This window comes from Enterobacter cloacae complex sp. IR5412 (assembly GCF_049237385.1).
GTDB classification, from domain to species: Bacteria; Pseudomonadota; Gammaproteobacteria; order Enterobacterales; family Enterobacteriaceae; genus Enterobacter; species Enterobacter intestinihominis.
Window position 1 is genome coordinate 72,045 of record NZ_JBMKHQ010000003.1, and the last position, 115,343, is coordinate 187,387.

The 115,343-nt window shown below is 53.9% G+C and carries 106 protein-coding genes, 1 pseudogene and 1 other annotated feature (1 of these 108 only partly in view); of the genes and pseudogenes, 69 read left to right on the forward strand and 38 right to left on the reverse strand.

Features of this window, described 5'->3' with window-relative positions:
- A partial coding sequence (locus tag ACOTX2_RS06650; protein ID WP_421625893.1) for a TonB family protein occupies window positions 1-181 on the forward strand: 181 nt, incomplete at its 5' end.
- Between the two features lie 38 nt (window positions 182-219).
- On the opposite strand, the gene yciA is transcribed toward ACOTX2_RS06650, so the two are convergent.
- From yciA to ACOTX2_RS06675, 5 genes are all read right to left on the reverse strand, one after another.
- Window positions 220-615: an acyl-CoA thioester hydrolase YciA gene (gene yciA, locus ACOTX2_RS06655; RefSeq protein WP_022648341.1), complete on the reverse strand. Its 396-nt coding sequence runs from the start codon at window positions 613-615 to the stop codon at window positions 220-222.
- Window positions 616-713: 98 nt separating this feature from the next.
- Window positions 714-2,900 (reverse strand): TonB-dependent siderophore receptor, encoded by a 2,187-nt coding sequence (locus ACOTX2_RS06660; protein WP_023300271.1) that lies wholly within the window; start codon window positions 2,898-2,900, stop codon window positions 714-716.
- A 180-nt stretch (window positions 2,901-3,080) separates the two neighbouring features.
- Window positions 3,081-3,620, reverse strand: a complete 540-nt coding sequence (locus ACOTX2_RS06665; protein WP_003856762.1) for a septation protein A — start codon at window positions 3,618-3,620, stop codon at window positions 3,081-3,083.
- A 13-nt stretch (window positions 3,621-3,633) separates the two neighbouring features.
- Window positions 3,634-4,377, reverse strand: coding sequence for a YciC family protein (locus tag ACOTX2_RS06670; protein ID WP_023300270.1), 744 nt, complete (start codon window positions 4,375-4,377; stop codon window positions 3,634-3,636).
- Between the two features lie 25 nt (window positions 4,378-4,402).
- Window positions 4,403-4,807, reverse strand: coding sequence for a YkgJ family cysteine cluster protein (locus ACOTX2_RS06675; protein WP_045621607.1), 405 nt, complete (start codon window positions 4,805-4,807; stop codon window positions 4,403-4,405).
- 282 nt (window positions 4,808-5,089) lie between these two features.
- Between ACOTX2_RS06675 and ompW the strand changes: the two genes are divergently transcribed.
- Entirely contained in the window at window positions 5,090-5,722 is a 633-nt protein-coding gene (gene ompW, locus ACOTX2_RS06680) for an outer membrane protein OmpW (RefSeq protein WP_063147220.1), read from the forward strand.
- 286 nt (window positions 5,723-6,008) lie between these two features.
- Here the strand turns inward: ompW and yedF are convergent, their stop codons facing one another.
- From yedF to trpL, 8 genes are all read right to left on the reverse strand, one after another.
- Entirely contained in the window at window positions 6,009-6,242 is a 234-nt protein-coding gene (gene yedF, locus ACOTX2_RS06685; protein ID WP_003856774.1) for a sulfurtransferase-like selenium metabolism protein YedF, read from the reverse strand.
- On the reverse strand, window positions 6,239-7,450 hold the full coding sequence (gene yedE / locus ACOTX2_RS06690) for a selenium metabolism membrane protein YedE/FdhT (RefSeq protein ID WP_063147221.1): 1,212 nt from the start codon (window positions 7,448-7,450) through the stop codon (window positions 6,239-6,241). The genes yedF and yedE overlap by 4 nt, the downstream gene beginning before the upstream one ends.
- Before the next feature lie 174 nt (window positions 7,451-7,624).
- Entirely contained in the window at window positions 7,625-8,434 is an 810-nt protein-coding gene (trpA, locus tag ACOTX2_RS06695; RefSeq protein ID WP_022648335.1) for a tryptophan synthase subunit alpha, read from the reverse strand.
- Window positions 8,434-9,627: a tryptophan synthase subunit beta gene (gene trpB / locus ACOTX2_RS06700; RefSeq protein ID WP_022648334.1), complete on the reverse strand. Its 1,194-nt coding sequence runs from the start codon at window positions 9,625-9,627 to the stop codon at window positions 8,434-8,436. The genes trpA and trpB overlap by 1 nt, the downstream gene beginning before the upstream one ends.
- Before the next feature lie 10 nt (window positions 9,628-9,637).
- Window positions 9,638-10,996 carry a bifunctional indole-3-glycerol-phosphate synthase TrpC/phosphoribosylanthranilate isomerase TrpF gene (gene trpCF / locus ACOTX2_RS06705; protein WP_032624116.1) on the reverse strand — a complete coding sequence of 453 codons (1,359 nt, stop codon included), beginning with the start codon at window positions 10,994-10,996 and terminating at the stop codon, window positions 9,638-9,640.
- Between the two features lie 3 nt (window positions 10,997-10,999).
- On the reverse strand, window positions 11,000-12,595 hold the full coding sequence (gene trpD, locus ACOTX2_RS06710; RefSeq protein ID WP_022648332.1) for a bifunctional anthranilate synthase glutamate amidotransferase component TrpG/anthranilate phosphoribosyltransferase TrpD: 1,596 nt from the start codon (window positions 12,593-12,595) through the stop codon (window positions 11,000-11,002).
- Window positions 12,595-14,157 carry an anthranilate synthase component 1 gene (locus tag ACOTX2_RS06715; RefSeq protein ID WP_063147222.1) on the reverse strand — a complete coding sequence of 521 codons (1,563 nt, stop codon included), beginning with the start codon at window positions 14,155-14,157 and terminating at the stop codon, window positions 12,595-12,597. Before ACOTX2_RS06715 ends, trpD begins: the two co-directional genes overlap by 1 nt.
- Window positions 14,158-14,180: 23 nt before the next feature.
- Window positions 14,181-14,275, reverse strand: a sequence feature (Trp leader region).
- On the reverse strand, window positions 14,252-14,296 hold the full coding sequence (trpL, locus tag ACOTX2_RS06720) for a trp operon leader peptide (protein ID WP_071524153.1): 45 nt from the start codon (window positions 14,294-14,296) through the stop codon (window positions 14,252-14,254). Its footprint overlaps the feature before it by 24 nt.
- Window positions 14,297-14,435: 139 nt before the next feature.
- Here trpL and rnm point away from each other — a divergent pair, with 139 nt between their 5' ends.
- From rnm to rluB, 3 genes are all read left to right on the forward strand, one after another.
- The gene (rnm, locus tag ACOTX2_RS06725; RefSeq protein ID WP_032622438.1) at window positions 14,436-15,317 is read left to right on the forward strand and encodes an RNase RNM; all 882 of its coding nucleotides are present in this window, start codon (window positions 14,436-14,438) and stop codon (window positions 15,315-15,317) included.
- Window positions 15,314-15,934, forward strand: a complete 621-nt coding sequence (locus ACOTX2_RS06730; protein WP_003856793.1) for an L-threonylcarbamoyladenylate synthase — start codon at window positions 15,314-15,316, stop codon at window positions 15,932-15,934. Before rnm ends, ACOTX2_RS06730 begins: the two co-directional genes overlap by 4 nt.
- A 97-nt stretch (window positions 15,935-16,031) precedes the next feature.
- Complete coding sequence (gene rluB, locus ACOTX2_RS06735) at window positions 16,032-16,907, forward strand: 23S rRNA pseudouridine(2605) synthase RluB (protein ID WP_003856794.1); 876 nt, start codon at window positions 16,032-16,034, stop codon at window positions 16,905-16,907.
- 35 nt (window positions 16,908-16,942) lie between these two features.
- Here rluB and cobO read toward each other — a convergent pair whose 3' ends face one another.
- Window positions 16,943-17,533, reverse strand: a complete 591-nt coding sequence (gene cobO / locus ACOTX2_RS06740) for a cob(I)yrinic acid a,c-diamide adenosyltransferase (protein ID WP_023300262.1) — start codon at window positions 17,531-17,533, stop codon at window positions 16,943-16,945.
- Window positions 17,530-18,291 (reverse strand): YciK family oxidoreductase, encoded by a 762-nt coding sequence (locus ACOTX2_RS06745; protein WP_022648324.1) that lies wholly within the window; start codon window positions 18,289-18,291, stop codon window positions 17,530-17,532. The genes cobO and ACOTX2_RS06745 overlap by 4 nt, the downstream gene beginning before the upstream one ends.
- A 252-nt stretch (window positions 18,292-18,543) precedes the next feature.
- Here ACOTX2_RS06745 and sohB point away from each other — a divergent pair, with 252 nt between their 5' ends.
- Entirely contained in the window at window positions 18,544-19,590 is a 1,047-nt protein-coding gene (gene sohB, locus ACOTX2_RS06750; protein WP_058646438.1) for a protease SohB, read from the forward strand.
- 35 nt (window positions 19,591-19,625) lie between these two features.
- Here the strand turns inward: sohB and ACOTX2_RS06755 are convergent, their stop codons facing one another.
- Window positions 19,626-19,877, reverse strand: coding sequence for a YciN family protein (locus tag ACOTX2_RS06755; RefSeq protein ID WP_003856804.1), 252 nt, complete (start codon window positions 19,875-19,877; stop codon window positions 19,626-19,628).
- Between the two features lie 398 nt (window positions 19,878-20,275).
- On the opposite strand from ACOTX2_RS06755, the gene topA reads away from it, so the two are divergent.
- The 6 genes from topA to acnA all read left to right on the forward strand — a co-directional run bounded on the left by topA (window position 20,276) and on the right by acnA (window position 27,761).
- A complete protein-coding gene (gene topA, locus ACOTX2_RS06760; RefSeq protein ID WP_022648322.1) occupies window positions 20,276-22,873 on the forward strand; it encodes a type I DNA topoisomerase in 2,598 nt (865 codons plus the stop codon).
- A 186-nt stretch (window positions 22,874-23,059) separates the two neighbouring features.
- Window positions 23,060-24,034: an HTH-type transcriptional regulator CysB gene (gene cysB, locus ACOTX2_RS06765; protein ID WP_006810844.1), complete on the forward strand. Its 975-nt coding sequence runs from the start codon at window positions 23,060-23,062 to the stop codon at window positions 24,032-24,034.
- Between the two features lie 336 nt (window positions 24,035-24,370).
- On the forward strand, window positions 24,371-24,511 hold the full coding sequence (locus tag ACOTX2_RS06770; protein WP_096168876.1) for a YmiA family putative membrane protein: 141 nt from the start codon (window positions 24,371-24,373) through the stop codon (window positions 24,509-24,511).
- 8 nt (window positions 24,512-24,519) lie between these two features.
- Window positions 24,520-24,684, forward strand: coding sequence for a hypothetical protein (locus ACOTX2_RS06775; RefSeq protein WP_162181317.1), 165 nt, complete (start codon window positions 24,520-24,522; stop codon window positions 24,682-24,684).
- 137 nt (window positions 24,685-24,821) lie between these two features.
- A complete protein-coding gene (gene ymiC, locus ACOTX2_RS06780) occupies window positions 24,822-24,920 on the forward strand; it encodes a small membrane protein YmiC (protein WP_032103392.1) in 99 nt (32 codons plus the stop codon).
- Window positions 24,921-25,085: 165 nt separating this feature from the next.
- On the forward strand, window positions 25,086-27,761 hold the full coding sequence (gene acnA / locus ACOTX2_RS06785; protein ID WP_023306390.1) for an aconitate hydratase AcnA: 2,676 nt from the start codon (window positions 25,086-25,088) through the stop codon (window positions 27,759-27,761).
- A 37-nt stretch (window positions 27,762-27,798) separates the two neighbouring features.
- Here the strand turns inward: acnA and ribA are convergent, their stop codons facing one another.
- On the reverse strand, window positions 27,799-28,389 hold the full coding sequence (gene ribA, locus ACOTX2_RS06790) for a GTP cyclohydrolase II (RefSeq protein ID WP_013096372.1): 591 nt from the start codon (window positions 28,387-28,389) through the stop codon (window positions 27,799-27,801).
- Window positions 28,390-28,586: 197 nt separating this feature from the next.
- On the opposite strand from ribA, the gene pgpB reads away from it, so the two are divergent.
- The 5 genes from pgpB (at window position 28,587) to yciH (ending at window position 32,235) form a co-directional block, all read left to right on the forward strand.
- Window positions 28,587-29,354 (forward strand): phosphatidylglycerophosphatase B, encoded by a 768-nt coding sequence (pgpB, locus tag ACOTX2_RS06795; RefSeq protein ID WP_032622464.1) that lies wholly within the window; start codon window positions 28,587-28,589, stop codon window positions 29,352-29,354.
- A gap of 148 nt (window positions 29,355-29,502) precedes the next feature.
- Window positions 29,503-29,811 carry a LapA family protein gene (locus tag ACOTX2_RS06800; protein ID WP_006810839.1) on the forward strand — a complete coding sequence of 103 codons (309 nt, stop codon included), beginning with the start codon at window positions 29,503-29,505 and terminating at the stop codon, window positions 29,809-29,811.
- Between the two features lie 6 nt (window positions 29,812-29,817).
- Window positions 29,818-30,987: a lipopolysaccharide assembly protein LapB gene (lapB, locus tag ACOTX2_RS06805; RefSeq protein WP_003856819.1), complete on the forward strand. Its 1,170-nt coding sequence runs from the start codon at window positions 29,818-29,820 to the stop codon at window positions 30,985-30,987.
- Window positions 30,988-31,171: 184 nt separating this feature from the next.
- Window positions 31,172-31,909: an orotidine-5'-phosphate decarboxylase gene (gene pyrF / locus ACOTX2_RS06810; RefSeq protein ID WP_032624129.1), complete on the forward strand. Its 738-nt coding sequence runs from the start codon at window positions 31,172-31,174 to the stop codon at window positions 31,907-31,909.
- Window positions 31,909-32,235, forward strand: a complete 327-nt coding sequence (yciH, locus tag ACOTX2_RS06815) for a stress response translation initiation inhibitor YciH (RefSeq protein WP_063147223.1) — start codon at window positions 31,909-31,911, stop codon at window positions 32,233-32,235. The genes pyrF and yciH overlap by 1 nt, the downstream gene beginning before the upstream one ends.
- Window positions 32,236-32,339: 104 nt before the next feature.
- On the opposite strand, the gene osmB is transcribed toward yciH, so the two are convergent.
- The 3 genes from osmB to ACOTX2_RS06830 form a co-directional block, all read right to left on the reverse strand.
- A complete protein-coding gene (gene osmB, locus ACOTX2_RS06820) occupies window positions 32,340-32,558 on the reverse strand; it encodes an osmotically-inducible lipoprotein OsmB (RefSeq protein WP_003856823.1) in 219 nt (72 codons plus the stop codon).
- A gap of 262 nt (window positions 32,559-32,820) precedes the next feature.
- Window positions 32,821-33,573, reverse strand: coding sequence for a DNA-binding transcriptional regulator YciT (locus ACOTX2_RS06825; protein ID WP_022648316.1), 753 nt, complete (start codon window positions 33,571-33,573; stop codon window positions 32,821-32,823).
- A gap of 37 nt (window positions 33,574-33,610) precedes the next feature.
- Complete coding sequence (locus tag ACOTX2_RS06830) at window positions 33,611-33,793, reverse strand: hypothetical protein (protein ID WP_022648315.1); 183 nt, start codon at window positions 33,791-33,793, stop codon at window positions 33,611-33,613.
- 191 nt (window positions 33,794-33,984) lie between these two features.
- Between ACOTX2_RS06830 and ACOTX2_RS06835 the strand changes: the two genes are divergently transcribed.
- On the forward strand, window positions 33,985-34,854 hold the full coding sequence (locus tag ACOTX2_RS06835) for a crotonase/enoyl-CoA hydratase family protein (protein ID WP_047051533.1): 870 nt from the start codon (window positions 33,985-33,987) through the stop codon (window positions 34,852-34,854).
- Here the strand turns inward: ACOTX2_RS06835 and pdeR are convergent.
- The 5 genes from pdeR to ACOTX2_RS06860 form a co-directional block, all read right to left on the reverse strand.
- Entirely contained in the window at window positions 34,851-36,839 is a 1,989-nt protein-coding gene (gene pdeR / locus ACOTX2_RS06840; protein WP_063147225.1) for a cyclic di-GMP phosphodiesterase, read from the reverse strand. The genes ACOTX2_RS06835 and pdeR overlap by 4 nt on opposite strands.
- A 206-nt stretch (window positions 36,840-37,045) precedes the next feature.
- The gene (locus tag ACOTX2_RS06845; RefSeq protein ID WP_023300251.1) at window positions 37,046-38,980 is read right to left on the reverse strand and encodes an exoribonuclease II; all 1,935 of its coding nucleotides are present in this window, start codon (window positions 38,978-38,980) and stop codon (window positions 37,046-37,048) included.
- Between the two features lie 88 nt (window positions 38,981-39,068).
- Entirely contained in the window at window positions 39,069-40,055 is a 987-nt protein-coding gene (locus ACOTX2_RS06850) for an oxidoreductase (RefSeq protein WP_100148808.1), read from the reverse strand.
- A 153-nt stretch (window positions 40,056-40,208) separates the two neighbouring features.
- Window positions 40,209-40,997: an enoyl-ACP reductase FabI gene (gene fabI / locus ACOTX2_RS06855; RefSeq protein ID WP_003856831.1), complete on the reverse strand. Its 789-nt coding sequence runs from the start codon at window positions 40,995-40,997 to the stop codon at window positions 40,209-40,211.
- A 281-nt stretch (window positions 40,998-41,278) separates the two neighbouring features.
- Complete coding sequence (locus ACOTX2_RS06860; protein WP_063147229.1) at window positions 41,279-41,680, reverse strand: RidA family protein; 402 nt, start codon at window positions 41,678-41,680, stop codon at window positions 41,279-41,281.
- A gap of 131 nt (window positions 41,681-41,811) precedes the next feature.
- On the opposite strand from ACOTX2_RS06860, the gene ACOTX2_RS06865 reads away from it, so the two are divergent.
- Window positions 41,812-42,402, forward strand: a complete 591-nt coding sequence (locus ACOTX2_RS06865) for a TetR/AcrR family transcriptional regulator (protein ID WP_022648309.1) — start codon at window positions 41,812-41,814, stop codon at window positions 42,400-42,402.
- Here ACOTX2_RS06865 and sapF read toward each other — a convergent pair.
- The 6 genes from sapF to pspF form a co-directional block, all read right to left on the reverse strand.
- Window positions 42,399-43,205 (reverse strand): putrescine export ABC transporter ATP-binding protein SapF, encoded by an 807-nt coding sequence (gene sapF / locus ACOTX2_RS06870; RefSeq protein WP_003856838.1) that lies wholly within the window; start codon window positions 43,203-43,205, stop codon window positions 42,399-42,401. The two genes, ACOTX2_RS06865 and sapF, sit on opposite strands and share 4 nt — an antisense overlap.
- Window position 43,206: 1 nt before the next feature.
- Window positions 43,207-44,199: a putrescine export ABC transporter ATP-binding protein SapD gene (gene sapD, locus ACOTX2_RS06875; protein ID WP_003856840.1), complete on the reverse strand. Its 993-nt coding sequence runs from the start codon at window positions 44,197-44,199 to the stop codon at window positions 43,207-43,209.
- Window positions 44,199-45,089, reverse strand: a complete 891-nt coding sequence (gene sapC, locus ACOTX2_RS06880; protein ID WP_003856843.1) for a putrescine export ABC transporter permease SapC — start codon at window positions 45,087-45,089, stop codon at window positions 44,199-44,201. The genes sapD and sapC overlap by 1 nt, the downstream gene beginning before the upstream one ends.
- Window positions 45,076-46,041 carry a putrescine export ABC transporter permease SapB gene (gene sapB / locus ACOTX2_RS06885; protein WP_022648308.1) on the reverse strand — a complete coding sequence of 322 codons (966 nt, stop codon included), beginning with the start codon at window positions 46,039-46,041 and terminating at the stop codon, window positions 45,076-45,078. Before sapB ends, sapC begins: the two co-directional genes overlap by 14 nt.
- Window positions 46,038-47,678, reverse strand: a complete 1,641-nt coding sequence (sapA, locus tag ACOTX2_RS06890) for an ABC transporter substrate-binding protein SapA (RefSeq protein ID WP_022648307.1) — start codon at window positions 47,676-47,678, stop codon at window positions 46,038-46,040. Before sapA ends, sapB begins: the two co-directional genes overlap by 4 nt.
- Before the next feature lie 88 nt (window positions 47,679-47,766).
- Window positions 47,767-48,759: a phage shock protein operon transcriptional activator gene (pspF, locus tag ACOTX2_RS06895; RefSeq protein ID WP_192870445.1), complete on the reverse strand. Its 993-nt coding sequence runs from the start codon at window positions 48,757-48,759 to the stop codon at window positions 47,767-47,769.
- Between the two features lie 151 nt (window positions 48,760-48,910).
- Between pspF and pspA the strand changes: the two genes are divergently transcribed.
- The 15 genes from pspA (at window position 48,911) to ACOTX2_RS06970 (ending at window position 63,331) form a co-directional block, all read left to right on the forward strand.
- On the forward strand, window positions 48,911-49,579 hold the full coding sequence (pspA, locus tag ACOTX2_RS06900) for a phage shock protein PspA (protein ID WP_022651342.1): 669 nt from the start codon (window positions 48,911-48,913) through the stop codon (window positions 49,577-49,579).
- 49 nt (window positions 49,580-49,628) lie between these two features.
- Window positions 49,629-49,853 carry an envelope stress response membrane protein PspB gene (pspB, locus tag ACOTX2_RS06905; protein WP_022648304.1) on the forward strand — a complete coding sequence of 75 codons (225 nt, stop codon included), beginning with the start codon at window positions 49,629-49,631 and terminating at the stop codon, window positions 49,851-49,853.
- Window positions 49,853-50,212 carry an envelope stress response membrane protein PspC gene (gene pspC, locus ACOTX2_RS06910; RefSeq protein WP_032653788.1) on the forward strand — a complete coding sequence of 120 codons (360 nt, stop codon included), beginning with the start codon at window positions 49,853-49,855 and terminating at the stop codon, window positions 50,210-50,212. Before pspB ends, pspC begins: the two co-directional genes overlap by 1 nt.
- Before the next feature lie 12 nt (window positions 50,213-50,224).
- A complete protein-coding gene (pspD, locus tag ACOTX2_RS06915) occupies window positions 50,225-50,449 on the forward strand; it encodes a phage shock protein PspD (RefSeq protein WP_006810818.1) in 225 nt (74 codons plus the stop codon).
- Between the two features lie 184 nt (window positions 50,450-50,633).
- On the forward strand, window positions 50,634-52,331 hold the full coding sequence (locus ACOTX2_RS06920) for a sugar phosphorylase (RefSeq protein WP_063147233.1): 1,698 nt from the start codon (window positions 50,634-50,636) through the stop codon (window positions 52,329-52,331).
- A 13-nt stretch (window positions 52,332-52,344) separates the two neighbouring features.
- The gene (locus tag ACOTX2_RS06925; protein ID WP_063843818.1) at window positions 52,345-53,637 is read left to right on the forward strand and encodes an ABC transporter substrate-binding protein; all 1,293 of its coding nucleotides are present in this window, start codon (window positions 52,345-52,347) and stop codon (window positions 53,635-53,637) included.
- A 21-nt stretch (window positions 53,638-53,658) separates the two neighbouring features.
- Window positions 53,659-54,540: a carbohydrate ABC transporter permease gene (locus ACOTX2_RS06930; protein WP_022648300.1), complete on the forward strand. Its 882-nt coding sequence runs from the start codon at window positions 53,659-53,661 to the stop codon at window positions 54,538-54,540.
- Complete coding sequence (locus ACOTX2_RS06935) at window positions 54,527-55,369, forward strand: carbohydrate ABC transporter permease (RefSeq protein ID WP_003856865.1); 843 nt, start codon at window positions 54,527-54,529, stop codon at window positions 55,367-55,369. The genes ACOTX2_RS06930 and ACOTX2_RS06935 overlap by 14 nt, the downstream gene beginning before the upstream one ends.
- Window positions 55,370-55,397: 28 nt before the next feature.
- Window positions 55,398-56,450, forward strand: coding sequence for a zinc-dependent alcohol dehydrogenase (locus tag ACOTX2_RS06940; RefSeq protein ID WP_015570403.1), 1,053 nt, complete (start codon window positions 55,398-55,400; stop codon window positions 56,448-56,450).
- Between the two features lie 17 nt (window positions 56,451-56,467).
- On the forward strand, window positions 56,468-57,256 hold the full coding sequence (locus ACOTX2_RS06945) for a sugar phosphate isomerase/epimerase family protein (RefSeq protein ID WP_421625894.1): 789 nt from the start codon (window positions 56,468-56,470) through the stop codon (window positions 57,254-57,256).
- A gap of 11 nt (window positions 57,257-57,267) precedes the next feature.
- Window positions 57,268-58,326, forward strand: a complete 1,059-nt coding sequence (locus tag ACOTX2_RS06950; protein WP_100148811.1) for a Gfo/Idh/MocA family protein — start codon at window positions 57,268-57,270, stop codon at window positions 58,324-58,326.
- The gene (locus ACOTX2_RS06955; protein WP_063147239.1) at window positions 58,320-60,599 is read left to right on the forward strand and encodes a glycoside hydrolase family 65 protein; all 2,280 of its coding nucleotides are present in this window, start codon (window positions 58,320-58,322) and stop codon (window positions 60,597-60,599) included. The genes ACOTX2_RS06950 and ACOTX2_RS06955 overlap by 7 nt, the downstream gene beginning before the upstream one ends.
- Entirely contained in the window at window positions 60,589-61,254 is a 666-nt protein-coding gene (pgmB, locus tag ACOTX2_RS06960) for a beta-phosphoglucomutase (RefSeq protein ID WP_022648295.1), read from the forward strand. Before ACOTX2_RS06955 ends, pgmB begins: the two co-directional genes overlap by 11 nt.
- Before the next feature lie 13 nt (window positions 61,255-61,267).
- On the forward strand, window positions 61,268-62,350 hold the full coding sequence (locus ACOTX2_RS06965) for an ABC transporter ATP-binding protein (RefSeq protein ID WP_022648294.1): 1,083 nt from the start codon (window positions 61,268-61,270) through the stop codon (window positions 62,348-62,350).
- A 66-nt stretch (window positions 62,351-62,416) separates the two neighbouring features.
- The gene (locus tag ACOTX2_RS06970; RefSeq protein ID WP_023300241.1) at window positions 62,417-63,331 is read left to right on the forward strand and encodes an OmpG family monomeric porin; all 915 of its coding nucleotides are present in this window, start codon (window positions 62,417-62,419) and stop codon (window positions 63,329-63,331) included.
- A 33-nt stretch (window positions 63,332-63,364) separates the two neighbouring features.
- On the opposite strand, the gene ACOTX2_RS06975 is transcribed toward ACOTX2_RS06970, so the two are convergent.
- Window positions 63,365-64,375, reverse strand: coding sequence for a LacI family DNA-binding transcriptional regulator (locus ACOTX2_RS06975; RefSeq protein WP_022648292.1), 1,011 nt, complete (start codon window positions 64,373-64,375; stop codon window positions 63,365-63,367).
- Window positions 64,376-64,530: 155 nt separating this feature from the next.
- Here ACOTX2_RS06975 and ACOTX2_RS06980 point away from each other — a divergent pair, with 155 nt between their 5' ends.
- The 3 genes from ACOTX2_RS06980 (at window position 64,531) to tyrR (ending at window position 68,630) form a co-directional block, all read left to right on the forward strand.
- Window positions 64,531-65,928 carry a YcjX family protein gene (locus ACOTX2_RS06980; protein WP_100148806.1) on the forward strand — a complete coding sequence of 466 codons (1,398 nt, stop codon included), beginning with the start codon at window positions 64,531-64,533 and terminating at the stop codon, window positions 65,926-65,928.
- Window positions 65,925-66,977, forward strand: a complete 1,053-nt coding sequence (locus ACOTX2_RS06985; RefSeq protein ID WP_063147243.1) for a YcjF family protein — start codon at window positions 65,925-65,927, stop codon at window positions 66,975-66,977. The genes ACOTX2_RS06980 and ACOTX2_RS06985 overlap by 4 nt, the downstream gene beginning before the upstream one ends.
- 111 nt (window positions 66,978-67,088) lie before the next feature.
- Window positions 67,089-68,630, forward strand: coding sequence for a transcriptional regulator TyrR (gene tyrR / locus ACOTX2_RS06990; RefSeq protein ID WP_063147245.1), 1,542 nt, complete (start codon window positions 67,089-67,091; stop codon window positions 68,628-68,630).
- Window positions 68,631-68,664: 34 nt separating this feature from the next.
- Here the strand turns inward: tyrR and tpx are convergent, their stop codons facing one another.
- Window positions 68,665-69,171, reverse strand: coding sequence for a thiol peroxidase (tpx, locus tag ACOTX2_RS06995; protein ID WP_003856889.1), 507 nt, complete (start codon window positions 69,169-69,171; stop codon window positions 68,665-68,667).
- 106 nt (window positions 69,172-69,277) lie between these two features.
- On the opposite strand from tpx, the gene ycjG reads away from it, so the two are divergent.
- Window positions 69,278-70,243 (forward strand): L-Ala-D/L-Glu epimerase, encoded by a 966-nt coding sequence (gene ycjG, locus ACOTX2_RS07000; protein WP_063147249.1) that lies wholly within the window; start codon window positions 69,278-69,280, stop codon window positions 70,241-70,243.
- On the opposite strand, the gene mpaA is transcribed toward ycjG, so the two are convergent.
- Window positions 70,234-70,947: a murein tripeptide amidase MpaA gene (mpaA, locus tag ACOTX2_RS07005; RefSeq protein WP_022648287.1), complete on the reverse strand. Its 714-nt coding sequence runs from the start codon at window positions 70,945-70,947 to the stop codon at window positions 70,234-70,236. The genes ycjG and mpaA overlap by 10 nt on opposite strands.
- Window positions 70,948-71,130: 183 nt before the next feature.
- Between mpaA and ACOTX2_RS07010 the strand changes: the two genes are divergently transcribed.
- The 27 genes from ACOTX2_RS07010 to dbpA all read left to right on the forward strand — a co-directional run bounded on the left by ACOTX2_RS07010 (window position 71,131) and on the right by dbpA (window position 107,600).
- On the forward strand, window positions 71,131-72,747 hold the full coding sequence (locus ACOTX2_RS07010) for a peptide ABC transporter substrate-binding protein (protein ID WP_063147251.1): 1,617 nt from the start codon (window positions 71,131-71,133) through the stop codon (window positions 72,745-72,747).
- Window positions 72,748-73,359: 612 nt separating this feature from the next.
- A complete protein-coding gene (gene tssB, locus ACOTX2_RS07015; protein ID WP_023300236.1) occupies window positions 73,360-73,851 on the forward strand; it encodes a type VI secretion system contractile sheath small subunit in 492 nt (163 codons plus the stop codon).
- A 34-nt stretch (window positions 73,852-73,885) separates the two neighbouring features.
- On the forward strand, window positions 73,886-75,427 hold the full coding sequence (tssC, locus tag ACOTX2_RS07020) for a type VI secretion system contractile sheath large subunit (protein WP_072202206.1): 1,542 nt from the start codon (window positions 73,886-73,888) through the stop codon (window positions 75,425-75,427).
- Window positions 75,428-75,442: 15 nt separating this feature from the next.
- Complete coding sequence (gene tssK / locus ACOTX2_RS07025) at window positions 75,443-76,783, forward strand: type VI secretion system baseplate subunit TssK (protein WP_022648283.1); 1,341 nt, start codon at window positions 75,443-75,445, stop codon at window positions 76,781-76,783.
- Window positions 76,780-77,469: a type VI secretion system protein TssL, short form gene (gene tssL / locus ACOTX2_RS07030; RefSeq protein ID WP_063147252.1), complete on the forward strand. Its 690-nt coding sequence runs from the start codon at window positions 76,780-76,782 to the stop codon at window positions 77,467-77,469. The genes tssK and tssL overlap by 4 nt, the downstream gene beginning before the upstream one ends.
- Window positions 77,466-79,172, forward strand: coding sequence for an OmpA family protein (locus ACOTX2_RS07035; RefSeq protein ID WP_038416146.1), 1,707 nt, complete (start codon window positions 77,466-77,468; stop codon window positions 79,170-79,172). The genes tssL and ACOTX2_RS07035 overlap by 4 nt, the downstream gene beginning before the upstream one ends.
- Before the next feature lie 5 nt (window positions 79,173-79,177).
- A complete protein-coding gene (hcp, locus tag ACOTX2_RS07040) occupies window positions 79,178-79,669 on the forward strand; it encodes a type VI secretion system effector Hcp (RefSeq protein ID WP_009653685.1) in 492 nt (163 codons plus the stop codon).
- Between the two features lie 172 nt (window positions 79,670-79,841).
- Window positions 79,842-82,487: a type VI secretion system ATPase TssH gene (gene tssH / locus ACOTX2_RS07045; protein WP_063147254.1), complete on the forward strand. Its 2,646-nt coding sequence runs from the start codon at window positions 79,842-79,844 to the stop codon at window positions 82,485-82,487.
- Window positions 82,484-84,856: a type VI secretion system Vgr family protein gene (locus ACOTX2_RS07050; protein ID WP_063147255.1), complete on the forward strand. Its 2,373-nt coding sequence runs from the start codon at window positions 82,484-82,486 to the stop codon at window positions 84,854-84,856. The genes tssH and ACOTX2_RS07050 overlap by 4 nt, the downstream gene beginning before the upstream one ends.
- A 15-nt stretch (window positions 84,857-84,871) precedes the next feature.
- Entirely contained in the window at window positions 84,872-85,138 is a 267-nt protein-coding gene (locus tag ACOTX2_RS07055) for a PAAR domain-containing protein (RefSeq protein ID WP_022648278.1), read from the forward strand.
- A 46-nt stretch (window positions 85,139-85,184) separates the two neighbouring features.
- Window positions 85,185-87,953: a T6SS effector BTH_I2691 family protein gene (locus ACOTX2_RS07060; protein WP_063147256.1), complete on the forward strand. Its 2,769-nt coding sequence runs from the start codon at window positions 85,185-85,187 to the stop codon at window positions 87,951-87,953.
- A complete protein-coding gene (locus ACOTX2_RS07065) occupies window positions 87,950-88,909 on the forward strand; it encodes a putative type VI secretion system effector (RefSeq protein WP_063147257.1) in 960 nt (319 codons plus the stop codon). The genes ACOTX2_RS07060 and ACOTX2_RS07065 overlap by 4 nt, the downstream gene beginning before the upstream one ends.
- Window positions 88,910-89,202: 293 nt before the next feature.
- Window positions 89,203-90,165: a putative type VI secretion system effector gene (locus tag ACOTX2_RS07070; RefSeq protein ID WP_063147258.1), complete on the forward strand. Its 963-nt coding sequence runs from the start codon at window positions 89,203-89,205 to the stop codon at window positions 90,163-90,165.
- A 211-nt stretch (window positions 90,166-90,376) separates the two neighbouring features.
- Window positions 90,377-91,282, forward strand: coding sequence for a DUF4123 domain-containing protein (locus ACOTX2_RS07075; protein ID WP_063147259.1), 906 nt, complete (start codon window positions 90,377-90,379; stop codon window positions 91,280-91,282).
- A gap of 51 nt (window positions 91,283-91,333) precedes the next feature.
- The gene (locus ACOTX2_RS07080) at window positions 91,334-92,509 is read left to right on the forward strand and encodes a hypothetical protein (RefSeq protein WP_063147260.1); all 1,176 of its coding nucleotides are present in this window, start codon (window positions 91,334-91,336) and stop codon (window positions 92,507-92,509) included.
- Complete coding sequence (locus tag ACOTX2_RS07085) at window positions 92,472-95,927, forward strand: ImcF-related family protein (protein WP_311017562.1); 3,456 nt, start codon at window positions 92,472-92,474, stop codon at window positions 95,925-95,927. Before ACOTX2_RS07080 ends, ACOTX2_RS07085 begins: the two co-directional genes overlap by 38 nt.
- A complete protein-coding gene (gene tssA / locus ACOTX2_RS07090) occupies window positions 95,927-97,528 on the forward strand; it encodes a type VI secretion system protein TssA (RefSeq protein WP_063147262.1) in 1,602 nt (533 codons plus the stop codon). Before ACOTX2_RS07085 ends, tssA begins: the two co-directional genes overlap by 1 nt.
- A 41-nt stretch (window positions 97,529-97,569) precedes the next feature.
- Window positions 97,570-99,324 (forward strand): type VI secretion system baseplate subunit TssF, encoded by a 1,755-nt coding sequence (gene tssF, locus ACOTX2_RS07095; RefSeq protein WP_045622577.1) that lies wholly within the window; start codon window positions 97,570-97,572, stop codon window positions 99,322-99,324.
- On the forward strand, window positions 99,288-100,373 hold the full coding sequence (tssG, locus tag ACOTX2_RS07100) for a type VI secretion system baseplate subunit TssG (protein ID WP_063145837.1): 1,086 nt from the start codon (window positions 99,288-99,290) through the stop codon (window positions 100,371-100,373). Before tssF ends, tssG begins: the two co-directional genes overlap by 37 nt.
- Window positions 100,351-100,896 (forward strand): type VI secretion system lipoprotein TssJ, encoded by a 546-nt coding sequence (tssJ, locus tag ACOTX2_RS07105; protein WP_032624166.1) that lies wholly within the window; start codon window positions 100,351-100,353, stop codon window positions 100,894-100,896. The genes tssG and tssJ overlap by 23 nt, the downstream gene beginning before the upstream one ends.
- Window positions 100,896-101,351 (forward strand): type VI secretion system baseplate subunit TssE, encoded by a 456-nt coding sequence (tssE, locus tag ACOTX2_RS07110; RefSeq protein ID WP_063147263.1) that lies wholly within the window; start codon window positions 100,896-100,898, stop codon window positions 101,349-101,351. The genes tssJ and tssE overlap by 1 nt, the downstream gene beginning before the upstream one ends.
- A gap of 23 nt (window positions 101,352-101,374) precedes the next feature.
- Window positions 101,375-102,703 (forward strand): VasL domain-containing protein, encoded by a 1,329-nt coding sequence (locus ACOTX2_RS07115; RefSeq protein WP_063147264.1) that lies wholly within the window; start codon window positions 101,375-101,377, stop codon window positions 102,701-102,703.
- A gap of 28 nt (window positions 102,704-102,731) precedes the next feature.
- Entirely contained in the window at window positions 102,732-103,220 is a 489-nt protein-coding gene (locus ACOTX2_RS07120; protein WP_063147265.1) for a hypothetical protein, read from the forward strand.
- Window positions 103,221-103,536: 316 nt separating this feature from the next.
- On the forward strand, window positions 103,537-104,667 hold the full coding sequence (locus tag ACOTX2_RS07125; protein WP_080460780.1) for a methyl-accepting chemotaxis protein: 1,131 nt from the start codon (window positions 103,537-103,539) through the stop codon (window positions 104,665-104,667).
- A gap of 90 nt (window positions 104,668-104,757) precedes the next feature.
- Window positions 104,758-105,741, forward strand: coding sequence for a zinc transporter ZntB (gene zntB / locus ACOTX2_RS07130; protein WP_032624170.1), 984 nt, complete (start codon window positions 104,758-104,760; stop codon window positions 105,739-105,741).
- 281 nt (window positions 105,742-106,022) lie between these two features.
- Window positions 106,023-106,169 (forward strand): hypothetical protein, encoded by a 147-nt coding sequence (locus ACOTX2_RS07135; protein ID WP_369875049.1) that lies wholly within the window; start codon window positions 106,023-106,025, stop codon window positions 106,167-106,169.
- Window positions 106,170-106,226: 57 nt separating this feature from the next.
- Window positions 106,227-107,600, forward strand: a complete 1,374-nt coding sequence (gene dbpA, locus ACOTX2_RS07140) for an ATP-dependent RNA helicase DbpA (RefSeq protein WP_038416131.1) — start codon at window positions 106,227-106,229, stop codon at window positions 107,598-107,600.
- 42 nt (window positions 107,601-107,642) lie between these two features.
- On the opposite strand, the gene ttcA is transcribed toward dbpA, so the two are convergent.
- Window positions 107,643-108,578 (reverse strand): tRNA 2-thiocytidine(32) synthetase TtcA, encoded by a 936-nt coding sequence (gene ttcA / locus ACOTX2_RS07145; protein ID WP_001186974.1) that lies wholly within the window; start codon window positions 108,576-108,578, stop codon window positions 107,643-107,645.
- Between the two features lie 48 nt (window positions 108,579-108,626).
- A pseudogene (locus ACOTX2_RS07150) lies at window positions 108,627-108,812 on the reverse strand (site-specific integrase); the annotation flags it as partial.
- 81 nt (window positions 108,813-108,893) lie between these two features.
- On the opposite strand from ACOTX2_RS07150, the gene ACOTX2_RS07155 reads away from it, so the two are divergent.
- The 3 genes from ACOTX2_RS07155 to ACOTX2_RS07165 all read left to right on the forward strand — a co-directional run bounded on the left by ACOTX2_RS07155 (window position 108,894) and on the right by ACOTX2_RS07165 (window position 109,853).
- On the forward strand, window positions 108,894-109,025 hold the full coding sequence (locus ACOTX2_RS07155; protein ID WP_255409922.1) for a hypothetical protein: 132 nt from the start codon (window positions 108,894-108,896) through the stop codon (window positions 109,023-109,025).
- A 204-nt stretch (window positions 109,026-109,229) separates the two neighbouring features.
- Window positions 109,230-109,427 (forward strand): hypothetical protein, encoded by a 198-nt coding sequence (locus ACOTX2_RS07160; protein ID WP_022648260.1) that lies wholly within the window; start codon window positions 109,230-109,232, stop codon window positions 109,425-109,427.
- A gap of 3 nt (window positions 109,428-109,430) precedes the next feature.
- Entirely contained in the window at window positions 109,431-109,853 is a 423-nt protein-coding gene (locus ACOTX2_RS07165; RefSeq protein WP_023300213.1) for a GFA family protein, read from the forward strand.
- 33 nt (window positions 109,854-109,886) lie between these two features.
- Here ACOTX2_RS07165 and ompC read toward each other — a convergent pair whose 3' ends face one another.
- On the reverse strand, window positions 109,887-111,014 hold the full coding sequence (gene ompC / locus ACOTX2_RS07170) for a porin OmpC (RefSeq protein ID WP_022648258.1): 1,128 nt from the start codon (window positions 111,012-111,014) through the stop codon (window positions 109,887-109,889).
- A gap of 387 nt (window positions 111,015-111,401) precedes the next feature.
- Window positions 111,402-114,926 carry a pyruvate:ferredoxin (flavodoxin) oxidoreductase gene (gene nifJ, locus ACOTX2_RS07175; RefSeq protein ID WP_038416130.1) on the reverse strand — a complete coding sequence of 1,175 codons (3,525 nt, stop codon included), beginning with the start codon at window positions 114,924-114,926 and terminating at the stop codon, window positions 111,402-111,404.
- A gap of 271 nt (window positions 114,927-115,197) precedes the next feature.
- Here nifJ and ACOTX2_RS07180 point away from each other — a divergent pair, with 271 nt between their 5' ends.
- Window positions 115,198-115,343 carry the 5' portion of a DUF333 domain-containing protein gene (locus ACOTX2_RS07180; protein WP_003856935.1) on the forward strand. It continues 121 nt past the right edge of the window, so only the first 146 of its 267 coding nucleotides appear in the window; its start codon is at window positions 115,198-115,200; its stop codon lies beyond the right edge, outside the window.

A 115,343-nucleotide genomic window follows, 5' to 3' on the forward strand; every position in this document is an offset into this window, starting at 1 on the left:
CGACGTTACGGCCGATGGACGTGTCGATAACGTGGAAATCCTGTCCGCACAGCCGGCGAATATGTTTGAACGTGAAGTTAAATCGGCCATGCGCAGGTGGCGCTATGAAGCCGGTAAACCCGGCAATGGGTTGATTGTGAACATTGTCTTCCGCCTGAACGGCGGGGCACAGATGGAATAAAAGAAGCCTCCGCAAGGAGGCTTTTTTTTACCTGAGGATCAGCTCCGTGGGAGCTGGCGGGGCTTACCGTCGCTATCCACTGCCACGTAGATGAACAGGGCCTCCGTCGCCTTATAGCGCTGACCAATCGGTTCAGAAGAGACTTTTTTCACCCATACTTCAATGTTAATGGAGATAGACGTATTGCCGCGTTTTACGCAGCGTGCGTAACAGCACACCACGTCCCCCACCGCGACGGGGCGCAGGAAGGTCATGCCATCGACCCGGACGGTTACCACGCGCCCGTGTGCAATCTCTTTTGCCAGGATTGCACCGCCCATATCCATCTGCGACATTAACCAGCCGCCAAAAATATCGCCATTGGCATTCGTATCCGCAGGCATTGCCAGTGTGCGTAAAACCAGTTCGCCCTGTGGGGCGTCATTTGTTGTCATTGTTTTTAAACTCGTAACTGAAGACTTCAGGCGGGATGCTACTATGATTTCTGGCTGGAGAGAATAGGGTTAGCGCCCGCAGCGCGGGCGCCTGAAGGTCAGAAGGACATGGTTACGCCAGCGTAATAGGCGCGGCCCGGTTCGTTATAGGTAGATGCACCGTCATTTTCACGGTAAATCTGCTTGTCAAAGAGGTTGCTGATGCCGGCATTCAGGCGCAGGTTTTTGGTCAGCTGATAGTTACTGCCGATACCCACGATGGAATACGCGCCGATCTCTCTGTTGGACATCGCATTTTCCTCTTTGCGGATTTCAGCGTTTTCTCTGGGCTTCTGGCGGCCGTACATCGTCCAGCTTACGTTGGCTGAAAGCTTGCTGTTAACCTCCCAGTCCAGCATGGTGTTGACGGTATATTTGGGGATAATCGACAGCGGATTACCGGTGTCTTTACTTTCAGACTGAATCATATACGTCGCATTAGTACGCCAGGTTAGCGTGTCGCGAATAACAGGGACGGTGAGGTTGCCTTCCAGACCTTCAACAACGGCCTTACCGCCGTTCTCCCATTGCAGGATATTTGCGTCGCTGCTTGTCTGCCCCAGCACGTCCGTTCCTGAAACGATCTTGTTTTTGTAATCATTGCGGAACCAGGTAATTCCAGCCTCGTAGCCTTCCAGGGCAAAGGCCAGGCCGATCTCTTTGTTCACGCTGATTTCCGGATCCAGATCCGGGTTACCTAACAGATAACAGCTTCCTTCGGAAACGTTATTCGGGCAGCCATTGCCGCGGGTGGAAAGCAGATAGCCTTCGCTGGATTGATACAAGTTTGGCGCTTTAAATACCCGAGCGATACCCGCTTTAACCTTGAACATGTCACCCAAATCCTGAGAGAGGTTCAGGCTCGGACTCCAGTTGCTGCCAAATTGATTGTGATAATCAAAGCGGAGCCCTGGGATCAGGTTGGTGCCCTGACGCGCTTCAATATTGTCCTCAAGATAGATGCCGGTGAGGTCAGCGCTGTTTTTGCTGTTGCGCTCAGAAGCCGTGCCGGGAACGCCGTTAATCACTTCTCCCGACACATTTGTCGACTGCATTGAGGCCGGATCGTTCAGTTCATCACGGTTCCATTCTGCACCCACGGTTAGCGTCTGTTCGACCAGCCAGAAGAAAGGAATGTTCAGTTCACCCGTTGAACGGTATGACTCCAGCCGGCTGGTATCGTATTTATCGCTATTGATCATCCCTTCAACTTTGCCCGTAGAGCCTTCTTCCAGTCGGGTGTTGTTGGTCTTTTCATAATAAACCCCGAACTTTGACTGACCCCAGTCCCAGATGCCGTTGTGCGTAATGCCATAAGACTGGCGGTACATTCGGTTGGTTTCGTGTCCATACAGAGACGACACCAGACCGTCAGGGCTGACGTTGCTGTTGCTGTATTGAGTATCACCCGCGTAGATATTGCCCTGGCGGCTGTAGCTGTAGTCGAAATCGATAATCTGCTGTGGCGTGAGTTTCCAGGAGAGCAGGGCATTAATGTCCTTGTTACGTACGCCCTCTCGCCCGGCGGCGTAAGAGCCGTTTTGCGCGGTGTTGATGTCCTGAGCATCTGCGTCGGTTTTGTTGATGTTCCCGTACAGGCGCATCGTTAACGCATCGCCCGCGAGGGGGCCGCTCAGATCAAAATTAGCGCGTTTCGTCGCCCCCTCTTTATCATTTTCAGGCTGGTTAGTGTACAGGGAGAGGGAGCCGTGCCAGTCGTTGGACGGGCGTTTGGTAATGATGTTGACGACGCCGCCGGCAGCCCCCGAACCATAGCGGGCGGCAGCTGGTCCCCGGAGCACTTCAATACGCTCAACCATCTCTGGCGGAACCCAGTTGGTGTCCCCGCGGGTGTCGCGCTCCCCGCGCCAGCTGTAGCGCACCGAGTTACGTGACGTCACCGGCACACCGTCAATCAGAATCAGCGTGTTCTCTGGCCCCATACCGCGGATGTCGATCTGACGGTTGTTACCACGACTGCCTGTCGCGCTGTTTCCGGTGAGGTTAACCCCGGGCATTTTGCGAATAATTTCCGAAAGATCGTTAACCGGTGGATCCTTTTCTATGTCCTTTGCCGTGATGATGGAAACCCCCGGCTGTTGCTTTAGGGCCTCTTCAGCGGTTGCCTGAACGACCATTGTTTCACCATCGGCGAGAGGATCTTCCGCTGCGTGCGCGCTCTGGTATAGCGTTGAAAGAATGGCGAGCGTAAGTGTAGCCGGGGCAAATCTTATTATGTTATTCATCAACTCATTTCCATTTGTTAAAAATGCGATGAAGAATATTAATGATAGTGATTCTCATTACAATAAAGCGACAGCAATCTCCATAAAATCTTCATGATTCAGACATTTTCGCAGGAAGGTTGTGGAGAAAAGGGAAGGCGGGAAAAGAGGCCAGACCGCGTGACGATCTGGCCAGAAGGATCAGTGCTTGTCATCCTGCGGCATGTGGCGATAAATATAAACGCCGCTGAGTAGGGTGAAGATAAGGGTCAGCGCCGTCAGGCCAAACACCTTGAAGTTGACCCAGATATTCTGCGGCAGCCAGAATGCGATATAGATATTCGCCAGACCACACAGAATAAAAAATAGCGCCCAGGCGATATTCAGACGCCCCCACACAGCCTGCGGCAGCGTCAGTTCTTTCCCCAGCATGCGCTGAATCAGCGGCTTCTTCATCACCCACTGGCTGATGAGCAGCGCGCCCGCAAACAGGCCGTAAATCACTGTGACCTTCCATTTGATAAATTCATCATTGTGGAAGAACAACGTCAGACCACCAAACACCGCCACCATCAGGAAAGTGATGAGCGCCATCTTTTCAACTTTGCGATAGCGAACCCAGCTGTAAATCAGCACCACAGCCGTTGCCACAATCAGCGCCAGCGTGCCGGCATAGATGTCGTACAGCTTATAAAAAGCGAAAAATACGATCAGCGGTAAAAAATCAAGAAACTGCTTCATTCTGCGATCCCGGTTACTGACGAATTAACATGTACAGGCGGAACAAATAGACCAGCAGTACAGCTGAAATCAGATTGCTCAGCGTATTGGCGACAACCGCGCCGACGTTTGGCGTTAATACCGCAAAATTCGGCGCAAACAGCAACAGTAGAGTCTTGGCCAGCAACCAGCTGATAACGGCCGGGGCGACCAGACGCATATTCGCCCACGCGAGCCTTATGCTGCTGCGCATGGCGGTGAAAATACCCATTTTGTCCTGCACAACCATTACTGGCGCAAATGAAAGCACGATAGCCAGCAGCACGCCCGGAACGACAACCAACATTATCCCCATCTGGACCAGCAGCGTGGTCAGGAAGATGAGGATAAACAGTTTCGGCAGCACCGGAGCACTGGCCCCGATGGCACGTAACGCGCTGACGCGTTGGCCGGCAGACACCAGCTGGATCATCAGCAACACGCCACCCGCCAGAATGGCGTTGCCGATCAGCCCCGAGAAGGTAGATGCCGCAGATGCACGCAGCAAGATTTGCTGTTGCTCTGGCGTCATATTCTGCACAAGGTCAAATAACCCTGCGCTGCCTGCAAGATGATCCCCCTGGCTCAGCGAGGCAATCTGTTCATCACTGGGTGAGAACGCATGACCCAGCACCACCGTAATAAAGGCGCACAACAACGCGATCAGTAAAAAAGTAACGAACTGATTGCGGAAAAAATTTCCCGTGTCACGGTAGACAGACTTCGCCGTGATAGACATGCACTCTCCTTGAGTATTGCAGGTGTTAATTAGCCGGCAATTGTACACCGGATAACACGCTGGTGGCAGCATCAAGGCTTGTATGGAAAAGCATATCTTTGTAAAGCGGCGGTAATCCATAGCGGGCGCGGGCGCGATTGCATGCCTCATTGACCTGCCCATCCACTCCCGACATCGCGAAAGTGCGACACGGGCTGGGGCGATCCGCGTAAATGGAACAGCGGGTGGATACCCCAGGTTCACCTTGCAGTGCCACACAGCGGCTCTGTTTTTGGTTGGTGCCGCGCATGCAACGCAGGAAAGGGGTCAAGGGTTCAGTGAGATCAACCGGAACGGTGCCGCCGCCATCGCTGGCTTCAGCCCAGTAGAAAGAGACTCGAAAATACGCACAACAGGCTCCGCACGTCATGCACGGGTTATGATCACTCATGGCACACCTGCAAAAGTAGAACGCATCAAATCAGATTGTGAGAGCGATAAATTATCCAGCCGCTACAGGAAGCGCAAGAGAGGAAAAACAGAAAATTTTTTAACTATGAAATGCCAAAAATTGACGCGGTAACAACTTATTGCTTTATGAGGCGTCACCAAAAATTAACCTAGATCAATGAATGTTAACTTACTGGTTTTAATGTGATCTGTGTTAGATCACTTATTACTCATTTGTGAGTATATTCTCCTCCGCAATTAAAACCACAACGATGGAGCGGATATGAAAAAATTAGCGGTGGCAGCCCTTATCTTAAGCAGTCTCTCTGGCGGCGCGTACGCACATGAAGCAGGTGAATTCTTTATTCGTGCCGGTTCGGCAACGGTGCGTCCAACGGAAGGTTCCGACAATGTACTGGGTATGGGCGGGTTTAGCGTCAGCAATAACACCCAGTTAGGCCTGACATTCACGTATATGGCTACGGATAACATTGGCGTTGAGCTTCTGGCCGCCACGCCATTCCGTCACCGCGTCGGTTTAGGGCCGACCGGGGACATTGCTACGGTGCACCATTTACCACCAACCCTGATGGCGCAGTGGTACTTCGGCGATTCCAGCAGCAAGTTACGCCCTTATATTGGTGCAGGCGTTAACTACACCACCTTCTTTGAAGAGAAATTTAACGATACCGGTAAAGAGGCTGGGCTATCCGATCTCAGCCTGAAAGACTCGTGGGGCATGGCGGGGCAGGTTGGTCTGGATTATCTGATTAACCGTGACTGGCTGATCAACGCCTCGGTCTGGTATATGGACATTGATACAGACGTGCGCTTTAAAGCTGGCGGTGAGCAGCAGAGTATCAGTACCCGTCTGGATCCATGGGTATTTATGTTCTCAGCAGGTTATCGTTTCTGACAGAAGATATATCCCCGGTCAGCCGGGGATTGCTGTATGGTGGTTGTTCCACATACCTGGCTGGAGGGGATATCCCCAACATTAAATTTGAGTGTCCGGTTTGTGCAGGTAAACAGTTTCAGTTCACGACGTTCAGCCCAGCACATAGCCTACCTCACGGTGCTATCTGTTCCGTTTGCGGAACACGTCTCACCACTCATTCATGCCTGCCGAAACTCAGACGACGACGGTGGCCAAAGCCAGTAAACTAGATAAGGCCTCTGAGAGGCCTTTTTCGATCGTGAAATCACTTCTGAATTAAATAACGAATCGTTGGTCCGTCCTGCTGGATATCCAGCACGGTATAGCCGTGATTTTTGGCATCAAGCGGAATGTTATTGATCGACTGGGGGCAATCGCTCACCACTTCCAGAATTTCACCTTTCTTAAGCTGCGGTAACGCCTCAAGCGTGGCAACGGCCGGGTAAGGGCAGGGTTCACCCACCATATCGAGACGATAATCAGGCACGATCTCTTTCATGCGGCATTCTCCTGAGTTTCAGTTTTGACGGTGGCACGCCGGAAGAAGCGCTTTTCTTGCGCAATAACCAGTAAGAAGGAGATAAGCAGCAGGGCGTAGGTCACCATGAGCCCCCCGAGTGGACCAAAGGTATTCAGCAAATTGACCTTGTCCCAGTTGGTTGCCAGTACTGGAGAGACGTCATCCCAGTAGTACGCCAGGAGGGTTGAGCCAATCACGTTACCCAGACCAACCCACCAGTAATGCACCTGGCCTTCCACGGCGCGATACATCCAGCCAGTTTCACACCCGCCCGCCAGCACGATGCCAAAACCAAACAGCAGCCCGCCAATGACCGCATTAGGACCGGCCCACATGATTTTCGGCTCAACGCCGAGCTGAACATAGCTAAAGATCCCGATCGCGCTCACGGCCATCCCGGCAATAATGGCTTTCGCCATCATGGTACGTCCGGTGATCCACATATCGCGAAACGCGGAGGTAAAGCAGATCTGCGCGCGTTCAATCAGCAGACCAAAGCCGACGCCGAACAGCATGGCCAGACCGAGTTTGGGCTGATTCATCGCCGTGCAAATCGCCCAGGCAACCATAGCAAAAAAGACCAGCATACCGAGGCGGAAGCGACGACGCGCCTGATCGGTTTTTTGCGTTAACGGAGATGCAGCGCTAACTTTCGTCATTTTCACCGGAATGCGGAACAGTGGCAGCAGGGTGAACTTTGCACCGAAATATGAGCCTATGGCGGTGGCGACGGCAAAGAACCAGGCATGCAGCGAGAACTGCGGAATACCGGTAAAGAACGCGGCCAGATTACAGCCCATCGCCAGGCGGGCGCCAAACCCGGCAATGATACCGCCGACCACGGCCTGCATAATGCGGATGCGGCTTTTCGGCATGCGCAACTTAACGTTGTTGGCCCACAGCGCGGCCGCAAAACATCCGCCAAACATGCCAATGATCATCATTCCGTCGATGCGGGTCAGCGGTGAGCCCTCAAGATGGATCAGTTTGAAGTAACCCCACTCTTCGGCATGAACGCCTGCCAGCTGTAATAGCTGCCCACCCCAGCGGGTAAACTCGCCCGTAACAGCCCAGAAGGTGCCGGTAATACCGAAATAATAGGTAGAGAGAATGCCTGCCGCGATAACGGCCGGAACAGGTGACCAGAACTTAACCAGGTAAGTCTGTTTGAAGGAATGCCAGGACATGAATAACCTCTGAACTCAGAAGGGTAACGCTAAAAAGAGCCCAGATCATACGCTTACGCGAAAGTTTGAAAAGTCATTCACACCGAAAATATCGACAGGATCAATTTTGACCTGCTTCTTTCAGGAAGAGATAAGGGAAAACCGCCTGACGCCGGGGCCAGACGGTGTTAACGGTTACGCCTTGTGTGTGGCCGCTTTCATGGATGTGACGAATGCGTGTAACTCAGCCAGCATCTGCTCTGGCTTATCCACATTCTTCTCGATGATTTTCACGATAGCCGAACCGGAAATGGCCCCGGCGGCTTTCGCGTCAATCGCCGCAGTAACCTGATCCGGAGAGGAAATCCCAAAGCCCTGAAGCGGCGGTGCAGCATGGTATTCTGCCAGCTTCTCCACCAGATGATGCAGCGGAAGCGCGGCTTTGTTTTCCGCACCGGTGACGCCCGCACGGGAGAGCAGGTAGGTGTAACCCCGTCCGTAAGAGGCAATCTGGCGCAACAGATCGTCATCGGCATTCGGTGGACAGATGAAAATCGGCGCGACGTTGTGGCGCATCGCCGCCTGACGGAACGGCGCAGACTCTTCAACGGGCACGTCAGCCACCAGCACGGAGTCAACGCCCACGCGGGCGCACTCTGCGTAAAACGCATCAATACCGCGGCTGAACACCAGGTTGGCGTACATCAGCAGGCCGATCGGAATGGTCGGGTGCTTCTGGCGAATCGCCGCCAGCATTTCGAAGCACTGGCCCGGCGTCACGCCCGCAGCAAACGCGCGAAGCGTCGCGTTCTGGATGGTCGGGCCATCCGCCAGCGGATCGGAGAACGGAATCCCCAACTCCAGCGCGTCGGCACCAGCGTCAATCAGGGTATCGATAATCTTCAGCGACAGCTCCGGACCGGGGTCGCCCAGCGTCACGAAGGGAACGAAAGCGCCTTCCTGGCGGGCTTTCAGTTGTGCAAATGCGTTGTCGTAGCGTTCCATCAGATTTCCCCTCGTGCTTTCAGAATATCGTGAACGGTGAAAATATCTTTGTCACCGCGACCGGAAAGGTTTACCACCAGCAGTTGCTCTTTTTCCGGGTTTTCCTTCATCATTTTCAGCGCGTGTGCCAGCGCGTGGGAAGACTCAAGCGCCGGGATGATCCCTTCATTGCGACACAGCGTTTTGAAGGCCTCCAGCGCCTCGTCATCAGTGATGGAGACATAATCCGCGCGGCCGGTGCTGTTGAGGAACGCGTGCTGCGGCCCTACGGACGGGAAATCCAGCCCGGCTGAAATTGAGTAAGACTCCTCAATCTGACCTTCATCGGTCTGCATCATCGGGGCCTTCATGCCGAAATAGATCCCCACGCGACCATGCTTCAGCGGCGCACCGTGCTCGCCCGTTTCAATGCCGTGGCCGGCAGGCTCAACGCCAATCAGCCCAACGCTGGTTTCGTCGATAAAATCGGCAAACATGCCGATGGCGTTAGATCCGCCGCCAACGCAGGCGATCACCGCATCCGGCAGGCGACCCTCTTTTTCGAGGATCTGCGCTTTAGTCTCTTCACCGATCATGCGCTGGAATTCACGCACGATGGTCGGGAACGGGTGCGGGCCTGCCGCGGTACCGAGCATGTAGTGGGCGGTTTCGTAGCTGCCAGACCAGTCGCGCAGCGCTTCATTACAGGCATCTTTCAGCGTGGCAGAACCGCTGTGCACAGGGATCACTTCCGCCCCCATCAGACGCATACGGAACACGTTAGGCGACTGGCGTTCAACGTCTTTCGCCCCCATATAGATGCGGCACTTCAGGCCGAGCAGGGCGCTGGCGAGGGCAGAGGCCACGCCGTGCTGGCCCGCGCCGGTTTCGGCGATAATTTCGGTTTTACCCATACGTTTGGCGAGCAGAGCCTGGCCAAGCACCTGATTAGTTTTATGCGCGCCGCCGTGCAGCAGATCTTCACGTTTAAGGTAGAGCGTGGTTCTGGTGCCTTCGGTCAGGTTGCGGCATTTGGTCAGTGCCGTCGGACGACCGGCGTAGTTTTTCAGCAGGTCAGTAAACTCCGCCTGAAACGCCGGATCTTTCTGCGCGCTCACGAACGCTTCTTCCAGCTGGCGCAGCGCGGGCATCAGGATTTGTGGGACGTACATCCCACCAAACTCACCAAAATACGGGTTAAGTAATGTCGTCATCTTCTCTTCCTTAATATGCACGCAGAGTTTTAAATACCGATGCCAGCTTGCTGGCGTCTTTTATGCCCGGTTGGGACTCTACGCCTGAATTGAAATCGAGGCCGGCGCAGCCGGTTTTGGCTGCTTCCACACAGTTATCGGGGCTTAATCCCCCCGCCAGCAGGACATTGTCCAGCACTTCGCCACGCAGCAGTGACCAGTCGAAACGCTGCCCCGTGCCGCCCTGGCCGTTGTCGAGCACGTATTTATCAACATGCGTAAGGTTACGCGCGGGCAGGATGGCGCCAACGCTTTGCGCTTTCCAGATCTGAACCTGAGGTGCCAGAACATGTCGCAGAGCATCGATGTATGTCTGATCTTCATCGCCATGTAGCTGAACCGCGCTCAGGGATAACGCGTCCGCTTTCGCCGCAACGTCGTTAATATCCGCATTGCGGAACACGCCCACGTAGCTCAGTGGCGCAGCCGCAATCACCTTGCGCGCCTGTTCTTCATTAACGGCGCGAGGAGAGGACTCAACAAAGATCAGACCACCATAGATTGCGCCCGCCTCATACGCCGCCTGCGCATCCTGTTCACGGGTCAGGCCGCAAACTTTGTTCTCACCCAGCAGCACGCGGCGCACGGCCGCATTAAGATCGTCGTGTTCCATCATCGCGGAACCGATCAGGAAACCGTTGGCAAAGTGGCTGAGTTCGCGCACCTGAGCGTAGCTGTTGATTCCGGATTCGCTGATCACCGTGACGCCCGCACCCAGACGCGGCGCAAGCTGGCGCGTACGGTTGAGGTCAATCGACAGGTCGCGCAGGTCGCGGTTGTTAATGCCGACCACTTTGGCTTCCAGCGCGATGGCGCGCTCCAGCTCCTCTTCGTTGCTCACTTCGGTAAGCACGCCCATATTCAGGCTGTGCGCGACGGCGGAGAGCTGGCGATACTGTTCGTCATCCAGCACGGAGAGCATCAGCAGGCAGGCATCGGCCTGGTAAAAGCGCGCCAGCCAGATCTGATACGGGTCGATAATAAAGTCTTTGCACAGAATCGGCTGCGGCGCGATGCCGCTGACTACGGGCAGAAAATCGAAGCTGCCCTGGAAATATTTCTCATCCGTCAGCACAGAAATGGCAGACGCATGATGCTTGTAGATACCGGCAATACGCGCCGGGTCGAAATCGTCACGGATCACGCCTTTGGACGGAGACGCTTTTTTACACTCCAGAATAAACGCGGTACGCGCGCCCTGGAGGGCATCATAGAAACGACGGCTGCTCGGAACGACGTCATTCTGAAAACTGGCGAGCGGCTGCTGTTGCTTACGGGCTTCCACCCAGATGGCCTTATCGGCGACGATTTTCGCTAAAACGGTCTGCATTATTTACCCTCTTGCCGCAAGTGCGGTAACGCGATCGTAAGCTGCACCGGAGCGCAGTACGTCCAGAACTTTTTGGGCGTTGGCTTTCAGATCTTCCTCGCCATGTAAACGCATCAGCATGGCTACGTTGGCCGCCACGGCGGCCTCATGGGCGGCCTCACCTTTACCTTGTAATAAGCGCGTGAGAATGTCACGGTTTTCTTCCGGCGTGCCGCCCGCCAGGGCGTCCTGATGGTACGGGGTCAACCCGAAATCAGCGGCCTCAAGCTGATAGTTCAGCACTTCGCCGTTATTCAGTTCGGCCACCAGCGTGGGCGCATGCAGGGAAACTTCATCCATCCCGCCGCTGTGTACCACGGCGGCGCGTTGGTAACCGAGGACGCGCAGCGTCTCCGCAATCGGCAGGACCAGCTCCGGACTGTAAACGCCAATCAGCGCCAGCGGCGGGTGCGCCGGGTTAATGAGTGGACCGAGCACATTAAACAGCGTCCGGGTTTTAAGCTGCTGGCGAACGGGCATAGCGTGGCGGAAACCGGTGTGATACTTCGGCGCAAACAGGAAACAGACGCCCAGGTCATCCAGCGCTTCACGGGAACGCTCGGCGTTCATGTCCAGATTGATACCGAAAGCCGCCAGCAGGTCGGACGATCCGGAACGGCTGGACACGCTGCGGTTGCCGTGCTTCGCCACTTTCAGTCCGCATGCCGCCGCCACAAAGGCGCTGGCGGTCGAAATATTGATGCTGTTGCTGCCGTCGCCACCGGTCCCAACGATATCGGCAAACGGATAGTCCGGGCGCGGGAACGGGGCAGCATTTTCCAGCAGCGCGGTTGCCGCACCGGCGATCTCCTGCGGGCTTTCGCCGCGCACTTTCATGCTCACCAGCGCAGCGGCCAGCTGCTCAGGCTTCAGCTCGCCGCGCACTACGGCGGAGAAAAGCTGGTGGCTCTCCTGCTGGCTCAGGGTCTGGGCCTGATACAGTTTTTCCAGAATCGGTTGCAGGGTGTTGGTCTGCTCCAGCTTTTGCAACGCCCAGTTGAGCGTTTGCTCCAGCAGGCGCGCGCCGTTAGACGTCAGGATAGATTCCGGGTGGAACTGCATCCCGCAGACGCGATCCGCATCGTGACGCACCGCCATCACCATCCCTTCAAACGAGGCGTTAATCGTCAGCCCGGCCGGAATATTGCTGCCGACCAGTGAGTGGTAACGCGCCACCGGAAGCGGGTTCGGCAGACCGGCAAACATCGCCTGACCGTCATGTTCAATGCTTGACGCTTTACCATGCAGGATCTCCCCCGCCTGACCCACGTAACCACCGTAGGCTTCGACAATCGCCTGGTGGCCGAGGCAGATGCCGATAATCGGCAGCTTGCCGCGCATACGGGTCAACAGCTCAGGCATACAGCCCGCTTCGCTCGGTGCGCCTGGCCCCGGGGAGAGCATCAGCACCGGGTTTTGCATGGTCGCCAGACGGTCAATCAGCGTCTGGGCCGGAACGTGGTTGCGATAGATAACGACGTTGTGCCCATTCGCACGCAGCTGATCTGCCAGGTTGTAGGTAAAGGAGTCGATATTATCGAGCAGCAGAATGTCAGCCATCAGAAAATCTCCTGTGCATGGTGTGCGGTAGCAATGGCGCGCAGTACCGCGCGCGCTTTACTGCGGGTTTCGTCGGCTTCCGACTGCGGAACAGAATCCAGCACAATCCCGGCCCCGGCCTGGACGGTAGCAATGCCGTCCTCAACGTAGGCGGAGCGAATCACGATGCAGGTATCGAGGTCACCGTGAGCGGTGAAATAGCCCACCGCGCCACCGTAGCTGCCGCGACGGCGGCCTTCAGCTTCGGCAATCAGCTGCATGGCGCGGACTTTCGGCGCGCCGCTCAACGTGCCCATGTTCATGCAGGCGCGGTAGGCGTGCAGGACGTCGAGGTCGTGGCGCAGCTCACCCACCACGCGGGATACCAGATGCATGACGAAGGAGTAGCGGTCGACTTTGGTCAGGTCTGCCACATAGCGGCTGCCCGGCGTACAAATACGCGCCAGGTCGTTACGTGCCAGGTCAACCAGCATCAGGTGTTCGGAGAGCTCTTTGTGGTCGGTACGCATTTCCAGTTCGATGCGGCTGTCGAGATCGCGGTCCAGGGAGCCATCGGCACGACGGCCGCGTGGACGGGTTCCCGCTATCGGGTAGATCTCAATCTGGCGGCTGGTGGCGTCGTACTTTAGGGAGCTTTCCGGTGACGCGCCGAACAGAGTGAAATCATTGTCCTGCATAAAGAACATGTACGGGCTTGGGTTGCTCTTTTTCAGCACATCGTAAGCCGCCAGCGGCGACGGGCAGGGCAGTGAAAAGCGACGGGACGGCACCACCTGGAAAATCTCCCCGGCACGAATCGCTTTTTGCATCTGACGCACCACCGCGCCGTACTGATCGTCGGTCTGACTCACCTCGCAGGTCATCTTTTCAACACGCTGCACCGGGAGCGCGGGCGGTGCTTCTGACATCTGCTGTTGCAGTTGGCCGATGCGCTGCGCGAGGCGATTTTTCTCAAACACAGATGGCGTGAACAGGCTAGCCTGAATGCGGGTGTATTTTTTCTGATGGTCGATCACCAGCAGGGTTTCGGCCAAGTAGAAGCAGTAGTCCGGGCAGCGGTTACCCTGCTCGGTTTCCGGTAAATCTTCAAAGCCAGCAACCAGGTCGTAAGCAAACAGCCCGCCAAAGAACATTGCTTCGCGCTCATCTTCCGGCACAATGACCAGATTTTGCAGCAGGCGGAAGGCGTCGAAAACGGAGAGTGAGCAGAGGCGGGCATCTTCATCCAGCAACTGGCTTACCGGCGGGAAATGCAGAATTCGCAGGTCCGGATGACGCTCATTTTCAATGCCTGAAGGCAGAGCCGCATCCAGCAGCGGCAGCAGCGACGCGCCATTCTCGGATAACGCCTTAATAGTGACAGTGTCACCCGATGCGGTAATGCGCAGCGCGCTGTCAACCAGCAACAGGCTTTTGAGATCGTCCTTGCTGTCGATATCAGCAGATTCCAGCAGCAGCGTCGCAGGACGTGCACCGCACACCTGATGAAAGAGCGCGGTAGGGTTATGGCGATAGGCCGCCTCGCAGGTCAGCAGTTCGAGGTGGGGTTTGGCTGTTTGCATGTTGTTATTCTCATATTCTGTTCAAAAAAAAGCCCGCTTGGGAGCGGGCCGGGTATCTGTTTGCTTTTCGCAGACGCGTGACACTGCCCGAAGATCAGGAAGTACGCCACCAACCGTGCAGAGCGAAATGTGCTGTCATTTTCAGATACCTTTCTCGTGTGAACTTGCGTACTAGTTAACTAGTTCGATGGCGTGTTGTCAACCCCTGATTTCAGTATTTCGCGGTAAGTCGGTATCATAGGTGCTTCGGATGTCTCCAGACTGTTATGGGAAGTGCTTTGAGCGATACCACCTACGCCGTAATTTATGATTTACACAGCCATACGCAGGCTTCAGATGGCCTGCTGACGCCCGAAGCCCTGGTCCATCGCGCCGTTGAAATGCGTGTCGGCACGCTGGCAATAACCGATCACGACACAACAGACGCCATCCCCGCCGCGCGCGCCGAGATTGCCCGAAGCGGGCTGGCGCTAAATCTGGTGCCCGGGGTCGAGATCTCCACGCTCTGGGAAAACCACGAAATTCATATCGTTGGCCTGAATATTGATACAGAACATCCGGCAATGTGCGCATTTTTGCAAGAACAAAAAGCACGACGCAATCAACGCGCGGAGTTGATAGGCGAACGTCTTGAGAAGGCGCATATCCCCGGTGCGCTGGAAGGCGCGCGCAAGCTGGCGAACGGTGGGGCGGTCACGCGCGGCCATTTCGCCCGTTTTCTGGTTGACGCCGGTAAAGCGACGACCATGGCGAATGTGTTTAAAAAGTATCTGGCTCGCGGGAAAACCGGATACGTTCCTCCCCAGTGGTGTACAATAAAACAAGCTATTGATGTGATTCATCATTCTGGTGGTAAGGCCGTATTGGCCCATCCGGGGCGGTATAATCTTTCTGCTAAATGGCTGAAAAGGTTGCTGGCCCACTTTGCCGAATCCGGCGGTGAGGCGATGGAAGTTGCCCAGTGTCAGCAGGCACCCAATGAGCGTTCGCAGCTCGCGACCTACGCCCGTCAGTTTGGCCTGCTTGGGTCACAGGGTTCAGATTTCCATCAGCCCTGCGCGTGGATTGAACTGGGGCGCAAGCTCTGGTTACCCGCTGGCGTTGAGCCCGTCTGGCAGCTTTGGGAACAGCCACAGCAAATTGAAGAGAGGGAAGTATGAGTCAGTTTTTCTATATCCATCCGGATAACCCACAGCCACGTCTGATTAATCAGGCTGTGGAAATCGTCCGTAAAGGTGGCGTTATTGTCTACCCAACCGATTCTGGCTACGCGCTGGGCTGTAAAATCGAGGATAAAGGGGCGATGGAGCGCATCTGTCGCATCCGCCAGCTGCCGGACGGCCACAACTTCACCCTAATGTGTCGCGATCTCTCTGAGCTGTCGACCTATGCGTATGTCGACAACGTGGCCTTTCGCCTGATCAAAAACAACACGCCGGGAAACTACACCTTCATTCTGAAAGGGACAAAAGAGGTGCCGCGTCGTCTGTTGCAGGAAAAACGTAAAACCATCGGCATGCGCGTGCCGTCGAACCCGATTGCCCAGGCGCTGCTGGAAACCCTCGGCGAGCCGATGCTGTCTACCTCGCTGATGCTGCCGGGCAGTGAGTTTACCGAGTCCGACCCGGAAGAGATCAAAGATCGTCTGGAGAAAGTGGTGGAGCTGATTATTCATGGCGGCTATCTAGGCCAGCAACCGACCACCGTGGTGGATCTCACCGAAGACGCGCCAGAAGTGATTCGTGAAGGCGTGGGCGATGTTAAGCCTTTCTTGTAAGGGTGTAAGCAGATATACTACGCGGCCATCAAAGCAGGGCGTTGCCCTGTTTTTGACCTGATTCGACGCCTGTGAAGGCGACACCTGAGGAAGCTCAATGAGCGAGAAGTTACAGAAAGTGCTGGCGCGTGCCGGCCACGGTTCGCGCCGTGAAATCGAAGCCATTATTGAAGCAGGTCGCGTGAGTGTGGACGGTAAAATCGCCACACTCGGTGACCGCGTTGAAATCGTACCGGGGCTGAAGATCCGCATTGACGGCCATCTTATCTCCGTGAAAGAGTCCGCTGAACAGATCTGCCGAGTGCTGGCTTACTACAAGCCGGAAGGCGAACTGTGTACCCGCAACGATCCGGAAGGCCGCCCGACGGTGTTCGACCGTCTGCCAAAACTGCGTGGCGCCCGCTGGATTGCCGTAGGGCGTCTGGACGTGAATACCTGTGGCCTGCTGCTGTTCACCACCGATGGTGAACTGGCAAACCGCCTGATGCACCCGAGTCGTGAAGTGGAGCGTGAATACGCCGTTCGTGTTTTCGGCCAGGTTGATGAGAACAAACTGCGCGATCTGTCGCGTGGCGTTCAGCTGGAAGACGGCCCAGCGGCGTTCAAAACCATCAAGTTTACCGGTGGTGAAGGCATTAACCAGTGGTACAACGTTACCCTGACAGAGGGACGTAACCGCGAGGTGCGTCGTCTGTGGGAAGCGGTCGGTGTCCAGGTAAGCCGTTTGATTCGTGTCCGCTATGGCGACATCCTGCTGCCGAAAGGCCTGCCACGTGGCGGCTATACCGAGCTGGATCTGACTCAAACCAACTACCTGCGCGATCTGGTTGGCCTTACGCCAGAAACCACATCGAAAGTGGCGGTAGAGAAAGATCGTCGTCGTATGAAGGCGAACCAGATCCGCCGTGCGGTTAAACGTCACAGCCAGGTTAGCAGCAATCGCCGCTCTGGCAGCCGTAATAACAACGGTTAATCTAAAAGCCCGGTGAATATACCGGGCTTTTTTCTTCAGTAATCAATCCCTATTTGCGCTTTGATACCCGCATCGAACGCATGCTTAACCGGACGCAGCTCGCTGATGGTGTCGGCCAGCTCCAGAATGTCCCGATGACACCCGCGCCCCGTGACGATCGCCGTCTGGTGTGCAGGGCGGTTCCTGAGGGCCTCCAGCACGGCTTCCAGCGGCAGGTAGTCATAGGCCACCATATACGTGATCTCATCCAGCAACACCATGTTCAGCGACGGGTCAGAGAGCATTCTTTTGGCATGCTCCCAGACGGCGAGGCAGGCTGCGGTATCTGTTTCCCGGTTCTGGGTATCCCAGGTAAAACCGGTCGCCATCACCTGAAACTCAACGCCATGCGGTTCGAGCAGATTACGCTCGCCGTTGGGCCATTCACCCTTGATAAACTGGATCACGCCCACTTTCTGACCGTGCCCGACTGCGCGGGTGGCGGTACCGAATGCGGCGGTGGTTTTGCCTTTGCCGTTGCCGGTGAACACGATGAGGATCCCGCGTTCGTCCTGGGCGGCTGCCACACGTGCATCAACCTGTTCTTTCAGACGCTGCTGGCGCTGCTGATGACGGTCTTCACTCATTGCGATATCCCCGGTTTGCGGCCTGGCTGAGCATCGAATGTCATTCCGGTTTTACGACGGCTGTCGTCACCCATTAGCCACAGGTAAAGAGGCATAATATCGGCCGGGGTTTTAAGCTTTTGCGGATCTTCTGTCGGGAACGCGCTGGCACGCATTTTAGTGCGCGTACCGCCAGGGTTAATACAGTTAACCCGCAGATGGCGGTTTTGATACTCTTCGGCCAGCACCTGCATCATTCCTTCGGTGGCAAATTTTGAGGCGGCGTAAGCCCCCCAGTTCGCACGACCCTGACGCCCCACGCTGGAGGAGGTAAACACCAGCGAACCGGAATCTGAGTTAAGTAATAAAGGAAGCAAGGCCTGGGTCAGGAAAAACGTCCCGTTGACGTTAACCTGCATCACCTGCTGCCAAATCTCCGGATCCTGTTCATCCATCGGGCGCACTTCGCCCAGTAACCCCGCGTTGTGCAGTACGCCGTCCAGACGCGAATAATGCGTACTAATGCGCTGGGCAAGGGCCTGACATGACGCTGACGTACAGGTCAGCAGATCGAGCGTATACCAGGGCGTGGGGGTACCGCCGGCGTTTTCGATTTCACGGGCAACGGCTTTGAGCTTTTCTTCATTACGTCCCAGCAGAATAAGGCTCGCACCGTATTCAGAATAAGTCAGCGCCGCTTCGCGACCAATCCCGTCGCTGGCACCGGTAACCAGAATGATGCGGTTCTGTAGAAGGTTTTTTTGTGGCTGATAATGCACGGTGGCTCCTCAGGCGCATTGGGCGTGACTTGCACCTTTATTTATGACTTTTCGGCTTTATGCCCGAAACCGCGTCAGAATTCAATCAGTCTACAGGACAGAACGCTGGGAAATTAACAATTTGCAAAGATTTAAACCAGAAACGGGGGATTCCTGAAGCCGCCTCGCAGAGCTAATGTCCAGAGCGAGACGCCTGCGCAGGGCTGTTGTACACTGGCGTGAAAGATTCGTGGTTAAATCAAGGTGGAACGCGTGGAATTACTTTCTCAGTATGGGTTGTTTTTGGCCAAAATCGCTACGGTGGTTATTGCTGTCGCGGTGATTGCCGTCCTGATTGTCAACCTGACGCAGCGTAAGCGTCAGCGTGGTGAGTTACGCATTACCCGCCTGAGCGAGCAGTATAAAGAGATGCGGGAAGAGATGTCTCTGGCGCTGCTTGACGATCATCAACAGAAGCTGTGGCTAAAAGCCCAGAAGAAAAAACATAAGCAGGACGCCAAAGCCGCGAAGGCGAAAGCTAAGCTCGCCACGCCACAGGCTGACGCAAAACCGCGCGTCTATGTGCTCGATTTTAAAGGTAGCATGGATGCGCATGAAGTCTCCTCTCTGCGTGAGGAAGTGACCGCGGTGCTGGCCGTGGCGACAGCCCAGGATCAGGTGGTGGTACGCCTTGAAAGCCCGGGCGGCGTAGTGCATGGATATGGACTGGCGGCTTCGCAGTTACAACGTCTGCGGGATAAACAGATCCCGCTCACCGTGGCGGTAGATAAGGTCGCGGCGAGTGGCGGCTATATGATGGCGTGCGTGGCGGATAAAATCGTCGCAGCACCGTTCTCCATTATCGGCTCGATTGGGGTGGTTGCGCAGATCCCTAACTTCAATCGTTTCCTGAAAAATAAAGAGATCGACATCGAATTGCATACGGCGGGTCAGTACAAACGTACGCTAACGCTGCTCGGCGAAAATACCGAAGAGGGACGGCAGAAGTTCCGGGAAGATCTGAACGAAACCCACCATCTGTTCAAGGATTTCGTGCACCGCATGCGCCCAACGCTGGACATTGAGCAGGTGGCTACGGGCGAACACTGGTACGGCACGCAGGCGCAGGATAAAGGGCTGGTGGATGAAGTGGGTACCAGCGACGACCTCCTGCTCAACCTGATGGAAGGCCGTGAGCTGGTGGGGGTGCGCTTCACCCGACGTAAGCGCTTGATCGACCGTTTTACCAATAGTGCGGCAGAAAGCGCGGATCGCCTGCTGCTACGCTGGTTGCAGCGCGGACAAAAGCCGCTGCTGTAAAGAAAAACGCGAGGCAGATGCCTCGCGTTTTCGTTTTAATCGACCAGGTGGTACTTCTCTGAGAGGGTATGCGCCAGGTATTTAAACATGTTAAACACGGCGGTGCTTTTCGGGGTTGGTAACCCTTGTTCATCAAGGAAGTATTCACCGCTGAACACCAGCACGCCATTACGTTGTTCCACGCCAGTCGCTTCGATACCCGCCAGGGTGTCTTCATGGTCGCGAATGAGTTTGTTTGCTTCGATAAGCAGTGAAGCTCGGTCAATGGGTTGGGTCGTATTCTGCATATTCCACTCCTTAAACAGTGACAATAGTCTACGCCTGGGTCGCTTCGGGGGCAAATTTTCCCTGCTAATCGCGGGTATAAGGAACAGGGGCTGGCTGGCGGGATTTGCTTTTGCATGCTAATAAAGTTGCGTAACGAATTTTATCAGGTACAGTGTGCGCTTTCGTCATTCTGGCAACAGAATTGCTTGACATTCGACCGGGAATTCGTCACGAATGAACTTTGATGTGAGAAAAATACCCGAAAACTCAATGACCTGGATGTCGCCATACTGACGTTCGGTAAGACAAAGGGGTTGATATCCCCTGACGACGTCGCAATATCAATGGCTCGTCGTCAGCGGAAGGGAAATCAACGTGCGGCGTATTCCTGGAAGAATTAAATTAGGTAAAGGTGAATATGGGTAAAGCTCTCGTCATCGTTGAGTCCCCGGCAAAAGCCAAAACGATCAATAAATATCTGGGCAATGACTACGTGGTTAAGTCCAGCGTTGGTCACATTCGCGATTTGCCGACAAGTGGCTCAGCCAGCAAAAAGAGCGCAGACTCTACCTCCACCAAAGGGGCTAAAAAGCCTAAAAAGGATGAACGTAGCGCGCTTGTCAACCGCATGGGTGTTAACCCATGGCACAACTGGGATGCACAATACGAAGTGCTGCCAGGCAAAGAAAAAGTCGTTAACGAGCTGAAACAGCTTGCTGAAAAAGCAGACCACATTTATCTCGCAACCGACCTTGACCGCGAAGGGGAGGCCATCGCATGGCACCTGCGGGAAGTGATTGGGGGGGATGACAAACGCTACAGCCGTGTAGTGTTTAACGAAATTACAAAGAATGCGATTCGTCAGGCGTTTGAAAAGCCGGGTGAACTGAATATCGACCGTGTTAACGCTCAGCAGGCGCGTCGCTTTATGGACCGCGTTGTAGGCTACATGGTTTCGCCGTTGCTGTGGAAAAAGGTCGCTCGCGGCCTGTCTGCGGGACGTGTACAGTCTGTGGCTGTTCGTCTTGTTGTCGAACGTGAACGCGAGATCAAAGCGTTTGTCCCGGAAGAGTTCTGGGAAGTGGATGCGAATGTCACCACGCCGGGCGGCGATGCGCTGCCGTTGCAGGTGAGCCACCACAACGACAAACCGTTCCGTCCTGAAAATCGCGATCAGACCATGGCCGCCGTAGCGCTGCTGGAAAAAGCGCGTTATCAGGTGCTGGATCGTGAAGACAAACCGACCAGCAGCAAGCCTGGCGCACCGTTTATCACGTCAACGCTTCAGCAGGCGGCAAGTACGCGTCTGGGTTACGGCGTGAAGAAAACCATGATGATGGCCCAGCGTTTGTATGAAGCGGGTTACATCACCTACATGCGTACTGACTCCACCAACCTGAGCCAGGACGCTGTCAGCATGGTGCGTGGCTATATCGAGGACAACTTCGGTAAGAAATACCTGCCGGACAGCCCTAATCAGTACGCCAGCAAAGAGAATTCTCAGGAAGCGCACGAAGCGATCCGTCCTTCTGACGTTTCCGTTCTGGCGGAATCTCTTAAAGATATGGAAGCGGACGCCCAGAAGCTGTATCAGCTGATCTGGCGCCAGTTCGTGGCCTGCCAGATGACGCCAGCGAAATACGACTCCACTACGCTGACCGTTGGCGCGGGTGATTTCCGCCTGAAAGCGCGCGGCCGCATCCTGCGTTTCGACGGCTGGACAAAAGTGATGCCTGCGCTGCGTAAAGGTGATGAAGACAGAACGCTGCCTTCCGTCAACAAAGGCGACGAGCTGTCGCTGGTTGATCTGGTACCGGCCCAGCACTTCACCAAGCCGCCTGCGCGTTTCAGCGAAGCGTCGCTGGTAAAAGAGCTGGAAAAACGCGGCATCGGTCGCCCGTCTACCTATGCGTCAATCATTTCGACCATTCAGGATCGTGGATACGTTCGCGTTGAGAACCGTCGTTTCTATGCTGAAAAAATGGGTGAGATTGTTACCGACCGTCTGGAAGCTAACTTCCGTGAGTTGATGAACTATGACTTCACCGCGCAGATGGAGGACAGTCTCGATGAGGTTGCCAGCCATAAGGCCGAGTGGAAGAAAGTTCTCGACAGCTTCTTCAGCGATTTTACCAACCAGCTTGAGAAAGCTGAGAAAGATCCTGAAGAAGGCGGCATGCTGCCTAACCAGATGGTACTGACCAGCATCGACTGCCCAACCTGTGGCCGTAAAATGGGGATCCGTACCGCAACCACGGGCGTGTTCCTCGGCTGTTCTGGTTATGCGCTGTCGCCGAAAGAGCGTTGCAAAACCACCATCAACCTCGTGCCGGAGAACGAAGTTCTCAACGTGCTGGAAGGTGACGATGCGGAGACCAACGCACTGCGCGCCAAGCGCCGCTGTAAGAAATGCGGCACGGCGATGGACAGCTACCTGATCGATCCAAAACGTAAACTGCACGTTTGCGGTAATAACCCAACCTGCGACGGTTATGAGATCGAAGAAGGTGAGTTCCGCATTAAGGGCTATGACGGTCCGATCGTTGAGTGTGAGAAATGTGGTTCCGAAATGCACCTGAAAATGGGACGCTTCGGTAAGTACATGGCATGTACCAACGACGACTGTAAAAACACGCGTAAGATCCTGCGTAACGGTGAAGTTGCACCGCCGAAGGAAGATCCGGTTCCGCTTCCTGAGCTGCCGTGCGAGAAGTCAGATGCGTATTTCGTGCTGCGTGACGGCGCTGCCGGGGTATTCCTGGCGGCCAACACCTTCCCGAAATCGCGCGAAACCCGTGCGCCGCTGGTAGAAGAGCTGTACCGCTTCCGTGACCGTCTGCCGGAGAAACTGCGTTACCTGGCCGATGCGCCACAGCAGGATCCGGAAGGCAACAAAACCGTGGTGCGCTTTAGCCGTAAAACGAAGCAGCAGTACGTGGCGGCAGAGAAAGAGGGTAAAGCGACCGGTTGGTCAGCCTTCTTTGTCGACGGGAAATGGGTTGAAGGTAAAAAATAATCTTCACTTACCGTAACTTACCTTTGAAAGGGCCGGACTTCCGGCCCTTTTTTATTACGTTGTTATTATTTTTTGTTCCGTACTATACAGCCTGGCTATAAATGATATAGTGGTTATAGTTAACCCGTTTCTTATTATCAAATCGTATTAAGCGATTGACGCATGCGCTAAATCGGATGGTCTGGCATGAAATTACAGCAGCTTCGCTATATCGTTGAGGTCGTCAATCATAACCTCAATGTCTCTTCCACCGCAGAAGGTCTTTATACCTCGCAGCCTGGCATCAGTAAGCAGGTGCGTATGCTGGAGGATGAATTAGGTATTCAGATATTTGCCCGCAGCGGTAAGCACCTGACTCAGGTCACGCCGGCAGGGCAGGAAATCATTCGCATCGCACGAGAAGTGCTTTCCAAAGTCGATGCCATTAAATCCGTCGCCGGGGAACATACCTGGCCGGATAAAGGCTCCCTTTATATTGCCACCACGCACACGCAGGCGCGTTATGCGCTTCCCGGGGTGATCAAAGGTTTCATCGAACGCTATCCCCGCGTTTCCCTGCATATGCATCAGGGCTCACCGACGCAAATCGCAGAGGCCGTGTCTAAAGGCAATGCCGATTTTGCCATCGCGACGGAAGCTCTTCATCTGTACGATGATCTGGTCATGCTCCCGTGCTACCACTGGAACCGCTCTATTGTCGTGACCCCCGATCATCCGCTGGCGGGGAAGGGCGAAGTGACAATCGAAGAGCTGGCGCAATACCCGCTGGTTACCTATACGTTCGGATTTACGGGCCGTTCTGAGCTAGACACCGCCTTTAACCGCGCCGGATTAACGCCACGGATCGTCTTCACTGCAACGGATGCGGACGTCATTAAAACGTACGTGCGTCTGGGTCTGGGCGTAGGCGTTATTGCCAGCATGGCGGTGGATCCTGTATCAGACCCGGATCTGGTGCGTCTGGACGCGCATGATATCTTCAGCCACAGCACCACCAAGATAGGTTTTCGTCGCAGCACGTTCCTTCGCAGCTATATGTATGATTTTATTCAGCGCTTCGCACCGCATTTAACGCGTGACGTGGTCGACACGGCCGTGGCGTTACGCTCCAATGAAGACATCGAAGAGATGTTTAAAGACATCAAACTTCCTGCCAAATAATTACACCCGGTATCTTTCTCTTCTGGAAAGATACCGGTTTCCCCCTTTAAATCTAAATTAGAATTAACCTCATCTGCGCCTACTGTCATATATCGTCATAACCCATTTGATGAATAGGGTTTTACTGTCGCAAATTTGCGACAAAAGTAGAAACTAATTTACAGGTGTGCAAATTATTCTTTTCAATTATTTATTTCTGGTCAAAAGATTGAATTTTCCCAGGCTCAGATTCGTAAATTCACTGGCTTTTCGGCTAAAGTTTCTTTAGGATTTATCTCATCAGATGATTACTTGTGCCAATTGTTTGGTCTCTAAATGATAAGCGATATCGATTGTATGAGGTTAGCAATGCCGTCAGGAAGTGAAGAACCGCAAAGGGATCCCGCGCTTAAGCGTAAAGCCTGGCTGGCGGTCTTTCTCGGCTCTGCCCTGTTCTGGGTGGTTGTTGCTCTTCTCGTCTGGAAATATTGGGGTTGAATATGGTCATGACGGTGCGTACTGACGCGAGAAAAGAGATGTGTCAGCTTCGTGACAATGCTCACAAAGCGCGTAAGGCGCCAGCAACCAGCGTGCCAGCCTCCTGGCAACTGACGCCACAGCAGCAGGCCTTTATTGATGTGTTCGCAGAAGACGAACCCAAAAAACAATAATTTTGATTTTTGCGTAATGATGCAAATAGTCTGAATAAAGACTGTGCACTTTTGTACTCCTTAATAAATACACATCAGCAATATAGAACGAGGGCAGACCTCGCATCCTTAAATAATTAAAGTCTGGTGTCCCTATGATGAATAACATGACAACCGTAAAATACTGGTCATGGCTCGGCGTATTCTCAGCGTCGATCCTCTTCTGGTGTCAGCTCCTCTGGCTGGCCTTACACTAAATCGTAAAACCTCGCCACGGCGGGGTTTTTTGTTTAATCCCTCGCGTTGGACCATTCCTAAATTTATCAATTTGGGTTGTTATCAAAACGTTACGACATCTTTGTGTTATCTTTAATTACAGCCCTGATGATTGTCAGGACATCCCTGTTTTTAAGGAGGAGCTTATGTCGTTAACCCTACGCGAAGCCAGTAAGGACACATTACAGGCGGAAAATAAAACCTGGCGCTACTACAGCTTACCGCTGGCTGCCAGGACGCTTGGGGACATTTCGCGGTTACCCAAGTCGTTGAAAGTACTACTGGAAAACCTCTTGCGCTGGCAAGATGGCGACTCGGTTACCGAGGAGGATATCCAGGCTCTGGCAGGGTGGCTGAAAAATGCTCATGCAGACAAAGAAATTGCCTACCGCCCGGCCAGGGTATTGATGCAGGATTTCACCGGCGTGCCGGCGGTTGTGGACTTGGCCGCCATGCGTGAAGCTGTTAAGCGTCTCGGGGGCGATACGGCTAAGGTGAACCCGCTCTCACCGGTAGACCTCGTCATCGACCACTCCGTCACCGTCGACCACTTCGGCGACGACGATGCTTTCGGTGAAAACGTCCGTCTGGAGATGGAACGTAACCATGAACGCTATGTCTTCCTCAAATGGGGTCAGCAGGCGTTCAGCCGCTTCAGCGTTGTTCCACCAGGCACCGGCATTTGTCACCAGGTCAACCTGGAATATCTCGGCAAAGCCGTCTGGAGTGAATTGCAGGATAAAGAGTGGGTGGCTTACCCGGATACGCTGGTGGGCACCGATTCACACACGACCATGATTAACGGCCTTGGCGTTCTGGGCTGGGGCGTCGGTGGTATTGAAGCGGAAGCGGCCATGCTCGGCCAGCCGGTATCGATGCTCATTCCCGATGTGGTGGGCTTTAAGCTGACCGGTAAATTGTCCGAAGGCATTACCGCCACGGATCTGGTTCTGACGGTCACCCAGATGCTGCGTAAGCATGGCGTGGTGGGTAAATTCGTTGAATTTTATGGTGATGGTCTGGATTCACTGCCGCTGGCGGACCGGGCCACCATCGCCAACATGGCGCCGGAATATGGTGCGACCTGCGGCTTTTTCCCGATTGATAGCGTTACGCTTGAGTATATGCGCCTCAGTGGTCGCAGCGAGGAGCAGGTGGCGCTCGTAGAGGCCTACACCAAAGCGCAGGGCATGTGGCGTAACCCGGGTGACGAGCCGGTATTTACCAGCACGCTGGAATTGGATATGGGCACCGTTGAGGCAAGCCTCGCAGGGCCGAAACGACCGCAGGACCGCGTCGCCCTGAGCAACGTTCCGAAAGCCTTTGCCGCCAGCAATGAGCTGGAGGTTAACGCCGCGCAAAAAGATCACCGTCCTGTGGACTATGTTCTGAACGGGCATCAATATCAGCTCCCTGACGGCGCCGTGGTGATCGCCGCTATCACTTCCTGTACCAACACGTCCAACCCGAGTGTGTTAATGGCAGCCGGGCTGCTGGCGAAAAAAGCGGTAGAACTGGGGCTCAAGCCACAGCCGTGGGTTAAGGCGTCCCTGGCGCCTGGTTCGAAAGTGGTTTCCGATTACCTGGCGCAGGCCAGACTCACGCCGTACCTCGACGAGTTGGGCTTTAACCTGGTGGGCTACGGCTGTACGACCTGCATCGGTAACTCTGGTCCACTGCCTGAGCCTATTGAAGTGGCGATCAAGCAGGGTGATTTGACCGTTGGCGCGGTACTTTCCGGTAACCGAAACTTTGAGGGGCGTATTCATCCGCTGGTGAAAACCAACTGGCTGGCCTCGCCGCCGCTGGTTGTAGCCTATGCTCTGGCCGGAAACATGAACATTAACCTGGCGACCGATCCGATTGGTCACGATCGCAAAAATGAACCTGTCTATCTGAAAGACATCTGGCCATCATCGCGTGAAATTGCGCGCGCGGTAGAGAAAGTTTCCACCGAGATGTTCCGCAAAGAGTATGCGGAAGTGTTCGAAGGTACAGCGGAATGGAAAGCGATTGACGTGGTGGGTTCCGATACCTATGATTGGCAGGATGATTCCACCTATATTCGCCTGTCGCCCTTCTTCGATGAGATGCTGGCGGAGCCGGCACCGCTGAAAGATATTCACGGCGCGCGCATTCTGGCGATGCTGGGCGATTCCGTCACCACTGACCATATCTCACCAGCGGGGAGCATCAAAGCGGACAGTCCGGCAGGTCGGTATCTGCAAAGCCGTGGCGTGGAACGTCGCGATTTTAACTCCTACGGTTCGCGCCGCGGTAACCACGAAGTGATGATGCGCGGGACATTTGCCAACATCCGCATTCGTAATGAAATGGTCCCGGGCGTGGAAGGGGGCATGACGCGCCACCTGCCAGATACAGAGGTCATTTCAATTTATGACGCAGCCATGAAGTATCAGCAGGAGGGTACGCCACTGGCCGTTATTGCCGGTAAAGAGTACGGCTCTGGTTCCAGTCGCGATTGGGCGGCTAAAGGTCCACGTCTGCTCGGGGTTCGCGTGGTGATTGCCGAATCCTTTGAACGTATCCACCGCTCAAACCTGATCGGAATGGGGATCCTGCCGCTGGAGTTCCCGCAGGGCATAACGCGTAAAACGCTGGGTCTGACCGGGGAAGAGCAGATTGATATCAGCGGTCTGCAAAATCTGCAACCGGGTAAAACCGTTCCGGTGAAGTTAACGCGGGCAGATGGTACAACAGAAGTGCTGGATTGTCGGTGTCGTATTGATACGGCAACAGAGCTGACCTATTACCAGAACGACGGCATTTTACATTATGTGATTCGAAAGATGCTGGACTGATCAAACTCGCCCGGCACATGTGCCGGGCGTTTTGCGTTTACTCGCTCAGCAGGTGCCCCATCTTTGCAGCTTTGGTATCGAGGTAGTGCGCGTTTTTCGGATTGCGGCCAACAATCAGCGGCACGCGTTCAACGATATTGATGCCCGCTTCAGTGAGGATCTCCACTTTTTTCGGGTTATTGGTCAACAGACGCACTTCGTCCACGCCCAGCAGCTTGAACATATCTGCGCAGAGGGTGAAATCGCGCTCGTCAGCAGCAAAGCCGAGCTGATGGTTTGCTTCGACGGTATCATAGCCCTGATCCTGCAACGCGTAGGCGCGGATTTTATTCAGCAGACCGATATTGCGTCCTTCCTGGCGGTGATACAGCAGCACGCCACGTCCTTCCTCTGCGATATGAGAAAGAGCGGCTTCGAGCTGGAAACCGCAGTCACAGCGCAGGCTGAAGAGCGCGTCACCGGTCAGACACTCAGAATGAACGCGGGACAGTACCGGCGTCTGCCCCGAAATGTCACCGTATACCAGGGCGACGTGATCTTGTCCGGTTGCCAGTTCTTCAAAACCCACCATCAGGAAATCGCCCCATGGGGTTGGCAGTTTGGCTTCTGCCACACGTTTAAGCTGCATGTGATTCTCCATACCAGGCTGACACGTTTCGTGCCTTTGCCCCATTTTGCTTTCTGTATTGGACTATTTTGCCACAAGCCCGGCTACTTCACCTAATCACCACCACGCTATACGGACGTTAAACGCACGATCCGACATATCCACCAGAAGGTGGAAATTCAGTTATGATTGTGGTGCTTAGTGAAAAAGGAGAGGACATGCTTTCAATTGCCAGACGCACGGCCGCAGGCGCCGCCGTATTGCTTGTTATACCCCTGATCGTTTGGTTCTCCGGCTGGATGTGGAAGCCCGGACAAAACGAGACGTGGCTGAAAGCCTTATACTGGATAACTGAGACGGTCACCCAGCCCTGGGGGATTATAACGCACGTGCTGCTCTGTGCCTGGTTCCTGTGGTGCCTGCGCTTTCGTCTTCGCGCGGCGCTGGTATTATTTGCCATTCTCGGAGGCGCCATTCTTGTCGGGCAGGGGGTGAAGTCGTGGGTGAAAGATCGCGTGCAGGAACCCCGTCCCTTTGTTATCTGGCTGGAAAAAACGCACCATATTCCGGTAGATGAGTTCTACACTTTAAAGCGTAAGGATCGCGGGGCGTTGGTGAAAGAACAGCTTGCGGAACAGCAGGATATCCCGACATTTTTACGCAAACACTGGCAAAAAGAGACCGGCTTTGCGTTTCCTTCCGGACATACGATGTTTGCTGCCAGCTGGGCGCTACTCGGCGTGGGGCTGCTTTGGCCACGTCGACGTACCCTCACGATTGCGATTTTGCTGGTCTGGGCGACAGGCGTAATGGGCAGCCGGATGCTGCTGGGGATGCACTGGCCGCGTGATTTGGTGGTGGCTACGCTGATTTCGTGGGTACTGGTGACGCTGGCGACCTGGCTTGCACAACGTTTCTGTGGGCCTCTGACGCCACCGCAGGAAGAGAAGGAAGAAATAGCCGAAAGGGAGTCAGGCGGAACCTGAAGCTTGATATTCCGCATTTTGACCATAAATCCATGAAGGGCGCATTACTTTTTCCGTTTCGCGCCCGCCACTAAAATGGTAGCTTATAAGGCTGATTGCAGTGAGTTGAACACGCTTTATACGCTCGAACCACATAACGGGAAGTCATGTGAAATATTTACTCATTTTCTTACTGGTGTTGGCGATTTTTGTCATTTCAGTCACATTGGGCGCGCAAAACGATCAACAGGTAAGTTTCAACTATCTGCTGGCGCAGGGCGAGTACCGGGTGTCGAGCCTGCTGGCTGTGTTATTCGCAGCGGGTTTTGTCATCGGCTGGCTTGTATGTGGCCTGTTCTGGCTTAAGGTTCGTGTTTCCCTTGTTCGCGCTGAACGTAAAATTAAACGACTTGAACATCAACTTACGCCTGCGACTGACATTCCGGCGAGCTCTGGTGTGCCGGTAGTCAAGGAATAATCGAATATGCTGGAGTTGTTGTTTCTGCTTTTGCCTGTCGCCGCAGCCTATGGCTGGTATATGGGCCGCAGAAGCGCGCAACAAACAAAACAGGATGAAGCAAACCGACTCTCCCGTGACTACGTTGCGGGGGTGAACTTCCTGCTGAGCAATCAGCAGGATAAAGCGGTCGATCTGTTCCTCGACATGCTCAAAGAGGATACCGGCACCGTAGAGGCGCATCTCACCCTGGGAAACCTGTTCCGCTCGCGCGGAGAGGTTGACCGTGCCATCCGTATCCACCAGACCCTGATGGAAAGCGCATCGTTGACCTATGAGCAACGGTTGCTGGCCGTGCAGCAGTTGGGCAGAGATTACATGGCGGCGGGCCTGTACGATCGCGCAGAAGATATGTTCTCTCAGCTGGTGGATGAGACCGATTTCCGTATCGGTGCGCTTCAGCAACTTCTGCAAATCTACCAGGCAACCAGCGACTGGCAAAAAGCAATTGATACCGCCGAACGGCTGGTCAAACTCGGCAAAGATAAACAGCGCGTCGAAATTGCCCATTTTTACTGCGAGCTTGCCCTTCAGCAAATGGGTAGCGATGACATGGATAAGGCCATGGCATTGCTAAAAAAAGGCGCCGCGGCCGATCGCAACAGCGCCCGCATCTCGATAATGATGGGGCGGGTCTTTATGGCTAATGGTGATTACGCCAAAGCCGTGGAAAGCCTGCTTCGCGTTATCGATCAGGACAAAGAGCTGGTCAGCGAAACGCTGGAAATGCTGCAAACCTGCTATCAGCAGTTAGGTAAGCAGGACGAGTGGGTTGCATTCCTGCGCCGCTGTGTTGAAGAAAACACCGGTGCCACAGCCGAGCTGATGCTGTCGGATGTCGTCGAAGAGCACGAAGGGAGTGATACCGCCCAGGTATACATTACCCGTCAGTTGCAGCGCCATCCGACGATGCGCGTCTTCCACAAGCTGATGGATTATCATCTTAACGATGCAGAAGAAGGGCGCGCTAAAGAGAGCCTGATGGTGCTGCGAGACATGGTCGGTGAACAGGTGCGGAGCAAGCCGCGCTATCGCTGCCAGAAATGCGGCTTCACCGCCTATTCGCTCTACTGGCATTGCCCTTCCTGCCGGGCCTGGTCCACCATCAAGCCAATTCGTGGTCTGGACGGGCAGTGATTTTTTAAAACACCCTATTTTAGTTACAACATACTAAAGAATGCATTATTTCTTTCAGCACCGTGCGGTCTGTGGTTCAGCAGGAAAAGCATTCGATTCTGTTCATTTACCCCGAGGGCAGGTAGAATGCATGCCGTTTATCTGTTCCGCGCCGCTGCGCGCCCATAGACGAAAAGGGCTGGTCATGACGTCTGTTACTTCCTCCACTTCCCGCGTAGTTACCGATTCTCCTGTAGTTGTTGCTCTGGATTACAATAACCGTGACGCCGCACTGGCCTTTGTTGATGGTATTGATCCCCGGGATTGCCGTCTTAAAGTAGGCAAAGAGATGTTTACGCTGTTCGGTCCGCAAATCGTCCGCGATCTGCACCAGCGTGGTTTCGACGTTTTCCTCGACCTGAAATTCCACGATATTCCGAATACCACTGCCCACGCCGTTGCTGCGGCGGCTGAACTGGGTGTGTGGATGGTTAACGTTCATGCCTCCGGTGGGGCACGTATGATGACGGCTGCGCGCGAAGCGCTGGTGCCGTTTGGCAATGACGCTCCGCTTCTTATCGCCGTCACCGTGCTGACCAGTATGGATGAATCTGACCTTCGTGACCTGGGTGTGACGTTGTCACCTGCCGAACATGCGGAGCGTCTGGCGCGCCTCACGCAACAGTGTGGGCTTGATGGCGTGGTCTGTTCAGCCCAGGAGGCGGTTCGCTTCAAATCTGAGTTAGGCCGCGAATTTAAACTGGTGACGCCAGGTATCCGTCCGGCAGGCAGCGAGTCAGGGGATCAGCGACGCATCATGACGCCAGAGCAGGCGCTGAGCGCGGGGGTAGACTATATGGTAATTGGTCGCCCGGTGACGCAATCCGCTTATCCGGCAGAGACTCTGAAAGCGATTAATGCATCACTGAAAAAGGGGGCATAATGCGTGATGCCAACACTCGTCTGGTCTATTCAACAGATACCGGGCGCATTGAAGAGCCAAAAGAGAAAGCTGAACGTCCGAAAGGCGATGGAATCGTGCGTATTCAGCGCCAGACCAGTGGCAGAAAAGGGAAAGGCGTTTGCCTTGTCAGCGGCATTGATCTGGATGATGCAGAGCTGGTAAAGCTCGCCGCTGAGCTTAAAAAGAAGTGCGGATGCGGTGGGGCAGTAAAAGACGGCATAATTGAGATTCAGGGCGATAAGCGGGATTTAATTAAAACGCTGCTGGAAGCCAAAGGTATGAAAGTCAAACTGGCGGGCGGTTAAAATAAATGAGCCACGGACATTGCCGTGGCTCTTTTTTTTACGTGCGTAAGTCAGACCTGAAAATACAAAATATATTATTATACCGGTGAGAGCCGTTATGGTGATTATTTGCCCACCTGGTGACCGATAATACCACCTACGGCAGCACCACCTAATGTACCCAGCGTACTACCATCCGTTAATACTGCACCACCAAGCGCACCAGCACCGGCACCAATCGCGGTGTTACGGTCACGTTTAGACCAGTTAGAGCAAGCGCTCAGAGACATTGCTACAGTGATTGCCAGAACAGCGGCGGCTAATTTTTTGCTGGTAAAGGTCATAATACTTTCTCCTGAATTATCGATTCACGGAAAGGAATGCACTTTAAGTATAGACAATATCCATACTTAAATTCTGTTCCCGTGAAAGCTGGTCGCGCAGGCGTTACATCATCACGCAGGTGATAGTCACTTCCTGTTATATCGCTAATATTAATTTTACGTGTTTAGAACGGTTTCAACAGGTAAAAACTCTTAAAGGAAGGGTCGGAATACTCTCAGAGAAAGGTTTAAGTGCGCCCATTATTCGGGCGCAGCAGGATAATCAGGCCGTTTTTTTCACAATATCGACAGTCAGGCCGTCTTGTTCTAATTGCTGGCGATATTCATCGCGTAAACGCTCATCCGTGATCACACGGCTGAAGCGCGAAGCCGGACCCATCGTATAAGGGTGTACTGCGCCAAACTTAGAGCTATCGGTCAGCACAATCGCTTCACACTCTTTGGCGAGTACGGCGTTCACCACGTCTGAACGCATCATGTCGCGACCGGTAAAGCCGGTGTCGGGCTGCCAGCCGTCAATGCCAATGAATGCCTTACTGAAGTGAACCTGCTGAACATATTGACGCGTTAATGGCCCCACCATGCTTTCGCTTTTCTTCTGGTAAATGCCGCCCAGCAGAATGACCTCGCAGCGAGTTTCCTTCAACAGATGGGCGATATAGCTGCTTACGGTAATGATGGTAACGTCTTTTTGATCGGCAAGCGTGCGCGCCAGAAGGGCGTTACTGCTGCCATTTTCAATAAAGACGGTCTCACCGTTATTCACTAAGGATGCAGCAAACTCCGCCAGTTCCCGCTTGAGCGCAAAATTGTTCATCATGCGGGTTTCAACGTCGTCGCTGTCCAGTGGAACGGCATATCCGTGCGCACGCCGCAGGTAGCTCTGTTTTTCCAGAAGATTCAGATCCTGACGAATGGTGACTTCAGAAACGCCGGTAGCTTTAGCGAGATCGACTACGCTTACGCGTCCCTGATCGATCACCATCTGCAAAATGATTTGTTGTCGGGAATTCATAGCATCCATTTAAAAGGCAAGGGCGAAAACGACGTGGTTACACTTCCCACGGGGCTTTTGGTTGAGTGGATTCTGATGCGTTATCAGTGCCGTTCTCAGCCAGCAGTTCAGACTTGAGGATCTCAAGATTACGGATAGCAGAGTGATAATCGCCCGCGACAAGAATATCCAGCACAGTATCAATACGCTGTGCCACGGCTGTTGCATCAATGTTAGACATAAGCTCACCCTGAAGCGAAAAGTTAATATTATCAATGATGCAGAAAATTGATTCAAAAGAGAAGGTAAAAAATGCAATAACCAAAGTTCATAAATGAAAGTGACAAATTTAACCCCCGTATGCTGCGGGTTGTAGGGGTGGATTAGTCTAAAACTGCGCGCAACGCGCTTTTTTATAAGAGGAATTCGACTATGACAGTTATCAACCAGACAACCTGCACATTGTTTACTGATGCTGAACGATTCACTCAACTGGCGGCTTATTATGAGGCCGAACGGCGCACGGTGTGGATGATGTTACGTGCCACGCCACGGCCTTGCTTCAATCATGCGCTGATCGAGGAGATCATGAATCTCTCCTGGCTGGTTCGCCAGTCTGGATTTGTCGTTGATTTTTGGGTCACCGGATCGCTGGTCCCTGACATCTACAATACCGGCGGTGATTTACAATTCTTCGTTGAGTGCATCAAAAACAACCGACGCGAAGCGTTACGCGCCTATGCCCGGGCCTGTGTGGACTGCGTTCATGCCGCCTCACGAGGGTTCGATACCGGTGCTGTCACGCTGGCGATGGTGGAAGGAAGCGCGTTAGGGGGCGGGTTTGAAGCCGCGCTCGCGCACCATTTCATTCTGGCCCAGCGCGATGCCCGATTAGGCTTTCCGGAAATCGCGTTCAATCTGTTCCCGGGCATGGGCGGTTATTCACTGGTGGCGCGTCGTGCCGGCATGAAAATGGCAGAGGCGCTGATCTATAAAGGTGAGTCGCATACGGCGGAATGGTATGAACAGCACGGTCTTGTGGATCTCTTATTCGAGCCGTTACAGAGCTATGTTTCGGTACGGACGTTTATCGACACGCTACAGCCGAAGCTGAACGGCGTAAGGGCCATGCTGCGCGCGCGTACGCGTGTTCTGCCACTTCCGCGAAGCGAGTTGATGGACATTACAGAGGATTGGGTGGATGCCGCCTTCTGCCTTGAACCGAAGGATATCGCCTACATGGAGCGGCTGGTTATGCTGCAAAATCGCCATCAGGCGACGGGCTTACGCAAAGCCAGCTAACGGACATTCCTGGCCTGATAGCGCTTTAGCCATCGCTCGAATGCGGCTGCGGGCATGGGCTTAGCAAAAAGAAAACCCTGCCGTTCGTTGACGCCATTCTTCGTCAGAAAGGCGTCTTCTTTTGCACTCTCCACCCCTTCAGCAATGACCTGCAGATTCAACGCCTGTGCCACGGCGACTATCGCGCGCACCAGCGACTGTGAAATGGACTGCTTATGGATATCCCGGACGAAGGACTGGTCAAGCTTGATGGCGTCGATAGGGAAGCGCGCCAGCTGCGACAGGGAAGAGTACCCCGTACCAAAGTCATCAAGGTGAATTTGCGCCCCCAGGCGGCTAAATTGCTGGATCACTGACAGGGCCAGCTCTTCATTTTCGATGAGACAGCTTTCGGTCAATTCCACGTCAATCGGGCAGTATTCAAAATTCAGGTCTTTCAGCGCCTGCTTCAGGTCACTGAAGATGGTCTGGTCCGCCAGCTGACGGGCGGAAACGTTGACCGCGACGCGCAGGTTGATCCCTTTGTCGCGCCATTTTGCCACCTGGCGCACCACATCGAGCATAACCCAGCGGCCAAGGGGCACTATCAGCCCTGACTCTTCCGCATAGGAGATAAATTCCATCGGCGGGATCAGGCCACGCTCCGGCGACTGCCAGCGCACCAGCGCCTCCAGACTTCTGACTTCGCCGCGCCAGGTCATTTTTGGCTGGTAGTGAATTAACAGCTGATCGTTATCCAGCGCTTTACGCAGGTTGGTATCCAGCCACAGATATTCAAATACGCGCTGGTTCATCTCTGGCGAGAAGACGCAGAATTTACCCCGGCCATTTTCCTTGGCGGTGTACATGGCGGTGTCGGCATTGCGAATGACGCTTTCCCGATCGTTACCGTGCTGGGGCGCAAGCGCGATACCAAGCGAGCAGCCAGTGTAAACCTCTATCAGCCCGATGCGGAAAGGCTGCCGCAGTCGGGTCAGAATGCGCGACGCCATAGCTTCCAGTGCGCCCTGCGAGGTATCGGTGGCCATCACGATAAACTCATCCCCACCCAGGCGCGCCAGGGTTTGTCCGTCGTCCAGGCAACTCAGGATCGCCAGCGCAACGGCCTGTAGCAGCTGGTCGCCAAACATATGCCCATAGGCATCGTTCACTTTTTTAAAGTTATCCAGATCGAGATAAACCACGCCCACCTGCGTTTCACCCCGGGAGGTGATGGCGTCGGAGATCAGCTCATGAATGGCATTTCGGTTAGGCAAACCGGTAATCGTATCCGTATTGGCGAGAACGCGCAGGCGCTCCTGGGCCCGGCGCTCTTCCGTGATGTCGGTACCTGAACAGATGAGGAAAATTTCATTTTTCCCGCTGCCGCTGTGAACGAATTTATTTCTGAAGAGAAACAGGCGTTGCCCCTTGCGGGTCTTGATCCAGCGTTCGACTTCGTAGGAGCTGCCGTTACGAAAAAAACCGGTGATGTTGCGTTTTGAGGCCGCGGCTTCGCTGCGGCTCATGAACAGTTTAAACACGTTTTGCCCGATGACTTCCTGTTCCTTCAGGCCCGTATATTCTTCACTTAAACGGTTGAAGCGCTGAATATTCCCGTTCTGGTCGAGGATGACAATTACGGAGTTAGCTTCGGACACTACCTGTTCGGCGAAGGAGAGTCCCTGCGCCAGATCGCGCGCCACGGAAGGCGTGTCGTTCCATGCTGATGCCGTTCCCGCCCACTCATTTTTGTTAATTTTACGACCGACAAGATGGACGGGAACGTCCAAACCATACAAGGGAAGGGTCATGGCAATGCTGGACGTGATAACGGTGAGCTGGCGAATCAGAGCGGCCTGCTCATCGTCCAGCGCAACCACCTGAACGATTTCAGCGCTTTCACTGGCAGCAAGATGCAGAGCATTGCTGTCTGCTGTTAGTCGCCACCAGGGGCTATGCGTACCCATGTAACGAAACAGCAAATTCTGCTCCAGATCGTCCATCCCGTTTTCTCCCGCGGCTGCTGAGTAGCGCACAAATTATTCATTTGCAGTCGACTATGACGGCTCTTTTTACTGTAGATAATTCTGGCGAAATGTGGCGGTGGGAAACAGAAAAGTGTGAGAAAAAACGATGATTTTGCGAGAGATAATACTGGGGAGAACTCCCGGCCATCCCTGAACGGAACGGCTGGGAGTCTACGCGGTTATCAGGCGACAGGGCGCGCGATAATGCTGCGGGTTTCCATGCGGACTTCAGCGATGTTTACATCAATCACGTCAGTGACTTTGTAAACCGTTTCGCCTTTAATTTGCACGGTCCCGTTTTCCTGGCTACAAACCAGTTCGTCGCGAACGGCATGCAGGAACGGGGCAGGAATAAAGGCAACGGCGCCATTATCCACCAGACGCACGCGCATACCGCCGCGGCTGATGTCAATGATTTCAGCCGGGAAACGGGTGTCAGTCCCTGCCTTATCATTCAGGAAACGCGCGTACAACCAGTCGCCGACATCACGCTCCGCCATACGGTTCAGACGGCGACGCTCTGCCATCTGCAACGTAGTCTCATCCTGTGGCCGGGCAACAGATTCCCCTTTGATGATCGCTTTCAGCAGACGATGGTTAACCATGTCGCCGTACTTACGGATCGGGGAGGTCCAGGTGGCGTACGCCTCAAGACCGAGACCGAAGTGCGGGCCTGGCTCCGTGCTGATTTCCGCAAAGGACTGGAAGCGGCGAATGCGGCTGTCAAGGAAACCTGACGGCTGTGCGTCCAGCTCGCGGCGCAGCTTGCAGAAGCCTGGCAGGGTCAGCACCTCTTCCGGATCGACGTGGACGTCATGGGTTTTGAGCAGGGCGGCCAGCGCTTCGGTGTTAGCCGGGTCAAAGCCGGTGTGCACGTTGTAAATGCCAAAGCCTAACTTGTCGCGCAGCACGCGTGCGGCGCAAATGTTGGCGGAGATCATCGCTTCTTCAACGATACGGTTGGCAATACGGCGTGGCTCGGCGACGATGTTGAGCACTTCGCCTTTTTCCCCCAGCACAAAGCGGTAGTCCGGGCGGTCCTTAAATACCAGCGCGTGGGTCTGGCGCCACTCACTGCGGCTCTGGCAGACGCGATGCAGCAGACGAATTTGCGCAGCGATATTATCGGATTCAGGCTTCCAGCTGCCGGTATTTTCCAGCCAGTCGGACACGTTGTCATAAGCCAGTTTAGCTTTGGATTCGATGGTGGCGGCGAAGAATTCGATATCTTCTTCAATGGTACCGTCAGCCGCGATGGTCATGCGGCAGGCCAGTACCGGACGCACTTCATGGGGACGCAGGGAGCAGAGATCGTCGGAAAGCTCGCGCGGCAGCATCGGGATGTTGAAGCCCGGCAGGTAGTTGGTGAACGAACGCACTTTGGCCATTTCGTCCAGCTTGCTGCCTTCGACAATCCATGCGGTAGGGTCGGCGATGGCGACGGTCAGATGCATTTTGCCATCCGCTGCCTCTTCGGCATACAGCGCATCGTCCATATCCTCGGTGCTGGCGCTGTCGATGGTGACAAAGTCCAGCGCTGTCAGATCGCGACGCTCAAGACCTTCGTCCTGCATTTTGGTCGCGACGCCATCCGGCGCTTCTTTTTCGAGGTTGTGGCGCGCCAGCGTCACCCACCATGGGACGAAATGGTCGTCGCCAAAGGTGATGAACTGGGTCAGCTCGGCGTAGAAACCGCGATCGCCTTTTAAAGGATGACGTCGCATTTCGGCAACCGCCCAGTCACCCTCGACAAAGTCATGCTCAACGCCACGCGCAGCGCGGCAAGGGATGGCATCTTTCAGGAGAGGATGATCCGGTACGATAGAAAGACGATCGTCTTTTTTATGCACTTTCCCGACAAAGCGGGTCAGGAAAGGTTCGATCAGTGCTTCCGGCTCGGCAGACTCTCGTTCCTTTTCGGTATGAATAACGGCCGAAATGCGGTCGCCATGCATCACTTTCTTCATCTGAGGAGGCGGAATGAAGTAGCTCTTCTGTCCGTCAACTTCAAGAAAGCCAAAGCCCTTTTCCGTGGCTTTTACGACCCCTTCTGCACGGGGCGTCTGGGAATGTAGTTGCTGTTTAAGCTGCGCTAGCAGCGGGTTGTCCTGAAACATAATGTTCTATTTTCGTAGCCATTGAGCGGCTGACAGTTTTACGCGATTCTCACTGCTACAGCAAGCGCTCTTTAGGTAAAGCGTGTGGTTATTCCTCTTTGCCAAGCGCCACGCGAAGACGGTCTAGCCAGCCATTAAAAGCGCCGTGGGTTAACAGGTTAATTGCCTTGCCCGGTGGGATACCGGCCTCCGTGAGAGGCGTTAACTGGGCGGCGCTAAAACGATCGGGAGACGTAAGCAGCAGCGTATAAGCGGCTGAGAGTGATGCAGATGGTTGGGCTTCGCTTTGTGGGTGGTTAACCAGTATCTCGCCCGTCAGATTCAGCAGCATCGGCTCATGGCAGAGAACCGGCGTGAGCGCTGAAAGCGCAGGTTCGGCCTGCCAGCGTGAGAGCGCCTCAAGTTGAACCGCACTGGCATATTTTAGTTCGACTACGGGCTGGGTGGCTGTCCATCGGGTAAAGCTCAGCGGTAGTGTATGGGGCTGAATGTGGTGTCCCGGTAGCCAGCGTACCGGATGGCCAAGCAGCGCCTGAAACACTGCAACCGCCCGCGCCTGAAAACCAGTAAAGCCGATGATCTGGTTGATAAGCACAATGTCATACGTTGTTAGTCCCACCTCATCAAGCTGGGTTTGCGCTTTATCGTCAATGACGTCCGGAGAGCTCGCCAGCTGGCGGGCATACTGAGTGATTTCTGCAAGGCGTCGATTGCTTTCCCGGGAAGAGTCGGGGCCCGGAAGGGGGGCGAGGAGCGCCGCGTAGTGGTTACAGAGCCGCTGGACGCCACACGCCTGGGAAACCGTCAACGCCGTGCTCAGTCTGTCGTAGGCGCTAAGCGTGTGCAGACGGTTTATGGGAGTATCGAGCGGGAATAAGAGGCGGCACAAGGTTCGGGCTGGCGTAAGCCACCCACAACAGCTTGCGGCAATGTCGTCAGGCAGGGCTAAATCGAGCAAAAAACGATCGTCGACGTTAGCGGCTTCAGGCACCAGCGGCAGAACGTCCGTCTGCGAATGATTCGACTGGGTTTCGTGATACCAGTGGCCTTTGCCGGAAAAACGGCGTTGTTCCATGGGCGTTCCTTGATCTCAAAATGGCGATCAATATCCTGGCGTAAGGCGGATGAGGGGAAAAATATTGTTAGGTGATAACAAATAGCAGAACGGAATAACGAAGTGCGGGGAGGGGAGAAAACTCTCTTCCCAGGCGGGAAGAGAGTAACAGACTTATTTGATTTCCAGCTCGTTCATGGCAGCGATGTTGAAGCCGCCGTCCACGTGAACCACTTCGCCGGAGATACCTGCGGAAAGGTCAGAGCACAGGAATGCCGCAGAGTTACCCACATCTTCGATGGTAACGGTACGACGAATCGGGGTAACCGCTTCGCAATGTGCCAGCATTTTACGGAAATCTTTGATCCCGGAAGCGGCCAGAGTACGGATTGGACCCGCAGAAATTGCGTTAACACGCACGCCTTCAGGACCCATTGCGTTCGCCATATAGCGCACGTTGGCTTCCAGAGACGCTTTCGCCAGACCCATAACGTTGTAGTTAGGGATAGCGCGTTCTGCGCCCAGGTAGGACAGGGTCAGCAGGGCTGCGCCCGGGTTCAGCATCGCGCGGCAGGATTTTGCCATCGCAACGAAGCTGTAGGAGCTGATGTCATGGGCGATTTTGAAGCCATCACGGGTAACCGCGTTCACGTAGTCGCCGTCCAGCTGATCGCCCGGAGCGAAGCCGATGGAGTGAACGAAACCGTCGAATTTCGGCCATGCTTTAGCCAGTTCAGCAAACATGCCATCAATGCTTTCGTCTTGTGCAACGTCACATTCCAGAACAATGCTGGAACCCAGCTGCGCGGCAAATTCTTCAACACGGCCTTTCAGCTTGTCGTTCTGGTAGGTGAACGCCAGCTCAGCGCCTTCGCGATGCATAGCCTGTGCGATGCCGTATGCGATGGACAGTTTGCTGGCAACGCCAGTTACCAGAATGCGCTTACCGGAAAGAAAACCCATAGCTTTAATCCTTATATTCATTGCTTATTTTGCCTTGTAATTCATAGCGTTACAGGCAGTATTTCAAAATCATTCGAAATTAGCTCGAAATTATAGCCCACTCACAGCCCCTTGTGTCACGATATTTCTCGCTCACGTGCCGTGACTGGGCGCACGAAAGACGTTGAACTGACTCTTTATCAGGCTATTTCGTGTGTATTCCAGCAGTATATCACCAGGTGCTGGGTTCGCCTCATCCAACCAGAGGTTGGCCAGAAGCTTCACGCTAAGACGGCCGGATATTAATTCGCTGGCGAGGGGATTCGGGCAATAACCTTAATTTCAAAATCAAATCCGGCCAGCCAGTTAACGCCGATAGCCGTCCAGTTTGGGTAAGGTGGCTGTGGAAACAGCAGTTTCTTCACCTCCATGATGACGGGGAACTGGTTTTCTGGATCGGTATGAAACGTCGTGACATCAATCAGATCGTCAAAAGTGCATCCTGCGGCGGCCAAAGTCGCCTGTAAATTATCGAATGCCAACTGCACCTGAGCGGCGAAATCAGGCTCAGGCGTGCCATCGCTGCGGCTGCCGACCTGACCGGAAACAAATAACAGATCGCCAGAGCGAATAGCAGCCGAATAGCCATGCTCCTCATAAAGGGCATGTCGATTGGCAGGGAAGACAGGATTACGTGGATGCATGGCATTTCCTTTTCTGTCAGAGGCGTTGTTGTGGTTACTTAAGAGAAGTAACATACGCAATGTATGTGAAAAATGTAATTCACATACGCCGCGTATGTCAAATTAAAAATATCGCTTTTATAGGAAGTTCTATGGCTACAAAACGTCGTGCTGAAACAGCTCAGGAAAATCGCGAAAAATTGATTCATGCGGCGCGAAAGGCGTTTGCTGAGAAAGGCTTTGCTGCAGCGTCGATGGATGAACTGACGGCAAGCGTGGGGTTAACGCGCGGTGCGCTGTATCATAATTTCAGGGATAAGAAAGGGTTACTGGCGGCGGTGGTCGCGCAGATAGACAGCGAAATGGCGGGCAACGCGAAAGCCGTTGCCGCGGCCACAGACGATGATTGGGAAAGACTGCTGGCGGAAGGTATCGCCTACATCAACATGGCGCTCGTTCCGGAAGTTCAGCGTATCGTGCTTCTTGACGGTCCGGCCGTTCTGGGCGATCCGGCGCAATGGCCCAGCCAGAACAGCTGTCTTGAGTCGACCCGTCAGACCATCGAAAAATTAATCGAACGCAACGTGCTTAAAAAAATGGATGCGAAAGTCGCAGCCCATCTGTTGAACGGCGTTGCGCTGAATGCTGCCTTGATGATTGCCGCGAGTGATGAGCCGCAGAAGACGCTGCCGCATGCCATCGAGGTGTTTACTCTGCTGGCAAGCGGGTTACGCAACGGCTAACGATCTTTCCGCCACGCATCGGCCGTCAATGCTTCACCAAAGTGTCCGGCAATCAGGCGTTTTGTCAGGTCGTGGAGCGGGGAGGCCAGCACGTCAGCGGTACTGCCGCGCTCAACGACTTCACCCTGGTGCATCACCAGCACCTGATCGCTGATGTGCTTCATCATGCCCAGGTGCTGAGTCACGTAGATATACGATATCCCCTGCTTTTCCTGTAGCTCCAGCATCAGGTTGATGAGTTGCGAACGCATCGACATGTCCAGCGACGCCAGCGCTTCGTCGGCGATAATGACCTTCGGGCGCAGGATCAGCGCGCGGGCCAGTCCGAGACGCTGTTTTTGGCCCGGGGCCAGCATGTGGGGGTAATAGCTGACATGGTCGGGCAGGAGACCTACCAGACGCAGGGTTTCGACAATCCGTTTGCGACGCGCTTCCGGCTCCAGGTCGGTATTCAACCGCAGCGGGAAATCCAGGATCTGCGAAATACGCTGGCGCGGGTTGAGGGACGTTGACGGATCCTGAAAAATCATCCGAATGCGCTGGCTGCGGAAAGAGTAGTCACCAAATTCCAGAGGATGATCGTCAATCAGTATTTCACCGCCGCTTGGCTCAACCATACCCGCGAGCATTTTTGCCAGGGTCGATTTACCCGAGCCGTTTTCACCGATAATCGCCAGCGTCTGCTTTTCGCGCAGCGTAAAGCTCAGCGGTTTAACCGCCTCGACGGTCTGACGGTGAAACAGGCCGGTGCGATAGCGAAAGGTCTTACTCAGGTTACGCACTTCCAGTAAGGTTTCGACCATTTCACTCTCTCTCCATGTTCAGCGGGAAATGACAGGCAAACAGATGATTTTTCGGCCCTGTCAGGCGCGGTGTTTCAATGCATTTACGCTGAGCATACGGGCAACGCGGACCCAGACGGCAGCCAATGGGCAGCGATTCCAGCAGCGGTATCGCGCCAGGCAGAGTATTCAGACGGCTCTTGTGTGGCATTGCGCTGCCAAAATCAGGGATCGCCCTGATCAGCGCCTGCGTGTAGGGATGATGCGGCGTCGTCACCAGGTCTTCGCTTGGCGCGGTTTCTACCGTTTGTCCGCAATACATCACGTCAATTTTATCCGCCCACTTGCTCAACATTTGCAGGTCATGGCTGATCAGCAAAATGGTGGTGTTGTTATTCTGGTTCAGACGCGTGAGCAGGCGGAAAATCTGCGCCTGAGTCGTTGGCTCCATCGCGTTCGTCGGTTCGTCCGCAATCAGCAGACGCGGCTGATTGGCCAGGGCGATAGCAATCATCACTTTCTGGCATTCACCGTCGGTCAGTTCGTAGGGGAAACTGCGCATCGCGTCTTTATGGTCTTTGATTCCGACACGGTGCAACAGCTCAATGGCACGGCGTTTACGCCAGCCGAAACGCTGCCACCAGCGGCCTTTATAGGTCCAGCCGGGGATATTCTGCATCAGCTGTTTCCCGACGCGCTCGGACGGATCGAGACAGGATTGCGGCTCCTGAAAAATCATCGAGACGTTATGGCCCACCAGTTTACGGCGTTCGCGCGGGGAGAGACGCAACAGATCGATGTCGTCGAAACGCATACGGTCGGCGGTCACCCGCCAGTTGTCCTTTGCCACGCCGCAAATGGCTTTGGCGATTAGACTCTTACCGGAACCCGATTCGCCCACCAGCCCGCGTATTTCGCCCTCAGCGAGCGTAATACTGATGCGATCCACCGCTTTAACCCAGCCTTCGCCCGTTTTAATTTCGATCGTGAGGTTGCGGATATCAAGTAACGGCATTATTGCACCCCCGCATTGATTGCGCGGCGGATCCCGTCGCCAAGCAGGTTAACGAGCAGAACGCTCACCATGATGGCCGCGCCCGGCAGCATGACCGTCCACGGCGCAACGTAAATCAGCTCCAGCGCATCGCCGAGCATTGCGCCCCATTCCGGGGAGGGGAGCTGCGCGCCCAGGTCCAGGAAGCCCAGCGCTGCGATATCCAGAATCGCCATCGACAGGGCGCGGGTGATCTCCGTCACCAGCCCGGCGGCAATGTTAGGCAGCACGGCAAACCACAAAATATTAAACGTGGTGGCGCCATCCAGACGGGCGGCAACGACATACTCTTTCTCCAGTTCGTCGTGAACCAGGCTGTAAACCGATCGCACCATGCGCGGCAGAATGGCCAGCCAGACGGCGAACATCGCATGTGTGAGGTGCGGCCCCGCGAAGGCCACGACGATAATCGCCAGCAGCAGCGAAGGAATAGAGAGCAAGGTATCAAGAATATGGTTAAGCACGGCAGACCGCAGCCCGTGGGTAGAGCCGGCAAAAATGCCCAGCGCAAGGCCGCATATCGCGGCGGCCAGGGTGACCACGAACGCGCCGCCTACCGTAGGTGCGGCGCCGCTCAGTAAACGACTTAGCACGTCGCGTCCGAGATCATCAGTCCCCAGGAAGAACGAAACCTCCCCGTAACGCGACCACGATGGCGGTAAAAGCTGATAACCAAGGAACTGCTGATCGATGCCATACGGCGCAAACCACGAACCCAAAACACACAGCAACACGAGGCCAATGCAGCCGTAAAAGCCGATCATCGCCGTGGTGTCGCCGTAGAAATTACGCCACACGGTGCGTAGCGCACCAGGCGTGCGCTTTTCGCTGTAGACGTTATCGTAAGGCATACCATTCCTTATGCTTCAACGGGTTGGCCATGGCACCCAAAATATCGGAAACAACGTTAACAATAATAACCAGCGAGCCAATCACCATCACTCCGGCGGAGATCGCAGCGTAATCCTGCTGGCGAATGGCGTTGATCATCCAGCGTCCAAGGCCCGGCCAGCTGAAAACCATCTCGGTGATCATCGCCAGCGTCAGCATGGTTGAGAATTGCAGCCCAAGCCGTGGGATTACCGGCGGCAACGCATTGTGCAGCACATGGCGACGTAGAATCGTCAGGCGAGACAGTCCGCGTGTGGCGGCGGCTTTCACATAGTTTTGATCGAAGACTTCGATAGTGCTGATGCGCATCAGGCGGATCACTTCGGTCGTCGGTGCGACGGCCAGCGTGAGCACTGGCAGCACCATATGGCGCAGGGCGCTCACGATCATTTCGTCGCGCCAGACTGAATCGGAAAGCCAGGCGTCAACGATGGCGAAGCCGCTCACCGTTTGCACGTTATATAGCAGGTCGAAACGGCCAGACACCGGAAGCCAGCCTAACGTCAGTGAGAAGAAGAGGGTAAGCAGCAGCGCCAGCCAGAAAACAGGGATGGAAAAGCCAATTAAGGCAAGCGCGCTGATGAATTTATCCTGCCATTTATTGCGATAAATTCCCGCCAGCATCCCCACCGGGATCCCCACCATGAGGGCAAAGCCAAAGGCGAGTATACACAGCTCCATGGTGGCCGGGAAAACCATCTTCAGCTGCTCAGAGATGAGCTGTCCGTTGATGCTGGACACGCCAAAATCCCAGTGCAACAGGCCGTTAAACCAGAACAGCCAGGCGTCCCAGAGGGATGAGCCCTGAAGCGGGGCGTGCGGCGTAAAGTAGCTAAGGCTAAAGCCGACAAAGGTCAGGAAGAACAGGGTGACCAGCAGTAATAGCAGCCGCCGCAAGGTAAATATAATCATGGTTTTTTCACCTCTTGTTCTTTCTCACGAGTCACGCCCGCGAAGGAGGCGTTACCAAACGGGCTGAGTACCAGCCCTTTTATATCGTAACGGTAGGCCTGAAGGCGCAGGGAAGAGGCAAGCGGCAACACGGGAAGCTCTCTGGCCAGAATATTTTGCGCTTCATCGTAGGCCTCAATGCGTGAAGCAAGCTGTTGAGATGAGAGGGCTTTTTGCAGCACAGCATCAAATTCCCGGTTACACCAGTGCGCGTAGTTGGTCTGGGAGTTGATCGCTGCACAGCTCAGCAGCGGACGGAAGAAGCTGTCCGGGTCGTTACTGTCGGTAGACCAGCCAGCCAGCGTTAAGTCGTGATTCATGTCCATCAGACGCGCCTCCTGGAAACGGCCTTCGACAGGAACGATGATCACCTTAACGCCCACCTGGGCCATATCTGCCTGCAACAGTTCGGCGGTTTTCAGCGGGCTGGGGTTCCACGCCTGAGAGCTGGTGGGTACCCACAGCTGAAGCGTCAGGTTTTCTGCCCCCAGTGCTTTAAGCTGTTCGCGCGCTTTCGCCGGATTATATTCCGTGATCTTCGCCTCGCCGTCATAGGCCCAGGAGGCGCGGGGCAGAATAGAGGCGGCGGTTTCCGCGGTGCCGTAATAAATCGACTGCATCAGACGCTGATTGTTGATCGCTAACGCCAGCGCATGGCGCACGGCCGGATTATTCAGCGGTGGCTTATCGGTGTTAAACGCCAGATAGGCGATGTTCATTCCCGGGCGTAGGGTCAGGCGCAGGCGGGGGTCGTCGCGCAAAATAGTCAACTGGCTGGCCGCAGGCCACGCAAGGACGTCGCACTCACCGGTCAGCAGTTTGGAGAGGCGGCCTGTTCCACCTGAACCCAGATCAACAATAACCTGCGGCATCAGCGGTTTGCCGCGCCAGAAATGATCGTGTCGTTGCAGGCGAATGTACTGTCCGGCGCGGTACTCAGCTAACTGGAAGGGTCCTGTGCCCACAGGCTCACGATCGAGACGTTCCTGACGATCCTTTTTCGTCAGCTGATCTGCGTATTCGGCTGACATGACGGACGCGTAGTGCGTCGCCAGGTGCCAGAGGAATGAGGCGTCCGGGCGCGTCAGGCGAAACTCAACCGTGCGGTTATCCAGCTTACGAACGCTTTTGACCGTGTCCGCGAATTGCAGACTGTCGAAGTAGGGGAAGTTTCCGCCGTTGACGTTATGCCACGGATGGTTGCGGTTAAAGATGCGCTGGAAGGTGAAAACCACGTCATCCGCGTTGAGCTTGCGGGTTGGGGTAAACCACGGGGTGTGCTGAAAAGCCACATCATCGCGTAGACGGAAGCGGTACGTGGCGCCGTTATCAAGCACTTCCCAACTTTCAGCAAGCTCCGGAACCAGCCGATAGGTATAAGGATCGACGTCGAGCAGGCGATCGTAAATCTGTGCGGCCAGCGTATCAACAATCACGCCGCTCCCCGCCTTTTGCGGGTTAAAGGTATCAACTTGCCCGCTGACGCAATAGACGAAACCACTATCACGAATATCAGGAGGCGCAGTACGATCGGGCGCAGCAAAGGCCAGATTGCTGAACAGACCGAGTGCAAACAGGGATGATAAAACCAGGCGCATAGTTTTTAAGGTTTTTAGATTCGATCTGCAAAGTGTATCGCACTTACGCCTGCTTCGTAAAAATGTCTGGGGGTAAGTGCTGATAATGTCAGCGCATTTGATGTTTTTTGAGCAATGCCCTTAACTGATGGTAGGTCAGACCCAGCAGTTCAGCTGCCCGTTTCTGGTTATATTTCGCCTCTTTCAGGCTCCGTTCCAGCAGTTGCTGCTCCTGCTGATGCTGGAACTGGCGTAAATCGAGCGGCAACGCCGGATCATGCTGGCGCGCCGCCGGAGCAAGGAGCTGTTTAACCTCGCGCCGAAACGGATCGAGAATAATGTTGTCCAGTTCGGTCTCGCTGCTGCCATGACGGTAAACAGACCGTTCCACCACGTTTTTCAGTTCACGGATATTCCCCGGCCAGTGGTAACCGAGCAGGGTCTCGGTGGCCTGTTCGCTGAAGCCCGGAAAGAGCGGCAGGCCCAGTTCCCGGCACATCTGAATGGCAAATTGATCGGCCAGCAGCATGATATCGCTGCGTCGCTCACGCAGCGGCGGCAACTGGACGACATCGAAAGCCAGCCGGTCCAGCAGGTCGGCGCGGAATTTATCTTCTGCAACCATCGCGGGCAGATCGGCGTTAGTGGCGCACACCAGGCGAACGTTAACCTGAAGCGGCTGACTTCCGCCAACGCGTTCCAGTTCGCCATACTCAATGACGCGCAGCAGCTTTTCCTGTACCAGCATTGGCGCGGTCGCCAGCTCGTCGAGAAAGAGCGTTCCGCCATCGGCACGTTCAAAACGACCGGGGTGCCGTTTTTGTGCGCCAGTAAACGCGCCGGCTTCATGACCGAAAAGCTCCGTGTCGAGCAGATTTTCATTCAGCGCCGCGCAGTTAAGCGAAATAAAAGGCCCGTCCCAGCGGCCAGACAGAAAGTGCAGACGGTTAGCGATAAGTTCTTTACCCGTTCCGCGCTCACCGATAATGAGCACCGGTTTATTCATCGGCGCCAGGCGCGATACCTGCTCAAGCACTTCCAGGAAGCTGTTTGCCTCGCCAAGCAAATTGTCTTTATATTCAGCCATGATGAAATTAACCACTCCTTAGTGATATTCACCAGGTGAGAATAGCCGCTGGATGGATAAATATCAATGACACCCAGTAAAATCAATAAGATAAAAAGTTGGCATGGGATTTGTATTAACTACTCAGCAGGGCATCGCCCGATAACAGAACTATGAGGATTGAATTATGGGTATTTTTTCTCGTTTTGCCGACATCGTGAACGCCAACATCAACTCGCTGCTGGAGAAAGCAGAAGATCCGCAGAAGCTGGTGCGCCTGATGATTCAGGAGATGGAAGACACGCTGGTTGAAGTACGCTCCACCTCCGCCCGCGCGCTGGCAGAGAAGAAGCAGTTAACGCGTCGTATCGAGCAGGCGACTGCCCAGCTTAACGAGTGGCAGGAAAAAGCTGAACTGGCGCTGCGCAAAGATAAAGAAGATCTGGCCCGCGCTGCGCTGATTGAGAAGCAGAAGCTGACCGATATGGTGGCCACGCTGGAACATGAAGTGACGCTGGTGGATGATACTCTGACGCGTATGAAGAAAGAGATTGGTGAGCTTGAAAACAAACTCAGCGAAACCCGTGCACGTCAACAGGCGCTGGCGCTGCGCCACCAGGCTGCAAGTTCGTCCCGCGACGTGCGTCGCCAGCTGGACAGCGGCAAACTGGATGAAGCGATGGCGCGTTTCGAATCGTTCGAACGTCGTATCGACCACATGGAAGCGGAAGCCGAAAGCCACAGCATCGGTAAGCAGAAAACCCTGGATCAGCAGTTTGCTGACCTGAAAGCCGATGATGAAATTAGCGAGCAACTGGCGGCGCTGAAAGCCAAAATGAAGCAAGACAACCAATAATAAATCCTGCGGCACCTGAGCGTGCCGCATCGCAAGACAAGGAGTACACATGAGCGCGCTTTTTCTGGCAATACCCCTGACAATTTTCGTGCTGTTTGTTCTGCCCATCTGGTTATGGCTGCACTACAGCAACCGCTCTTCTCGCGGGGAGCTGTCGCAAAGCGAGCAACAGCGGCTGGCGCAGCTCTCTTCTGAGGCAAACAAAATGCGCGAACGTATTCAGGCGCTGGAAGCCATCCTGGATGCGGAACACCCGAACTGGAGGGAGCGTTAATGGCTGGACTAAATCTGAATAAAAAACTGTGTCGCATCCCGCAGCAGGGCATGGTTCGGGGCGTTTGCGCCGGGCTGGCACACTATCTGGATGTCCCGGTAAAACTGGTACGTGTGGTCACCGTATTGTCGATTTTCTTTGGCCTGGCCTTTATTACACTGGTGGCTTACATCATTCTGTCGTTTGTACTTGATCCGATGCCGGAAGGTGAGCTGGATGCGGAAAACACGCCAACCAGCAGCGATCTTCTTAACGCGGTGGATGAACAGCTGAGCGCAGGGGAGAAGCGATTGCGCGAGATGGAACGTTATGTCACCTCCGATACCTTTACGCTGAGAAGTCGTTTCCGTCAGCTTTAAGAGAGAACTTACATGAAACAAAACTGGCAACAGGCCGGTCAGAAGGTAAAACCCGGCCTGAAAATCGCAGGTAAACTGGTTCTGATGACGGCGTTACGTTATGGTCCGGCTGGTGTGGCGGGCTGGGCGATCAAGTCTGTTGCCCGTAAGCCGGTCAGAATGTTGCTGGCGGTCGCCCTGGAGCCGCTGTTACAAAAACTGGCAAAACGCGTTTCACGTCGCTACTTTTCACGCTAATCCCGCTCATATAAGCCCTTTCTCGCGCTGAGGGAGGGCATAAATTCCCTCTCTGCTTTTTCTCTTTCTTTGCGGCAGCTCACATTACTGCGTTGCGCTGCTTTGAGAATGCCTTTTTCAGCCCCCAGGTCCGTTGACAGATATTTTTCATGGGAGTAGATTGCCACTCCGTGGGACCGCTACCATGGAAAATAATGTGAACGCAAAAATTAAATACCTTATCAATCATATTTACGGTGAATCATTTTCAGATGCACACCTGGACGTGTTATTAACTAAGCTTCAACTGGCGGCGGTTAATATTACGGAGAAGCGTAAGTCAGGCTGGGATGAAAAAGATGTTGTTCTGATTACCTATGCCGATCAGATCTCCGCGAAAGGGGAGAAAGCATTGCCGGTATTTACCCGGTTCTATAATGAGTGGCTTTCTCGTACTTTTTCTCATGTCCATCTTTTACCTTTCTATCCGTGGTCATCAGATGATGGTTTTTCCGTTATTGATTATCATACCGTTGCACCTGAAACGGGAAACTGGCGCGATGTCGCGGAATTAAAACAGTCAGCCAGCTTAATGTTTGATTTCGTTTGCAATCATATGTCAGCGAAAAGCGAATGGTTTGCGAATTATCTTGCGCAGAAGCCTGGTTATGAAGATTTCTTTATTTCTGTCGATCCGGAAACCGATTTATCCGCGGTGACGCGCCCACGCGCTCTACCGCTGTTGACGCCGTTTACGCTTAATGATGGCAGCGTTCGTCATTTATGGACTACATTCAGCGATGACCAGATCGATCTCAATTTCGCCTCGCCGCAGGTGCTGATTGCAATGGTTGACGTTCTGCTCCATTACCTCATGGAAGGGGCGCGTTATATCCGTCTGGATGCGGTCGGGTTTATGTGGAAAATCCCGGGAACAACCTGCATCCATCTGGAACAAACCCATTGCCTTATTCAGCTGTTCCGCGCCATTACGGACGCCGTGGCACCTGGAACGGTGATCATTACTGAGACAAATGTTCCGCACAAAGACAACATCTCTTACTTCGGTGATGGTGAAAACGAAGCCCAGATGGTCTATCAGTTTTCCTTACCTCCGCTGGTGCTGCATGCCGTTCATCGTCAGGATGTGAAAGCACTTTGCCAATGGGCGGGGTCGCTGGCACTGCCTTCTTCACACACTACATGGTTTAATTTCCTGGCATCGCATGATGGTATCGGTTTGAATCCGTTGCGCGGCATTCTTCCGGAATCAGAGATCCTCTCGTTGGTCGAAAATCTTCAGCAGGAAGGCGCGCTGGTCAACTGGAAAAATAATCCTGACGGAACGCGAAGCCCTTATGAAATTAATGTCACCTATCTTGATGCGTTAAGTTTACAAGACAGTTCAGATGAGGAACGTATTGCACGGTTCCTCCTCGCGCATGCTGTGTTGTTAAGTTTCCCAGGCGTCCCGGCTGTTTATATTCAGAGCATTCTTGGTTCGCGGAACGATTATGAAGGCGTCGAACGCCTCGGATATAACCGCGCGATTAACCGGAAAAAATACACGGCGGGGCAGCTTGATAGCGAACTGAATAATAAGAAGAGTATTCGTTATCAAATTTATTCTCGTTTGAGTGAGTTTATCGCTATTCGTCGCGGCGAGAGGGCGTTCCATCCGGATAGTCAGGCTGCTTTCGACGCAGTGGGTAAACAAATTCTTAAAATTATTCGTGTTGCTGAAAATGGCGAGCGAATTACAGCATTATTTAATTTTAGCAATAAAATGCAGACCGTTTATGAACAAACGCTTTCTGGTAAGGAATTATTATCAGGACAGGATATTAGCGGTACGGAGCTGATCCTCAATCCATGGCAGGTAATGTGGATTAAAGAAAACTAAAAAGGACCCTAAAATGAAAATGCCAAAAATTGTGCTGTTATCAGCACTGGTTTCGTGCGCCCTGTTATCAGGCTGTAAGGACGATAAAGCATCTCAGGTCACCATTGAGTTTATGCACTCGTCGGTAGAACAGGAGCGTCAGGCCGTTATCACGAAATTGATTGAAAAATTCGAAAAAGAGAACCCGACTATAACGGTGAAACAGGTACCCGTTGAGGAAGATGCCTATAACACCAAGGTTATTACTCTGGCCCGTACCGGTGCGCTACCGGAGGTGATAGAGATCAGTCATGACTACGCCAAAGTCATGGATAAAGAGCAGTTGCTGGATCGTGACGCCATCGGCCGCGCCGTCAAGGCGGTGGGCGAGGAGACATTTTACGACGGCATTTTACGCGTGGTTCGCACGGAAGATGGCAGCGCATGGACGGGGGTGCCGGTTAGCGCCTGGCTGTCCGGCATCTGGTATCACAAAGATGCGCTCGCGGCAGCGGGGATCGAGGAACCGCACAACTGGGAACAACTGCTGAAAGCCAGTCAGGCGCTCAACGATCCGGCGAAAAAACATTACGGTATCGCGCTTCCAACCGCAGAAAGCGTCATGACGGAGCAGGCTTTCTCGCAGTTTGCTTTGTCTGGAGGGGCTAACGTCTTTGATGCAAACGGCAGCGTGAAAATCGATACCCCTGAGATGTCGAAAGCGCTGGAGTTTTATAGGGCACTGGCCGCGAACACCATGCCGGGCTCGAATGATGTCATGGAGATCAAAGACGCCTTCATGAACGGTTCTGCGCCTATGGCCGTTTACTCTACCTATATCCTGCCCGCGGTCTTCAAAGATGGCAATCCGGCCAACCTGGGGTTCGTAGTCCCGACGGAAAAATCATCAGCCGTGTACGGCATGATCACTTCGTTGACGATCACTACCGGCCAGACCGAAGAGGAAACGCAGGCCGCCGAGAAATTTGTCACCTGGATGGAGCAGGCTCAGAACGCCTCTGATTGGGTCATGATGTCTCCGGGCGCCGCGCTACCGGTCAATAAACTCGTGGTGGGCACAGATTCCTGGAAAAACAACGACGTTATCAAGGCCTTTGGTCAACTGCCTTACGAGCTGATTGCGCAGTTCCCGAACGTCCAGGTGTTTGGTGCCGTGGGCGACAAGAACTTTACCCGCATGGGAGATGTTACCGGGTCCGGCATTATCAGTTCCATGGTGCATAACGTGACGGTGGGACAAAAAGATCTCAGTGCGACGTTAAGCAACAGCCAGAAGAAACTGACTGACCTGATATCACAACGATAGGAGCGCTTTGCGAAGGGAATTATGAAGACGTTGTTTTCTGGTCGTTCAGATATGCCTTTCGCCATGCTGCTGTTGGCCCCCAGCCTGATTTTGCTGGGGGGCCTGGTGGCCTGGCCAATGATTTCAAACATTGAAATCAGTTTTTTACGTTTACCGCTGAATCCGCGTATTGATGCGGTGTTCGTCGGTCTGGATAACTACATTCGCATCCTGGGCGATGCTGCGTTCTGGCACTCCCTGTGGATGACGTTCTGGTATACGGCGCTGGTGGTGATCGGCAGCACCGGACTGGGGCTGGCCGTAGCGATCTTCTTTAACCGTGAATTCCGCATGCGGAAAACGGCACGTTCACTGGTGATACTGTCCTATGTGACGCCGTCTATTTCACTGGTATTTGCCTGGAAATACATGTTCAACAACGGCTACGGAATTGTGAACTATCTTGGCGTTGATCTGCTGCATCTCTACGATCAGGCGCCGCTGTGGTTCGATAACCCTGGCAGCAGTTTTGTCCTGGTCGTGCTGTTCGCCATCTGGCGTTACTTCCCGTATGCCTTTATCTCGTTCCTCGCGATTCTACAGACCATTGATAAATCCTTGTACGAAGCGGCAGAGATGGACGGGGCGAATGCCTGGCAGCGTTTTCGTATCGTGACGTTGCCCGCCATCATGCCGGTGCTGGCCACGGTGGTCACGCTGCGCACCATCTGGATGTTCTACATGTTTGCGGATGTTTATCTGCTCACCACCAAGGTCGACATTCTGGGCGTATATCTCTACAAAACCGCCTTTGCGTTCAATGACCTGGGTAAAGCAGCCGCCATTTCCGTTGTGCTGTTTGTGATCATCTTCGCTGTCATTCTGCTGACCAGAAAAAGGGTAAACCTCAATGGCAACAAATAAACGCGTTCTGGGCCGTATCGGTTTTTATCTGGGACTGGCGGTATTCCTGATTATCACGCTGTTTCCGTTTTTTGTGATGCTGATGACATCGTTCAAAAGCGCGAAAGAGGCGATCTCACTGCACCCGACTATCCTGCCGCAGGAGTGGACGTTACAGCACTACATCGACATCTTTAACCCGCTGATTTTCCCGTTTGTGGATTATTTCCGTAACAGCATGGTGGTGTCACTGACCTCCTCGGTCATTGCGGTGTTTCTCGGTACGCTGGGCGCTTATGCGTTATCCAAACTGCGCTTTAAAGGGCGCACGACGATCAATGCGAGCTTCTACACCGTCTATATGTTCTCCGGGATCCTGCTGGTAGTGCCGCTGTTCAAAATCATCACCGCGCTCGGCATTTATGACACCGAGCTGGCGCTGATCATCACCATGGTGACGCAGACGTTGCCGACTGCGGTCTTTATGCTGCGCAGCTATTTCGACACTATCCCGGACGAAATCGAAGAAGCCGCGATGATGGACGGCCTGAACCGCCTGCAAATCATCTTCCGCATCACCGTGCCGCTGGCGATCTCGGGTCTGGTGTCAGTCTTCGTTTACTGCTTCATGGTGGCGTGGAATGACTACCTGTTCGCCTCCATTTTCCTGTCCAGCGCCAGCAACTTCACGTTGCCGGTGGGGCTGAACACGCTCTTCAGTACGCCAGATTACATCTGGGGTCGCATGATGGCGGCATCGCTGGTGACCGCACTGCCCGTTGTCATTATGTATGCCCTGTCTGAACGTTTTATTAAAAGTGGTTTGACCGCCGGCGGCGTAAAGGGCTGAGGCGGCCGATTTTAACAAGGAGTGAGTCATGAAAAAATTAGTTGCGACAGCGCCTCGTGTAGCGGCGCTGGTGGAATACGAAGATCGTCCTGTTGCAGCACATGAAGTGAAGATTCGTGCCCGTTATGGCGCCCCGAAACACGGCACCGAAGTTGTGGATTTCCGCGCGGCAAGCCCGTTCATTGATGAAGAGTTTAACGCCGAGTGGCAGATGTTTACCCCACGTGAAGAGGGGGCAGCACGCGGCATCGAATTTGGTAAATTCCAGCTGGGTAACATGATCGTCGGCGACATCATCGAATGTGGTGCGGACGTAACGGAATACCAGATCGGCGACAGCGTTTGCTGCTACGGCCCATTGCAGGAAACGGTCATCGTCAACGCGGTGAACAACTATAAGCTGCGCAAAATGCCGCAGGGCGCATCCTGGAAAAACGCCGTTTGTTACGATCCGGCTCAGTTCGCCATGAGCGGCGTGCGTGATGCTAATGTCCGCGTAGGGGATTTCGTTGTAGTTGTCGGGCTGGGCGCTATTGGCCAGATTGCGATTCAGCTGGCGAAAAAAGCTGGCGCGTCAGTGGTTATTGGTGTCGATCCTATTGAACATCGCTGTGAGATCGCCCGCCGTCACGGTGCAGACCACTGCCTGAACCCAATCGGTACCGATGTCGGTCTTGAAATTAAGAAACTGACCGGCAAGCAGGGCGCGGATGTGATCATCGAAACCAGCGGCTTTGCAGATGCGCTGCAATCTGCGCTGCGCGGACTCGCCTACGGCGGCACGATCTCTTACGTGGCTTTCGCCAAACCTTTTGCGGCAGGCTTCAACCTGGGCCGCGAAGCACACTTCAACAACGCGAAGATTGTCTTCTCCCGCGCATGCAGTGAACCCAACCCGGATTATCCACGCTGGAGTCGCAAGCGTATTGAAGAGACCTGCTGGGAATTGCTGATGAACGGTTATCTCAATTGTGAAGATCTGATCGACCCGGTCGTCACCTTTACCACCAGCCCGGAAAGCTATATGAAGTATGTCGATCAGCACCCGGAACTCAGTATCAAAATGGGCGTTACTTTTTAAGCTAAGGACAGCAAATCATGAAAATCGCAACACAAAACCAGGCCTTTTTCCCGACCGCTATCATGGAAAAATTCAAATATATCAAAGCGATGGGATTTGATGGCTATGAAATTGATGGCCGACTGCTGGTTGAACATCTCGACGAAGTGAAAGCCGCTATCAAAGCCACCGGTCTGCCGGTCACGACGGCGTGTGGCGGATACGATGGCTGGATCGGGGATTTCATCGAAGAACGCCGCCTGAACGGTCTCCAGCAGATTGAACGCATTCTGGAAGCGCTGGCAGAAGTTGGCGGAAAGGGGATTATCGTTCCGGCTGCCTGGGGGATGTTTACCTTCCGTCTGCCGCCAATGACTTCGCCACGTAGCCTGGACGGCGATCGCAAAGCGGTCCGCGCTTCCCTGCGCTGGCTGGATGAGGTAGCAGCACGCACCGGTACTACCGTCTCCCTGGAGCCGCTGAACCGCTATCAGGATCATATGATCAACACCCTGGCCGACGCGCGTCGTTACATCGAAGAGAACGGCCTGAAGCACGTGCAGATCATCGGTGATTTCTACCACATGAACATTGAAGAAGACTCACTGACGGAAGCGTTGCATCACAACCGCGATCTGCTGGGTCATGTGCATATTGCTGATAACCACCGCTATCAGCCGGGCAGCGGCAGCCTTGATTTCGCCAGCCTGTTCGGTCAGCTGCGTGCTGATAACTATCAGGGTTATGTGGTGTACGAGTGCCGGGTTCGTGCCGACGATCCGGCTCAAGCCTATCAGGACTCACTCAATTACCTGCGTGAATGCTAAGGATGACGAGCGTGATGAGTGCTTCTACACCTTTGCCTCTGCGCGTCGCCATCATTGGCGCCGGGCAGGTTGCAGACAAAGTGCATGCCTCGTATTACGCCACGCGCAGTGATGTTCAAATGGTGGCTGTCATGGACAGCCGCCTTGAGCAGGCACAGGCGTTCGCGGAACGTTATGCCATTCCAACGGCATGGCAGGACGCTCACGAGATGTTGCAGAAAGTAAAACCGGATGTGGTGAGCGTCTGTTCGCCTAACCGGTTCCATTTTGAACATGTGATGGCGGCTCTCGAAGCGGGTTGCCATGTGATGTGTGAAAAGCCGCCGGCAATGACGCCGGAACAGGCCGACCAGATGCGCATCGCGGCGCGCAAGGCAGGAAAAGTCCTTGCGTATGATTTTCATCATCGCTTTGCCCTGGACACCCAGCTCCTGCGCGATGCGGTAATGAACGGCACACTCGGTGAAATTTACTTCACTTCCGCGCAGGCGCTGCGTCGCTGCGGTGTGCCGGGGTGGGGCGTTTTCACCAATAAATCGCTCCAGGGTGGCGGGCCGCTTATCGATATCGGCATTCATATGCTGGATGCTGCGATGTACGTGTTGGGCTTCCCGGCTGTGAAGCGGGTAACCGCGCACAGCTTCCAGAGACTGGGGAACCGGAAACACAACGGTCAGTTTGGCGAATGGGATCCTACGCAGTTTACCGTGGAAGATGCCCTGTTTGGCACGATTGAATTCTGCAACGGCGGCGTTCTGCGTCTGGACACCTCCTTTGCGCTTAACATCCGCGAGCAGTCCATCATGAACGTCTCTTTCTGCGGTGATAAGGCAGGCGCAACGCTGTTCCCGGCGCATATCTATAACGACGAAGCCGGTGTTTTAGAAACCCTTATCCATCGTGAAGAGGCGGACGATCAGCGCCATCTGCGCAGTATGGATGCCTTCGTGCGTCATGTGCTGGGAGAGCACGTTATGATCGCTGACGCAGAACAGGGTCTGGTTATTCAACAGCTTGTTGCCGCGCTTTATGAATCAGCAGAAACAGGGGAAAGCGTGACATTATGCTGAACGTGTCTGTATTAAACGATCCGGGCTTTTGTCCTCACAGCCTGAACAAATATGCCTCTGTCATGTCATGCGGGAATGGATACATGGGCATTCGCGCTACGCATGAAGAAGATTACACCCAGCAGACCAGAGGCATGTATCTCGCGGGGCTTTATCATTGCGCGGGTCGCAACGAGACTACTGAGCTGGTCAATCTGCCGGATATCACCGGTATTGATGTTGAGCTTGATGGCGTCAATTTCACGCTCCTGTCAGGCGAAATTCTTGAATGGCAGCGCGAGCTGGCCTTTGCTAACGGCGAACTGCATCGCAACGTTGTCTGGCGTGCACCCGACGGGAAACGTTATCGGCTGGAGAGCCGTCGTTTTGTTTCGCTGGACCAGTTGCCCTTAGTGGCAATGCAGTTCTCGATCACACCGCTTGATGGCGACGCTCAGGCCGTGCTGAAAACCGGCATAGATGCGACACAAACGAACAGCGGCAGACAGCATCTGGATGAAATCTCGGTCAGGATCTTTGACCAGCACTACATGCAGGGCGTGTATGAAACGCAGGACCGTGCATCTGAGGTTGTGGTTTCGGCGTATTGCCAGCTCTCGACGAAAAGCGACAGCTGTTTCACCGCCAAAAACCGCCGTCTCAGCGTGCATCATTCGCTGACGATTGCTCGGGGTGACACTGTCACGCTTGAGAAGATCGTCTGGGTGGCTCATCGTAGCGAGAAAGCGCTGTCGCAGGAGTCATTCGCGCGCAACGCGCTGGCCGATCTTAAAGTCTGTGCGGCAAGAGGTTATGAGGCGTTGCTTGAAAGCTCAGCGTATGCCTGGAAAGATGTCTGGCGCGACGCACGTGTGGAAGTGACTTCCACAGAGCAACAGGATCAGCTGGCGCTGGATTACGCCGTCTGGCATCTGACGACAATGACGCCTGCTCATGATGAGCGAAGCAGTATTGCGGCGAAAGGGCTGACGGGTGAGGGGTACAAGGGGCACGTCTTCTGGGATACCGAAATTTTCCTGCTGCCGTTCCATCTGTTTACCCGCCCGCAGATTGCCCGCAGCCTGCTACGCTATCGTTGGCTTAATCTGGCAGGCGCACGGGAAAAAGCGCGCCGTAACGGTTGGCCGGGTGCATTGTTCCCGTGGGAAAGTGCGGCCAGCGGACAGGAAGAGACGCCAGAATTCGCGGCCATTAACATCCGCACCGGGGTTCGCCAGAAGGTGGCTTCCGCACTCGCTGAACATCACATCGTAGCTGATATCGCCTGGGCCGTGGTCGCTTACTGGCAGGCGACACACGACGATGCCTTTATGCGGAATGAGGGGCTGACGCTACTGATGGAAACCGCTTCGTTCTGGATGGGACGCGCGACGGAAATCAATGGTCGTCTTGAGATCCATGACGTGATCGGACCGGATGAATACACCGAGCATGTCAACAACAACGCCTACACCAACTATCTGGCCTGGCACAACGTTGCCTGCGCGCGTCAGTTTATGGCGATGTTTGGCCGTGAAGATGCGCGTTTTACGGAGAATGCCGGGAAGTTCCTGGCGCGCCTGTGGCTGCCAGAGGCCGACGCAGACGGTGTGATCCCGCAGGATGATACCTTCATGGCAAAACCTGCCATCGATCTGAGCCGCTATAAAGCCAAAGCGGGTAAGCAAACCATTCTGCTTGATTACTCTCGCGCGGAAGTGAACGAGATGCAGATCCTGAAGCAGGCCGATGTGGTGATGCTTAACTACCTGCTGCCGGAACGGTTTACGCCGCAGCAATGTGCCGCCAATCTTGCGTTCTACGAGCCACGCACGATTCATGATTCATCCCTGAGTAAAGCCATTCACGGCATTGTGCTCGCACGCTGCGGTGACACCGAGGGGGCGTATGCCTTCTGGCGTGACGGTATCGCCATCGACCTGGGGGACGACCCACACAGCAGTGATGAGGGTATTCATGCCGCCGCCACCGGTGCGATCTGGTTGGGCGCTATTCAGGGGTTTGCTGGCCTGCACATTAGCGAAGGGGAGCTGCATCTTGCACCGAAACTGCCTGTTCACTGGCAGAAACTCGCCTTCCCGCTGCGGTGGCGGGACGCAACAATGCACATTACCTGTGAAAATGACCAGTTAACCATTGAGACTACCGCACCTGTCACATTGACGCTGTGGGGTAAAACGCTGCACGTATCAGGGCGAAAAGTCTGCGCGCATAAGGACTTTCTTGCACCTGTTAATGGGACCGCTACCACGGAGGGGCGCCATGACGCTTAACGCTGTTGTATTCGATCTGGACGGGGTGATCACCGATACCGCGCATCTTCACTTTCTGGCCTGGCGCGCCGTGGCGGAGGAGATTGGTATTACCTTCGATGAAGTATTTAACGAACAGCTGAAGGGAATAAGCCGTATGGACTCCCTCCAGCGCATTCTGAAACATGGCGGGAAAGAGGGGATGTTCAGTGACGAGCAGCGCCTGGCGCTGGCAACGAAAAAAAACGCGCTTTACGTCCAGTCGCTGGCATCACTGACGCAGGATTCGCTGCTCCCGGGTATTCGCGACGTGCTGGCGGATATTCGCGCCGCGAAGGTCAAAATTGGGCTGGCATCCGTATCGCTTAATGCCCCTGGGATTTTGCACGCGTTGGGCATTCATCAGGCTTTCGATTTTTGCGCCGATGCTTCGCGCATATGCCGCTCAAAGCCGGACCCGGAGATCTTCCTTGCAGCCTGTAAAGGACTGAACGTGCGTCCTGAAGAGGCCATTGGTATCGAAGATGCCGCCGCAGGGGTAGATGCGATCAACGCCGCAGGAATGCTGTCGGTCGGAATTGGGCCTGGCCTGAACCATGCGGGATTACAACTTCATTCAACGCAGGAACTGACATGGGAACGCCTGACGGCGTTCTGGGCATCCCGGGCGTATTGATAAGGAATTAATAATGGCTCAACTGTCTCTGAAACACATTCAGAAAATCTATGATAACCAGGTCCACGTGGTTAAGGATTTCAATCTCGAGATTGAAGATAAAGAATTTATCGTCTTCGTCGGTCCATCGGGCTGTGGGAAATCCACGACGCTGCGAATGATTGCCGGCCTTGAGGAGATCAGCGCAGGTGAACTGATTATTGACGGGGTTTGCATGAATGATGTTCCCGCCAAGTCCCGTGATATCGCAATGGTCTTCCAGAACTATGCGCTCTATCCGCATATGACGGTCTACGACAACATGGCGTTTGGCCTGAAGATGCAAAAAATAGCACCTTCCATCATCGAAGAACGTGTTAGCTGGGCGGCCCAGATCCTGGGTTTACGCGACTATCTCCAGCGTAAACCTGGTGCATTGTCAGGTGGTCAGCGTCAGCGCGTGGCGTTAGGCAGGGCGATAGTGCGTGAAGCAGGGGTCTTCCTGATGGATGAACCGCTGTCAAACCTCGATGCCAAGCTTCGTGTACAGATGCGCGCTGAAATCAGCAAGCTGCACCAGAAGCTCAACACCACCATGATTTACGTGACGCACGATCAGACGGAAGCCATGACGATGGCGACCCGTATTGTGATTTTAAAAGACGGCATCATTCAGCAGGTGGGCGCGCCGAAGCAGGTTTACAACGAGCCGGCGAATATGTTCGTTGCAGGCTTTATTGGTTCACCTGCGATGAACTTCATTCGTGGCGCGATCGACGACCGATACTTCGTGACGGAAACGCTGCGTCTGGAGATCCCGGAGGAGAAGCTGGCCGTACTGAATGCGCAAGGTTACCAGCGCAAAGCGGTCGTCTTTGGGATCCGTCCGGAAGACATTCTCACGCTACAGCGCAGCGGTGAAAACATCGCGGCGAAGATCAGCGTCGCTGAGCTGACTGGGGCAGAATTTATGCTTTATGCCAACGTGGGCGGGCATGAACTGGTTGTCCGTGCGGGAGCGGCGGATGATTACGTTGCAGGAGATAATATCGGCATCCAGTTCGATATGAGTAAGTGCCATTTCTTCGATGCTGATACTGAAGCAGCTATTAGATAAGAAAGGTATTCGCCGGAAATGAAAGTTTCCGGTTTTTTTGTATGTTAATTATAAAGGAATATTTTAATGAGTACTCTACTAAGAAGTGCTGCGCTCGTTTTGTGCGCAGGGGTAAGCTGCGCGCAAGCAACAGAGTCAACCAAACAGTGGGAATTTAATATTGGTGCCATGTATGAAATTGAAAACGTCGAAGGGCAGGGCGACGATAAAGATGGATTATATGAACCTTCCGTGTGGTTTAACGCCACGTATGATGCGTGGACAATTTCACTGGCGATGTATCAGGAAGGCCCGGTTGATTACAGCAGCATGACGCGCGGCACCTATTTCGATCGTCCTGAATTTGAATTACGGTATCGCTTCATTGGCACAGAGGATTTTACGCTGGGTCTTACGGGCGGATTCCGTAATTATGGATATCATTTTAAAGATGAGCACGGTGCGAAAGACGGTAGTGCTAATATGCAGCGCTATAAAATTCAGCCTGACTGGGATGTGAAATTAACAGATGACTGGCGTTTTGGCGGTTGGTTTGCCATGTACCAGTTTGCGAATGACCTGGGAAAAACCGGTTATTCTGACAGCCGCGTCGAAACGGAAACCGGATTTACCTGGACAATAAACGAAACCGTCTCTGCAAAAGTTAACTACTATTTAGAGCGTGGCTTCAATATGGACAGTTCACGTAATAACGGTGAATTCTCCACCCAGGAGATTCGTGCCTACCTGCCTGTTTCATTAGGCCAGACAACGCTTACACCTTACACCCGTCTGGGGCTCGATCGCTGGTCAAACTGGGACTGGCAGGACGATCCAACTCGTGAAGGGCATGACTTCAACCGACTGGGTCTGCTCTATGCTTATGACTTTGCGAATGGCCTTTCCATGACGCTCGAGTATGCCTACGAATGGGAAAATCATGACGAAGGCGAGAGCGACCGCTTCCACTATGCGGGTGTCGGCGTCAATTACGCGTTCTGATGACGTTATACCAGGGGCGTTTGCCCCTGGTTTTTAGCGTAACGAAGCTGCATCTGAAAAATGTGTTTCAACCAATACCTTATGCGGCGCAGGTTTATCCGCAATGCACCTGAACAACAAATCGCAGCTCTCTTCGCCCAGCTTTTTCGTGGGGATATCAAAGCCGCCTGGTGCAGGGGTTAAAATGAGAGATAGCATCGGGTCGCTGTATCCTGCCATTGCGACCTGTTCCGGGATCGCCAGATTTAGCGCATCCGCGGCACGATAAAGACTCAGCAATTTCATGCTGTCAGTCGCAAAAACCGCATCGGGCGGGTTGTCTGAGGAGAGTAGCTGGCAGGCCGCCTGAAGCGCGCTTTCATGGGTATAGCCGCCATCGATAACCCAGGTCGGGTTAATTTCGATGCCGTGTTTCTCAAGGCTGAATTTATAACCCGCCAGGCGATCGATAGAGACGTGATAATCGAGCGGGGCATGCAGGCAGGCAATTTTGGTGCGGCCATGCGTGATAAACGAGTCTGTTAATATGGCGCTGTCGCGGAAATTATCCGTGTCGACAGAATAGATATTCTGGTAATTTCCTTCCACTTTACCAATGACGACCACGGGCACACCGTATTCATCCAGCGTCGAGAAAAACGACTCGTTCGCCGGCGAGCTTAGCATGATGATGCCTTTGATCATCTTCTGCTTTATTTTACCCACGCATTTTTGCAGATCATCTTCACTGCTTTTGGACGTTTGTAAAATAACATCAAAACCTTCTTCTTCTGCTTTTGCCGTTATGGCATGCAGTACATCTGAGAAAAAGGGATTTCCTGCAGTGGTCTTGGTTGAGCGGGTCGAAATAACCATAATGGCGTCGAAGCCAGAAGAGGTGAGTGCGCGGGCAAGTTTATTAGGTTGGTAATTTAACTCATCTATCGCCTTCAACACCTTTTCACGCGCTTCAGGAGAAATATTCGTTTGTTTATTCAGAACGCGTGACACGGTTGATTTCGAAACGCCAGCAACGCGGGCAATATCATAGATGGTGGGTGACATACACCTTACTCACTCCAGACGGACAGCAATTGCGTCCATCTTACTGGAGAGAAAACGGCAATAGCAATAATTAAGAATTGATAATCAACGATCTGCCCCAATTTACTGTATTCTGAAGTGACTTTGTTCAGGGTTCCAGACAATGAAGGACGGCGATGAAGCGACTTAAAAACGAATTCAATTCTCTGGTGAACCGTGGCGTTGATCGCCATCTGCGTCTTGCCGTTACCGGGCTGAGCCGCAGCGGTAAGACGGCATTCATTACGGCGATGGTCAATCAACTGTTGAACCTGCATGCTGGGGCGCGCCTGCCACTGCTTAGCGCGGTGCGCGAGGAGCGATTGTTAGGCGTAAAACGCGTACCGCAACGTGATTTTGGCATCCCCCGTTTCACCTATGATGAAGGTCTGGCACAGTTATACGGGGAGCCTCCCGCCTGGCCCACCCCGACGCGTGGCGTGAGCGAAATTCGCCTTGCGCTTCGTTTTCGCTCGAATGAATCCCTGATGCGTCACTTCAAAGAAACGTCCACGCTGTATCTCGAAATTGTGGATTATCCGGGAGAATGGCTGCTCGATTTACCGATGCTGGCGCAGGATTACCTGAGCTGGTCCCGGCAGATGACCGATCTGTTGCAGGGGCAGCGGGCAGAGTGGTCGACCAAATGGCGCCAGCTTTGCGAAGGGCTGGATCCGCTGGCACCGGCGGATGAAAACCGTCTGGCTGTCATAGCCCAGGCCTGGACGGATTACCTGCATCAGTGCAAGCAGGAAGGGCTGCATTTTATTCAGCCTGGCCGTTTTGTTCTGCCGGGAGATCTAGCCGGTGCTCCCGCGCTACAGTTTTTCCCGTGGCCGGACGTTGACCGCATCGGCGAATCGAAGCTGGCACAGGCAGACAAGACCACTAACGCCGGTATGCTCCGCGAGCGATACAATTATTACTGTGAGAAGGTGGTTAAGGGTTTTTATAAAAATCATTTTTTACGCTTTGACCGCCAGATCGTGCTGGTGGACTGCCTGCAACCCCTCAACAGCGGGCCGCAGGCGTTCAATGATATGCGGCTGGCGCTGACGCAGCTGATGCAAAGTTTTCATTATGGCCAGCGTACGCTGTTTCGCCGTTTATTCTCGCCGGTCATCGACAAGCTGCTGTTTGCCGCCACAAAAGCTGATCATGTGACGGTCGATCAGTACGCCAACATGGTATCCCTGCTGCAACAGCTGGTGCAGGATGCCTGGCAGAACGCGGCGTTCGAAGGGATTAGTATGGATTGTCTGGGTCTGGCGTCCGTACAGGCTACACAGAGTGGGTTGATTGACGTGAATGGCGAGAAAATTCCGGCCCTGCGGGGCAACCGACTCAGCGACGGTGAGCCGCTCACGGTCTATCCGGGCGAAGTTCCCCCGCGTTTGCCGGGCCAGGCTTTCTGGCAAAGCCAGGGTTTTCAGTTCGAAGACTTCCGTCCGCAGAGCATGAACGTTGACCAGCCATTGCCGCATATCCGTCTGGATGCCGCGCTGGAGTTTTTAATTGGAGATAAATTGCGATGACGGAACCGTTAAAACCCCGCATTGATTTTACCGGCCAGCTTGAGCAGTCCCCGCATGAGGCGTTTAAAACAGCGCAAACCTTCAGCGGTCCCCAGGCCGACAACTTTGCTCCCGTGCTGGCAGAGGAGCCGTTGGTGGAAGAGGGGCAGGCGGAAGCGGTCGTTGATGCGGCACTGCGCCCGAAACGCAGCCTGTGGCGTAAGATGGTGACCGCCGGGTTAGCCCTTTTTGGTGTGAGCGTAATTGGTCAGGGCGTGCAGTGGGGCGTCAATGCCTGGCAAACCCAGGACTGGGTAGCGCTGGGGGGATGCGCCGCCGGGGCGTTGATCGTTGGTGCGGGCGTCGGCTCGGTCGTGACCGAGTGGCGTCGCCTCTGGCGTCTGCGTCAGCGTGCGCACGAACGCGATGAAGCGCGGGATCTGCTGCACAGTCACGGCACCGGAAAAGGGCGTGCTTTTTGTGAAAAGCTTGCGGCTCAGGCCGGGATAGATCACTCTCACCCGGCGCTTCAGCGCTGGTATGCGGCGATCCACGAAACCCAGAATGACCAGGAAGTGGTCACGCTCTATGCGCACATTGTTCAGCCGGTACTGGATGCGCAGGCTCGTCGTGAGATCAGCCGCTCGGCGGCGGAATCCACCCTGATGATTGCCGTCAGTCCGCTGGCGATGGTGGACATGGCCTTTATCGCCTGGCGCAACCTGCGCCTGATCAACCGCATCGCCAGACTGTATGGCATTGAGCTTGGCTATTACAGCCGACTGCGCCTGTTCAAACTGGTGTTGCTGAATATCGCCTTCGCCGGGGCAAGCGAACTGGTGCGGGAGGTCGGGATGGACTGGATGTCGCAGGATCTTGCGGCGCGTCTCTCTGCCCGGGCGGCGCAGGGGATTGGTGCCGGTCTGCTGACGGCACGCTTAGGAATCAAAGCGATGGAGGTTTGTCGTCCACTCCCCTGGATCGATGGCGATAAGCCGCGGCTGGGGGATTTCCGTCGCGAATTGATTGGTCAGCTTAAAGAGACGCTCAATAAAAAACCTTCTCAGTGAGGTTTCGTTTACTAATCGTGCGGGCTGTCAATATTTGTTGACAGCCACCTTCCCGAATACCGTGATCTGACATATCATTTTACTGTTATTGGCTTAAACGGTGAATTTCCCATGCGTCTGGAAGTCTTTTGTGAGGACCGTCTCGGTCTGACCCGCGAGTTACTCGATCTTCTTGTTTTACGTAGCATTGATTTACGTGGCATAGAGATCGACCCTGTCGGGCGAATTTACCTCAATTTTGCCGAAATTGAATTTAATACCTTCAGTAGCCTGATGGCCGAAATCCGCCGTATCGCTGGCGTTACGGATGTACGCACCATCCCCTGGATGCCATCCGAGCGGGAACACCTTGCGCTGAGCGCACTGCTGGAAGCAATGCCGGAGCCGTTTCTCTCTCTCGATCTGAAAAACAAAGTCGAGCGCGTTAACCAGGCCAGTTGCCAGCTGTTTGCGCAGACTCAGGAAAAGCTTATCGGTCATTACGCCACGCAATTGATCCCACGTTTTAATTTCCAGCGCTGGCTGGACAGCAACCCGCAAAATACCCATAGCGAGCACGTCGTCATCAATGGACAGAATTTTCTGATGGAGATCACGCCGGTCTACCTGAAAGGGGAAAATGCCGCGCGGGTGCTCACCGGCGCGGTAATCATGCTGCGCTCCACGGTGCGCATGGGACGCCAGTTACAGAACCTTTCCAGCCAGGACGTCGGCGCATTCAGCCAGATTATTGCGGTGAGCCCGAAGATGCGTCACGTGCTCGACCAGGCGCGTAAGCTGGCAAATCTTACGGCACCGCTGCTGATTACCGGGGATACCGGTACGGGGAAAGATCTGCTGGCGCATGCTGTGCATATGGCCAGCCCGCGTGCGGCAAAACCGTATCTGGCGCTGAACTGCGCGTCTATTCCTGAAGATGCGGTGGAAAGTGAACTGTTCGGGCATGCGCCGGAAGGCAAAAAAGGCTTCTTTGAACAGGCGAATGGCGGCTCGGTGTTGCTGGACGAGATTGGTGAAATGTCGCCACGCATGCAGGCGAAACTGCTGCGTTTTCTCAATGACGGCACGTTCCGCCGCGTGGGGGAAGATCATGAAGTGCACGTGGATGTACGCGTCATCTGCGCCACCCAGAAAAACCTGGTGGAGCTGGTGCAGAAAGGGGTATTCCGCGAAGATCTCTACTATCGTCTCAACGTTCTGACGCTCAATATTCCGCCGCTGCGCGATTGCCCGCAGGACATCATGCCGTTGACGGAACTGTTCGTCGCCCGTTTTGCCGACGAGCAGGGCGTGCCGCGTCCGAAGCTCTCTGCCGACCTGGGTACCGTGCTGACGCGTTACGGCTGGCCGGGCAATATTCGTCAGCTTAAAAATGCGGTCTATCGCGCATTAACTCAGCTTGAAGGGTATGAACTGCGTCCTCAGGATATTCTGTTGCCGGATTACGATGCCGGGACGGTCTCGGTAGGCGAAGAGGCAATGGAAGGCTCGCTGGATGACATCACCAGTCGTTTCGAGCGTTCGGTGTTAACACAGCTTTATCGCAGCTATCCGAGCACGCGCAAGCTGGCTAAACGTCTTGGGGTGTCACATACCGCGATTGCGAATAAGCTGCGCGAGTATGGGTTAAATCAGAAGAAGGGTGACGAATAAATAAAAAAGCCTCTTTGCAGAGGCTTTTTTACGTTTAGGCTTTAAGCGCCTCAAGTGCAGCGGTGTAATCCGGTTCGGTAGTGATTTCGTTAACCAGCTCACTGAAAACAACGTTGTCGTTTTCGTCGATCACCAACACCGCACGAGCAGCCAGACCTTTCAGCGCGCCTTCGGAAATGGCAACACCGTATTTTTCCAGGAAATCCGGGCTGCGCAGAGTGGAAAGGGTGATGACGTTGCTCAGGCCTTCAGCGCCGCAGAAGCGGGACTGGGCAAACGGCAGGTCAGCAGAAATGCACAGCACTACGGTGTTGTCCATTTCGGTCGCCAGCTGGTTGAATTTACGCACTGATGCAGCACAAACGCCAGTATCGATGCTTGGGAAAATGTTCAGGACTTTACGTTTGCCAGCAAACTGGCTCAGCGTGACGTCAGACAGATCTTTAGCCACCAGAGTAAAAGGCTGTGCTTTGCTGCCAGACTGTGGGATGGAACCTGCAACAGCAACCGGGTTGCCCTGGAAATGAACGAGTTGTGACATAGATATCTTCCTGTTTACAAATAGTTAACGTCGTGGCTAGTGTATGTCATCCACAGTTAGCACGGCAAACCAATTTTCTGCCTTTCCGGCCTGCAAGGAGTCAGTGATGAGAAGCGTTAAGGTCTATGAAGAAGCCTGGCCATTGCACACCCCGTTTGTGATCTCGCGCGGCAGCCGTAATGAGGCCTGCGTGGTCGTGGTTGAATGTGAAGAGGACGGCGTAAAAGGCGTCGGGGAATGTACCCCTTATCCTCGCTACGGAGAAAGCCTGGCGTCAGTCATGGCGCAAATTATGACGGTGGTGCCCGAGTTGCAGGCGGGCCTGACGCGTGAGGCTCTTCAGCAGAGGTTGCCGGCCGGCGCGGCACGTAACGCGATTGACTGCGCACTCTGGAGTCTGGAAGCGGCGAAACAACAAAAACCGCTGCCTGCGCTGCTGGACGTTACGCTGCCGCAATCGATCGTCACCGCGCAAACGGTGGTCATCGGTGAACCAGAGCAAATGGCGGCCAGCGCCCAGGCGCTATATGCAACCGGTGCAACCTTATTAAAGGTGAAGCTCGACGATCGTCTGATTAGCGAACGCATGGTCGCCATTCGTGCGGCGGTACCTGATGCCACCCTTATCGTCGATGCGAACGAATCATGGCACAGCGAAGGGCTGGCAGCCCGTTGTCAGCTGCTTGCCGATCTGGGCGTTGCCATGCTGGAGCAGCCCCTCCCGGCAGAAGACGATGCCGCGCTGGCGAATTTTATTCATCCGCTTCCCGTCTGTGCAGACGAAAGCTGTCATACCCGTGAGAACCTGTCAGCCCTCAAGGGCCGCTACGAGATGGTGAACATCAAGCTGGATAAAACGGGTGGGTTAACCGAGGCCCTGGCACTGGCACAAGATGCCCAGGCGCAAGGCTTTTCCCTGATGCTGGGCTGTATGTTGTGCACGTCCAGAGCGATCGGTGCTGCACTCCCGCTGGTGAACAGCGTGCGTTTTGCCGATCTGGATGGCCCAACCTGGCTGGCGGTTGACGTTTCACCCGCCCTGAGTTTTACCTCCGGCGTACTTCATCTTTGAGGCTGCCAGCGCAGAAGATCTGTCATCGCTCTGAGGTATTTTTCACTCGCTTCATCCGAGGAAATAGGCGGAAACTCTGCGGTGATACAGTGAAGACTGAGGTCCGCGCACCAGCTGCCAAACGACCCGGGCGTTTCATACCCGACGCTGGTTACCAGAGGTAGAGCAAACGCATCCGCCAGCCACTGCCCGAGCGCTGTATGACGAGGATCTTCAATACAGGCGAGGGGATCGTGGAAAGAGACAACCCAGGCCGGGTGGATCTTATGAATAAGCTGACACAGCGCCTGGGTTTCGGGCTCGGAACCCGGTTTTTCTCCCGTAAGCAGGACCACATCTCGTTCCTGCGCCGAACTGTTCCAGCGATACACCGTTTCACCGGCACGCCAGTTTGCTGCCGGAAAGTTCCTGTTAAGGTCAACGCCTCGTGCGTTCGCCCGTAATCCAAGCTGGCATCCGTCCGGGTTGACGGTCAAAATCACATGATGTCGTCGTAAATCGGGGGCCAGCGTACGTAGCGCGCACGAAAGCGTCACGATGGACGAGTTTTCATCGCCATGTGTGCCCGCAATGATTAAGCCGCTAGTGCGATCGGGCTCGGGGGCCGGAAACCAGATCAGTGGGGCGCCTAAAAATGAGCGGCCATAATGTTCAGTCCCGGGCGGGAAGGCGCCGCGTTCCGTTCTTGGTCGGGTGGTTGCCATAATAAACCCTGATGATGAAGTCGCTTCTGGCAGTGTTGTGCAAAACCCGCGCTTAATCAAATAGTTTCCGTCTGTGTGTAAAATTGCCTGACATCAACTTTCCTGAGGAAGCATTTGCATTTCTCCGTTTCGAAACAAATAATTACGCATCTGCCTGTTACCTGACATCATTAAGGGGATCGTATGAAGCATCCTGTTTCGCTTCTTTGTACTGCGCTGTGGCTGTGCGGGTTTTCTTCACTTTCATATGCCGCGGAGGTTCCCAGGGGAACGGAGCTGGCGCAAAAGCAGGAGCTGGTTCGACACATTAAAGATGAACCCGCCTCGCTCGATCCGGCAAAAGCGGTGGGTTTACCCGAGATACAGGTGATCCGCGACCTTTATGAAGGGCTGGTGAATCAGAATGAAAAAGGGGGGCTGGTTCCCGGCGTGGCGACGCGCTGGCAGAGCAACGATAACCGTGTCTGGACGTTTACGTTGCGGGATAACGCGAAGTGGTCTGACGGTAGTCCTGTGACGGCACAAGATTTTGTCTACAGCTGGCGTCGTCTGGTTGATCCTAAAACTACGTCACCTTTCGCCTGGTTTGCAGCGCTGGCGGGTATTAATAATGCGCAGGCCATTATCGATGGTAAAGCTGCACCGGAAACGCTCGGCGTGACGGCAGTCGATGCTAAAACGCTGCGCGTGCAGCTGGATAAACCGCTGCCATGGTTCAGCAACCTCACGGCTAGCTTTGCGTTCTATCCTGTTCAAAAGGCAAACGTGGAAAGCGGTAAAGAATGGACGCGCCCTGGCGCGCTCATCGGCAACGGTGCGTATGTGCTGAAAGATCGCGTGGTGAATGAAAAACTGGTGGTTGAGCCGAATACTCACTACTGGGATAACGCCAGGACGGTGCTTAAAAAAGTCACCTTTGTGCCAATCAACCAGGAGTCCTCAGCGACCAAACGCTACCTGGCGGGCGATATCGATATTACAGAATCGTTTCCGAAAAACATGTACCAGAAGCTGCTTAAAGATATTCCGGGACAGGTTTATACACCGCCACAGCTTGGGACCTATTACTACGCGTTTAACACACAAAAAGGCCCAACTGCGGATGCCCGCGTACGTCTGGCGCTCAGCATGACTATCGACAGACGTATTATGGCTGAAAAAGTCCTGGGAACCGGTGAGAAACCGGCCTGGCATTTCACTCCCGATGTCACTGCCGGTTTTACACCGGAAATCTCGCCATTTGAGCAGATGTCGCAGCAGGAGCTAAATGCTCAGGCGAAAACGTTATTACAGGCGGCAGGCTATGGTCCCCAGCGCCCGCTGAAATTAACGCTGCTGTACAACACGTCTGAAAACCACCAGAAAATCGCCATTGCCGTCGCATCTATGTGGAAGAAAAATCTGGGTGTTGACGTTAAGTTGCAGAATCAGGAATGGAAGACCTACATCGACAGCCGCAATACAGGGAATTTCGACGTGATCCGTGCGTCGTGGGTAGGGGATTACAATGAGCCGTCGACATTCCTGTCGCTGCTGACGTCCTCTCACACCGGCAACATCTCACGGTTCAACGACCCTGCTTACGATAAGATTATTCATCAGGCGACGCTCGAAACCACTGAAAAAGCGCGTAATGCAGACTACAACATGGCCGAGAAGATCCTCGCCGAGAAAGCGCCGATAGCCCCTATTTATCAATACACCAATGGCCGCCTCATTAAGCCCTGGGTTAAAGGGTATCCGATAAATAACCCGGAGGATGTTGCGTACAGTCGTACAATGTATATTGAAAAGCATTAAAAAAACAGGAAAGGCGCTTAAGTGGTTTTGGCAAATAGCCGTACATCGCTTAAGCGCCTGAACTCACGGTTCATGGTACCTACAGGCTAGTTATTATCAAAATTCCTTTCATAAAAAATCATTTATTCTTTTGATGAATGCTTCGAGCGACATCTCTTTTCCAGTTTATTGAAAAGCGTGCAAGCATTTATACATCCTCCATGTAATAGCTTAATTCCTGCTATTTAAAACCTGACTTTTGTCCGATATAGGATTTTTCCATATTCAGGAGGTTTATTGAATAAGATGATATGTCTCTGCGATTTTGCAGCTGATGCTTAAATCAGCATTGATATAAATCAATTATTCAACGACAGGTGGCAATGAATTCAATATTCTCTATCAAGGCAGACGTTCATGCTAATCTATTGTGAATAAATGGTTAATACTTTCTGCGTGCCACTTATATCTGGAATTTATAAATACTAGTGATTAGTGGAAAATTCTTAAGAAAAATCCATATGCAGATCTTTGATCTGAAAAGTTGATCATGAATGGGCTTTTGCTCTAATATGGTTTTGTAAAGACCCGTCACTCACTTAACTCGTATTTCTTGCAAAGAAAGGGACTGCTATGGCCGATTCATTTCAGAATGAGGTGCCCAAGGCACGCATAAATTTAAAACTGGCGCTGCATACAGGCGGCGCGCAGAAGAAAGTCGAACTGCCGCTTAAACTTCTCACTGTCGGTGATTTCAGTAATGGAAAAGAGAATCGTCCATTGTCCGAAAGGAAGAAAATCAACGTCAACAAAAATAACTTTAATAGCGTACTTTCGGAATTTAACCCGGAGGTTAATCTGACGGTGCCTAACACCATGGCTGTCGATGGTTCGGAGGAAAGTATAAAACTGAATTTCTCCGATATTAAGGATTTCGAACCTGAACAGGTTGCCCGCCAGATCCCTCAGCTCCGCGCCATGCTGGCCATGCGTAATTTATTACGCGACCTCAAATCCAATCTTCTTGATAACGCCACTTTCAGAAAAGAACTCGAGAAAATTCTTAAAGACCCGGCGCTTTCTCAGGAATTACGCGACGAAATGAGTGCACTGGCCCCGAAATAAGCGGCATGTGTAATTTGATGGATTAACCGGGAATATGCTGATGTCTGTGAATAGTGAAACCGCCTCCGCGCAGGGGCAGACCATCGTACTGGAAAAAGAGGGTGTTTACGCCTCCCTGTTTGAAAAAATCAACCTGACTCCGGCCTCGAGCCTGGGTGATATCAATGCGTTTCTGGATGATGCCGCGCTTTCTGACGCGCCGGCGGGTGAACGCCTGACGGCGGCGATGCAGGTGTTTATGGACTGCATCCGCAAATCTGGTCAGCCCGTGGAGAAGCTCGACAAGACCCTGATTGACCACCATATCGCCGAACTGGATTTCCAGATCAGCCGTCAGCTGGATGCCGTAATGCATCACCAGGCGTTCCAGAAGGTGGAGTCCCTGTGGCGCGGCCTGAAGCAGCTGGTGGACAACACCGACTACCGCCAGAATGTGAAAACCGAGATTCTGGACGTCTCCAAGGACGACCTGCGCCAGGATTTTGAGGATGCACCGGAACTGATCCAGAGCGGCCTCTACTGGCACACCTATACCGCCGAATACGACACCCCGGGCGGCGAGCCGATTGGCTCAGTGATTTCATCCTATGAATTTGACGCCAGTCCGCAGGATGTGGCGCTGCTGCGCAACATCTCGAAAGTGTCTGCCGCCGCACACATGCCGTTTATTGGCTCTGTCGGCCCGAAATTCTTCCTGAAAGACTCTATGGAAGAGGTTGCTGCGATTAAGGATATCGGCAACTACTTCGACCGCGCCGAGTACATCAAGTGGAAATCTTTCCGCGACACCGACGACGCCCGCTACATCGGCCTCGTGATGCCGCGCGTGCTGGGGCGTCTGCCGTATGGCCCGGACACCGTACCAGTACGCAGCTTTAACTACGTTGAGCAGGTGAAAGGCCCGGATCATGAGAAATACCTGTGGACCAGCGCGTCGTTCTCCTTCGCGTCAAACATGGTGAAGAGCTTCATCAATAACGGCTGGTGCGTGCAGATCCGTGGCCCGCAGGCGGGCGGGGCGGTGAAAGATCTGCCTATTCATCTGTACGATTTGGGTACCGGCAACCAGGTGAAAATCCCGTCTGAGGTGATGATCCCGGAGACCCGCGAGTTTGAGTTTGCCAACCTCGGCTTTATTCCGCTCTCGTATTACAAAAACCGCGACTATGCCTGCTTCTTCTCGGCGAACTCCGCGCAGAAACCGGCGCTGTACGACACCGCAGATGCCACGGCCAACAGCCGCATCAACGCCCGTCTGCCATACATCTTCCTGCTGTCGCGTATTGCGCACTATCTGAAGCTCATCCAGCGCGAGAACATCGGCACCACCAAGGACCGCCGTCTGCTGGAGCTGGAGCTGAATACCTGGGTGCGTAGTCTGGTGACGGAAATGACCGATCCGGGCGATGAGTTGCAGGCTTCTCATCCGCTGCGTGACGCGAAGGTGGTGGTGGAAGATATCGAAGACAACCCGGGCTTCTTCCGCGTGAAGCTGTTTGCGGTGCCGCACTTCCAGGTGGAAGGCATGGATGTGAACCTTTCTCTGGTGAGCCAGATGCCGAAAGCGAAAGCGTAACGTAAGGCAGGAAGCATGAAAACGGAACAACCGTTATGGGGCAGGGGCCAGATGGTCTCTCCCCAGCACTTCCAGCAACAGGCCGCGTATGCGGCCTGGTCTGCGGAATGCATCGCCCGGTTAGGCCTCTCCCATCCCTGGGGAGTGATTGAAGCCACTTTCGAACCGGATGCACTGAAACTGGGCCGCCTGCAGGCCCGCCATCTGCACATCCGTTTCCCCGACGGGACGCTTATCGACACGGATAATGCTGACGATCTGCCACCGGTTCTGGCGCTGGAGAGTGAATCAAATGAGGTGGTAGTGATGCTCGCGCTACCGCTGCTGCGCGCGAATGGTGGCAACTGTCTTAAGCCCGATGAGGTAGCCGGGCGTCCTGTTCGCTATCGCCAGCGTTGGCAGGATATCCGCAATACCTTCGGGGACGATACCCGCCAGATTGCGGTAATGCGTCCTGAGCTGACGCTGCGGTTTGCACATCAGAACAACAGCGATTACCTGACCTGTCCGGTTGCCCGCCTGCAGCAGGATCTGCAGGGGGCGTGGCAGCCTGATGAGACGTTTCTCCCCCCGCTCCTGGCCATCGAGGGCAGCCGCTGGCTGTTAACCCAGCTCGAACAGCTGATGATCCAGCTACGTGTACGCCTGAGCCGACTGATGGCCATGCGACGGGAAAGTAATGAGCGCATGGCAGACTTTGCCGTGGCCGACGTGTCGCTGTTCTGGTTGCTGAATGCCCTCAACAGCGCTGAGCCCGTGCTGGGGCAGTTTCAGCGCCATCCGCAAAGTCCGCCTGAACGCCTGTATCCGGAGCTGGCCCGCCTGGCGGGCAGCCTGCTGACCTTCTCGCTGGAGCACCAGGTGAGTGCGATCCCGGTCTGGCAGCACGAGCAACTGAATAACGTATTTCCGCCGCTGTTTGATTTACTGGGGGACCTTCTGGAAGCCAGTCTGCCATCGCGGGTGGTGGCGATTGAGCTTGAGCACGATGCCCGGCTGCACTTCTGGCAGGCCCGTCTGCATGATCCGCGTCTGCGTGAAGGGGCGGATTACTACCTCTCCGTGCGTTCAATGGTGCCGGTAGCTCAGCTGCAGGAGCAGTTCCCGCGCCAGTGCAAGGTTGGCAGCCCCGATCATGTCAGAAGTATCGTCAATTCATCGCGGGTGGGCGTGCCGCTGACCCCGCTGCGCCATGTGCCGGCAGCCATTCCGTTACGTCTGGAAAATCAGTATTTCAGTCTTGATGTCTCTCATCCTCAGGCCACTGAAATGCTCCAGGGCGGCACCTGCATGTTTTACGTTCCGGGCATGCTCGGCGAGCCTGAACTTGAACTCTTTGCGGTGCTGAGAACATGAGTGAGCGTAAACGCGGCGCTGCCGCGGCCATTGATATTGATGCCCTGCTGCAGGATACCTGGCTGCAGGTGATCAGCCTGCGTCACGGTCCGAAATTTCAGGATGGAGAAGGGCGCACGCTGTGGGAGCGTTGCATTGCTGATGTCGAACGTGTGCAGCGTGAGCTGAAAGCGGGCGAACTTGATGAAGCCAGCTGCCGGCATATTCTCACCGCACAATGTGCGCTGCTGGATGAGGCGGTTAAGAGTCGCGGTGTGGAGGATGATGCCTGCGTGCAGTGGTATGACATTCCCCTGCAGGGGCACTTCCTTGGCACCATGGACGCCGGTGACACGCTGTGCGATCGGATGCGCGATGTGCTGCGTGAACCGGCTCCTGACCACGCTGTCGTGACCTGCTTCCAGCGGGTCATGATGCTCGGATTCCTCGGCAACTTCCGCTCCCTATACGATCCTGAGCGGCAGAAACTCATGAATGCACTTAATGAACATGTTGCGCCGTTCAGCTATTCACAACCCCATCCCGTTCTGGCGGAAAGCCATGCCGGACGGGGGATAAGGGGTTGGCTTGCATCATGGCCCATGCGCATTGGCCTGAGTGTGGTGGTGGTCACCGCATTATGGTGGGGACTGGATTGCTGGCTGGATCAGACACTGCTTACCCTGCTGCCGGGAGCCGTGAAATGAGCCCTGCACAACAGCGCGGGCTTGCGCTCTGGGCTGCCCTGCTGAGTGCAGTGGTCTGCCTGTGGTTTCTGCCAGCATCCCGGCTGGTTTCCGTTCTCGTCCTGCTGGCGGTACTGGGGCTAATCATGGCGTTCTGGGCTGTCGCCTGCCGTCGCGTGCAGCACGATTTCACCCTGTGTCTGGAGGACCTGCCTGAAACGAGTTATTGCCAGCCCGTGGTACTGGTCTGTGGCGATCTGCCGCTTGCCTGGCCGCATCAGTCACCGGTACTTACTGTCACGCAGGGCTGCTGGATCCGTGTGGAGGATCATCTGGAACTGGAGCAGGCCGCCCGTCAGGTACTGTGGTTGCGCCCCGACTGGGGACGTCAGCTGTCAGTGATGGTCAGTGTTTGTCCGCAGCAGCACCCTGACAGTGAACGCCTTACCAGTCGTTTGCTTGCCCTGCGCTGGCAGATTAGTCGGTTGCGTAAAGCAACCGGCCATTCTGTGCCACTGGTTCTGAATGGACAGGTCGGCAGTGCGATGATGAATGACATGCTCTGGCAGACGGCGATCCTGGGGGAAGGGGTAAAGGTCTGGAGTGGGACTTCAGCGCCTGGCTCAGTTGCTGAATGGGTTAATACTGGCGGAACGCCTGCGATGCATCAACAGGTGCTTATGAACAGCCTGATGAGCTGGTTCCAACAGCACGTCCACGCTGTCCTTATGGATGAAAACCCCGATATTCCTGTCATTGAACCTGTTGCGGTTCTGTGGGGATTGGGCCCGATCCTGGCCGGAAGCATGGCCACCTCTGTCTGGACAGCGTGGTTGTCCCGCCATACTGCGATGCAGCAGGTGTCTGGCTGGCAGCCGGCGGGAACGGACAGTACGGTTATTTCCCTGTTCCCGAATTTTGTCCTCCCTTTACTGCCAGAAGGACGAGGCCTGACACCGCATGGACGAACCTGGCGCGGTGCGCTCGGAATCTTCACGTTGGCGACCATTGCTGCACTGCTCAGCAGTGGCTGGAACAACCGCCAGCTGCTGCAACGCGTTAGCTTCGATATTGTCCGTTACAACAGCATCGCCATGGATGATTACGGTCCTAAAGCCAGCGCCGTACAGGTGCTGCGCGAGGATGCGGCGCTGCTGGATGAGCATGCACGCAATGGTGTACCGGCCCGGCTGGGTCTGGGGCTTTATCGGGGGGAACGTCTGCGAATACCGGTGCTGGAAGCGATCCGCTCATATGTGCCACCACCTCCTCCACCAAAGCCTGTGGAAAAGGTCGCGCCGAAAATCATCCGCCTCGACAGCATGTCGCTGTTCGATACCGGCAAATGGGCGCTGAAACCCGCCTCAACAAAGCTGCTGGTGAACTCACTGGTGGGGATCAAGGCGAAGCCCGGCTGGCTGATTGTGGTCGCGGGCCATACCGACAGCACCGGGGATGACCAGTCCAACCAGGTGCTGTCCCTGAAGCGTGCGGAGTCGGTGCGCGACTGGATGCGGGACACCGGCGATGTGCCGGAGAGCTGTTTTGCGGTGCAGGGCTACGGTGAAAGCCGACCTGTCGCCACCAACGACACGGCGGAAGGCCGGGCGCTGAACCGCCGTGTCGAAATCAGTCTGGTGCCGCAGGCGAACGCCTGCCAGCTGCCGGGCAACACCCCCGCGTCATCGCAGGATGATGGCGCTGATAACAACTTAACGGAGTAATTAACATGGCAATTCCAGTCTATCTGTGGCTGAAGGACGACGGCGGCGCGGACATCAAAGGGTCTGTGGACGTTCAGGATCGTGAAGGCAGCATCGAGGTGGTGGCCCAGGAGCATAACCTGTACATCCCGACCGACAATAACACCGGCAAGCTGACCGGTACCCGTATCCACACCCCGTTCCTGTTCACCAAGGAAATCGACTCCTCCAGCCCGTACCTGTACAAGGCGGTGACCACCGGCCAGACCCTGAAGTCTGCGGAATTTAAGTGGTACAGAATCAATGACGCGGGCCAGGAAGTGGAGTACTTCAACACGAAGCTTGAGAACGTGAAGCTGGTGAAAGTGAATCCGAAGATGCACGACATCAAGGACCCGGCGTTCGAGAAGCACAACCACCTCGAGCAGATTGAACTGCGCTACGAAAAAATCACCTGGACCTACAAGGACGGCAACATCATTCATTCCGATTCCTGGAACGAACGCGCCACCGCGTAAGTCGCATGCGGACAGGGCCCTGTCCGCAGTTTTTTGCACAGCGTCTGTATGCACGGACGCTGTGCAAAGAAAAACACAATCTGCCTGCCCGACCTGATGCGCTTTGGGTTCCTGAATAACAGGGAACAGCGACGGGCGGTAGCGTGTCCGGAACTGATAAAGAGAGAGTCTCATGGAAAATCCCGCCATCCTGTTACGCCGTCTTAACCCTTACTGTGCCCGCGCGATGGAAGGGGCCGCTTCCCTGTGCCAGACCCGCGCCCATGCGGAAATCCTGCCCGAGCACTGGTTGCTGAAGCTGCTGGAGCAGGGTGAGGGCGACCTGACGGTGCTGGCGCGGCGCTACGAATGGGATATGGATACGATATGGCAGGATATGCTGGGTTTTCTGGACAGCCTGCCACGTTCGGTGCGCAGCCGTCCGCAGCTGTCGGACAGTGTCCGGGCTCTGATGCAGGAGGCCTGGCTGCACGCCTCGCTGTCGGGGGAAGAGCACATCCGCAGCATTCACCTCCTGATGGCCCTGGTGGACAAACCGAAACTGGTGCGCTGCGACGGCCTGTGGCCGCTGCTGACGCTGGCGCAGAGCCAGCTTGAGCGCCTGCGGGGGCTTCTGGATGCGCAGTCGGATGAACGCCCGGAGGTGCAGCAGGAAGCGGAGCTTACGCAGGGCGATGAGGTGGAGTTTGTCGGCCGTCCGGTGAATGCGGATATAAAAGGAGAGCTGAACCCGGCGTTACAGAATGCGCTGGACAGGTTCACCCTCGACGTCACCGCCCGCGCCCGTGAGGGCAGAATCGACCCGGTCTATGGCCGCGACAATGAAATCCGCCAGATGGTGGACATTCTTTCCCGGCGCCGCAAGAACAACCCGATTCTGGTGGGCGAACCGGGAGTCGGCAAGACCGCGCTCGTGGAAGGACTGGCGCTGCGCATCGCCGAAGGCAATGTGCCGGACGCGCTGAAGCCGGTCTCGGTACGCACCCTTGACCTCGGCCTGTTACAGGCGGGTGCAGGCGTGAAGGGGGAGTTTGAACAACGCCTGAAAAACATCATCGACGCGGTGCAGCAGTCACCCCTGCCGGTTCTGCTCTTCATTGACGAGGCGCACACCATTATCGGTGCGGGCAACCAGGCGGGGGGCGCCGATGCGGCCAACCTGCTGAAACCGGCGCTCGCCCGCGGTGAGCTCAGAACCATCGCCGCCACCACCTGGAGCGAATACAAGCAGTACTTTGAGCGCGACGCCGCGCTGGAGCGTCGTTTCCAGATGGTGAAAGTTGACGAGCCGGACGACGACACCGCGTGCCTGATGCTGCGGGGACTCAAGCCACGTTACGCGCAGCACCACGGTGTGCATATTACCGATGAGGCGGTCAGGGCGGCCGTCACGCTCTCCAGACGCTATCTGACCGGACGCCAGCTGCCGGACAAGGCGGTTGACCTGCTGGACACCGCTTCGGCCCGTGTCCGCATGAGCCTCGATACGGTGCCGGAGCCACTGACCAGGATGAAGGCGCAGCTCACGGCACTTGCCATGGAGAAACAGGCGCTGCTGGAGGATATCGCGGTGGGCAATACCGCCCACGGCGAACGTCTGGCCGCCATCGGAGAGGAAGAAGTCGGCATCATTTTGCAGCTCGATGAACGGGAAACCCGGTACGGCCAGGAGCTGAAACTCACGGAAGAACTGCTTGCCTGCCGCACGGATATCTCCCGCCAGGGAGAGATTGCGGACCTTCAGATGCAGCTTACTGCCGTGCAGCAGAATACCCCGCTGCTGGGGCTGGATGTGGACGCGCGTACCGTCGCCACCGTTATCGCCGACTGGACGGGCGTACCGCTCTCTTCCCTGATGAAGGACGAGCAGACGGAACTGCTGAGCCTTGAACACAGTCTGGCGAAACGCGTTGTCGGCCAGGACAGCGCACTGAATGCCATTGCGCAGCGCCTGCGCGCCAGCAAAACCGGTCTGGCGCCGGAGAACGGCCCGCAGGGCGTGTTCCTGCTTGTGGGGCCGAGCGGCACAGGCAAGACCGAAACCGCCCTGGCGCTGGCCGATGAACTGTTCGGCGGCGAGAAGTCCCTTATCACCATCAACCTCTCGGAATACCAGGAGCCACACACCGTCTCGCAGCTCAAGGGCTCACCGCCGGGCTACGTGGGTTACGGTCAGGGCGGCATTCTGACCGAAGCCGTCCGTAAGCGTCCGTACAGCGTGGTGTTGCTGGATGAAGTGGAAAAGGCACACCGGGACGTGATGAACCTGTTCTACCAGGTGTTTGACCGGGGCTTCATGCGCGACGGCGAGGGGCGGGAAATTGACTTCCGTAACACGGTGATTCTGATGACCTCGAACCTCGGCAGCGACCTCATCATGCAGATGCTGGAGGAACAACCGGAGGCGACAGAGCCGGACCTGCATGAACTGCTGCGTCCTGTCCTGCGGGACCACTTCCAGCCCGCACTGCTGGCGCGCTTCCAGACGGTGATTTACCGTCCGCTGGCACAGGCAGCGATGCGTACCATTGTGGGGATGAAGCTGAATCAGGTGAGCAGACGCCTCAACCGTCACTACGGAATAACTACCCATATCAGCGAAAGCCTGTACGACGCGCTGACCGATGCCTGCCTGCTGCCGGACACCGGGGCGCGCAATATCGACAGCCTGCTGAACCAGCAGATTCTGCCGGTCCTGAGCCAGCAGCTGCTGAGCCAGATGGCTGCGGGGCATAAGCCGCATACCCTGACGCTTGGCTGGGATGAGGAAGAGGGCATAGTGCTCGAGTTTGACCGGACAGAAGGTGAGCATGCATGAGCAGTAATCTTCCCTTACGATTCAGCCACAGCCATCACCTGCTTTCGGTGAAGAGCTGCGATGCAGGGCTTGATGTGCTGGCATTTGAGGGCAATGAAGCCCTGAGCACGCCGTTCAGCTACCGTACTGAATTCACCAGCGCGGATCATGTCATCAGCAAAGAGATGATGCTGATGAAAGCGGCTTCCCTGACGCTTCAGGCCCCGGTAGACCAGGGTTACGGTATCAAAATACAGCAGCCGGTACGGGTGATTCAGGGCGTGGTGACCGGTTTTGAACGCCTCAGCACGTCAAAAGATGAAACCCGCTACGCCCTGACGCTTGAGCCGCGTCTGGCGCTGCTTGACCGCTCGCACCAGAACACCATTTACCAGGACATGTCCGTCCCACAAATTGTGGAGAAAATCCTGCGCGAGCGCCACGGCATGCGCGGTGAGGATTTTCTGTTTTCGCTCACCAGAGAGTATCCACGCCGTGAGCAGGTGATGCAGTACGCTGAGGACGACCTGCACTTCATCACCCGCCTGCTGGGCGAGGTCGGTATATGGTTCCGCTTCACCACCGACACGCGCCTCAGCATTGACGTGGTGGAGTTTTACGACAGCCAGCAGGGCTATGAGAAAGGCCTGACGCTGCCGTCTGTACCGCCATCGGGCCAGCATTCAAAAGGCGTGGATTCAGTCTGGGGAATGGAATGCCATCACAATGTGGTGCAGAAGCAGGTCAGCACCCGGGACTACAACTACCGTCAGGCCACGCAGGACATGAACGCCCGGGTTGACGCGACCGGCGGGGATGTCACCACGTACGGTGATGCCTACCACTGGGCGGATAACTACCTGACGCCGGGCAGCGCGTATGACCGCAACCCGGCAGCGGAGTCCGGGGCGTTTTACGCCCGCATCCGCCACGAACGCTACCTGAATGGCCAGACGCAGACCGTTGCTTTCACCAGCTGCCCGACCCTTTCACCGGGTATGCGGCTGAAAGTCACCGGCGGGTACGAAGTGGCGGAGGTGTTTACCCAGGGCGTGGTGGTCACGGCGATGCACAGCCATGCCCGGCGTGATGCAGACTTTTGCGTCAGGTTTGACGGTATCCCGGACAGCGCGGACTTTTGCTTCCGCCCGGCGCCAGGCCGCCGCCCGGTGATGGCCGGTACCTTACCGGCCCGCGTCACCAGCACCACCGAAAATGACACCTACGGGCATATCGACAAGGACGGTCGCTACCGCGTCAATATGCTGTTTGATCGTGAGAACTGGGAGACCGGGTTCGAGAGCCTGTGGGTCCGTCAGTCCCGCCCGTATGCGGGGGACACCTACGGCCTGCACCTGCCGCTGCTGGCAGGCACCGAGGTGGCGATTGGTTTTGAGGACGGCAACCCGGACCGGCCGTACATTGCCGGTGTGCTGCACGACTCGGCGCACGGCGACCACGTTACCATCCGGAACTACAAACGCAACGTCCTGCGGACCCCGGCGAACAACAAAATCCGCCTCGACGACGAGCGCGGAAAAGAGCATATCAAGGTCAGCACAGAGTACGGCGGCAAGAGCCAGCTGAACCTCGGCCATCTGGTCGACAGCGAAAAACAACAGCGGGGGGAGGGTTTTGAACTCAGAACCGACAGCTGGGGTGCCATCCGGGCGCAGAAAGGACTATTCATCTCGGCGGACGGGCAGGCGAAAGCGCAAGGACTGCAGCGTGAAATGCAAGCTGCGCTCAAAGAACTTGACGCTGCCAGAGAGGTGACTTCTGGATTACGTCACGCTGCTCAAGCAGCCCAGGCGGAATTAGCCGATCTTGAGAAACAAACAACATTAATGAATCAGACGCTTAGCGATCTTAAGCAGCAAGCATTACTTCTGTCTGCCCCTTCAGGAATTGCGCAGGTCACCCCCGCGAGCGTACAAGTTTCGGCGGGGGAAAATCTAATTGTTACTGCTGGTCAACATGCAGACATTAGCATTGCCAAAAAATTAACTCTGGCGGTGGGCGATATTCTGAGCTTATTTGCACACAAACTGGGAATAAAAATGTATGCCTCGGAGGGCAAAGTAGATATTCAGGCACAGTCGGACGCGCTGAATTTATTTGCTAAAGAAAAGCTTTCGGTCGCCAGTTCAGACAACAGCGTTGTCATATCAGCCAAAAAAGAAATCCTTTTGGTTTGTGGGGGGACATTTATACGGTTAAGTGATGCGGGGGTTGAAGTTGGTACTGGCAAAAACGTCACGTTGAAATGTATTGCGGTTCAACAGCAGTCTGCGGCGACGTTAAATTCAACGCTTTCGCTACCTTCTGGCTGCAAACCTGGGGTAATTTCTGCAGCCCAACAGCAAGGGGCTGTGGTGATGCTTAGCTAATACTTGAGGAAAAAGATGACTACAAAATTAGCCGTTTTAGGTGACAGGACGAGTAATGGGAAAATAATTTCTGCAACTGCGAATTATTTTAGTGATGGAAAACAGGTGGCACAAAATAATGACAAAGCCATCTGTACTGTCTGTAAGGGAACATTTCCCATCCTGGCCACTGCAATTGGTATCGTCAGTAATGGCATACTTCTGGTACAGGATCAGGACCGTGTGCTTTGTCTATGTCCCGGCCATAAAGTGATCGCAGGCTCTAATTTTTTCACTGGCTAAATAAGAATTTTTTATTTACAGGCTTAATTAAAAAAAGGATGTGAATATGGCATGCCAGGGGTTATGCACAACGAAAGGCCTGACAGTACTGCCCGTGCGCTATGCTGTTGTGCCAGAAAATATTAATGCCAGTTTACCGGGATGGGCGAATGATGCGCGCATAACAGGGGTAACGCTCGCCAGTAATGAAAAGTACACACTCCGCGCGCTTCGCCAGGGCTACCTTTACGTTTTTTATGAAAAAGGAAAACATGGCATCAATTACTGGCAGTGCTACAGCGTTGCGCCAGACGGCTCACTGTGGCTGCAACAGGTGGAGTCTAATCCTGTACCGGTGGATAAAGCGCTGTGCGAAACGGGCGAGCATATCGCGCAAAACGTCGAGTTCATGAGCATTGAATCCCCGGATAAGTGCGGCAATGTGTGGTTTGCGTTCAGTCAGTATCCGTGGGAGCAGGAAACGCTCGATCGGTATCGCATCAGGCCAGAAGAGCGCAGTGAGAGAATGCAGAAAGTGATGCCTTCGGTGGCGGGAGCTCAGCGCACAAAAACAGGGACCGACGTTACCGGGGCAAGCCTGAATCAGGTACTGGACTATCAGGTGCCTTCTGTTTCTGGTCTTCTGCCTGGTCCGGATGAGGCGAAAGTGGTAAACATCAGCCGTGCATCGTCACTCTGGGATCCGACAGTGGATGATCCCTGGCGGGTCAATAATGATGTGGTGAAACTGCAGTCCAGTCTGTATCCGTGGGCAAAAAACCGCAGTGGCATGGCAGCCGCGACGGTCACGGCCATGGAAAACCGAAGTGAGGGGATGACGCCGTTGCTGCTTCCACTCTGGGATCCGGTGGGGATTGTTCATGAGCTTAACGGCTGGAGCCAAGATGTGCTGGGGCGCCAGGCGCAGTTCCTGCAGGAGCGTGAGCTTGAGTTCGCCACCAAAACAAACCTCGATGCAGTCAGAACGCTGCTGGAAAGCAATGCCGAATCTCTGGAGGACGCGATGCGGAGACGAAGAACTGATGGTCCCATGCTGACAGACGAATATCTGGATTCGCGTCTGCAGGCGCTTGAGAAAAGGTATCAGGGTAAGCCTGATGTGCTGGCACAAATCAGGGCTGATGACAGGTTAGTGAGAAATTGGCATGCGCAGAACGTGACGGCATCATACCCGGAGAGTGTGCTGATGAGTCCACCCGAACCGCTGGCTGCTCACCAGCGACGGGTTGCCGCGATACAGGCTCAGGTCGATAAGGAACTGGCGTTAAATCTGCCTGAACCCTCGCAGGATTTCAGTGGAGTCCGGGCCCGGAGCTGGGCTCCCTATCAGAAAAAGCTCAACGCAACCCGACAGGCGAACTTTGATACCTGCTACACGAGCCTGGTTGATTCGGTTAATGCTATCTTCCAGAAGCGTATCGTCAGCGTGGTGAACTGGCTCAGTGCACCGGTACTGCTGGCAACGCTGGATGATTTCCACTGCGAGGCACAGCGGGCAGGGCTGTTCTACCAGTCAGCGGTGGGGATGTCCATGCACGGGATCAACAGCTGTCCGGCAGGGGCGGCAAAGATAGACGGCTGGTGGAATGAGTACAGCACTAAAAATCGCGGGAATCTGCTGTGGCGGCATGTGGCGGCCAATAACCCGCAGCTAATCAGTGAGCTGGAGCCGTATCTGGCGACGGTGAAAGGGAAAAAGGACGAGGACGTGACGCCTCTGACGGCGACCGCCATGACGGCAGCCCTGATGCAGCAGGTCAGCAATATGAAAAAGCTGGAGGGATATTACCAGAAATCGATGAACAGTGTCGTGAAGGGGCTGAGGGAAAATGCCAGCAAACTGGAAGTACAGCTCTTCAACACGGATGCGTTTATCGTCACGGTGGGAGACAGGGTAAGCCGAATTCTGCGGGTGGATAAGACAGGCGAGAAGCTGGCGACCACGGCGTTCAGGCTGATATTTATGATAAGGGCGGGAATACCTTCAGAAAAAGTTCACTCGTTAGTGAATGCGTATCTGAAAGATGCCCCGGTGTTACGTCAGACGGTGCTGGCAGGTATACGGCGCAGCGGACGTTTTATGGCGAGCGGGAATGAAGTCGCCGAGATTAAACAGAGAATGAGCAGCAGGCTGGAAGAGCACTTTGCATCAGAAAAGGGCAAGGCCGAATATCGGCTGGCGGGAATAAACAGTCTGTTGCTGGTGCTGAATGCGATGGATTTTATCTACCTGTGCGGACAGGTAAGGGATGAGAAGAAGCCGCTGGCGAGCCTGCTGGCCAGCGGGCTGGCGATGGTGAGTCAGGGGACGTCGGTTATTTTGCCGGCAATAGAAAAAGGTCTGGAAGCGCGTGAGCTTACGGTGGCCTGGGTCAAGGGGGTTGGGGCGGCAGCGGGTGGAACTGCGTCTTTAATTTCGGTGTTTGCTGATGGTGCAAGTACTTACGAAGAGTTGCAAAGCAATCGTTTTTTACTTTCCTCTGTATTGCTTATTAAAACAACAGTTGATGTCCTGGCAGTCACAAAATCAGTCGGTCTTCTGCTGGAACAGTTTAGTCAACCGATAGTTAAAAAAGTAGCTGGGAAAATTACAGGTTTTTTGGCTTGGGAAATTTTAGGGATCCGAATACTTGCAGTACTGATGACCTGGGAAGTGATGGTAGCGATAACTTTGTTACAGGTGGTTGTGACCTGGATATCGGACGATGAGCTTCAGATATGGTGCAGGAAATGTGTATTTGGAACAGCACCGTTCAACCGCAGTGTGGCAGACCAGAATAAAGCCTTGGAAGGGGCGATAAAGGATATTTCATGAATTCAAAAGAGCAGCATCAGATATGCTCCCGTTTTGTTGAGCCAGAAAAATTAGCAGACCTGCGTACAAAGCGAGAGATTGAGATGATGAACGGCAGGCCGTGGACACGTGAGCTTCCGCCGCCGCCGGTATTGCCGCCTTATGGTCCTCTGGAGAAAATATCAGGGAAACTGCAGTCTTTCCGTAGCGAATATTTTCGGGAGTATTTTGATGCAGTTGCCTACCGGACCAGCACGTTGCCGGAGATATCAGATGGCCAGCGCGGAGCTGCCGCCGCTGCAGCGATAGTTGCAGGGAGCCCGGGTGTCGGGGCTGTAATGATGGCTGAAAGCGAGTCTTCGAATGATTCGGCGGAATATGTGCAGGGGATGATTAATGGCCAGCCGTTTCGCGGCTGGGTGGGTGTCACCCGGCTTCAGACTGGCGATGATGTGGACATGATTGTTGAGTGGCAGCATGACCATTATGAGGTCTATGCCATTGCGTTACCGGAAGAGCGGATAGTGTCAGTATGTCCGAAATGTGATATGGGGCATATTGCGCATATGCTGTGGCGCATTAAAAATATGTTCATTCTAATCACCATATTGATGGTGGCTTTTGTTTCTGTATGTGTATTTATCTCTATCTCAAAAGGAAATCCAAATGGTGTCTCTTTATTTGAGAGGTTTTATCTTTTCCTGGTAATGGCTTTTGTGGTGTCCTCTGTAATTTCGGGGTTGATTGCATTCTTTGCATATAAAGCCTGTGCGCCAACACGCTGCAAACTGGCGGAGGAGATATTTCAGTTGCTGCGGATGAGGCGTGTTGCAACAATCAATCTCAATAAAATAACAAAAAAACGTGAGCAACAACTAAAAGATAATGGGAAGTGGTATGAGCCGAGTGATAAAAGCAAACCTGCCTGTCCCAGCGGGAGATTCATTTATTCAGATGAAGGCTGGTTTTACTACTAAATCGGCAGTGAAACAAGCTACTTTCGCTAGTGTTATTAGTCGTGGAATGCTTCTGGTGTGGAATTAATTGCTGAAAAATAAACGGTGGAAATATATTTTGGAGTCAGATCTCTGGCGATTTTGCTGGCCTGGGCAGTGATGGTGGCGATAACTTTGTTACAGGTGGTTGTGACCTGGATATCGGACGACGAGCTTCAGATATGGTGCAGGAAATGCGTATCTGGAACAGCACCGTTCAACCGCAGTGTGGCAGACCAGAATAAAGCCCTAGAAGGGGCGATAAAGGATATTTCATGAATTCAGAAGAGCAATATCAGATATGTTCCCGTTTTGTTAAGCCAGAAAAATTAGCAGACCTGCGTACAAAGCGAGAGATTGAGGTGATGAACGGCAGGCCGTGGACACGTGAGCTTCCGCCGCCGCCGGTATTGCCGCCTTATGGTCCTCTGGAGAAAATATCAGGGAAACTGCAGTCTTTCCGTAGCGATTATTTTCGGGAGTATTTTGATGCAGATGCCTACCGGACCAGCACGTTGCCGGAGATATCAGATGGCCAGCGCGGAGCTGCCGCCGCCGCCGCGATAGTCGCAGGGAGTCCTGGCGTCGGGGCTGCCATTATGGCTGAGAGCGAATCATCAAATGATTCGGCGGAATATGTGCAGGGAGATATTAATGGCAGACCATTTCGCGGCTGGGTGGGCATCACCCGACTTCAGACTGGCGATAATGTGGACATGATTGTTGAGTGGCAGCATGATCATTATGAAGTCTATGCCATTGCGTTACCGGAAGAGCGGATAGTGTCTGTATGTCCGAAATGTGATATGGGGCATATTGCGCATATGCTGTGGCGGATTAAAAACATGTTTATTCTCACGGGGATTTTTTTCTTCTCGGTGCTTTTTGCGGGAGTTCTGAGTGAAGTGATTGAAGATACCTGGAAGGGCCTTGAGTCATTTATCACCACATACTTTTGGTTGTATGTTATAGCATTGTTGGGGGGAGTGGGTCTTTCAGGATTAATTGCATTCTTTGCTTATAAAGCCTGTGCTCCAACACGCTGCAAACTGGCGGAGGAGATATTTCAGTTGCTGGGGATGAGAAGAGTTGCAACAATCAATCTCAATAAAATTACAAAAAAAAGTGAGCAACAACTAAAAGATAATGGGAAGTGGTATGAGCCGGGTGATAAAAGTAAACCTGCCTGTCCCAGTGGGAAATTCATTTATTCAGATGAAGGCTGGTTTTACTACTAGACAGAAAAAGACAGTGTTATTTTGGTTACCCCCGACAGGAAACAAGGTAAGCCAGCATGCCCAAGTTTGAAATTTACCTATTCAGGAGAAAATTGTTATCGCTACTGAGAGGGGGAGCGGCTAAATATGAATAAGATAATGATGTTTTATGAAAATCATAAATACAAATTAATTGAAATGTGTTTCTAATATTATTCTGGCAGGGTTGATTATGGATGATAAATTTTTTAACGATATACATGAAGAAATTACCAATGCTGCTTTTGGGAAAAATGGGAAATGTTTTCTGCTGATAGATGCATCTTTAGAACAGTATCATTCAGAACTTTTTTTGCCCGGTATTCTTAGAGAATATAAATCTTATCCTGTTACATTCCGCCAGGAAGAACTTCAGGGGGCTTTACCACTTTACCTTTTCCCTCTTAGTGCCTCCAGCGAGAGAGATGGTCAATTGTTTAAGAATAGTATTTACCATTCATTGAATGAGTTGAAAATAGAAAAACTTGAGTCCGGGGAAGGGCGCAGCGTCTGTGCGTGGATTTCGACGGATTTAACTGGGGAGCAGCTTGCTGAACAGGTCGCTTTGTCCGCCGTACAGTCGATTCAATCAGTTGGTAATATATTACTTCGCTATTACGACCCATCAGTATTTGGTTTGTTAATGTATGCGCTAGATAAATGGCAAAAACAACAGCTATTAAGCAATATTAATACATGGTCTTATATTGATGGAGGCGGAATAGCTCAGGTGGTGAATGGTGATGGTAAATGCAAAAAAAAATTAAACTACTCACTTGGATTAACAGAGCAAAATGCATTAGAAATGGGCCGAATTTTAGTTGTTAATTATATTTTGCGAGCATATCGGAAAATGAGAATGCCGCATAAATTTAGTGAGCGTGATGTTATGGGATTATTGCTTCCTGCGCTGGATTATTATTATTCAACTTTCTCAACATCCGATAAGGATGTTATTGATTTTGGGCTTGATGTGTTGAGCGCGCAGCGGCTATTTTATCAGGATGAGGTATTTAAGAAGGTCTTATTTAGTAATCGCAGTAAAGACCTTCAGTCATACTCAGATATTAAATCCATAATTGACAGTATGGCATGTTAAGAAGTTTTTTCTCTTAAAGAAAATGTGCTGTTAACAATGATGGAGAATGATATGAATTGGCCTGTGCAAATAATCCCTCCAGTCGATAAAATTCCTGGAATTAAATGGAGTAAATGGTTTTTTTCTTTCATAAGTATTTTGTTGATTGTGGTGGTTAGTTGGGTTGGGGCTAAAATTATTTTGCCTGCTGAAGATGAAGAGCTTTTGAAATTGCTTACCCTGTTGTTTTTTTCGGTGCCCCTAGCTTTTTCTGTCATAATTTCCGTTAGAATCTATTACCATGGTTTGTGTTTGTCGGCATTCGAAGCAAGAGAGCGCGAAGCAGCATTGGTCAGGAAAGACTGGACTGAATGGGCAAGTAAAAAGTTTTATGTTTCCGCTTATAAACTATTTCTCCCTTCTGCAATATCGCAAACCGATATAGCAATGTCTCATTCGGTTGAAATATATAATAACCAGCGATTGAAACTACGGGGCCATAACGATGATTTATATACTGAAGAACAATTGATTTACGAACTGTTGTCGTCTGTCAGAACAAGGCTGTTACGGTTGAGTGAATCATGTATATTTGATGTTATATTTACCTATGATAGTAATTATATTACTTTCTCAATATTTCAAGAGTGTTGGGCTGCGATCGGGTTTGATGAAAATTGCTTGCGTAATTATTACTGTTGGAGTAAAGCATTAGGACAGGGATTTGATACATTATCCAACATCTCAAAAAATCGGGTGTCAATAATAATATCTGCAAACATTGAAACTTTTGTAAAATACCCCCCTGACTCAACAGAGTTCGCTTCAATATTGCTGGTGACTCATCAAGGGCAACCACCTGAAAAAGACAATAATGGTGTGGCTTTGCGACCAATGGTATGCAACAAAAATCTCACCAAACAAGAGGTCATCCACATGATGACTTACCAGTCAGATATTCTTAAAACGACAAGAGTACTTTTTAGCAATATGAGTGCAGAGGAAGCTTCAGAAGTTTCGGGGATATTAAGACTCTCATCTTTATCTATGAATGTTGAATGGGAGTGTGAGATAATGCATTTAAATTTGATGCTGGGTAATTTAAATGAGCACCATTTTTGGTTGGTGTTTACTCTGGCACTTTTCATATCAGAAAAAAATAATGAGCCGGTTTTAATGGTCACTGGCGTTGGTGATGAATACCTTTTAAATGTCATTAAGCCATTTGATAATAGCAAGGAGCATTAAATTGAACACCTCGGCAAAATGGAGAGTGATTGGCCTTGTATCCTGTCTCATTATCTTTGGTGTGCTGACTTTTATAGGATGTTACTACTATGGGGATATCTTTGGATGGGTATCCTCAAAAGAAAAAGTGAGCCTTTGGTTCTTATGCATGTTTTTAATTTCTGTGTTCCTGATGTTGATGAACTTCGGTGTGTGGTTCCATCAAAAAGAGTATCGCTTTCAGCATATCGCGGGAGGGAAGTCCGTCACAGCTAATGTTCTTAATAACTATAAAAAGTCCAGTAAAAAGGATCCTGTAAAAGCTCATTTACGCCGACGCTATAGCTTCTTGTGGCAAAACAAGATCCGCCTGCTGTTGATCACCGGCGATGAAGCCGCGATTGAGCAACTGGTACCTGGCCTGCAACAGCAGCAGTGGCTTGAAGGCAACCGCACAGTGCTGATTTACGGTGGCAGCCTGGCATCGGAGCCTGACCGCGAAAAATACATCGCGCTGCGTAAACTGCGCCGCGGGCGTCCGCTGGACGGGATTGTCCGTGTACTGCCTGAGTCACTTAATCTGACCCCACAAATCAGTGACAACGATTTACGCGGCCTGGAAAAAATCAGCGAACTGCTGCGTTATTCCGCTCCGGTCTGGCTGTGGCAACTGTGCAGCAGTCACTGGTCGCAGGGTACGCGTCCTGAGCAGGCGGTAGGCGCAAGCTTTCCACCACGCGCAAAAGAAGATGATGTGATCCGCCAGCTGGAACTGATGCTGCTGGCCCTGCGGGCGCAGGGGATGAGTCAGGTCGCGGAAAACAGCAGCCACGACTTCCTGCTGCGCCTGAGCCAGCACCTGAACGACGGTGCTATTGCCCGCTGGGCTCAGCAGTTGCAGCCATGGTTCTTTGTTTCTCAGCAGCGCGTCCCGCTGCGTGGTCTGATGTTCAGCCTGTCGGAGAAGAAACCTGCCGGAATGTCAGCGGGAACAGCCGATGCTGAGAATTATGGATCACAGCGTCATGCCCTGACTCTGCCAGCAACCTGGCAGGGTATTGTTGACGACTGTACCCGCGTACGTGGCCGTCGTGTCGGTATGCCGTGGGAACGAGCGCTGGCCTGGGCACTGATGGCCATCATCAGTGTCTGGGGGGGAGGGATGCTGCTGTCGTTTGCGGTCAACCGGTCACAAATAGTTTCTGTTGCACAGCAGGCTCATGCTCTGGTTGAGCACCCTTCTGTATCGGATTACCAGCTGACGGCCCTGCATGCTTTGCGTAATGATGCCGGTCGCCTGCTGCACCATATTCAGGACGGCGCGCCATGGTATCAGCGCTTTGGTCTTAACCATGATCAGCAATTGCTTGACGCAATGCTGCCCTGGTACGGGGTGGCGAACAACCGTCTGATACGTGATCCGGCAAATGAAGCGCTTAAGCAGAAGCTTATTGCGCTGGTCAATTCGGCACCCAACAGCGACCAGCGGACACAGATGGCGAAACCGGGTTATGACCAGCTGAAAGCCTGGCTAATGATGTCCCGTCCGGATAAAGCTGATGGTGCATTCTACGCGCAAACCATGAAAACCGTGCAGCCGACGCGTTTAGGTATCTCAGCTGGCCTGTGGCAAAGCCTGTCACCGGATTTGTGGGCCTTCTACATCACCGAACTGCCAGCGCAGCCACAGTGGAAAATCACGCCGGATGCGCAACTGGTCAGCCAGAGCCGCCAGGTGTTGTTGCAGCAGATAGGACGGCGCAACGCGGAAAGTACGCTGTACGAGAACATGCTCAAATCCGTACGTCGTAACTTTGCCGATGTGTCTCTGGAGGACATGACTGGCGGTACCGATGCCCGTCGCCTGTTTACCACCGATGAGGTGGTGCCGGGCATGTTCACCCGTCAGGCCTGGGAGGGAGGGATTCAGCAGGCCATTGAGAAAGCGGCAAACTCCCGCCGCGATGAAATCGACTGGGTACTGAGCGACAGCCGGAAAACCGTTTCCTCAGACCTGTCGCCGGAAGCACTGAAAGCACGTCTGACGGAACGCTACTTCACCGACTTTGCCGGTAGCTGGCTGAGCTTCCTCAACAGCCTGCAACTTAATCCGGCAAACAATATTGCAGACGTCACTGACCAGCTGACGCTGATGAGTGATGTTCGCCAGTCACCGCTGATTGCCCTGATGAACACCCTCGCCTGGCAGGGGCAGGCCGGCCAGAAGAGTGAAGGCCTGTCGGACTCCATCATCAAATCGGCTAAAGACCTGGTAGGCGGGAAGGACAAACCGGTAATTGACCAGTCAGCCTCAGGCCCGCAGGGCCCACTGGATGAAACCTTTGGACCGTTGCTAACACTTATGGGTAAAAACAACGGCAGCAACGTTATGTCGGCTGACAATTCACTGAGCCTGCAAACGTATCTTACCCGTATCACCCGTGTGCGTCTGCGTCTGCAACAGGTCGCCAGCGCCTCTGACCCTCAGGAAATGATGCAGAGCCTGGCGCAGACCGTATTCCAGGGCAAAAGCGTGGACCTGACCGACACCCAGCAGTACGGCAGCCTGATTGCTGCAAGCCTGGGCGAAGAGTGGAGTGGTTTTGGCAGCACCATGTTTGTGCAGCCGCTGACCCAGGCCTGGGAAACTGTGCTTCAGCCATCGGCAGCGAGCCTGAATGATAAATGGAGTCGTTCCGTGGTGGCGAACTGGCATACGGCATTTGACGGACGTTTCCCATTTGCTGTCAGCATGAGTGATTCCTCTCTGCCAATGCTGGCTGAGTTTGTGCGTAAGGACAGCGGACGCATTGAGCGCTTCCTGACCACGGAACTCGGCGGTGTGCTGCACAAGGAGGGCAGCCAGTGGGTAACGGATAAAGTCAACAGCCAGGGACTGAACTTTAACCCAGCCTTCCTGCGGGCGATTAATCAGCTCAGCCAGCTGTCGGATATCTTATTTACCGACGGCAGTCAGGGCATCAGCTTTGAACTACAGGCGCGTCCGGTACCGCAGGTGGTAGAAACGCAACTGACTATTGATGGACAAAAGCTGCACTACTTCAACCAGATGGCAGACTGGCAGAGCTTCCGCTGGCCTGGTGACACCTACAAGCCCGGAACCATGCTGACATGGACCACCGTCAATGCGGGTGCACGTCTGTTTGGTGATTACAGCGGAACCTGGGGCTTTATTCGCTGGCTGGATGAGAGTAAACGAGAGCAGCTTGACCGCAGTCAGTGGATGATGAGTTTTACCGCGCCGGATGGTCGTACCCTACAGTGGGTACTGCGTTCACAACTGGGCAGTGGGCCGCTGGCGTTACTGGCACTGCGGGGCTTCACGCTGCCAGATCAAATATTTAGCGTAGATAGCGCGGCTATGGCGCAGGCGCTGATGACCAATACAGAAAACAGTGACATGGACGGAGTCGAATAATGGACGCTTTGCAGAATCTGGTTGTTGCCTGCCAGGCAGATGAAACCCTGCTGCGACAGCAGGCGCAGTCACATTCCGAAAGCTGGCAGCGCTGGCTTACCCCGATCAGTGAGAACAGTCCTACAGGAGAAGACCCGGGTTATGACGATGATTTCCAGCGTATCCGGGAGGAGGTCAATAAACTTTCCAGTATTGATACCGGGCTGATTTGCCAACTGGCTGAAAAGGTGTTGAACACTGTGGCCAAAGATGTCCGGGTTGCTACTTACTATTGTTGGGCGCGCTTGCACCAGGACGGTGAAACCGGGTTTGCTGAAGGGCTTGAGCTACTGGCGGGATTACTAACCCAATATGGAACACAGCTCCATCCTCAGCGTGAGCGAAGCCGTAAACCGGCGCTGGAGTGGCTCGCAGGCTCTCGTCTACTTGACAGCCTGTTACTCTGGCCAGAAGTGGTACGCGACGATGCCCAGCGTACGACCGGAGCGTTGCTTCTCATCCGAGACAGTCTTGAAACTGAGCCTGAAGCGTCACGTCCAGATCTGAATGCCCTGTACAGCGCGCTGGGTTCCCGCCTGATGAAAGCCGGTGGCGTGGATGCGGTAATACCCCAGAACGCCAGCAGTAAAACACGCGCGCAGTGGGCATCTCACGCGGCAGAGCAGGACGCGCCAGTGCTGAGCCACATCACGTCAGGTCAGGATTTGCTGGCTCAGGCCCGAACCCTGACGGGATATCTACGTGAGCAACCCGATGGCTGGCTTGCCGCACACCGACTGATGAAAAGTCTGCGTCACGACACGCTGAGAGCGATCCCGGCACCGGATGCCGAAGGGAAAACGCGCATCGAACCGCCGCGGGCTGACCAGCGGGCAATGCTCAAACGGCTGTATTTGCAACAGAGCTGGCTGGAGATATTGGAACAAGCGGACAGTACTTTCTCGCGTGGCGCCAATCATCTCTGGCTGGATTTGCAGTGGTACATCCATCAGGCCCTGATTAAATCAGGCCAGGATGTGCTGGCCGATATCATTATCGCTGACCTGAAAGGGCTGCTGCGGCGCCTTCCCGGACTTGAAACGCTGGCCTTCAATGACGGCACACCCTTTGCTGATGAGGTCACGCTGAACTGGATACACCAGAACGTGCTGGACGAGATGTCCGGCTGGCGGGATGAGCCGGTCACTGCTGTCAGTGAGACGGACAACGATATTCTGGCCCTCGAGCCGGAAGCGCTGGAGAAAGCGGACACGGATGGTCTGGATGCCACACTCCACTGGCTGCAAACGCGCCCGGGCACCGACACCACAAAAGACAAATGGTTGGTGCGTCTGCTGATGGCACGTGTGGCGGAGCAGAAGGGTAAGAATGAACTGGCGCTGCATCTGCTGGGTGAGCTTGACGGTGCAGCACAGGCCATCACCCTCACTCAGTGGACGCCAGCGCTGTTGTTTGAAGTGAAATCACGCCGCCTCCGACTGCTGCGCATGAAAGCCGCCCGCAGTGAAACCGATAAGTCACGGCTTCAGCCAGAGATGGACCAGCTTCTGGCGGGCCTGATTGCGCTTGACCCGGCAGGCTGTGCGGTGCTTTGCGGGTAAAGCGACTGACATACCTTTAAAACACATTTATTCAGGTTCTTATGGATGATTTAACCCTGCGTTATTACGACGCTGAAATGCGCTACCTGCTGGAAGCAGGCGAAGAATTTGCCCGCGCTCACCCTGAGCAGGCAGCAATGCTCAATCTCGATAAGGCGGGCGCGCGCGACCCGTACGTGGAGCGCCTGTTCGAGGGCTTTGCCTTCCTGATGGGCCGCCTGCGCGAGAAGCTTGACGACGACCTGCCGGAACTGACCGAAGGGCTGGTCAGCCTGTTGTGGCCGCATTACCTGCGCACCATTCCCTCGATGTCGGTGGTGGAGTTCACTCCTGTCTGGCGTGAGATGAAAGAACCGATGCGTATTGCCAGAGGTTTCGAGGTCAATTCGCGGCCGATCGGTGAAAAAGGCACGCGTTGTCGCTACACCACAACTAAAGAGATAACCCTTCAGCCACTGGCGTTGGAGCATGCCCGCCTGTCGACTGATCCTGACGGGCGCTCTGTCATCAGCCTGCGCTTCAGTTGTAGCCATCTTGCTGACTGGAGCCGTGTCGATCTCAGCCAGATCCCGTTCTATTTCAATGCTGACGCACCGCTGGCCTGCGCTATGCATGAAGCTTTTACCATGAATACGGCGCGTCTGTGGCTGCGCATGCCAGGTGACGTAGACAGAAGGCCGATGGACGGGTATTTCACCGCACTGGGGTTTGGTGATGATGACAGGCTGTGGCCGAAGGGGGACAGCAGTTTCAGCGGTTACCAGTTGCTGCTGGAGTACTTCACCTTCCGCGAGAAATTTATGTTCATGGGGCTGCGCGGGCTGGAGGCCGTGATCTTTCCTTCTGAGCTTCCTTGGTTTGAAATCGACGTGGTGCTGGCGGAACGCTGGGAGCATGACTTCAGCTTTACCGAAAAGCACCTGCGCCTGAATTGCGTGCCGGTCATTAACCTTTTCCCGCTGGAATCCGATCCGCTGACGCTCAATTCTCTGCAAACCGAATACATGCTGCGCCCGATGCGCGTGCAGGATGGCCATACCGAGATATATACCGTGGATTCGGTGATGTCGTCGAGTCAGCATACCTACGTGCCGTTTTCGAGCTTCCGTCATAAGGGAGGAATGATGCGTCATGAAGCACCGGAATATTACTACCACACCCGCGTGCGCCGCGGTCCGTCCGGCCTGCATAACACCTGGCTCATTCTTGGCGGCGAAGCATTTGATAATCATACCGTCCCGGAAGACGAAAGCCTGTCGCTGACGCTCACCGGCACAAACGGTCAACTGCCACGACGTGCGCTGCAAAGCACCGTGCTTGATACGGTGATGAAAACCACTTCGGTCAGCATTGCCGTGCGCAACCTGTGCGCGCCGACGCTACCTTGTTACCCACCGGCGCAGGACCGTTTCCACTGGCGCGTGCTGAGTCACCTTGGCAGCGGATTTCTGTCGATGATGGATAATGCCGACGTGCTGCGCGGTACCCTGGCGCTGTATGAATGGACCGACAGCGAGATGAACCGTCGCCGCCTGGAAGCCATCATTGACGTGAAGCACAGTGAAACCGAACGCTTTGAGCAGGGCTATCTGGTGCGCGGCGTGCAGATTGAGGTGACCCTGGACAGCCATGGCTTTGCCGGGCGCGGTGACATCTGCCTGTTTGGCGAGATGCTGAGTCGTTTCTTTGCGCTCTACACCGACATTTATCTGTTTAACCGACTGATTATCATCCTGCAACCTACCGGAGAGCGCCTGGAATGGGAAGAGAAGCACAATCGCCGTATTCCCGGCTGAGCCCACGGCTGGAAGCCGACCTGCATCGTATGAACTTTTACCGTTTATGCCAGTTACTGGAGAAGCGTAACCCGGGCAGGCCGCTGATGGGCTCGACCAGTCACCCGGGGGATGATCCGGTACGCTTTGCCCCACATCCGGGGATGGGATTTCCGGCCAGTGAGATGAAAGCCGTGGAATATGATGAGGAGGATGACAGCCGGCCACCACTCATCCGCACGACCTTTATGGGAATGTACGGTGTCGACTCACCCTTGCCGACGGCGTATCTCGATGACATCGCTCAGCGTCGGGAAGGGCATTATGCACTACAGGGTTTTCTGGATATCTTCAGCCATCGCATTCTGACGCAGTTTTACCGTATCTGGCGTAAATACTCTTACCCTGCCACCTTTGAACCCGGTGGTACAGACAGCATCTCGCAGTCACTGCTGGGCCTGGTGGGGCTGGGTATTCCCGGCACAGCAGACCACATTGCCACACCGGTATCCCGTTTTCTGGCTTTGCTGGGTGTCCTACAGCAACCGGGCAAAACGCAGGAGGGGATGCAGGCGCTGGTGACTTTGCTGGCCCCGGAAACCACCGTGAAGGTTAGCCCGTACTGCCTGCGGCCGGTGGAAATTGGTCAGCCACTGGGCTTTTACGGTGATGACGATTTTCTGTTGGACGGCAACACGCCACTGGGTGACGAAGCGATGGATGCGGGTAGCCAACTGCTGGTTGCGCTTAGGACGGATAATGAACAGGAGGCACAGGGCTGGAAGCCGGACGGTCTGCTGTATCAGGACTTTATGGTGATGCTTCGTGTCTGGCTCGGTTGGCGTTTTAAGGCAAAACTCACCCTGACCACCCGGACCCGACTTCTTGCCGTTCCGCCGCTTGGTGAAGGCCCTTTCTGGCTCGGGATGAACGGCGTGCTGGGGGCTGATGAGGGGGAGTTTACAGACGATATCCCACCGACCTTTACGACGGAACTGGGCTATTACACCGGCCTGAAGCCGGCAATATCACAACAAGGAAACCGACGTGTTACGTACAAGTTCAATTAAACACGCGAGCTTGCTGCCTGCTCTGCTGGCATTCAGCCTGACGGGGTGCGGGGTGACGCAGGGCATCACTGATGGCACCAAATCGGCATTTAACTCCGTGTTCTACAAAAAAATTAAGATGCTGCACCTGGATTTCACGGCGCGTGAAGCGTTAAACACCGATTCCCGCGAAAATAACTCACTCTCCGAGCCGGTGGTAGTCCGCGTCTATCAACTGAAAGACCGTAAAATCTTCGATAAAACGGTTTACCAGCAACTCCTGAAAGATGGCGAAACCATCCTGAAAGCCGACCTGCTGGCGACCCGAGATGTGGTCGTAAAACCGGGTGGTGATACAAATCTTGATATGCCAATGGAAGAAGAAACGCAGTTTGTCGCGGTAGTCGGCCTGTTTCGTCACCCGGACCTGGACAACAATACCTGGAAGCAGGTTCTAAAACGTGAAGATCTCGATCCGGATAAGCCGCGCATTCTGGAGGCCGGGAATAACCACCTGACGTTACAGCCATTGAAGGATGACTGATGCCAAAGGGACATAATACGCCATCGCTGTATGAAATGCTGAGCGGCAATTTCTCAGGTGGCCTGAACCTCAACCAGGTCAGCGAACAGAATCAGGTGATTTTATCAGTACTCGATAATATGCAGCGCATCCTCAACTGCCGCGCTGGTACGCTGGCTCACCTGCCGGACTACGGCCTGCCGGATATGACAAAAATCCTCCAGGGGATGCCCGGAACCGCCCATCAGCTGATCACCACACTGTCGGCCGTGTTGCTGAAATATGAGCCGCGCCTGAATCGAATTAAAGTGGTGATGCAGGATCAGATTCAGGCCGGTGAGCTTCGCTACGCCATTGACGCGGAGCTGAAGGGGGTCGGGTTAGTTCGATATGGTACGGAATTTATGCCGGAGGGCAGGGTATTAATCCGTCATCTGAAACAACAGCAATACCTCGATGCACGTGCCGCCATCTAGTTATTACTCAGGTTAAAACAGTTATGACAATAAATTCTGAACGCCAACTTAGAACCGGCGGGGATCCGCGCACGCTTGCGGGTTACGCTGCCTTGCGCGAAGAAATGAACAAGCTCACCCATCCGGCACGCCCGGATGTGAACTGGCAACACGCGGAAACGCTCTGTCTGTCACTGTTCGGGCATAACGGTGTGGAGCTACAAACGGCTGCCTGGTATACGCTCGCCCGTACGCATCTGGCCGGATTGTACGGTATGAATGAGGGGCTTGCGTTACTTGCTGCACTGGTAGCCCGCCAGTGGGGAAACCTCTGGCCACAGCCTGTCCATGCGCGAATCGAAATCCTCAGTGCACTCAGCAAGCGCCTGCAACAGGTAGTACGAACGCTATCGCTGACGTACGCTGACTTAGGGCAGCTGTATCAGTCTGAAGAGCATCTGAGCGCTTTGGGGGACGTCTTGCAGCGTATGGAACTCAAGCATGCTACTCAGCTTGATGCTCTGCGCACGATGATGCAGAACGCAGCTGTGCGTCTGGAAAACAGCGAAAATACGGACATGAGTCTGCACGGTGACGCATTGGGTGCTACGGAAATTCACCTCGTCGAACCGACTGAGCGTAGTAAATGGGTTTATGTGGTTGAGCCCGAGCCGGTGCTGAACGTTGGGGTGGTTAAAGAACCTCCGGTGTCGATGAAACCCTGGAAGCCATTTGCTGCTGGTATGTTGACCATGCTGGTGGCAGCCAGTGTCGTCGCAGGAGGATGGCAGATGTTGCATGCGCCAGATTCGGCACAAGCGCAGCTAGCCGCGGCTCTGGCTCCTCTACCTCAAGGGCTATCTACAGGGCAATTAGAGGCGCTGCAACAAACGTCACCGTCACCGGAACCGGGGATTGGCAGGACACAAAAGTTGTTAGCGCAGCTTTTACAGTTGAAACCAGACTGGGCAGTGAGCTTCGGCGACCGTCTGGTGCAGCAGGCGCTGACGCTGTGGCCGGAAGAAGCCAAACCCCTGGCGCAACATTGGCACAAGCAGATTAGCGTTGCCGGACTTGCAGAGTCAGAGCTGAATGGCTGGCATCAGGGAATGACGCAGTTACAGCAGTTGACGAACAGGCTAAACGCGCTGGATGAACAGAAGGGGAAGTACATGACGGTCAGCGAACTGAAATCAGCCGTGTTTGCCATGTCGCAGTCCTTCAGCCATACCGTTCCGCTTGAGGAGCAGCTTCGTCTGCTTTCCATTTTACCTGCCGGGCAACCCCTGTCAGCAGCGCAGCTAAACCAGACCGAACAGCATCTTCAGCAGTTGATTGCCAGCTATGCCTTGCTGAAGCACCAAAAAGAATAATGAGACTGGCGAAAAACACGGAGTTGTCATGTCAGCAAGAGAGCGTTTTTTTAAGAAAGTGCAGCAAAGTATCGGGGACAAACCGATCTATGTTAATACGGCTGAGGCCGAAGTCAGGGCGTTTTGTGAGCGGATGGAGGATCTTGCGCAGCAAATTATTACATGGTTTGAAGGTTCTGGTATTGAAATATTTTTATCTAAAAAACATATCACCGATTTAAGTACGGTTGGCTACAGCCTCAGTAGCGGTATATGTCGTTATGCCATTACGACGATCATTTTGCAAAATGGGGATCGCAGCGTCACCATTATGCCAGAACAGGTGATCAGGGGGCCGGAGAAGGGGTGTGTGACGATGAGTATTAATGTCCCCGATAGTCTGTCGGGGGCGAGGATATTCCATTTAAGCATGGCGCCTGAAACAGGCTGGTATATTCGTCGCGGGCATCAAAGTCCAAAAGAGAATATTCTCATGACTGAGGACTGTTTTTTCCAGGCTATCGACTGTCTGGCCTGAACGTAAGTCACCCTAACGGAAGGAGCGCGCATTAACGTAGTTAATATATATTAACTACGTTAACTTATTAAGCACCACTACACACCGGCGGCCTACAGTACCCCTCCTTAAATATATAATTACCGTTTATGAAGGTGTATCAGTAACCCAACGACAAGCCAGATATTTAGCGTAAAACATGCTTTTTATCCACCTTAAGTAAAACTGCGCAAATCAAACTGCAAAACAACAAACCAGCGACGAACGTGAGGACAAATTCGTATGGCAATGCTATAACCTTTAATGCCAACCAAAATATAATATCCCAGGAAAAGGTATGCTAAGAAATATTAGTGTCAGAACGTTCATTGTCTATTTCCTTTTATGTGTATTTTTGGTAAGTGATGGAGTTATAGCGCTATTTTCACGGAATTCTTCGCTTTTTATTGCTGTCATAATTGTACAATTCATCGCCTTATTTTTGCTTTGGGCATACATGACAAAATATCTTGTGACGCCGATCAATACTGTGAAAAAAAGTATTGAAGAAGTGACGTCAGGCAATCTCGGCGTGTCGATCCCTGAATTCGGCAACAACTGTGCGGGACGACTGATCCCGGGCATTAATAGTCTCTCCAGCAACATTGCAACGCTGGTCCGTGAGATCCGCGCCTCCTCGCAAACCGCGATGACCCTGTCAGATCAGCTTTCTTCACGCAGCGCGCAGCTTTCCGTTAAAACAGAACAGCAGTCAGCTTCGCTGGTGCAAACGGCAGCCAGCATGGAAGAGATGGCTGCAAGTACAAAAAATAATGCCGACAATACCCGTTTAGCCAGCGAACAGGCGAATATCGCGACGTTGCAGGCGCGTAAAGGCGGAGAGTTAATGGGGCAGGTCGCGAACAATATGCAATCAATTACCGACTGCGCCCAGCAAATGACAGAGATTATCTCGCTGATTGACGGTATCGCTTTTCAGACCAATATTCTGGCGCTTAACGCCGCCGTTGAAGCGGCAAGAGCGGGCGACCATGGAAAAGGATTTTCAGTGGTCGCTGGTGAGGTCAGAAGCCTGGCGCATCGTAGCGCCGAAGCGGCAAAAAATATTAAGTCATTGATTGAAGTCACCAGCCATAACGTGACGCAGGGCGTTAACGTAGTCTCTGAAGCTGAAAAAAACATGCACGACATCGTTACCGGCTCGGGCAACGTGAGCCGATTGATGGATGAAATTTCCGCCTCAACATCGGAACAAGAAAAAGGGATTTCACAAATCACGCTGGCATTGTCAGAGCTGGAACGCGTAACACAGAGCAATGTGTCGATGGTTGAAGAACTCAACGGCTCGTCAGATGTGTTGCGCAATCAGGTGATTGAACTTCAGACACGAACACGTAATTTCCGTCTGAAGAACGAGTACCAGGCTGATAATGCGTTAATAAGCCGCGAATGGGTGGTGAATTCCTGAGCATATTCAGGATGATGCCTCACATAATTATTGCTTAACCCTCGACGAAAGCTAGACTGACACCGAAAGAGATAAATCGGTGGAGGCGCTGTGGAGAGCATTAAAGGGTCTGAAGTTAACGTACCTGACGCGGTTTTTGCATGGGTACTTGATGGACGCGGGGGCGCAAGGCCGCTTGAAGATCAGGATCACATCGACAACGAACACCCATGCTGGCTGCACCTCAACTACACGCACCCGGACAGCGCCGAGTGGCTCGCGTCCACGCCGCTATTGCCCAACAACGTTCGGGATGCGCTGGCGGGAGAAAGTCTCAGACCTCGCGTCAGCCGGATGGGTGAGGGGACGTTAATAACACTGCGTTGCATAAACGGCAGTACGGATGAGCGTCCGGATCAGCTGGTGGCAATGCGTGTCTACATGAATGAACGATTGATTGTTTCCACCCGTCAGCGAAAAGTGCTGGCGCTGGATGACGTCATTAACGATCTGAAAGAGGGCACGGGGCCTACGGATTGCGGAAGCTGGCTGGTGGATGTATGTGATGCGCTGACCGATCATGCCAGCGAGTTTATTGAAGAACTCCACGATAAAATCATCGATCTGGAAGACAACCTGCTCGATCAGCAAATTCCCCCACGTGGTTTTCTGGCGTTGTTGCGAAAACAGCTTATTGTTATGCGCCGTTATATGACCCCGCAGCGCGACGTCTATGCGAGACTGGCCAGCGAACGCATGAGCTGGATGAATGACGATCAGCGTCGCAGAATGCAGGATATTGCTGACCGGCTGGGACGTGGTCTGGACGAAATTGATTCGTGTATCGCCAGAACGGCGGTCATGGCGGATGAGATAGCACAGGTAATGCAGGAGTCATTAGCCAGGAGAACCTATACCATGTCGCTGATGGCGATGGTCTTTTTACCGAGTACGTTCTTAACCGGGTTGTTTGGCGTCAATCTTGGGGGGATCCCCGGCGGTGAATATCACTATGGCTTCACCACGTTTTGCGTCATGTTAGTGGTTTTGATTGGGGGTGTTGCATGGTGGTTGCATCGTAGTAAATGGCTGTAAATTTACGCATTTTCTAATGCTGCGACTGCTTCAAAACGACATTTTAATTGAGCGAAGTCAATAAACTTAGACCATGTTAGGTGCAATATTACTCCCGCAGGTGAATGCAACGTCAAGCGATGGGCGTTGCGCTCCATATTGTCTTACTTCCTTTTTTTGAATTACTGCATAGCACAATTGATTCGTACGACGCCGACTTCATAGTCGGCTTTTTTTTGCCTCCTGTTTATCTGCGTCTACCCTTTAGGGGTAAGCACCCTAATCTGGAGGGAAAGATGAGTATGCTACTTGCCTTGCAACGCCTGAACATATGGCAGTCCGATCCGGTGCCCACCGATCCGACTCCAATTCCCGATCCCATCCCGCGTCCGCAGCCGATGCCGGATCCGCCACCGGACGAAGAACCGATTAAATTGTCGCATCGTTAGCGGAGATCTGCGAGGATACGCGCCATCTGACTGCAATCATTACCATGAGAGTATATTGTGACCGCTTTTTCCACGCTCAACGTTCTGCCTGAAGCCCAACTGACTAACCTGAATGAGTTGGGTTACCTCACTATGACCCCTGTCCAGGCCGCCGCGCTGCCAGCTATCCTTGAAGGCCGGGACGTGCGCGTGCAGGCGAAAACCGGTAGTGGAAAAACGGCTGCATTTGGACTCGGCCTGTTGCAGCATATTGATGCAACCCTGTTTCAGACCCAGTCCCTGATACTCTGCCCGACGCGCGAGCTGGCCGACCAGGTCGCGGGTGAGCTGCGTCGTCTGGCGCGTTTTTTGCCTAACACTAAAATTTTAACGCTCTGCGGCGGACAACCGTTCGGTGCGCAGCGCGATTCCCTTCAACACGCGCCGCATATCATTGTGGCAACGCCGGGCCGTCTGCTCGATCACCTGCAAAAAGGCACCGTTTCACTCGATGCACTGCAAACGCTGGTGATGGATGAAGCTGACCGCATGCTGGATATGGGCTTCAGCGATGCGATTGACGACGTGATCCGCTTTGCGCCCGCCACGCGTCAGACGCTGCTTTTTTCTGCCACCTGGCCAGAGGCGATTGCGGCGATCAGCGGGCGCGTGCAGAAGAACCCGCTGACCATTGAAATCGATACTGTCGATGCATTGCCAGCGATTGAGCAGCAGTTCTTCGAGACGTCGCAGCAGGGCAAAATTCCACTGCTGCAAAAATTGCTTAGCCAACACCAGCCAGCGTCCTGCGTGGTGTTCTGTAATACCAAAAAAGATTGTCAGGCGGTGTGCGATGCCCTGAATGATGCCGGACAGAGCGCATTATCGCTGCATGGCGATCTGGAGCAGCGCGATCGCGATCAGACGCTGGTGCGTTTCGCAAACGGCAGCACTCGCGTGCTGGTTGCAACGGATGTGGCGGCCCGTGGCCTGGATATTAAATCGCTTGAACTGGTGGTAAATTTCGAACTGGCATGGGATCCGGAAGTGCATATCCACCGTATCGGGCGTACCGCGCGTGCGGGTAACAGCGGTCTCGCGATCAGCTTCTGCGCGCCTGAAGAGGCGCAGCGCGCTAATATTCTTGCGGAAATGCTGCAACTGAAACTCAACTGGGTGAATGCCCCCGGTAATATCAGCATCGCTCCGCTGGCAGCGGAAATGGCCACCCTGTGCATCGACGGCGGAAAAAAAGCCAAAATGCGTCCCGGTGACGTTCTGGGGGCGTTAACAGGGGATATCGGTCTCGACGGGGCAGATATTGGCAAGATCACGGTCCATCCTGCACATGTCTATGTAGCGGTTCGCCAGTCGGTTGCGCATAAGGCCTGGAAACAGTTGCAGGGCGGGAAGATTAAAGGGAAAACCTGCCGCGTTCGGCTGCTGAAGTAAGGGAAAAAAGCGTCTCAGAAGCCTGTCTGAGACGCAGTCAGGTTATTTCACTTCCACCACGTTCAGGCGCAGTTCATCGAATTGCGCATCCTCTTCTTCTGGCTGCCAGCCAGCAGGCTGCATCGGGATCTCTTCGCGGTCAAACGCCAGATCCCCGCCATTCACTACCTCTGAACCGTGGTTAATCCCTTTGAAATCGAACAGTTCAACATCGGCGAGGTGCGAAGGCACCACGTTCTGCATGGCGCTGAACATGGTTTCGATGCGGCCCGGATAGCGTTTATCCCAGTCACGCAGCATGTCGCCAATGACCTGACGTTGCAGGTTCGGCTGTGAGCCGCACAGATTGCACGGAATGATAGGGAAGGCTTTGGCCTGAGAGAAACGCTCAATGTCTTTCTCGCGACAGTAGGCGAGTGGGCGGATCACGATGTGTTTGCCGTCGTCACTCATCAGCTTCGGTGGCATTCCCTTCATTTTGCCGCCGTAAAACATATTCAGAAACAGTGTTTGAAGAATGTCGTCCCGGTGATGACCAAGCGCAATCTTAGTGGCGCCCAGTTCGGTTGCGGTGCGGTACAGAATGCCGCGACGCAAACGTGAGCAAAGCGAGCAGGTCGTTTTGCCCTCCGGGATCTTCTCTTTAACAATGCCGTAGGTATTCTCTTCTACGATTTTGTACTCAACGCCCAGGTTCTCAAGGTACTCCGGCAGGATATGCTCCGGGAATCCTGGCTGTTTCTGATCGAGGTTAACCGCGACCAGGGAAAAGTTCACCGGTGCGCTTTGCTGTAGATTGCGCAGGATCTCCAGCATGGTGTAGCTGTCTTTACCGCCCGACAGGCAGACCATGATGCGATCGCCTTCTTCAATCATGTTGAAGTCTGCAATGGCTTCGCCCACGTTACGGCGCAGTCGCTTTTGCAGTTTATTCAGGTTGTACTGTTCTTTCTTGTTAATCTCTTGATTTTGTTGCATCTATTTGTTACTCAGATCTCAAATGGGGCACAGGGTGAGAAAACGATTTCAAAGCGTCAGCTTCGTGTTCATCTCTTCTATCCATGTAGCATAGATTTCATACACCATCTGCGCATTTATGTGCCCCATCTGGTTAGCGATAAAAGACGGGTTTGCGGCTACCGGTAAAAACCAGCATGCGAAAGTGTGTCGTGTATGGTACGGATTGCAGCGCCGAATGCCAGCACGATTTACAAATGAGCCCCTCAAAGAAGTTTGGTTAAGACTAACGGGTTGTCTACACTTACAGCTTACGCAGTAAAAACGGAGGTGAAAATGACTGACCGACCCGTTAATGGTGACCATCCTGATTATAATCCCAGCCCGGATAACCCGGAAAAGGATGGAAGAAAACCGAAAGATGATCCTGGCTCAGCGCCTGAATCAGGCGATAAAGATCCAGAGTAATGACCAGCCGCCTCTACGAAGGCGGTTTTAACACCCATTACGGCCTCTCTATGCGCAACGCTATTCACGATATTCCGATACCCGCTCAGAACCCCCTGTTTTGCCGGACGAGAAGGTGAGATAAAGCACCGACCTCTTCCCCGCGTTCCAGCACGTTTTACAGTTCTCCTGCTACGCTTTTGAGGGGGACAAGGGAGCGCTTCTATGAAAAATAAAGACGAACAGACAGGATTAGTTGGGCTGGCGATTGGTGCCGCCGTTATCGGGCTGGTTTCAGCGCAGAAGATCATCAACCGTGAAAGTATTGTCGATGAGCTGGTGAGGCTCGGCAGGCAAAAGGGGGATGGTGTCGAAGATGAGGTCTTTTTAAAAGCGGCTGAGTTAGTGAGAAAAGGGGTATAAGCGATGGCTGAAATTCGTCATGCACAGTGTCATTGTGGGGCGGTGAAATTTACTGTTGAGCTGACGGACGGCCTGAATACCGCACGGCGATGTAGCTGCTCGTTTTGCAGGATGCGCGGGGCAGTAGTGGTTTCCGCGCCGTTGACGGGTATTAAGGTGACGCAGGGCGCGGACACGCTCACAGAGTACCGTTTCAACACCGGCACGGCGCGCCATTTCTTCTGCTCGGTTTGCGGTATTTACACGTTCCATCAACGACGTTCCAATCCCAATGAATATGGTGTGAATGTCGCCTGTCTGGAAAATGTTACGCCATTCGACTTCCCGGAAGTGGCGGTAATGGATGGGATAAATCACCCTATGGATGGCGACAGCGGGGTAATTGGCTATCTCTCTTTTCGCAAAGAACAGGCGAAACAGAGATAAAATTAGCCCGCAGATCGCTGCGGGCTATCGGGATTAGAACTGGTAAACCAGACCTAACGCTACGATGTCATCCGTACCGATGCCATTGTTTTTGTAGAATGAATCATCTTCATCCAGCAGGTTGATTTTATAATCAACATAGGTGGACATGTTTTTGTTGAAATAGTAGGTAGCACCGACGTCAGCGTATTTCACCAGGTCTTTATCGTCCTGACCATTGCCCAGATCTTTACCTTTGGACTGTAAATAGGAAACAGCCGGACGAAGGCCGAAGTCAAACTGATATTGTGCGGTCACTTCAAAGTTCTGGGTTTTATTTGCAACCGCATCTGCATTGTCGCCGTACGGCGTCATATTGCGGGTTTCGGAATACATTGCAGCCAGGTAAATGTTGTTGGCATCGTATTTGAGGCCTGCGGTCCATGCATCCGCAGTATCACCGCCCGCAGTAGTGTAATTTACCTGATCGTTAGTACGGTCAGATGAAGCATATGCCGCGCCTGCGCTGAAGCCCATGCCGAAATCGTAGGTTGCGGAGATACCGTAACCGTCACCATTTTCATGACGTGTATCACGACCGTTGTTGGTCCCTTCATTAGTAGAGCAGAAATTCTCATCGCAGTTATTACCTTCATTATTACCCTGATACTGCACCGCGAAGTTCAGACCCTGCACCAGACCAAAGAAGTCGGTGTTACGGTAGGTCGCCACGCCGTTTGCACGACCGGTCATAAAGTTATCGGCATAAGTATAAGAGTCGCCACCAAATTCTGGCAGCATATCGGTCCAGCCTTCTACGTCGTACAGGACGCCATAGTTACGGCCGTAATCGAAGGATCCGTAGTCGCCCACCTTCACACCCGCGAAGGCCAGACGCGTCCAGGACTGATTGTCAGAGCCTTCGGTGTTGTTTGCCTGAATGTTGTATTCCCACTGCGCGTAACCGGTCATCATGTCGTTGATTTGGGTTTCACCTTTGAAACCCAGACGCATATAGGTTTGGTCGCCATCTTTTGACGCATCGTCAGAGAAATAATGCAGACCATCTACTTTGCCATACAGATCCAGTTTATTGCCGTCTTTATTATAAATTTCAGCTGCGTGAGCGGCTCCAGCCATTAACAAAGCGGGGATCATCAGTGCCAGTACTTTTCTTTGCATTTTGATTATTCCTTTGCAGTTATTTTTTTATTGCTTAGTGAACTTTCCGGGATGGAAAGCTGTCCCATGCTAAATCACACAGAGGGTTGATGAATAAAATATAATTGTTACGGGTTGAGTAAAATCTAAAGCAAATGATGCGTTTGAAATAACAATTGATGCCGTGAATTAATCGTTATAATCGATACAAAATAAAAATTATTAATTAAGTGGTAAAGAAGGTATTCTCCATGGCGTTATATGCCTTTAAGATTTTTTCATCCATAATTCACGTGAATATTGTTCAGAACGTTGAGGCAATTTTCACCGAACTTCTGGATTAGCCCGGTGCACGTGCATCGGGCTTTTTTATGGCAAAAAAATGCCCGGGCAAGCCGGGCATAACGGTTATTCGCTGGTTGATTTTTCCGCTTTCCCCGCCAGCTGTGCAAGGAAGTCATAACGCTTCTGAAGATCCGCTGCCGCGTCCCTCCATAGCTGCTCTGCTACTTCTGGTTGTTGAGCGTTCAGCCTGCGGAAACGCTGCTCCTGAAGTAAGGTTTCGGCAAGGGCGTCTGAAGGCGGACGTGAATCCAGCGCCAGCGGTAATTTTCCTTCATCGGCACGGCGCGGGTCAAAGCGGTACAGCGGCCAGAAGCCGGTTGCGGTAAGCTGACGCATCTGGTCGTGGCTAAGCGCCAGATCGTAGCCATGCTCCTCACACGGGCTATAGGCGATGATCAGCGACGGGCCAGGATACGCTTCCGCTTCCTGAATGGCTTTCACCGTCTGGTTAAGCTGCGCGCCCAGCGAAATCTGCGCGACGTAGACGTGTCCATACATCATCATGCTGACGCCCAAATCTTTACGCGCCTTTCGTTTGCCATGCTCACCAAATTTCGTGACCGCACCCAGTGGCGTTGCTTTCGAGGCCTGTCCGCCGGTGTTGGAATAACACTGAGTATCAAGCACCAGAATGTTAACGTTTTCGGTGAGGCTCAGGACGTGATCAAGACCACCGAAACCAATATCGTAGGCCCATCCGTCGCCACCGATCAGCCAGATAGATTTTTCAACCAGCGCGTCAGCATCGGTCAGCAGTTGTTCAGCCCCTTCAACACCCTGAAGCGCGTGGCGCAGTTCAGCAACCTGTGCGCGACGAACGTCAGGCTTGGCCTCCGCATGCAGGGCGTCATTCAGCTCTGCCGGGATTTTATCGGCAAACTGTTCCAGCAGACGCATTACGCGGGCGCGGTGCTGATCGACCGTCAGGCGGAATCCCAGACCAAATTCTGCGTTATCCTCAAATAGCGAGTTTGCCCAAGCCGGGCCGCGGCCATACGCGTCGGTGGTATAAGGCGTAGACGGCAAGTTCCCCCCATAGATTGACGAGCAGCCCGTCGCGTTGGCAATCAGCATCCGGTCGCCGTAAAGCTGGGTAAGCAGTTTGATGTACGGCGTTTCACCGCATCCGGAACACGCCCCGGAGTACTCGAAGAGGGGGGTGATGAGCTGCGAGGTACGAATGTCAATGCGTTCCAGCTTGTTGCGATCGATTTCGGGCAGGTCGAGGAAGAAGTCATAATTCACTTTCTCTTCTTCAACATGTTCCAGACGTGACATCATATTAATGGCTTTGATTGAGGGATCCTGACGATCTTTCGCCGGGCACACCTCGACGCACAGGTTACAGCCGGTACAGTCCTCTGGTGCCACCTGAAGAACATATTTCTGGCCACGCATATCACGGGATTTTACATCCAGCGAGTGCAGACTTTCCGGTGCGTCCGCCATCGCTTCTGGCGACACCACTTTGGCGCGAATGGCCGAGTGTGGGCAGGCCGCCACGCAGTGGTTGCACTGGGTGCATAGCTCTTCTTTCCAGATAGGGATCGCTTCGGCAATGTTGCGTTTTTCCCAACGGGTTGTGCCCATCGGCCAGGTGCCATCAGGCGGAAGCGCAGAGACGGGAAGAGTGTCGCCCAACCCGGCAAGCATCGCCGCCGTAACGGTTTTGACGAAATCCGGGGCAGCGTCAGACACCACTGGCGGCCGGTTCGGGCTGCTGGTATTGACCGGCTGCAACGGCACCTCGAACAGCGACTCGCGGGCCAGCGCCAGCGCCTGCCAGTTGCGCTCAACCAGCTCCTGACCTTTGCTGCTGTAGCTTTTGGCTATCGCCCCCTGGAGCTCCATCAGCGCGCTGTCGCCCGGCAGAATATTGGTCAGGTGGAAGAACGCCATCTGCATAACCGTATTGATACGCGCGGCCAGGCCGCACTCGCGGGCGATCTTCGCGGCGTTAATGACATACAGGCGCGCCTGTTTCTGGTTTAGCACCGCCTGGACTTCCTGGGGCAGCCGTGCCCAGACCTCATCGGCGCTATACGGGGTGTTGATCAGGAAAATACCGCCGGGCTTCAGGCGCTCGGCCATCTGGTATTTATCGATAAACTGGAGCTGATGACAGCCAACAAAATCCGCCTGAGAAATCAGGTATGCCGAGCGGATTGGATGTTCGCTGACGCGCAGGTGCGAGACGGTCAACCCGCCCGCTTTTTTGGAATCGTAGACGAAATACCCTTGCGCATACCACGGCGTGGAGTTACCGATAATTTTGATGTTGTTCTTGGTCGCCGAGACGCTGCCGTCGCTGCCCAGACCGTAGAACAGCGCTTCCAGTTTCGCATTCGAGGGCAGGGTGTTTTCCGGCAAAGGGAGAGAAAGGTTAGTCACGTCATCATAAATGCCGACCGTAAAGCGCGGCTTCGGTTTTGCCTCGCGCAGTTCAGCAAATACGGCCAGGACGCACTCCGGCCCGAACTCTTTGGAAGACAAACCATAACGCCCGCCAATGACGCGCGGCAGCGTTTCGCGTTCACCGTGATTAAACGCCTCAGCCAGAGCGGTCATTACATCAAGGTAAAGGGGTTCAGCCTGCGCGCCAGGCTCTTTGGTGCGGTCAAGTACCGCCACGGCACGCGCGCTTTCCGGCAGGGCTGCGAGCAGATGTTTCGCAGAGAATGGACGGTAGAGGCGAACTTTTAGTACGCCAACTTTTTCACCACGCGTAAGAAGCTCATCGACCACCTCTTCGCAGGTGCCGATGGCGGAGCCCATCAGGACGATCACGCGCTCGGCCTGCGGATGACCGTAATATTCAAATGGCTTATATGCGCGACCCGTCGCAGCGGCAAAATCGTCCATCGCCTGTTCGACGTGCTCATATACCGCGTTGTACCACGGGTTTGTCGCCTCGCGGGACTGGAAATAGGTATCCGGGTTGGCAGAGGTACCCCGGATCACCGGATGTTCCGGATTGAGGGCCCGAGCGCGATGGGCATCAATGTCAGCCTGCGGCAGCAGGTTCAGTATGGTGTCATCCGGCAGCGGAACGATTTTATTGATCTCGTGAGAGGTGCGAAAACCATCGAAGAAATGAATAAATGGCACTCGACTTTTTAGCGTGGCGATATGCGAAATCAGCGCGAAGTCCTGTGCTTCCTGCACGCTGCTGGCGCAGAGCATAGCGCAGCCGGTCTGACGCACGGCCATCACGTCTGAGTGGTCGCCAAAAATAGAGAGCGCGTGTGTGGCTACAGTACGTGCGGCGACGTGCAGGACAAACGGCGTTAATTGTCCTGCCAGCTTGTAAAGCGTGGGGATCATCAACAGCAGCCCTTGAGACGAGGTGAATGAGGTCGACAGGGCACCGGTCTGCAACGCACCATGCACGGTGGCAATGGCGCCGGCTTCGGACTGCATCTCAACAACCCGCGGGACATCGCCCCAGACGTTTTTTACCCCATTACCAGCCCAGGCGTCAGCCTGTTCAGCCATCGTGGAGCTTGGGGTAATGGGGTAGATGGCGATAACTTCGCTGGTGCGAAACGCAACAGACGCGACTGCACCATTGCCGTCAATAGTTTGCATAGGACAACACCCTTACATTGCGCAAAAATGAAGGGCCTGTAAAACGACGACAGACCCTGAATATTATCTGTGTATTTTAGCAAAGCTCAGGTTTTACGATTTTCGCTTTTGTGTCCTTGGTATGCGCTGTATCAATGACTGGATGGCTATTCGCGATAAAAAATTGCGAGAAATTGTTACCAGAGCGCATAAATACGCACATCCGCTCTCGACGATGCGGTGCGTGATGCCTATTATGCATAGGTTTCGCTTTAACTATGGGGAGGAAGGTATGCGTTCTGCATTTTGGGTCGGATGTGCCGCGTTACTGTTGTCGGCATGCAGCAATGAACCTGTACAGCAAGCGACAGCGGCACACGTTACGCCAGGTATGCGAGCGGCTATGTCCAGTTCAGGCCAGGCCAACTGCGCAATGAT

What these genes read in the sequence shown, in the direction of transcription:
- yciA (WP_022648341.1), bottom strand. Translation starts at nt 615, where the DNA reads ATGACAACAAATGACGCCCCACAGGGCGAACTGGTTTTACGCACACTG.
- ACOTX2_RS06660 (WP_023300271.1), bottom strand. Translation starts at nt 2,900, where the DNA reads ATGAATAACATAATAAGATTTGCCCCGGCTACACTTACGCTCGCCATT.
- ACOTX2_RS06665 (WP_003856762.1), bottom strand. Translation starts at nt 3,620, where the DNA reads ATGAAGCAGTTTCTTGATTTTTTACCGCTGATCGTATTTTTCGCTTTT.
- ACOTX2_RS06670 (WP_023300270.1), bottom strand. Translation starts at nt 4,377, where the DNA reads ATGTCTATCACGGCGAAGTCTGTCTACCGTGACACGGGAAATTTTTTC.
- ACOTX2_RS06675 (WP_045621607.1), bottom strand. Translation starts at nt 4,807, where the DNA reads ATGAGTGATCATAACCCGTGCATGACGTGCGGAGCCTGTTGTGCGTAT.
- ompW (WP_063147220.1), top strand. Translation starts at nt 5,090, where the DNA reads ATGAAAAAATTAGCGGTGGCAGCCCTTATCTTAAGCAGTCTCTCTGGC.
- yedF (WP_003856774.1), bottom strand. Translation starts at nt 6,242, where the DNA reads ATGAAAGAGATCGTGCCTGATTATCGTCTCGATATGGTGGGTGAACCC.
- yedE (WP_063147221.1), bottom strand. Translation starts at nt 7,450, where the DNA reads ATGTCCTGGCATTCCTTCAAACAGACTTACCTGGTTAAGTTCTGGTCA.
- trpA (WP_022648335.1), bottom strand. Translation starts at nt 8,434, where the DNA reads ATGGAACGCTACGACAACGCATTTGCACAACTGAAAGCCCGCCAGGAA.
- trpB (WP_022648334.1), bottom strand. Translation starts at nt 9,627, where the DNA reads ATGACGACATTACTTAACCCGTATTTTGGTGAGTTTGGTGGGATGTAC.
- trpCF (WP_032624116.1), bottom strand. Translation starts at nt 10,996, where the DNA reads ATGCAGACCGTTTTAGCGAAAATCGTCGCCGATAAGGCCATCTGGGTG.
- trpD (WP_022648332.1), bottom strand. Translation starts at nt 12,595, where the DNA reads ATGGCTGACATTCTGCTGCTCGATAATATCGACTCCTTTACCTACAAC.
- ACOTX2_RS06715 (WP_063147222.1), bottom strand. Translation starts at nt 14,157, where the DNA reads ATGCAAACAGCCAAACCCCACCTCGAACTGCTGACCTGCGAGGCGGCC.
- ACOTX2_RS06730 (WP_003856793.1), top strand. Translation starts at nt 15,314, where the DNA reads ATGAGTCAGTTTTTCTATATCCATCCGGATAACCCACAGCCACGTCTG.
- rluB (WP_003856794.1), top strand. Translation starts at nt 16,032, where the DNA reads ATGAGCGAGAAGTTACAGAAAGTGCTGGCGCGTGCCGGCCACGGTTCG.
- cobO (WP_023300262.1), bottom strand. Translation starts at nt 17,533, where the DNA reads ATGAGTGAAGACCGTCATCAGCAGCGCCAGCAGCGTCTGAAAGAACAG.
- ACOTX2_RS06755 (WP_003856804.1), bottom strand. Translation starts at nt 19,877, where the DNA reads ATGCAGAATACGACCCAACCCATTGACCGAGCTTCACTGCTTATCGAA.
- topA (WP_022648322.1), top strand. Translation starts at nt 20,276, where the DNA reads ATGGGTAAAGCTCTCGTCATCGTTGAGTCCCCGGCAAAAGCCAAAACG.
- cysB (WP_006810844.1), top strand. Translation starts at nt 23,060, where the DNA reads ATGAAATTACAGCAGCTTCGCTATATCGTTGAGGTCGTCAATCATAAC.
- ACOTX2_RS06770 (WP_096168876.1), top strand. Translation starts at nt 24,371, where the DNA reads ATGAGGTTAGCAATGCCGTCAGGAAGTGAAGAACCGCAAAGGGATCCC.
- ACOTX2_RS06775 (WP_162181317.1), top strand. Translation starts at nt 24,520, where the DNA reads ATGACGGTGCGTACTGACGCGAGAAAAGAGATGTGTCAGCTTCGTGAC.
- ymiC (WP_032103392.1), top strand. Translation starts at nt 24,822, where the DNA reads ATGAATAACATGACAACCGTAAAATACTGGTCATGGCTCGGCGTATTC.
- acnA (WP_023306390.1), top strand. Translation starts at nt 25,086, where the DNA reads ATGTCGTTAACCCTACGCGAAGCCAGTAAGGACACATTACAGGCGGAA.
- ribA (WP_013096372.1), bottom strand. Translation starts at nt 28,389, where the DNA reads ATGCAGCTTAAACGTGTGGCAGAAGCCAAACTGCCAACCCCATGGGGC.
- pgpB (WP_032622464.1), top strand. Translation starts at nt 28,587, where the DNA reads ATGCTTTCAATTGCCAGACGCACGGCCGCAGGCGCCGCCGTATTGCTT.
- lapB (WP_003856819.1), top strand. Translation starts at nt 29,818, where the DNA reads ATGCTGGAGTTGTTGTTTCTGCTTTTGCCTGTCGCCGCAGCCTATGGC.
- pyrF (WP_032624129.1), top strand. Translation starts at nt 31,172, where the DNA reads ATGACGTCTGTTACTTCCTCCACTTCCCGCGTAGTTACCGATTCTCCT.
- yciH (WP_063147223.1), top strand. Translation starts at nt 31,909, where the DNA reads ATGCGTGATGCCAACACTCGTCTGGTCTATTCAACAGATACCGGGCGC.
- osmB (WP_003856823.1), bottom strand. Translation starts at nt 32,558, where the DNA reads ATGACCTTTACCAGCAAAAAATTAGCCGCCGCTGTTCTGGCAATCACT.
- ACOTX2_RS06825 (WP_022648316.1), bottom strand. Translation starts at nt 33,573, where the DNA reads ATGAATTCCCGACAACAAATCATTTTGCAGATGGTGATCGATCAGGGA.
- ACOTX2_RS06830 (WP_022648315.1), bottom strand. Translation starts at nt 33,793, where the DNA reads ATGTCTAACATTGATGCAACAGCCGTGGCACAGCGTATTGATACTGTG.
- ACOTX2_RS06835 (WP_047051533.1), top strand. Translation starts at nt 33,985, where the DNA reads ATGACAGTTATCAACCAGACAACCTGCACATTGTTTACTGATGCTGAA.
- pdeR (WP_063147225.1), bottom strand. Translation starts at nt 36,839, where the DNA reads ATGGACGATCTGGAGCAGAATTTGCTGTTTCGTTACATGGGTACGCAT.
- ACOTX2_RS06845 (WP_023300251.1), bottom strand. Translation starts at nt 38,980, where the DNA reads ATGTTTCAGGACAACCCGCTGCTAGCGCAGCTTAAACAGCAACTACAT.
- ACOTX2_RS06850 (WP_100148808.1), bottom strand. Translation starts at nt 40,055, where the DNA reads ATGGAACAACGCCGTTTTTCCGGCAAAGGCCACTGGTATCACGAAACC.
- fabI (WP_003856831.1), bottom strand. Translation starts at nt 40,997, where the DNA reads ATGGGTTTTCTTTCCGGTAAGCGCATTCTGGTAACTGGCGTTGCCAGC.
- ACOTX2_RS06860 (WP_063147229.1), bottom strand. Translation starts at nt 41,680, where the DNA reads ATGCATCCACGTAATCCTGTCTTCCCTGCCAATCGACATGCCCTTTAT.
- ACOTX2_RS06865 (WP_022648309.1), top strand. Translation starts at nt 41,812, where the DNA reads ATGGCTACAAAACGTCGTGCTGAAACAGCTCAGGAAAATCGCGAAAAA.
- sapF (WP_003856838.1), bottom strand. Translation starts at nt 43,205, where the DNA reads ATGGTCGAAACCTTACTGGAAGTGCGTAACCTGAGTAAGACCTTTCGC.
- sapD (WP_003856840.1), bottom strand. Translation starts at nt 44,199, where the DNA reads ATGCCGTTACTTGATATCCGCAACCTCACGATCGAAATTAAAACGGGC.
- sapC (WP_003856843.1), bottom strand. Translation starts at nt 45,089, where the DNA reads ATGCCTTACGATAACGTCTACAGCGAAAAGCGCACGCCTGGTGCGCTA.
- sapB (WP_022648308.1), bottom strand. Translation starts at nt 46,041, where the DNA reads ATGATTATATTTACCTTGCGGCGGCTGCTATTACTGCTGGTCACCCTG.
- sapA (WP_022648307.1), bottom strand. Translation starts at nt 47,678, where the DNA reads ATGCGCCTGGTTTTATCATCCCTGTTTGCACTCGGTCTGTTCAGCAAT.
- pspA (WP_022651342.1), top strand. Translation starts at nt 48,911, where the DNA reads ATGGGTATTTTTTCTCGTTTTGCCGACATCGTGAACGCCAACATCAAC.
- pspB (WP_022648304.1), top strand. Translation starts at nt 49,629, where the DNA reads ATGAGCGCGCTTTTTCTGGCAATACCCCTGACAATTTTCGTGCTGTTT.
- pspC (WP_032653788.1), top strand. Translation starts at nt 49,853, where the DNA reads ATGGCTGGACTAAATCTGAATAAAAAACTGTGTCGCATCCCGCAGCAG.
- pspD (WP_006810818.1), top strand. Translation starts at nt 50,225, where the DNA reads ATGAAACAAAACTGGCAACAGGCCGGTCAGAAGGTAAAACCCGGCCTG.
- ACOTX2_RS06920 (WP_063147233.1), top strand. Translation starts at nt 50,634, where the DNA reads ATGGAAAATAATGTGAACGCAAAAATTAAATACCTTATCAATCATATT.
- ACOTX2_RS06925 (WP_063843818.1), top strand. Translation starts at nt 52,345, where the DNA reads ATGAAAATGCCAAAAATTGTGCTGTTATCAGCACTGGTTTCGTGCGCC.
- ACOTX2_RS06930 (WP_022648300.1), top strand. Translation starts at nt 53,659, where the DNA reads ATGAAGACGTTGTTTTCTGGTCGTTCAGATATGCCTTTCGCCATGCTG.
- ACOTX2_RS06935 (WP_003856865.1), top strand. Translation starts at nt 54,527, where the DNA reads ATGGCAACAAATAAACGCGTTCTGGGCCGTATCGGTTTTTATCTGGGA.
- ACOTX2_RS06940 (WP_015570403.1), top strand. Translation starts at nt 55,398, where the DNA reads ATGAAAAAATTAGTTGCGACAGCGCCTCGTGTAGCGGCGCTGGTGGAA.
- ACOTX2_RS06945 (WP_421625894.1), top strand. Translation starts at nt 56,468, where the DNA reads ATGAAAATCGCAACACAAAACCAGGCCTTTTTCCCGACCGCTATCATG.
- ACOTX2_RS06955 (WP_063147239.1), top strand. Translation starts at nt 58,320, where the DNA reads ATGCTGAACGTGTCTGTATTAAACGATCCGGGCTTTTGTCCTCACAGC.
- pgmB (WP_022648295.1), top strand. Translation starts at nt 60,589, where the DNA reads ATGACGCTTAACGCTGTTGTATTCGATCTGGACGGGGTGATCACCGAT.
- ACOTX2_RS06965 (WP_022648294.1), top strand. Translation starts at nt 61,268, where the DNA reads ATGGCTCAACTGTCTCTGAAACACATTCAGAAAATCTATGATAACCAG.
- ACOTX2_RS06970 (WP_023300241.1), top strand. Translation starts at nt 62,417, where the DNA reads ATGAGTACTCTACTAAGAAGTGCTGCGCTCGTTTTGTGCGCAGGGGTA.
- ACOTX2_RS06975 (WP_022648292.1), bottom strand. Translation starts at nt 64,375, where the DNA reads ATGTCACCCACCATCTATGATATTGCCCGCGTTGCTGGCGTTTCGAAA.
- ACOTX2_RS06980 (WP_100148806.1), top strand. Translation starts at nt 64,531, where the DNA reads ATGAAGCGACTTAAAAACGAATTCAATTCTCTGGTGAACCGTGGCGTT.
- ACOTX2_RS06985 (WP_063147243.1), top strand. Translation starts at nt 65,925, where the DNA reads ATGACGGAACCGTTAAAACCCCGCATTGATTTTACCGGCCAGCTTGAG.
- tyrR (WP_063147245.1), top strand. Translation starts at nt 67,089, where the DNA reads ATGCGTCTGGAAGTCTTTTGTGAGGACCGTCTCGGTCTGACCCGCGAG.
- tpx (WP_003856889.1), bottom strand. Translation starts at nt 69,171, where the DNA reads ATGTCACAACTCGTTCATTTCCAGGGCAACCCGGTTGCTGTTGCAGGT.
- ycjG (WP_063147249.1), top strand. Translation starts at nt 69,278, where the DNA reads ATGAGAAGCGTTAAGGTCTATGAAGAAGCCTGGCCATTGCACACCCCG.
- mpaA (WP_022648287.1), bottom strand. Translation starts at nt 70,947, where the DNA reads ATGGCAACCACCCGACCAAGAACGGAACGCGGCGCCTTCCCGCCCGGG.
- ACOTX2_RS07010 (WP_063147251.1), top strand. Translation starts at nt 71,131, where the DNA reads ATGAAGCATCCTGTTTCGCTTCTTTGTACTGCGCTGTGGCTGTGCGGG.
- tssB (WP_023300236.1), top strand. Translation starts at nt 73,360, where the DNA reads ATGGCCGATTCATTTCAGAATGAGGTGCCCAAGGCACGCATAAATTTA.
- tssC (WP_072202206.1), top strand. Translation starts at nt 73,886, where the DNA reads ATGCTGATGTCTGTGAATAGTGAAACCGCCTCCGCGCAGGGGCAGACC.
- tssK (WP_022648283.1), top strand. Translation starts at nt 75,443, where the DNA reads ATGAAAACGGAACAACCGTTATGGGGCAGGGGCCAGATGGTCTCTCCC.
- tssL (WP_063147252.1), top strand. Translation starts at nt 76,780, where the DNA reads ATGAGTGAGCGTAAACGCGGCGCTGCCGCGGCCATTGATATTGATGCC.
- ACOTX2_RS07035 (WP_038416146.1), top strand. Translation starts at nt 77,466, where the DNA reads ATGAGCCCTGCACAACAGCGCGGGCTTGCGCTCTGGGCTGCCCTGCTG.
- hcp (WP_009653685.1), top strand. Translation starts at nt 79,178, where the DNA reads ATGGCAATTCCAGTCTATCTGTGGCTGAAGGACGACGGCGGCGCGGAC.
- tssH (WP_063147254.1), top strand. Translation starts at nt 79,842, where the DNA reads ATGGAAAATCCCGCCATCCTGTTACGCCGTCTTAACCCTTACTGTGCC.
- ACOTX2_RS07050 (WP_063147255.1), top strand. Translation starts at nt 82,484, where the DNA reads ATGAGCAGTAATCTTCCCTTACGATTCAGCCACAGCCATCACCTGCTT.
- ACOTX2_RS07055 (WP_022648278.1), top strand. Translation starts at nt 84,872, where the DNA reads ATGACTACAAAATTAGCCGTTTTAGGTGACAGGACGAGTAATGGGAAA.
- ACOTX2_RS07060 (WP_063147256.1), top strand. Translation starts at nt 85,185, where the DNA reads ATGGCATGCCAGGGGTTATGCACAACGAAAGGCCTGACAGTACTGCCC.
- ACOTX2_RS07065 (WP_063147257.1), top strand. Translation starts at nt 87,950, where the DNA reads ATGAATTCAAAAGAGCAGCATCAGATATGCTCCCGTTTTGTTGAGCCA.
- ACOTX2_RS07070 (WP_063147258.1), top strand. Translation starts at nt 89,203, where the DNA reads ATGAATTCAGAAGAGCAATATCAGATATGTTCCCGTTTTGTTAAGCCA.
- ACOTX2_RS07075 (WP_063147259.1), top strand. Translation starts at nt 90,377, where the DNA reads ATGGATGATAAATTTTTTAACGATATACATGAAGAAATTACCAATGCT.
- ACOTX2_RS07080 (WP_063147260.1), top strand. Translation starts at nt 91,334, where the DNA reads ATGAATTGGCCTGTGCAAATAATCCCTCCAGTCGATAAAATTCCTGGA.
- ACOTX2_RS07085 (WP_311017562.1), top strand. Translation starts at nt 92,472, where the DNA reads ATGTCATTAAGCCATTTGATAATAGCAAGGAGCATTAAATTGAACACC.
- tssA (WP_063147262.1), top strand. Translation starts at nt 95,927, where the DNA reads ATGGACGCTTTGCAGAATCTGGTTGTTGCCTGCCAGGCAGATGAAACC.
- tssF (WP_045622577.1), top strand. Translation starts at nt 97,570, where the DNA reads ATGGATGATTTAACCCTGCGTTATTACGACGCTGAAATGCGCTACCTG.
- tssG (WP_063145837.1), top strand. Translation starts at nt 99,288, where the DNA reads ATGGGAAGAGAAGCACAATCGCCGTATTCCCGGCTGAGCCCACGGCTG.
- tssE (WP_063147263.1), top strand. Translation starts at nt 100,896, where the DNA reads ATGCCAAAGGGACATAATACGCCATCGCTGTATGAAATGCTGAGCGGC.
- ACOTX2_RS07115 (WP_063147264.1), top strand. Translation starts at nt 101,375, where the DNA reads ATGACAATAAATTCTGAACGCCAACTTAGAACCGGCGGGGATCCGCGC.
- ACOTX2_RS07120 (WP_063147265.1), top strand. Translation starts at nt 102,732, where the DNA reads ATGTCAGCAAGAGAGCGTTTTTTTAAGAAAGTGCAGCAAAGTATCGGG.
- ACOTX2_RS07125 (WP_080460780.1), top strand. Translation starts at nt 103,537, where the DNA reads ATGCTAAGAAATATTAGTGTCAGAACGTTCATTGTCTATTTCCTTTTA.
- ACOTX2_RS07135 (WP_369875049.1), top strand. Translation starts at nt 106,023, where the DNA reads ATGCTACTTGCCTTGCAACGCCTGAACATATGGCAGTCCGATCCGGTG.
- ttcA (WP_001186974.1), bottom strand. Translation starts at nt 108,578, where the DNA reads ATGCAACAAAATCAAGAGATTAACAAGAAAGAACAGTACAACCTGAAT.
- ACOTX2_RS07155 (WP_255409922.1), top strand. Translation starts at nt 108,894, where the DNA reads ATGACTGACCGACCCGTTAATGGTGACCATCCTGATTATAATCCCAGC.
- ACOTX2_RS07160 (WP_022648260.1), top strand. Translation starts at nt 109,230, where the DNA reads ATGAAAAATAAAGACGAACAGACAGGATTAGTTGGGCTGGCGATTGGT.
- ACOTX2_RS07165 (WP_023300213.1), top strand. Translation starts at nt 109,431, where the DNA reads ATGGCTGAAATTCGTCATGCACAGTGTCATTGTGGGGCGGTGAAATTT.
- ompC (WP_022648258.1), bottom strand. Translation starts at nt 111,014, where the DNA reads ATGCAAAGAAAAGTACTGGCACTGATGATCCCCGCTTTGTTAATGGCT.
- nifJ (WP_038416130.1), bottom strand. Translation starts at nt 114,926, where the DNA reads ATGCAAACTATTGACGGCAATGGTGCAGTCGCGTCTGTTGCGTTTCGC.